Origin of the sequence: Zunongwangia pacifica (assembly GCF_023499215.1) — a bacterium.
In the GTDB taxonomy this organism is placed as follows: Bacteria; Bacteroidota; Bacteroidia; order Flavobacteriales; family Flavobacteriaceae; genus Zunongwangia; species Zunongwangia pacifica.
The window spans coordinates 1-115,343 of record NZ_JAKHSK010000009.1 but is presented as its reverse complement, the minus strand read 5'-3'; the positions used below and the strand labels follow the sequence as shown (position 1 = coordinate 115,343).

Sequence of the window (115,343 nt, the reverse complement as noted above, 5' to 3'; positions counted from 1 at the left end):
TGTTATAGCTTGAAACGCTTAGGACTTTGACCTGCCTTTTGCTTCGGTTCTTCATTGACCAAAGCGACTGCCTCAACCGCTTTGGGTGCGGATATGACTGACAGGTTTGTCAGTTCCGATTTTTTCAGCAGTTGCCCAAATTGGTCTTTCCTTGCAACCTCCATTCTGTTAAGCGAGAATTTGCCGTTCAGGTATTTTACCCACATACTGCATTCTACACTTGGCTTGTCTTCGCCCGACCATTGCAGGTAGCCCGTCAGCAACAAGTCCTGTTTAGGCAAACTATCTGTACCTTTTTGGCAGTTTTCGAGGTATTCGCCGATACTTTCCTTCAACTTTCCAGCATACGCTCCCTGCGTATGGAAATAGCCGTTATATCCTTTATCGGTAAGGATTTTTGCAAACGTGCTTAAATCTGATAATGCTTCCATAAGATTGTTTTTTTAGCGTTCGATAACTTCTATATCCCTGTTTTCTATCACTGCAAACTTTTCGATGTTGAAGCCTTGCGGGTTGTTGTCCGAACGGACAGAGTTCACGAGATAACAGGAAGTAATCAGGTTACGCCTGGTCACGTTGCTCGAACGGATAATGAATTGTTTGGCGTAGGTACGCACCGCATAAGGATAGGTGTCGAAATTGCACACGACACTATCCACCTCAATGCGTTGCTGTACATTCCCCGAAATAATCCTGCTGTAATAGCCCTTTTCCGACAGGTCTTTGTAATAATCAAAAGCTGATTTATCGGCAAGGTTGAATGCCCTGCTCATATTGCTTTCGATAGCGTTCTTGTCGGGAGCAAGCGTAAAAAAGAGTTCGTGAAAACGCCTGACGTGTTCCCTTGCTTCCACAGGTCGGTTGATACTTGCATCTTGCGATAAGGCAAGCATCAACGATTTTCCATTATCCAGCACATAGATTTTTTGGCGTTGTTCTTCTGCAAAGCGGTAGGAACGCCATACGGCGTAACCTACCACGCTAATGCAGAGAACCGCAAACACAATGGCATATAATCTTATCTGCCTAAAGCTGTTTTCGATATTTCTTAGCGTTTTAAATTCCATTTTTTAGAATGATTAATGATTATTTATTCATCAGTTTACCGCCGATGTTTCCAACTGTTGAGCCTGCGCCTGCTCCGGCGATGTTTCCGGCTTTCATTGCTGTGGAGTTTACATTGCGGGTAAAGTTTCCTGCGCCTCCGGCTTGGATTACCCAACCTGTTACTGTCGGGATAGTGAAGTACCCGATGATGCCGATAATCATAAAAATGATGTACACGGTATTGCTCGTATCAGGTATGTAAGTAGGGTCGGCAAGCATTGCTATATCCTTTTCGATAATGAGGGATTGTATTTTGGCAAGCATAGAGCTGAACAGGTCTGCCACAGGCAACCACAGGTAAACGCTGACGTATCGGGTCAGCCATTGCGTGAGCGTGGACTGAAAACCGTCCCACACGCTTATCGCAAAGGCTATCGGCCCGAGTATGGACAGGACAATGAGAAAGAACGTCCTTATGGTATCAATAACCAAAGCTGCCGCCTGAAACAGTACCTCTAACAGATTGCGAAACCAATTCTTAATAGCTTGTTCGGTTTGGTAGGCAAACCTATCCATATACATTCCCGACATCGTAATCAAATCGCCGGGCGACCAGCCCAATTCTTCGAGCTTTTTATCAAATTCCTCATTTGATACGAGATAGGCTGTTTCAGGATTTCGTAGCATAGCTTCCCGTTCGAGCAGGTCTTTTTTCGCCTGCAAATTGTTGAGGTCAAGCACCTGATTTTCGAGGATTGTGTGAGTACCCTGTACCACCGGACTTAACACGGCATTGATTGTTCCCAATACGATAGTTGGGAAAAACATAATGCAAAGCCCCAAAGCGAAAGGACGAAGCAAAGGGTACATATCAATGGGTTCAGCCCTGCTCAAAGCCTGCCATACTTTTATGGCAACATAGAACAAAGCCCCCAATCCGGCTATCCCTTTAGCCACTGCCGCCATATCGGCGGACAGTGGGAGCATCTCATCATATAATGAGCGTAGGACTTCGTGAAGATTTTGAAATTCCATAACTACCAGTATTTTTGGTTAGGAGTTCCATAGAGGTCAAGCACTCTTTTGGTATTGTTCTGCTTTTTTGCTCTTAGAATACTTACAGAGATATTCTTATTGGTATAGTAGCGTACCAAGCTGTGGTATTCCTTTACTTCTTTGTACACTCTATCAATAATATCCATACGCTCTTTGTCGTTCAGCGAAAGGCTTGATGAGGTTACAATCTGTTTGAGTTCTTTCAGCAGTTCGGTACTTTCATTCAGCAATGCCGAATAACCATTGCTGATAGCTGCCAATTCCTGTGCAGAAAAATTCGGGTCGTTCATCATCTTACCGAAGTTGGTAACATACATTTCGGATACGTCACCGACAAGCAATACAGTCTGCTGTACCTTACGTGCATCTTTTACAAGATTATTTACAGCTTGTAGCTTGTCGTAATACTCCTTACCCTGTTTATACACCTTTTCCACTTCCTTGAAATTTTTAATTACATTGGATACCGTGGAAGAAGTCTGTACGATTTCATTCGCACTGTTGAGAATACCCGATGCCAGATTTGTGGGGTCGGTTACTACCCATTGTGCTTTTGCGGACGGTGCTACGGCGAGCATTAGTGCCGTACACACCATAAAAAGGAACTTTTTCATTTTTATGAATTTTAAAATGTTAATGACTATTGATTTGCTTTGTCACGCCTTTGCATTGCGATATGCTTAATGGCGAGTTCTACGTTACCGTCCAATTCGGAAGCTAATTGCATTACCTCCATTTTTTCGGTTTCTTCGGTGGTGTATGCGAGGTATTCCTCCAAACTAACTTCGGTGGCATAGACTGCCGAGTTCGTACCACCTAAGCCAATCCAAACCTCTTTGTACAGTCGGCTTGCATCGTTGTTCATATTGATAGAAAGTACCTGACCTTTTTCCTTATCTGTAAGCCCCAACATTGCCTGTATGTCATCGAATTTATTCATATACTTACGCTGGTCTAAGAGGATTTTACAGTCGGAATTGTTGATGATACTTTCTTTTACAATGGGCGACTGGATAATATCATCTACCTCTTGCGTAACGACAATCGCCTCTCCGAAGAATTTGCGGACGGTTTTAAATAAATATTTTATATATTCCGCCATTCCTTCTTTGGCAATCGCTTTCCACGCTTCTTCAATCAGGATGAGTTTTCGGATACCTTTCAGCCTCCGCATCTTGTTGATAAAAACTTCCATAATGATAATTGTGACTATGGGAAAGAGGATTTTGTGGTCTTTAATCGCATCAATTTCAAACACGATAAAGCGTTTGGAAAGCAGGTCTAACTGCTTGTCGGAGTTCAACAGATAATCGTATTCGCCACCCTTGTAGTAGGGTTCGAGGACGTTCAGGAAATTTGCAATGTCAAAGTCTTTTTCCCTTACCTGTTTTTCTTCGAGTACCTTGCGGTAATCACCTTTGACATACTCGTAGAAACCGTTGAATGATGGGTAAACATCATCTGTTTTGATACGTTCAATATAACCTGATACGGCATTGGATAATGCCACTTCTTCCGAACGGGTTGGCGGTTCATCATCACGTTTCCATAGTGTCAATATTAAGGTCTTAACACTTTCTCTCTTTTCGATGTCGAAAACCCCATCATCCGTGTAAAATGGATTGAATGCAATCGGGTTGCCTTCGGTGTACGTAAAATAAACACCGTCTTCACCTTTGGTCTTTCCTTTGATGAGTTCGCATAAGCCCTGATAAGAATTACCCGTATCTACCAACAATACGTGTGCGCCCTGTTCGTAGTATTGCCTTACCATATGGTTTGTGAAGAACGATTTTCCCGAACCTGACGGACCAAGTATAAACTTGTTCCGGTTCGTGATAATGCCACACTTCATAGGCAGGTCGGAAATATCCAAATGGATAGGTTTTCCTGTAAGCCTGTCAGCCATCTTGATACCGAACGGCGAGGGCGAATTGTGATAGTTGGTTTCTTCTGTGAAGAAGCACAAGGCAGGTTCGATAAAAGTGTAAAAACTTTCCTCACTCGGAAAATCGCCTGCATTGCCGGGCATTCCAGCCCAAAACAAAGTGGCTACGTCCGTAGTGTTGTGGCGAGGCTTACACTCCATCAATGCCAATGCACTACCGCAATCGTTCTTTAACTGTTTCAGCTCCGCAGGGTCTTCCGACCACGCCATAATGTTGAAGTGTGCCCTGATAGACGACAGACCGAAGCTGTGGGCTTCGTTCAGGTATTTTTCTATCCACTCTTTGTTGATTTGGTTTGCCCTGCTATACCTTGCCAAAGAGTGCATATTGCGGGCGGACTTTTCAAACTTTTGCAGGTTGTCTTCGCTGTTATCCAAAAACAAATATTGGTTGTAGATATGGTTACAGCTAAGGAGTAATCCCACGGGAGCAGCGAACGACAAACGGCAGTCGCTCCGGTCGGTGGATAGCTTTTCAAAACGGGTATCAGCCGATACCGTTCCGGGCAAATCGTCTGTATCGGACAAGGTGTGCAGGCTCAACCTTTTGTTTCCGATACGGACTTCTTCCGTTCCGAGTGCGATGTCCTGCATCGGTGTTCCGCTTTCCCTTGACAGGGTTAGGTACTGTTCCAACAATCCCTGCTTTTCGTCCGTTCCGATGATTTCATCTTCGGTAAGGCGTTGCAGGGTTATGAAACCGCTATCGTTCACGATACGCTCAAACTGTGCCACCGCTTCCATAAAGCGGTGTATCGTTTCCTTGTTCCTGATTTCCTTTGGTATGAGCGTACCTTTGCAAAGCGAACTGAAGTTGCTTTGCATACGCATTCTTTCCTTAGTGGTCTTGGTCAGGAACAGGTAACAATAATGGTTCAGAAATGGTCGCTCATTAAAATGGCGTTGGTAGGATTTAGCCAAAAAACTTTGGTCTTCCTTTGCCAAATCGGGAGCATAGCTTTCTTTGATGTACCAATCCTGTTTGTGGATGACCGTAAAATCCGGCAAGGTCTTGATAGCCTTATGCCAGGCGGAGTGAATAGCTTCGTATTCCGCCGATGCTACCGTAAACAGTTCCGGCAAACGAACCTCAAAGCAGGCGGTAATGTCCGCATCTTTGGAAAGGATGCAGTTGTTTTCTACTGCCAACAAAGGAAATTTGTTTTCCAGCGTTGTTGTCTTTGCAACGTTTCTCATAGGGCATTCGATTTAGGAGTGAATTTCAGATAGCGGTGTACAGGCTTGCGACAAATGATGTATCGGGGATGTCTTTTTCCTGCTCCGATTTTCATTAGCCCGTGTTCGCCGTACTTCCTGTTTAGTGAAAAGGTCTGCCACACAATGAGCGAAGCACCGCCTGCTCCGAGGAACAGGCAGATGTAAGAGTTTACGCCTGCCATATACAGTATCATCACGAGGATGAGCGTACCGAGCAGTCCGCCAGCGAAAATGAACAGGTATTGTGCTTTCAGTCCCTTAAATTCCACTGTCCTGCCAATGCCTTTGTTTATGTTGTAATTGTTCATAAAGCAAAGGATTAAAGGAAGAATGAACGCAGGATGGTAGCCGCTACGATTAAGAAGATACACGCACCGAACCAGCTTGCCGCAGTCTTCGATGTGTCGGGGTCGCCCGAACTGAACTTATTGTAAACTTTAACGCCCCCTATCAAGCCCACGACCGCACCGATGGCGTAGATTAATTGGGTTGCGGGGTCGAAATAGGAAGTTACCATTTGGGTAGCCTCGTTGATACCTGCCGAGCCGTTTCCCTGTGCGAACGCACCAATTCCTGACAGCATAGCCACGGCTGCCAGCAAAACTTTTTTTCTCTGTTTTTCCATAATTGAAACACATTAATTTGTTATTGTTATCCCGCACCTTGCGGACTTTCGGAACAAAGGTGTTTCAGAAATCAGGGCGTTATAATAAAGTGGCAGTCAAAGGAATGATTTGGCAGTGAGTGGCTTTATAGAAAGTCTAAATCCGTATTTATTAAACTATTTTGCTTAAATTTGACATATTTAGACAAGTCTTAAAAAAGCAAAATGGCATTTGGAAAACACATAAAAAGACTAAGAGAAAGTAAAGGATTGTTCCTACGGGAAGTTGGGGCTGCATTGGAACTGGATAGTGCTTTTATCAGTAAAGTCGAAAATGAAGAAAGACCATTGCCAAGAAAACACATCGAAAAGCTTGCAGAATTTTTGAATACCCCAATTGATGAGCTATTGGTTTTATGGTTTTCAGATAAAATAAAGGGACTTATTGACGATAAAGAAATAGGAAAGCAGGCTTTAAAAATTGTTTTAAAAGAATTAAATGCAATCAAGAATAATGCAGATTAGGTTTTTAACAACTCTTCTTTGGCAATAAAAAGGTTAACAAATAAAATATGCGAATATGAAATACATTTTACTCAACAATAACAGTTCTGTTGCTTATGATGATAGTGATGCTACTGATATAAAAGTATATATCGACGGCAAACTTCACGATTTCAAAGAAAGTACCGAAAATAGAATTGATTATGCAATTGCAACAAATAGGAATAAATACTCCCAAACTCTAAATAATCAGTTTGAGAATTTATTACTTCTAACTGGTGCAGGGTCATCTATTGGTTGGGGAAAAGATGGGAAGTTGGGTAAGTCGATGGCAAATTTATGGGATGATGCGGAAGCTCTTTTAACAGCCGATGTTTTTGGAAAGTTACTTGAAACTATTGGCTACGATGAAAAATGGGATGATGGCTCTATAGTAAAGAATTTAGAAAAGGTTCTTTCTATGGCAACACCTGCTATACCATATATACCCAAAGAGGATATAGATATTGAGGATTGTGTAAACAAAATTAAAGATTTTATCAAAGAAGCCTGTCAATTGAGTTTGCCAGATAATTCGCCACATACGCTCTTATTAAATAAAATAACGAAACGCAAAGTTACTTTACCAAGATTTAAGCTGTTTACATTGAATTATGACCTAATGTTTGAACAATCAGCTTGTGAAAGCAATTTTGTTGTTATAGACGGGTTTTCATTTTCTCAACCAAGAATATTTAGTGGGCGTAATTATGATTACGATATTGTTTCCCGCAATCAAAGTAGAGTAAAAGAAGAAGACAATTTTATTCAAAAAGTTTTCCATTTGTACAAATTACACGGTTCTGTAAATTGGGAAAAGCAAGACAACAAGATTATACAAAAAGAAGAACCTGACGAACCATTGATGATATATCCACATCAATCAAAATATGAAAGCTCTTATGAACAGCCGTATTTTGAAATGATGTCGAGGTTCCAGTCCAATTTGAGAAAGGAGAATGTTTTCCTTATTACAATAGGCTTTAGTTTCGGGGATAAACATATCGTAACCGCAATCATCGAAGCCTTGGAACAAAATCCAGGCTTTCAATTGATGATTGTAAATAAAGGGATAGATGAAACCAACGAAAATATGAAACCCTTTATTGATGCTGCAAACAAATATTCCAATATATCTATTGTTTCAGAAACCTTTGAGGATTTCGCTAAGAATTATCCTGACTTAAAATCTTACAATCAGGAAGATACACGACAAATAGTAATTAATATCCCTAATAGTTAGATATGAGCAATAGCCCCTTTAATCACAGTCATTTTCTTGGGTATGTAAATTTTGTATCCCCTGCATTTGTGAAAGTGCATTTCCCGTCTTCTGTTTTGATGAAAACATTTGTTCACCACGCAGAAGTGTTGAGAGGTGGACTTGTAGGAAACTATATTGTTGTTGAGGGAGAGGAAAAAGGTTTTCTGGGAAAAATGTTGGAAATATCGTTACCTGAAAAAGAACGGTTGGAATTAAGTGAAAGAACTTTTTCAACTAAAGCATTTCATCCAGTAGGAAGAATAGAAATTCTTTTATCATTTGATTTGTTTGACCCGAGTAGAATAGAAAAAGGGATAAATAGCCTCCCACTCATTGGTTCTAAGGTATTCATTTGTTCGTCGGAATTTCTTTCTACACATTTCAAAACCTTTGGCATAAAACCCGAAAATATCGAACATTCTCCTACTTTTAGAATGGGGAATTTGATATACGATAAAAATGTTCCCGTAGATATTTCTTTGCAAGCGATATTTAGTCGTCATTGTGCGGTTGTTGGTACAACAGGAGGAGGGAAAAGTTATACCATCAGCAAATTTATTGAGGGAGTTATAGAAACCGGAGCAAAAGCTATAATCTTAGACCCAACGGGAGAATACTCTACATTTGATGCTCATCCAAAAGTTGACCATTCAACACTGATTTCAGAAAGCTATTTTCCATATCAGAATTTAACCATTAATGATTTATTCGTTCTGTTCAGACCATCAGGACAAGTACAGCAACCCGTTTTATTGGAAGCTATTAAGTCGTTAAAAGTTGCACATTGCTTATTAGGGAATATTCCTAATAATGGACATAATAATGATGGAACTAACGATACTTTTACATTCAGGGGTCAGCAAGTAGTTATAAATAATGGATTAGTTGTAAAACAAAATAATATTACTGCGGCATATAATAATGCCTACTTTACTTATAAATCTATTATAGAAGATTTCACAATAAATAATTTCAGTATAAATCTACTCCACAGGCAAATAGGGAATGAATGTTTTCAAATATTCAACGACCGTTGGGCAAACAATAGAGATGAAAGAAATTATGGAAATGCAACGAGTTTAATAATGCGTGTTAACAATGTAATATCGGACAATGATTATTCCGGTATGTTTGGATTTAATGCTCCAACCACAAATAACCTAATAACCAAGATAGACGAGTTTTTGAATAATCCAGAATTAAATATTTTAAGAATTGGTTTTGAAAATGTACCTTATAATTTTCAGGCAAGAGAAATCTTGGCAAATTCATTGGGAAGATACTTATTGAATAAAGCTCGAACTAATATTTTCAGAGAAAATCCTCTAATTCTCTTTGTAGATGAAGCCCATCAGTTTTTAAACAAGAAAATTAAGGATGAATATTTTGAAAGCACAGAATTAAATGCTTTTGATAACATTGCTAAAGAAAGTCGTAAATATGGATTATTTCTATGTTTATCAACACAAATGCCAAGAGATATTCCTGTTGGTACGCTAAGTCAAATGGGAACATTCATTACTCATAGGCTGATAAATTATCAAGATAAGGAAGCAATCGCGAGTGCTTGCTCGACTGCCAATAAAGAAACTCTTTCTTTTTTACCATCTTTAGGGTCAGGAGAAGCAATTATTATGGGAGTTGATTTTCCAATGCCAATATCAGTCAAAGTAGATATGCCAACAATTACACCGAAGTTCGATACTCCAAAATTTGTAAAAATAGCGGGCACTTAGTTTTATAGCGTTTGAACAATTTTTAATTTGTGTCTAACATACAAAAGGGAGCTTGCCTAAACAAACTCCCCAATGTCAAAATCACTCAAATCACTTTTCCGCAAAGTGGAAGAACTGTCTTCCGTTTCAGATGAAAGGGTGCTATCCAAAAGCTCGGCTATTCTTCGGGAAGCATCTTCCATAGAATTCTCCAATAGGCTGAATAATTCGGTTCCCTGTATTTTTTGAACTATGGCTATCGCTGTTTCCTTTTGGGCTGGTTCCAATTCTTCTTTTTGGAGCAACACCCCCACGGAGCTTAGTTCTTCAAAGGTAACCCCTTGGGCAAAACCGTCATCGCCACCGGATATTCCGTACCTGTTCCAATCTTCTTCCTCTTCCTCCAAATCAGGTATATTACTGAAAACTTCGTCCAGCTCTTCCTTGCGGATTTGAATGCCGACGTTTTCATTTTCGTCGTATTCAATGTCTAAATTAGCGGGGTTTATCTCCGGTTCCTCAATTTGGCGTTCATTGGCAGCGTTTGGCATTGAAAGGCGTTCTACGGATTTTGGCTGCCCCATAATATCGGGCAGGTTCGGATTGACTTTCTTCTGCGGAGGTTCTTGTTTTGTCCTTTTCTTAATGACAATCTTATCCTGTAAAAGCAGGACAATGACTATCAGCAGGCATATCACAATTACTATTTCCATAACGTAGGTTTTTTAAAACAAGCCTTTGTACTTTTCGTTGAACTCTTTTGTAATCATATCTTCAAATACTTTAAAATGATGTTCAAGAATATTATTGAGATAGGCAAACAAGGGTATTTTATCATCGCCTATAATCTGGACTATGCGGGTTAAACGCTCGTGATGTTCAGGACTTAGGTATATGCTTTTATTGCCTCTTTTCTGCATTTTATTCATTTGCATAAATGCGTTTTCATAGGTTGTTTTAGCTGTATTGCTAACTGTATCGGAGTTGCTGCCGGCTGCAACAGTATTCCTGTTCTTTTTATCTTTCTTCATTATAGAATGGGTTTAAAATGTTCATTGAAATAATCGGTAATATCGTCCCCGTACTCCCTGAAATGATGTTCAAGAATATTGTCAATGTAAGAGTAGAGCGTTGTTCTTTCTTCCCTTGTCAGTTGAACGATGCGGAGCAATCTTTCGTGGTATTCAGGGCGTATGTAAACGACCTTGCCATTACGCCCCGATGGAAAACGATTGACCAAAAACGTTTCCTCGTAGTCCGCTTTCTTTGATGAACTGTTACGGGCTTTTTCCCTGGGCTTGTTTTCCTTTGGTACATCCTGCTTTTTGTTAATGGTCGGTGGAGCAACAGGCTCATCGCCGCTTATGACGTTCATAAGGTATTCCTCATCAACATTGGGCTTTTCAAAATCGTTGTTTTTGTTATCTGAAGCCATACTTTACTATTTTTATAGATGAGTGATTTTTAAAAATTCCTCGACAAACAAATCCATTTTAGTTGCTTTCATTAACTGTGGTTCGGCAGGCAGCAAACTTGACCTGAATACATAACTGCCTGTGTCGTCTGTTTCCTTTCGGAAACGCTTGCTGTCCATTATCCTTGTTTCCATTATGGGCAGGTTGAGTTCTTTGATGACACTTTGATACGCATCATACAAACCTGTTTTTTCCCTGCCATCCACTTGGTTCCAGAACAGCCACATCTCTTGTTCGGGATTGCCCTCGTCCGTTTGGGGAAGTCCGAGAAAGGCTTTGGTAAAGCCCAATGTACTTTCCACTACCAAACGGTCGGCAGTAATGGGCGAAAAGATGAAGTCCATTTTTTTTAAGGTTGTCAGTACACCTTTGGTATTGGCTGTTCCCGGCAGGTCGAAGAAAATAACATCCGGCACAACCGCCGACTGGCTTCTGTATTCCGATGCTTTCTCCAGAGCTGTTTCAGCCTTGCATTTGATAATCGGGTACGCTTTTTTGTTGATGGCTTGAAACTGCTTCATTGCCGCCTTTTTATGGTAGTCGTTCTGCATTATGGTTCTCTTATCCCGTTCACGCATATTGGTCAGGCTGTGTTGCGGAAAGTCGCAGTCCATCACCAGCACATTAAAACCTAAACGGTAGTGAAGCACACTTGCCAGCAAGGTGGTCATTGTAGATTTTCCCACACCGCCTTTTTGGGTGGAGAAGCTGATTTTTAAAGTTTTCTTTGTTGTTTCCATTATTTAAAAATTTATTGTTACACACTTTATTTGTTTTGCAGGATTGAATATTGGTTTATCTGATTATTACCTCATTCCTATATTCCTGCATTCCCTTTTGCGTACTTTCCTGCACAGGTATTTGCTTTCATTTTTGCCTTGTCAGGCACATTCTTTAGCAAGTGGCAAACCTTACAATAGGTAAATTGCTTTACCGCTTTTATGCTTTTACACTTTTATTGTTTTATGCTTTTAAAACCTTATGCTTTTATTCCAAACTGCCTGTTTGCAAACCTGATTTTCTTCTTTGTCGAAATACATTTTTTACTACCTGCACTAAAATTATACGGCAAATAAAGCGATTGATTTATCCGCTGATTGAGGTGTGGCAGTGTTTGGCACTCAAAGGCAGTCTTTGTCCGGGTATCGCATTGCAATACTCTTACAGGTAGGGCTTTACTTTGTACAATGATTATTATTAACGGATTTATGCAAAAGTCTTTTGACAAAATGGAGGGTAACGGGAACGGCATCGAGCCGTTTTCCCTGTTACATTTAATCCGTCCCGAAGGGCGGATTTTTGTGTTCAACGGAACACGGCAAGTTGTGTTTTGAGCATCTCGGAATGATTTCCGATGCTCAAAACAACTTGCCCTTTGCAGGGGGCAGAAAACACCTTCCGAAGTCAGGGTTTTGTATGGATTTTAAAATGGATTAGTGATGAACGATAACAACAAAAAGCAATTGAAAAAGACCGGACGCCGCCCAAAAGAAGACCCGGCGACCATCCGCTATACGATTTCCTTTAACGAGCAGGAACACGCCCGTTTTCTTACCCTGTTTGATAAATCAGGTATGCAGGTAAAGGCGCATTTCATAACGTCCTGCATCTTTGACAAGACCATAAAGACCATTCAGATTGACAAAGGAACGGTTGATTTTTATATGCGGCTAACCTCTTTTCACAGCCAGTTCCGTTCCATAGGTGTAAATTATAACCAGATTGTAAAGCTGTTGTACAAGCATTTTTCCGAGAAAAAAGCGGCAGCGTTCCTCTACAAATTGGAAAAACAGACGGCTGAAATGGCGATGCTATGCCAAAAAATTATTCAGCTAACCGAGGAATTTGAAGCAAAGTACCTGAAAAAACAGCCTTAGAAATGATAGCGAAAATCGGTAGAAGCGGAAATTTATACGGAGCATTGGCGTACAATCAGCTCAAAGTGGAGAATGAAAACGGACAGATTTTGTTTGCCAATAAGATGATTGAAACCGCTAACGGGCATTATTCCGTTGCACAATTAGCCCAGTCTTTTGCGCCTTACCTGATAGCCAACCGCAATACCGAAAAACATACGTTGCATATTTCGCTCAATCCTGACCCGAATGATAAAGTAAGCGATGATAAGTTTAGGGAGATGGCAGAACAGTATATGCGGGAAATGGGTTACGGAGAACAGCCTTTTGTGGTGTTCAAACACACGGATATTGACCGCAGCCATATACACATTGTATCGGTTTGCGTGGACGAAGAGGGTAAAAAGATTTCGGACAAGTTCGAGAAAATGCGGTCTATGAATGTGTGCCGTGAGTTGGAAAGAAAACACGGATTGATACCCGCAACTGATAAGGAGCATCGGCAGAACGACAAGGTTTTCCGCCCGGTAAACTACAAAGCTGGAGATGTGAAAAGTCAAATCGCTTCAGTAGTTCGCCACTTACCAAATTACTATAAGTTTCAGACTTTGGGCGAATACAATGCCTTGCTTTCCCTGTTCAATATTACCACCGAAAAAGTAGAGGGCGAATTGCAGGGGCAGCTACGGCAGGGTTTATTATACATTCCTTTAAACGAGAAAGGCGAAAGAGCCGGGCATCCGTTCAAGGCTTCTTTGTTTGGTAAAGATGCAGGGCTTCCGGCTTTGGAACTGTATTTTGCGAAATGCAAAACGGATTTAAAAGATAGTCCAACCAAGCAGACCTTACAATCAGCCGTTACCATTGCCTTGAAATCAACAACTGATGAAATGGGCTTTAAGAAGCAATTAGCCGAGCAGGGAATTAACGTAGTGGTGCGGAGGAATGATACAGGGCGTATTTACGGAATGACATTTATAGACCACAATTCTAAAGCGGTTTGGAACGGTTCACGTTTGAGCAAGGAACTTTCTGCCAATGCCTTTAATGATTATTGGAACAATAATATCAAACCGGAGATTAAAGAGCCAGTTGAATTACAACCGAAAATATCTACATCAAATGATGCGGATCTTCCTGCGGAAGAACCACACCATTTGTTCGACTTCTTAACTACTGGTAAACACGAAGATGGTTTGATTGAAGCACTGGGAGGCTTATTGCCCGAAGCCCAGGGCGAAGATTACGAGGAACAGGATTTTGCCAATAAAATGAAGAAGAAAAAGAAGAAAGGTAGTAGGTTGTAAAAAATATCTATTGATTGAAATATATGTTTCATTTTTAAGGTTGTACAGCTTCAGTCTTCACACCACATATAACGAAGCTCATTTTTTTATTTTGTAATTTTGTTACAACAAATCAGCATTGGATTAATGAACATAGACCTTTTACTTGAGAATATATATCCGCTTCCAGATACTTCAAAAGAATTGCTCAAGAAATCAATTACAGAGGTTAAATATAAAAAAGGGCATATTCTTTTGAGAGCTGATAAAATTGAAAAGAACATCTACTTTATAAAGAAAGGTGTAGCAAGAGCATATTCATATAAAGATAATGATGAAATCACTTTTTGGTTTGGCAAAGAGGGCGATACTATTATTTCAATGAAAAGCTATATAGCCAATCAGAAAGGATATGAAAATGTAGAGTTGTTGGAAGATTGCGAATTATATAAACTGAAAACAACAGTCTTACAAAGACTTTTTGAGAATGATATACATATTGCAAATTGGGGGCGAAGATTTGCCGAAAAAGAACTTATAAAAACAGAAGAAAGGCTTATTTCTCGACAAGTCCGAACAGCTACCGAACGATATAAGGAACTTTTGAAAAACAGTCCCGATATAGTCCAGCGAGTGCAATTAGGACACATTGCTTCTTATTTAGGTATAACACAAGTCAGTTTGAGCAGAATTAGGGCAGAAATAAAGTGAACGGCTCATTTTTTATCATTTGTAAAATTTCACCTCAATTCCGTTTCCGACCTTTGCAGATAAAGAACAAAGGAAATGAATTGGATAATTTTAGTTGTAGCAGGGTTGTTTGAAGTGGCTTTTGCATTCTGTTTGGGAAAAGCAAAAGAAACAACAGGAAATGAAATGTATTTGTGGTATGCAGGTTTTCTCGTTACCCTTACTATGAGTATGGGACTTTTGATTAAAGCAACCCAAACTTTGCCCATCGGAACGGCTTATGCCGTATGGACAGGTATCGGAGCAGTCGGAACAGTTTTAGTCGGTATTCTTGTATTTAAAGAGCCTGCAACATTTCTGCGAATACTTTTTCTTATCACTTTAATAGGCTCGATTGTCGGGCTGAAAGCCGTATCAGCTCATTAAATAATGTTTTAAAAAAATGAATATAACAATAAGAAAAGCCGAAGAAAAGGACAGCGAGAAAGTTTGGCATTTAATGAAAGAATTGGCTGTTTTTGAAAAATACATTGACAGTTTTGCCATTACACCCGAAATTGTCAGAAACAGCGGATTTAAGAAAAACCCACCCGATTTTTATTGCCTTGTGGCAGAAGATAATGATAAAATCGCAGGAATGTTGGTTTATTATTTTCTTCCTTATACAGCCCAAAACCGTCCTGCTATTTATATGAAAGAGCTCTATGTGGACGAAAATTATCGTGGTCAGAAAATTGGCGAACAACTAATGAATGCGTTAAAAACTGAAGCAGAACAAAATAATTGCAGTCAAATAAAATGGACGGTTGCACCGTGGAATAAAGTAGGAGTGAAATTTTATGAACGATTAGGAGCAAGAGAAAATACCGAATGGCTTAACTACGAATGGAATTTAAAATAGATGGAACCAATGGAAATAAGAAAAGTAACATTAAACGATATTGAACAACTGCAACAGATAGGCAGACAAACATTTTCAGAAACATTTTCTTCGAGTAATACAGAAGAGAATATGACAACATATTTAGAGGAGGGATTTTCCAATGAAAAGCTAATAGAAGAATTGAACAATGAAAGTTCCGAGTTTTATTTTGCCTTATCTGAAAACGAATTAGTTGGTTATTTGAAAATCAATTTCGGGCAATCGCAAACAGAATTGCAAGACGACACAGCACTTGAAATTGAACGCATTTATGTTTTAAAGGAATTTCACGGTAAAAAAGTCGGACAAGTGCTTTATGAAAAAGCTATTGAAATTGCCAAACAGAAAAATGCACACTACGTTTGGTTAGGTGTTTGGGAAGAAAATCCTCGGGCAATCAGCTTTTATAAGAAAAATGGTTTTGTTGAATTTGACAAGCATATTTTCAAATTAGGCGATGATGAACAAACCGATATAATGATGAAATTAAAATTAGAAGAGAGGATTTTGTAAATTAAATTGAGCCTCACAAGGGGCGAGATGGACGAAGCCGTTACTTTTGAGAAAGAATAAGGACAAAATCAATTTTACAATAAGGTTGAAAAGGTAGCGATTTGCTACCTTTTTCATTTTATACTAATCTGCCAAATACTGCCACACAACGCCACTTACTGCCATATTTTAAGAGCCGACAGCAACAGCCTTTAAATTCACGCCCGAACATTAAAACTTAAAATAATGCAGGGAGAAGACGATTTAAGAGGGCTTGCCAAAATAATGGCTTTTATGCGGGCAGTCAGTATTCTTTTGGTGCTGATGCACCTTTATTGGTTCTGCTACGGTTTCTTTTTAGAACGTGGCTGGACGTTGGAAGTAATCAACAAGATGTTAGGCAATTTCGACCGTACGGCGGGCTTGTTTTCACATACCCTTTATACAAAAGCATTCGCTTTGGTTTTACTGGCTTTGAGTTGCTTAGGGACAAAGGGTGTAAAGAATGAGAAGATAACCTGGTCTAAAATTTATGTGGCGTTGGGCATTGGCTTTGCGCTGTTCTTCCTGAACACACCATTGCTAAAGCTATCCCCCGCAACAAGCACATTTCTGTATATTCTTACTATCTCGTTAGGTTATATCGCCTTGCTGATGGCAGGCGTATGGATGAGCCGATTGCTCCGTACCAACCTAATGGACGATGTTTTCAATAACGAAAACGAGAGCTTTCAACAGGAAACCAAGCTGATGGAAAACGAGTATTCCGTCAACCTGCCCACCAAATTTTACTACAAAGGCAAATGGAACAACGGTTGGATAAACATTGTAAATCCTTTCAGGGCATCAATCGTGTTGGGTACTCCGGGTTCCGGTAAATCTTATGCCATCGTAAACAACTACATCAAGCAGCAGATAGAAAAAGGCTTTAGTATGTACATCTACGATTTCAAGTTTGACGACCTTTCGACTATCGCCTACAATCATTTACTAAAGCACCGGGATAAATACAAGGTACAGCCGAAATTTTACGTGATAAATTTCGACGACCCACGCAAGAGCCACCGTTGTAATCCACTCAATCCCGATTTTATGACCGACATTTCTGATGCTTACGAAGCGGCTTATACCATAATGCTAAACCTCAACAGGTCGTGGATACAGAAGCAAGGCGATTTTTTCGTGGAAAGCCCAATTATTCTTTTAGCTGCTATTATTTGGTATCTGAAAATCTATGAGGATGGCAAGTATTGTACGTTCCCACACGCCATTGAATTGCTGAACAAAAAGTATTCGGACGTATTCACGATTTTAACCTCATACCCCGATTTGGAAAACTATTTGTCGCCCTTTATGGATGCGTGGCAAGGTGGCGCACAAGACCAGTTACAAGGGCAGATAGCATCGGCAAAAATACCTTTGTCAAGAATGATTAGCCCGCAGTTGTACTGGGTAATGACCGGGGATGATTTTACACTCGACATCAATAACCCGAACGAGCCGAAGATTTTGTGCGTGGGTAACAATCCCGACCGCCAAAATATTTATTCAGCAGCATTAGGGTTGTACAATTCCCGAATTGTCAAGCTCATCAACAAAAAAGGACAATTAAAGAGTTCGGTTATCATAGATGAGTTACCCACGATTTACTTCAGAGGACTGGATAATCTTATTGCAACTGCGAGAAGTAATAAGGTGGCAGTATGTTTGGGCTTCCAGGATTTTTCGCAATTAACGAGGGATTACGGCGACAAGGAAAGCAAGGTAATACAGAATACGGTAGGTAATATATTCAGTGGTCAGGTGGTTGGAGAAACGGCAAAAAGTCTTTCGGAGCGTTTCGGTAAAGTATTACAGAAACGTCAGAGTATGACCATTAACCGCAATGATAAATCCACCTCTATTTCCACACAGTTAGACAGCCTTATTCCGGCTTCCAAAATTTCAACGCTTACACAGGGTATGTTTGTCGGTTCTGTATCGGATAACTTTGATGAACGTATCGAGCAAAAGATATTTCACGCCGAAATCGTGGTAGATAATGAAAAGGTAGCCGCCGAAACCAAAGCCTACCAAAAGATACCCCAAATCTTATCTTTTGTAAATGAGCAGGGCGAGGATAAAATGAAGCAGGAAATTGAAAGCAATTACAAACAGATAAAAAAAGACATCCTGAATATTGTTGTTAGCGAAATGGAGCGTATCAAGAATGACCCGAACTTGCAGCATTTGGTACAGGACGGATAATTTAAAAGGGAGGCTTAAATGACCTCCCTTTTTTATTGCCTGCCCGTTCAGGTTTTACAATACGCCACGAGGCAAATGAATACCTTTTGTCCGTATAATGCTTTCCTGAACCTTTGGAGCTTCTTTCTGCTTTTCTGCCTGCTCCGGAGCATCTTGTTTGGTTTCTGGTGTAATAGATAGCTGTATCTTTCTTTCTACGGCAGCCAGTTCCGTTTTGAGTTCGCCCAGTTTACTTTCTTTCGACCAAGTACCGTTAACCACTTCCTGAAGAATGGGCAGGTCTTTTTGTATCTCCGTAATTTTCTTGTGCTCCTGCTCGATATAGCCGGGCAATTTCTCCAGTGCATTAAGGAAGTTCGTAGCAGCCAGCTTTTCATCTTTAGCAATCACACCGTTGTTGTAGGTATATTTGATATTGCCCTCGCCCTGTACCAAAAAACGGTTTACCCTTATATCCACACCCTCTTTTTCGGACATTTCCGTTTTTACCAAAAGCGTAAATCCGTATAACGTACCGATTTCTTCATACTGACCTCCGGTTCGGGCTTTGTCCGCAATCTGGTTGAGTTTTGCACCGATTTGTTTAATATCGGCATTGGGCGGTAAGCCATCCAACTGTACAGGATTTACGATTGTACCGTCTGACCGTTTTTGGATACGCTCTTGCAGATTATTCCAATCAAGGCTCATACGGTTTAAACGAGATTGAGTGCTTTGCAACATTTCCGTATAATCTTCCAATTTGTACTTCGCACTATACTTTGAACGGTTGAACGCCTGTTTTTCGCTTTCCAACCCGGCAATCTGTTTTTCCAATTTGGCTTTATCCAACAGGTCTGTATTTCCTGATAGGATAGCCACGTATTCCGAAAAATTCATTCCCGATTTTTCGTCCATACTGCCCTCGTCAATAGTACGTTTGCCGAGGTTATTGTTTTTTAATTGGTCTATAAAAAGTTGCTTATTGTACAACAGATTGAACTTGTAACTATCCAATGATTTTTCTACGGCATAGATAATCACATCTACTTTGTTATCGGCAAAGAATTTGGCAATCTCATTACCTTTTCGAACGGCTCTGCCGTCCCTTTGAGCAAGGTCGCTTGGTCGCCACGGCGTATCGAGATGATGAACGGCAACGGCTCTTTTCTGTGCGTTCACGCCAGTTCCGAGCATACTTGTGGAACCGAACAACACACGGATTTTGCCCTCGTTCATTCCTTTGATAAGTTCCTTACGTTGCTTATCATTTTTGCCTTCCTGTATAAAACGGATTTCGTTTGCAGGTATGCCGTGGTCTTCCACGAGCTTGCGTTTGATTTCGGAGTACACATTCCATTCGCCCGGCTTGTAGGTTCCCAAATCGGAGAAAACGAACTGTGTTCCTTTCTGTGCGTTGTATTGGTTGTAATACTTGGTAATGTTTGCCGCACAATGCGAAGCCTTGTTATCGGGGTGGTCATCATACGCACCGCTTACCATCCGCATATCCAAAGACATTTTACGGGCGTAGTCCGTTGCGATGAGCATCTTTGCTTTTTCTTCCGATGGAGATAAAGGTGCTCTTCCGAGTAGTTCTCCTTTTCCTGTTTTTGCAAATTCCATCAGACTTTGGATAAATTCTTCCTGGTCGGGAGTAGGCGGTATATTGTACAACACCTCGTTCTTATTGGGGCGGTCAATTCCTATATCTTTTGCCGTTCGGTAATCCGTAATTTCGGAGTAGAATTGTGCCAGTTCCGGCACTTTGATAAAGTATCGGAAACGTTCTTTAGCTACAATGTTGTTAGCAACAGAAAATTCATAATCGGTCGTTTTCCTTGCATAGATAGCTGCCCACGCATCAAAAGAATGAATGCCCTGTTTTTCCAATGCCCGTGGTCGCAGGTATTTGAACAGCAGATATAGTTCCGTTAATGAGTTGCTGATGGTAGTTCCTGAAAGAAAGGTTGCTCCCATATCCGCATTGGTACGCTCCTGAATAGTACGGATAGCAAAGAGCAGGTTCAATGCTTTTTGGCTTCCGTCCACATTGCCCAATCCGGCAACCCTTGTATGCCTTGTGTTGAACATCAGGTTTTTGAATTGGTGGCTTTCATCAACGAACAAGTGGTCAATGCCCATCATCTTAAAATCCACCACATCATCTTTTCGGTTTTCAATATCGTGTTGCAGGGTTTTGAGCTTGACTTCGAGGTTTTCTTTCCGCTTGATTACTCCGGCAAGCATCCCTCTGGTAACTTCCTTGCCTTGCGATTGCAGGGCATCGAGGTTACGCTCTACGCTGTCTAATTCTATTTGGAGTATTTCTTTTTGAATTTCGGGCGATTGCGGTATCATTCCGAATTGGTCGTGTGTCAGTATCACACAATCCCAATCGTTGTTTTTAATGTCGCCAAAAATCCGCAGGCGTTTTTGGGGCGTAAAATCTTCCTTGCCAGGAAACAGAATTTTTGCGTGTGGGTAAGCCGTGCGGTAGGCTTCGGCAATTTCGTGAACATTGCTTTTCAGCCCGATAATCATAGGCTTATGGGCTAACCCCAAACGCTTCATTTCCTGTGCAGCCGTACACATTACCAACGTTTTTCCTGCACCTACTTCGTGGTCGCAAATTGCCCCGTTGTTGAGCTTTATCATCCAAACGGCATCCTTTTGGCTCGAATACAGGTCATTAATGCCTAAGCCCTTGCAGTCTAATCCCGGAAACTCCTGATGTGTGCCGTCGTAGTTAGGGCGGACGAAACAGTTAAACGTATCATTATATTGGTCGGTCAGCCTTGTTTTGAACTCATCGTTTTGGGCGTGAAGCCAATCGGTAAAGGCGTTGCGGATTTCATCAATCTTAGTATTCGCCATTTGTATGGCTTCCATATCCCGCACTTTGACATCTTTGCCTTCAACCGTTATTGTTTTTGAAATATCGGGCGTGGTATTGACAAGGGCGTGTTTGAGCAGGGCAATCCCATCATACGTCCGGCTTTGGGCTTTGACGGCGTATTTCTCCCAAATGTGTACGTTCTTCTGTTTGCAGGTTACGGAAAAGTCATCGGCACTGTCGGAATAATGGACACGGACTTCTGCATCGAACAGGTGCGATGCAAACCGGGCATAAATACCTGTGGGTATCCAGCGTTCGCCCAGATTAAAATCGAGTTCTTCAAATTCAATTCGTATTGGTCTTGCTTCCTCTAATACGGTAAGGCTTTCTTTGGCTTGTGTATCATCGGGATTGCTTTCGAGATAGGCTCTGACTTTCTCCGCTTTTTCCACTACGTTCCCTGCAATCCAGCGTTCGGCTATTTCATATTCCTTTTGAAGTGGATTGTAGTAGATACGACCGTGTAAGGCTTCTTTCAAAGCATCGTCAGGCATACCGCTGATTTCGGACATAAAGTCCAAATCCACGCTTCCGTACTTGTTCAACGAAGCTGATAACGCTTCTTCGGGATTATCCGTTGCTATGGTTATAGTAGAAAAACTAACAGGTCTGCTGAATATATCGGCTTTGTGTACCACGCCACCAATAACACGTTCCAAATAAGGGATTTCCTTACCGGAACTATCCGTTTTGATGAGCTTGATATTATCGGCACTGTTGAGGTTGCCGTACCTTTTAATAAAGGCATCGTAAAGGCGATTAAGGTTTTCCCTTTCTTCTTTGTATTCGGTCTGATGCTGTGCCTCTTTTGTGTAAAGCTGTTGGTAAACATCACGCACCCCGATATACGCTTCGGCTCTTGCTTTCTGTAAGGTCGGTAACTGTAAAGGGTGGAATACAGCCGTACCGTCTGCTATATCTACATCTTGCAGATGACCGACCCAACCATTATCCACCACAAGGCAATCGTTGCGATGGAACGATTGCAGTTTGCCACTGTACGGAGCAGGTTCGGGAATGGTATCGGGAATAGCTGGCTTATCAGCTTGGCCATTCTCATTGATACTTGAAAACAGGTCGCCGATAACTTCCTGTTTTTTGCCGTTGGCTGATGTATTTCCATTGGTAGGTCTATTAGTAACAGGAGGCGTATAAGGTTGTTGCATCGCACTGAACAGGTCGGTTTGGCGACCTATTGCACGGCGGTTTGTTTTAGTGCTTTGCCTTTTGGCTTGCGTGGTTCTTTTGGGCGGAGCAGCAACCATTACAGGTTCGTCCGCATTTTCAAACAGGTCGAAGATGCTTAGTTGCTTTAATTCCTGTGGGCTTTCCCGATGGGTTACAGGCGTGGGTACAGGTTGCGGTTTTGGCTGAATGATTACAGGCTCAATAACCGGAGGTGTAACCGTTGGTTCAATCGGAATTTGTATTATAGGTTCATCGTTCCGTTCGCCTTTGTACAAACCTATATTCAGGTGCTTGCCAAAATCTTCGGAAAGCATTTGTTTTAAATCTTTGGCAATTCCCTCAACGCCGTCTTTATGCGTATAGATTAATGCAGGTTGTCCGTATGGGTCGGTATCTAATTTACGTTCGGTATGCACAATCCTTGTGTTGTCCTGAAAGAGTGCATTACCAGGTGTATTGTATTCTGTTTGCCTGCTTTGGCAAAACAGATCTTCCCTTTCGGTCAGATTTTGTTTTGCCGTATTCTTTTGCAGGATAATCAGGTCGCTTCCGACTTCTGTACCTGCATATTCTGTAAAAAGATTGTTGGGTAAGCGAACAACCGAAACCAGATTATTATCCTGCATTAACGCCTTGCGTATGGGTTCGTTCTTAGGGCTGTTCAGAATGCCCTGTGAAGTAATGTAAACCAACAAACCGCCCTCACGGAGCATATCAGCACCTTTCAGAAAAAAGTAATTGTGTATGCTTCGGGCTGCCTGTACTTTTGCACTGTCCCTGCTACGGGAATAGGAAAGGTCGAAAACGGAAGTATCGCCAAATGGTATATTGCTGGCAATTACATCATAGCTGTTTTGTTCCTTTTCGAGAATTTCTTCAAAACCACTTACACGGATATTGCTTTCGGGGTAAAGCTGTTTTAAAATCTTGCCTGTGAGCAAGTCTTTTTCATAAGCGGTAATACTTTGTTGGTTTTCCGAAAAGGACTGTACGAATGAGCCGATACCTGCGGACGGTTCAAGGAATTTATCAATGTTCAGACCTCTTTCACGCAAGGTTGCGGAAATCGCATCTATTACCTGTGGCGGTGTATAAAAAGCTGTCAGTACGGAACTTTTCATACTGTCCACATACCTGCGGTATTGCTTATCGTCTTCGGAATTTTCTTTGAGCAGTTGGTGGAGTTCCTGCGTAATAGGGAAAAGGTCGTGTTCGGTTTTTCTCCAATGATTGATGTCTATTTCGTTGGCTATGGGGTTCAGCACGAATTTAAGACCGCCAAATCCGCTGTATTGCATCATTAGCAGTCTTTCGCCTACGGTGGCTTGCCGTTTCTCCTTTTCCAGTTTAAAAGCAATTCGCAGGGCATCAATATTCTGTTGGAGATGTTGCTTCTTACTGAAGCCCATTTTCCTCTATCCATATTGCGATGGTTCCAGTCAGTTCGGTATAGAGTAAATCAAACTCATAACCGTAGGCGAAATCATCGGTTAATTCATATCCTGCGAGAACAGCCTCACAGACAGGGAACATTTTAAGGGCAAACGGTCGCAGTTCCTCATCTGCCATTACGGTATCAAACTCATTGCATACCACCTGAAAAACAGTGTCGAATTTGGAGAAGTGTAAGCCCTCAAAAAGTATGTAGTTGGCTATTTCATTGCATTGCTCAATGGGGTTTCCCGCCCTGAAAGCACCCTCATAAGCATTGGAAGCCCACGAAGAACGCTGGTCGATAAATTTTTGGTCGTGTGCCTTTTCGGGGAAGCTACTGTTTAACAGTTCTTGCAGTCGTAATCTGAAATACGATAGGTCTTTTTGCTGTACATCCATACTATATTTTGTTTTAGAATTTTACTTAAATCCTAAAATTAGAAGCAGGAGCAAATGCCTATGAGAATGTTGCAGGGTTTGGCTTTGAAAGGCAGGATTTGGCGTAATAGGCAACAAAAAACCTCCGATAATTCGGAGGTTCATTTTTATGGCTTATTCAAGATTTGAAGCATCCTGCCGACTTCAATATCCATTCTTGAAAAGGCAAACCATTTTTTGCCCAGGTCTTTGAGTGATGCCCCGATGTGGTAGAGTTCTGTATGGTCAATAATCAAGAAACGGTCGTGGGCATCGGAGAAAAGCTCAATATCTACCGGAGGATATTGGCTATTGTAGCGTTGTAAATCCAACCGTAATTGATTACTGATATTTTTAGTAAGGATTGTGGCTGTTACATTGTCTTTGCGTTTCCCCAATAACGTAAGCACGGTATCATCCACATAATTATCAAGCAGGATAATGGAACTTGTGGCATTGCGGATAATATCGGAAACAAAGGCATAGGCATCAAAAACCTGCCCGTTATAGAAAATGCCTTTTTCGCTGTGCAGCTTATCACTTTCCAAAGCCTTAAAAATCTCTTCAAATTTTTGGTCGGCTTCCAGTTGCTTTAACTCGATATTATCCAAACGATGAAACAAAGAAGCATTGCTAATAAGCATACGCCGCATTTCTACAAAGGCTTCCATTATTTCAACACTCATTTTAACGGCTATGTCTGAACGGAGTATGGCAGATGCCATTGCAACGCCTTGTTCGGTAAAAACATAGGGTAAATAACGTCTGCCGCCGTAGCTCAAACTTGAGGTTCCAATTTGGAACCTCAAGTTTTCAACTTCCTCTTCGGTCAGTTGAAAGCAGAATGATACAGGAAATCGCTCAATATTTCTTTTAACGGCTTTGTTCAGGTTCTTTGTTTCTACCTGATATAAGGCAGCGAGGTCACTATCCAACATTACCTGTTTGCCCCGGATAGTATAAATCAGGTTCCTGATTTCTTTGGGTACGATTGACGGTTTATTTTCCATTGCGTTTACTGCTTTTGTTTTTCTCAAACTCAAAAGAGGTACTACAATCGGCATTCAACACGATATACGCATCGAATTTCTTACCTGCTTTGCTTGTCATTCCTTTGATTAAAGAGGTTTTGCCTTTATTGACAAGGCTTGTTACATTTTCGATACTGATTTGCACACCGCAGACGATACGGAACTGTACCCAACTACAAACCTCATCGGGACACTTCACAATTTTATCACGGATAATGAGTTGCTGGCTTTTGCATTTAGGGCAAACCAACTTCGGTAGGTTGTTTTGAGCAATAGAAGTTTGCAGCAATTCATCGGTAATGGATTTGGCATAGGTTTCCATTTCCTTTTGAAATGTTCCGGCATCCGCTTCGTTGTTCTCGATTTTCTGCAATGCCAATTCCCATTCGGCGGTCATTGCCACATCCGCAATTTTTCGGTCTTTGACAAGCCCGTACACCTGCAATCCTTTTTCCGTAGGGATTAATGAACGTTTATCCCTTTGGATATAATTGCGGGTAAACAGGGTTTCGATAATGGCGGCTCTTGTAGCCGGAGTACCGATACCGATATTTTTGAGGGCTTTGCGCTCTTCCTCGTTCTCGATTTCTTTCCCTGCGGTTTCCATAGCCGACAAAAGCCCGGCTTCGGTGTAAAGCACTGGCGGTTTGGTCTGCTTTTCCAAAACGGCGGCTTCCTTTATTTTGAGTTCATCGCCTTTATTCAGTTCAGGTAGTTCCTGTACCGGCTCTTCGCCATCATCGGTAAAACTTCCTTTGATGGAACGCCAACCCGCTTCCTGAATTTTACAGCCTTTTGCCGTAAAGTCGTAATGCAATACCTGTAATGATACATCGGTTATTTCTTTGACACAGGCTTGTGATATGGCTTCGAGCAACCGAAGCGCAATCATATTGTAAATCTTGTTTTCGTCTGCATTGAGTACGGACGGCACTTTATCCGTAATCAACAAACCGTGATGGTCCGTTACACGGAGGTCATTCACGATACGTTTGTTGAACCGTCCCCATTTGATTTTGGTAAGGGCTTGCTTGCAATCTTCACGGTTCTGCAATGCCCGCACAAGGTTTGGAATTTCAGCCCACATATCTTCAGGAATGTATTTGCTTCCGGTACGTGGGTACGTGATAAATTTCTTTTCGTACAGGCTTTGTGCGATATTAAGCGTTGCTTCAGCAGATAATTTCAGTCTTTTGTTAGCTTCCTTTTGTAAGCCTGTCAAATCAAAAAGCAAGGGCGGTTGTTCTGTAACGCTTTTGGTTTCTACCGAGGTAACAGTTGCCGTTGTGCCACGCTGAATAGCTCTAAGGGTATCATCGGCAAGTTGCTTTTCTTCCCATTTGGTAGCGGAAATACTTTTGAAATCAACCTGCGTTTTGTTGTGCATCAACTGTATCTGCCAGTATTTCTTTACCGTGAAATTCTTATTGTCAAGGTAGCGTTTGCATATCAAAGCCAGTGTGGGTGTTTGCACTCTTCCGAGCGAATAGATACCGTTACCTGCGGCTATACTCAATGCCTGTGTAGCATTGATGCCTACAAGCCAGTCGGCACGGCTTCTGCCTTGCGCAGCCTGGTACAATCCGTCAAATGCTGCCCCGTCTTTCAGGTTGTCAAAACCCTGCTTTATTGCCTTTTCGGTAAGTGAACTTATCCAAAGGCGTTCAAAAGGCTTGTTGCATTTCAGGTACTCATAAATGTACCTGAAAATGAGTTCGCCCTCACGACCTGCATCGGTAGCAACGATGATGCTGTTGCTTTGCTTAAAAAGTTGCTCAATGACTTTCAATTGCTTTAATGCGCCAGTATCGGCGGTGTACCCTTTATCTTTTTTGACCTTGCGGACGGTCAATAAAAACGGGTTGGGCAATATCGGCAGGGATGCTTTATCAAATCCCGAAATGCCATAATCTTCGGGCATTCCCAGTCCTATTAAATGACCGAATGCCCACGTAACAAAATAGCCGTTACCTGTCAGGTAGCCGTCCTTTTTATCGGATGCTCCCACAAGTCCGGCTATTTCCCTTGCTACGCTTGGTTTTTCTGCAATAATTGTTTTCATATCGTACTACATTTTTCTGCCTTTGGATTTTGCAGGGGTTTCGGGCTTTTCCTGTTGTTCCTGCTGCTGCTTGTTTTTTGGACTTTGCTGCCCGGACTTTAAAGGCTCTTGGACGTTTTTGGTCGCTTCGTTGGTTTTGCCCTCCGAATTGACGGCAGTCTGCGTTTTGTGGGCTTCGGTGGGTTTTACTCTTTCCTTATACTGATTGGGAAACTCGAACCCGGTTTTTCCTGTATCCTTATTGAAAGTGATATAGCCCTGATAAGGTTGCCCTTTTTTATCTTTTAATCCATCAATGTAGATGGTTTGACCTGCTTTGAAATCCTTATGTTGCTCATCGGTCAGCTCTTTGCCCCTAAATGTTTTTGGAGCTTCCTGCGGTTGGCTTTGCTGATTATTTTGTCCTTTGCTTTGGGCTTGACCGTTGCTTTGGGTTTGCCTGTTGGAATTATTGCGGTCAAACAGGAACTCCACATAACGCTTGTCTGCATTGAACTGTACTGTTGCCGAGAACTCCGTTCCTTTGGTGGAAATCATACCCTCTAACTTTAGCGGTTTACCCTCCATTAAAGTTTGCTTTTGTTCCTCATTCAGCTTTACGCCCTTAATTTCATCGGGAATTTTTATGAACTCTGTCCGTAATGCAATTACATCGTTTGTCAGCCTGTCAATACTGATAATAGACGGCATCAATTCGCCTGTTTTGGAATTTACCAAATTAACGACACGCCCCATATTGCCCGTTTCGAGCAGGTTTTTCTTGTCTTCATCGGTAAACTTGTGACCAAAAAACTCGAAGTGGAGGTTAGGCTCTTTTTTGATACCGTGTATTGCTACGATAACATTTCCATCTTCGGCTTGCTGTAAAGACAGGCGGGCATCTGTGCGAAGAACAGAACCTCCGAAATTAACGCCAATCGGTAAAAGTTCATTGGTTTTGTAACCTCGTAGCAAAGGGTCAAGCAGGTTTCTTTTTTCAAGATATTCCTTGCTTAACCCGAGATTTTTCATTGTGTCCCAATCAATCTGTTCCGGCTTGTAGCGATATTCGCTTACTTCCGGTGTTGTTTGTGCTGTTGCCATATTATTTTGATTTTCTTGTTTTTTATCCTGCTGTGGTTCTGTCTTCACTTCGTATTCTTTCATCACTTTTTCGCCCTCGGGAGTAGGCTTATCTACCTGCTTTTGCAACTCCTGTGCTTTATCAATAGCAAGAGGTGCAGGCACTTTGAAGAATGAAAAATTGGTAGGGTTCTTTAACTGACTGAAAAAATTGGAAAAGAAGTTGGAAAAGAAATCACCGCTTTTGTCCACACGCATAAACTGGTTTTGGTTCTTCTTTGTGGGTTCTACGGTTTCCATTTTCCCGTTTTCGTCAATACTCTTTACGGCTTGGATTTTCATTTTCTCTTTATCCAGCACCAGTAATATGTCCGATAGCTGTTCAGGCATATCCTGTTTATTAGTTGTTTCTTCGCTCATAATCTGAAAATTTTAAAAATTCACTGTCGAATGTAAAGGAAGCCTTCACTGATTTGCATTATGTGGCAGTCAAAGGCAGTGTTTGTCACTTATTGGCATCCAGTTTGGGCAAGGGAGGGTTAAAACTTTCCCTGATGAACTGATGCACATCGGACAGCTTGTAATACAGTTTTCCGCTAATGGTATAATAAGGGAGCTTGCCGATGGAGCGATACCGTTGCAGGGAACGGTTACTTATTTTCAACATTTGCAATAAATCCTGATTATCCAGTAATTCCTCGCCGTCTATGCTGTTGCGCTTCTTTTGTAAATCGTCTATGTGGTTGCCGAGAATGTCAAGCCTATCCATTATGCGTTCCATCCACGCCACAAATTCCATTTTGTCGATATTCATACGAGTACGCCTTTAATTATTACCTGATTTCAGCTTTCTGCCTTTTTCGATATAGCTTTTGCCTTTCGCCATAAGCTCTTCTACATATTCATTGGTGGTCTGCACAGCGTTTGCGTTGAGCATTTCCTTGATAGCACCAATCGTATAGTAATACTGTCCATACATTTTTGAAAAAGCAATCTGCCCGTTGGTACGCATACGCCACAATGTTTTTTCGCTGATGTGGAGATACTGGCAGACTTCGTGATTGTTGAGCCATAAGCTATCGTAACTTGTATCTTCAAGTTTGAGGATATATTCGCTTATGGCTTTCAACCGTTCATTGAGGTGCTTCCACACTTCTTCGTCAACTGTTATAATGTTCATAGCACTGCTGTTTAATGTTCACAGGACAAAATTCAGAACTGTGGCAGTGTTTGTCTGCCAATGCTTGCCAATTGAAAAAGCGTTTTTTTGAAAATTTTACAATTTGTCGTAAACCCTTATTAAATAAGAGTTTCGGTAGATTTTCCCATTTTTCGGTTATGGAAATAAGTCCATTTGCCAATTGGCATATATGGGTAAGTGCAGGCACAAAAAAAAGCAATACGGAATGTGTATTGCTTTCAAACCCTTTACGGACGGACTATTTATAAATCCTTATCCATATATTCTTCAAGAGCCTGTTTCAACTGGTCTAAAAATAATGTCCGTGAGCCTGCACGGGTTTTCATTCTATGGAATGCGTGATGCACATCGGTCAGTGAAATTCGGAATAAGACCTGCGAAATGGCAGTGAGCTTTCGGATGCCGATTTTACCACCTGAAATAGCGCCCGATGCGTACAGGGCATACATCAGCTCAACCAGTGCGTTTTTGCTGTCCGTCCAAGAAAGTTCTTTGATACCTTCTGCGTTCTGAAAATATACATCGAGATTATCTTCGGGGTTGATTTTGGTTAAGAGGTAGGCGTATAATAGGTCATTAGCGATGATGCGGGCTACTTTGTAATCGTAATAGGTAGAGAATTGCGGGTCGATTTCAAAGACGTAACTGTTAAGCCCATCGAGGTAATTTATCTGCCCTCGCTTAAAGTATTCGTTATCCTTATCCACCCTGCCCGAACGGTAGTACCTATAAAAATGGGAGTTGCAGATATGTTCCCTAAATTCAATCTTTAACTCCTGTAAATGGTTAGCGAAATAAGTATGATACATTTTCCCGTTATTAACCGGGCAAGCGGTTTCTATCCGGTAGAGCTTATTGTAGTAGATGAGTTTGCCCAGGATTTGGGGTTTAACCATTTTGAAAAACTCAATCTCTTTTGCCTCATTGACAAAGCCCGAATTTAAAACACATTCTTTTGACGAAACCAGTAGCTCCTGAAGATAAACCGTCATTTGAAAAGCCTCTTCAATCAGCCCCGAGCACGTAAGTGATAGTTTCCGTTCCTTCTCCTGAATTTCGCTAACAATATTGCCTAATGATTTTCTCATAGTAGGGAGGATTTTGTTACTGATACTTTGTTACTGATACAGTGTACCTGCACAAATGTTATTAATAAACAGGGATTTAACTGCCAATATGCCCCTACAATGGGGAAGATTTTGAACCATTTATGCCTGTTTTCTCCTGTAAAAAACCTTACCCGTATCACTTAGTCGCTCACAATCAATAAATACTTAAATTTTAATCCTAAATTTGTCTTTGCGTATTTATGCAATAATATGAACAGTGATTTAGGGAAATATGAGCAAATTATTTATCAAAAATATGGTCTGCAACCGTTGTATTCTCGTAGTTCAAAACGAACTCGACAAGCTCGGTATAGAGGCTAACAATATAAAGTTGGGCGAAATAACCCTTAAAAAAGATTTAACCACAAAAGAGCGTGAAGCATTGGAAAATGTTTTAGACCCTTTGGGCTTTCAGGTCATTGACGACAAAAAGAGCCGGATGATTGAGAAGATAAAAAATGTTATCATTGATTTGGTGCACCATCAGGACAATGATGCCAAAACCAATCTTTCGGATGTATTGAGCGATGCGCTGCACAACGACTACAACTATCTTTCCAACCTGTTTTCCGATATTGAGGGCACGACCATTGAGAAATATTTTATCGCACAGAAAGTAGAAAAGGTAAAAGAGCTTTTGGTATATGATGAGCTGTCTTTAAGCGAAATTGCCGACCGTATGAATTATTCGAGCGTGGCGTATTTGAGCAACCAGTTCAAGAAAGTAACCGGACTTACACCAAGCCATTTCAAGCAGATACGGGAAGACAAGCGCAAGCCTTTGGATAAGGTTTAAGTAAATCTTACAAATCAAACCCATAATTTCACAATAGAACTCCCCCTTATTGTTGCCAACTTTGCAATGTGAAAACAAAGCAATCGAAATATGGCAACAAATAAAGAAACAGTTTACATTCCTTTAGAGGATGTAGAAAGCGAACACTGTGCATTGATAGTCGAAAAAGGACTGGCACAGGTAAAAGGCGTAGAAACCCACAAAGTAGAGCTAAATAACCGCAGGGCGGCTATTACCGTAAATGATAACGAGGTAGTAGGAGAAGCTGTAAAAGCGATTAAAGATTTAGGCTACGGCGTTCCAACCGTTAAACATACATATCCCGTATTGGGTATGACCTGCGCATCTTGTGCGGGCAGTGCCGAGAGTATGGTAAAATACGCTCCGGGCGTGGTAGATGCTTCGGTAAACTTTGGTACGGGCAACCTTACCGTGGAGTTCCTGCCGAATATGACCAATTCCGAGCAAATCAGAAAGGCGGTACAGGATGGCGGTTATGACTTACTGCTTGAAGACGAAAACAAGCAGCAGGAAACATTAGAAGCTATCCACGCCGAAAAATTCAGAAAACTTAAAAACAAAACCATTTGGGCGGTAATCCTATCGCTTCCGGTAGTCATTATCGGTATGTTCTTTATGGATATGCCTTACGGTAATGAGATAATGTGGGCATTCTCCACTCCGGTAGTCCTTTGGTTAGGTAAAGACTTCTTTATTAATGCGTGGAAACAGGCAAAACACCGTTCTGCCAATATGGATACCCTCGTAGCATTGAGTACAGGTATTGCTTATATATTCAGTGTATTCAATATGCTGTTTATGGACTTTTGGCATCAGAGAGGCTTACACGCTCACGTGTATTTTGAAGCAGCCGCCGTTATTATCGCATTCATTCTGTTAGGTAAGCTGCTGGAAGAAAAAGCCAAAGGAAACACCTCATCAGCTATTAAAAAACTGATGGGCTTACAGCCGAAAACGGTTATCGTGATAGAAGCTGACGGTACGGAAAGACAAAAAGCCATCGAAGATGTGAACGCAGGCGATATTATCTTAGTTAAGCCAGGCGAAAAAATTGCGGTAGATGGTATGGTGGTATCGGGCAATTCGTATGTAGATGAAAGTATGCTAAGCGGCGAGCCTGTACCTGTACTGAAAAAAGAAAACGAAAAGGTATTTGCAGGTACAATCAACCAAAAAGGCAGCTTCCAGTTCAAGGCGGTTAAAGTGGGCAAAGAAACAATGCTTGCCCAAATCATCAAAATGGTACAGGATGCACAGGGAAGCAAAGCTCCGGTACAGAAATTGGTCGATAAAATCGCAGGTATTTTCGTTCCGGTAGTAATGGGTATTGCTATCCTGACATTTGTACTATGGTTCATTTTGGGTGGCGATAACGGTGTAGTACAGGGATTATTGGCAGCCGTTACCGTATTGGTTATTGCTTGTCCTTGTGCTTTGGGCTTGGCAACACCAACCGCTATTATGGTGGGCGTTGGTAAAGGTGCTGAAAACGGTATTTTGATTAAAGATGCGGAAAGTCTGGAATTGGCTAAAAAAGTAAACGCTATCGTTTTAGACAAAACCGGAACCATTACCGAGGGAAGACCACAGGTTACAGGCATCCAATGGCTGAACAATGACGATGCGACCAAAGATATTTTATTGAGCATCGAAAAACAATCGGAACACCCGTTGGCGGAAGCCGTTGTTAAACATCTGGACGGAGTTTCTACCACTACGTTATCAAACTTCGACAGTATTACAGGTAAAGGAGCAAAAGCCAATCACAATAACGAAACCTATTTTGTAGGTAATAAAAAGCTCTTAGCTGAAAACAAGATTACCATTGGGGAGCAACTGCAACTGCAAGCCGATGAATGGGGCAAACAGTCCAAAACCGTTATTTGGTTTGCAAACAGCAAACAGGCACTTTCGGTAGTGGCTATTTCCGATAAAATCAAAGAAACATCGGTAGCAGCTATCAAAGAAATGCAGGATATGGGCATTGACCTGTATATGCTGACCGGAGATAACGAAGCAACTGCCAAAGCCATTGCACAACAAACAGGTATCAAGCATTACAAAGCGGAAGTATTGCCACAGCACAAAGCCGACTTTGTAAAAGAACTGCAACAACAAGGCAAAGTGGTAGCGATGGTTGGCGATGGTATCAATGACAGTACAGCTTTAGCAACAGCCGATGTCAGTATCGCAATGGGTAAAGGTTCGGATATCGCAATGGACGTAGCTAAAATGACCATCATTTCATCAGACCTTACCAAAATACCACAGGCAATAAGATTATCAAAGCAGACCGTTGCTACCATTAAGCAAAACCTGTTCTGGGCATTCATCTACAACCTTATCGGTATTCCTATTGCAGCAGGTATTCTTTACCCAATCAACGGCTTCTTATTAAACCCGATGATTGCAGGAGCGGCAATGGCATTAAGCAGTGTGAGTGTGGTAAGCAATAGTTTACGTTTAAAATGGAAAAAATAACTTCTAAAAAATTAAAGACAATGGAAAAGAAAACACATTTTACGGCAGAGCAAGCCAAATCTATTGGCGACCAGTTGAATATTGACTGGAATAAAATTCCATTAAATGAGTTTCGTGTAGGGCTTGAAGTGGAACTGGAACACGGCTTGCAAGATGAGGCAACCAATGTAACAGGTAATGACCCTATTCTTACGGCAAAAATTGCCTTATCCCACTTAAACGCATTTTCAGATTATTATACAAGATTGTACAAAGGTTTTGGAATGGAAGTTCCACAATTAGGCAACGAATAATTAAGAAAGAATATGGGACACGACCACGGGCACAGCCACTCGCACAGTGCGAATAAAAAGACCTTAACCATTAGCTTGGTTATCATTACGTTGTATATGGCAGTAGAGGTAATCGGCGGATTACTGACAAACAGCCTTGCATTATTAGCAGATGCCGGACATATGTTGAGCGATGCGGTATCATTGTTCATTGCATTGATGGCATTTAAGTTCAGCAGCAAGGTAGCCGACTACGGCAAGACCTACGGCTACAAAAGATTTGAAATACTGGCGGCGGTTATCAACGGCGCAACGCTGATTTTGATTTCAGCTTATATCATTTACGAAGCGATAGAACGCTTCCAAAACCCGCCGGAAATTCAATCAAGCGGTATGCTCATCGTGGCATTCATCGGCTTACTCGTTAATGTGCTTGTAGCCTGGATAATGATGCGTGGGGCTGACGTAAAAGAAAACCTCAATATGCGTGGCGCATACCTGCACGTAATCAGCGATATGCTTGGTTCGGTTGGTGCTATCATCGCAGCCTTGCTCATTATGTTCTTTGGTTGGGGATGGGCAGACCCATTGGCAAGTGTTATCGTTTCCATACTGGTATTGAGAAGCGGTTATTTAGTAACCAAATCATCGGTACACGTATTAATGGAGGGCACACCGGAGAATGTTGAGGTTGAAAAGGTAACTGGAAAAATCCTGAACACCAACGGTATCAGCGGCATTCACGACCTGCATATCTGGACGATTACAAGCGGTTTGAACGCCCTTACCTGCCACGCCGTAGTTGATGAAAAAATGACGATTGGAGAAAGTGAAGTAATGCTTCGTAAAATAGAGCACGATTTGGAACACCTGAACATTCATCACGTAACTATTCAGTTAGAAACACCTGCCCATACACACGATAATTCAGTATTGTGCAATGTAAAGGCAGACCCATCAGGACACGACCATCATCATCATTAATTCAGTTGAATACTATTTAAAAACAAGTTTTAATCTCTAAAAAGGAAATAGAAATGAAAGTGAGCAAATTATTGATAGGCGCATTCGCCTCGTTAACTATCCTCTTGGCATCTTGCGGTGGCGATACCAAAACAGCAAAGGACGGACACGTACACACAGCGGGCGATGGACACGACCACGCTACGGAACAGGTTGAAAAACCTGCCGAAAAAACAACCGCAAAAAACAGAAATGAAAAAGGCGAATTAGTTGATGCGTCAGGACACCTGATTACGGGTTGTCCGGGGCATAAAGAAATGATAGGTTCGCAGGGCGATATGTGCCCGAAGTGCGAATATATGGTAATGATACCTATCACTTGGGATATTACAGGAGTAGATACGGTAAGGGTAACTGCTGTAATGTGCTGAAATTTGCAATATCAGAAAACAAATAAAATCTCAAATAGAAATGAAAAAGTTAGTGTTAGCATTGTCGGTAATCGCTTTTACTGCCTGTAACAATACACCAAAAGAAGAAAAGGCAAAGGAAAGCCTTTATCCCGAAACAGAAGAAACGGTTGCACCAGCAGAAACTGGTAACGAAGCCGTAATTACCATTAATGGCGGAGATGATATGAAATTCGACAAGACCGAACTTAAAGCCAAAGAGGGACAAACTGTAAAGCTCATTCTGAAGCACATCGGCAAAGCACCGATTGAAGCTATGGGGCACAATGTTGTCATTCTTGCCCAGGGCACAGACTTCAACGCTTTTGCCAATGCTGCGATAGATGCTAAGGACAACGGCTACATACCTAAAGGAATGGAAAACGCCGTAATCGCAAAAACGGATATGATTGGCGGTGGGCAAACCACAGAAATTACCTTTACGGCTCCGGCAAAAGGCTCGTATGATTTCCTGTGCTCATTTCCCGGTCATTACATCTATATGAAAGGTAAATTAATCGTGGAATAGAACGGCGATTTCAAAATCAGTAAAAATCACAAATCTTACAGGGAATACCATAATAGTAACACCCCGTTTAATACGGAAATTTGTATCACAATAAAAAATAAGTTCAAAATGAAAAATGTAGAATTAAGCATACCAGATATGCAAAGTGCACACTGCCAGTCGAGAGTAAACGGAGCAATCAAAGATATTGACGGCATTAAAGTAGAAAAACTGGAAGCAGGAAAATTATCTGTTTCAGTTGAAAACGACGAAGTGAAAGAAGAGTTGGTTGAGGCGATTGAAAAAGCAGGCTACAAAGTTGGCGGCGACGACAGCGAAAAGGCTTCAAGTTGTTCAACAGGATGCTGCGGATAAGTTTTGGACAGTCCCGGAGCAAGTACACCAGTACTTCTCCGGTATTTTTTACCAAAGCTACCCACCGTATGAAACAGTTAAATCTCGTTCCATAAATAAAAAGCAATGTTACAGAAACAAAATTCAGGCGACTGTTCGGAGATAATGACGAAAGTTTGCAATGTAGCAGACCGGATTATACAGAACAGATTGGACACAGGTAAATCTGCACCGTTTGCCGTACAGCTTACAAACGAATTGAAAGCAGATTATCACCAGTTGAACAATCTGTTTCTTGTTAAATGTGATATGAGCCTTGAAATTATCTATATCAGGCGCATTATCGAAAAGGTAAAAGAGTTACTGGTGTACACCGAGCAATCGCTGTCACAAATCGCAAAAGCGTTAGGCTATCAAAAGCCGACGGAACTATCCGAGCAATTAATGACCTATACGGGATTAACGTCTGCCCATTTTAAGCAGATAAGAAAAAACAAGCTCGAAATCATCAGAAGACAACAGGAAAAGCAAAACGAACTATAATTATCAGAACAGCAAACTAGAAGTCTTTATGAAACCTCGCTTTGTGTACAGGAGCAGAGGTTTTCTTTTTATCAGCAATGCAAGACAGGAAAAACCGAGGGATGAAGAAATACACGTGGCGAACACATAAAATTATAAAGGAAACCGAAGATACCATTACTCTATACTTTGACACGGAGCAGCAGGCGTTTACCTACCTGCCCGGTCAGTACCTCAACATCAGGCTTACCGTAAACGGCGAACTGCTCATACGTTCGTATTCGTTCAGTTCTGTGCCGTCTGACGAATTTCCCGCCATTACTATTAAAAGGGTTACAGGTGGAAAGATGAGCAATTACATCTTAGATAATGCAGACAACATCGAAACCTGGGAAATAGAAGCCCCATTTGGCAGCTTTGTTTTAGAAAAACCGATAGCCGAGCAATCCCAAATTGTTTTACTGGCAGGCGGTAGCGGTATTTCTCCGTTATATGCAATGCTGAAAAGCGTTGAAAACAGCAATCAAATACCCTTACTGGTGTACAGCAATAAAACACCGGAAGAAACCATATTTTGGAATGAACTGGAAGCGATGCAGGCAGCGCAAGAATTGAATATTTGTTATTCCTTTACTACACCTGATTTTATTTCCACCAAACTCAACCACGTTGCAGGCAGGTTCAATCTGCTTGTTTTACGTTCGGTCATTAAAAGACTGGTTGGCGAGGTTGCTGAAGCCCATTATTACATCTGCGGACCCAATGGGCTGATGGATTTATACCGGGATGCATTAACGGGTTTGAACATTCCCGAAGACCATATCCATTTGGAATACTTCGACCCGGTTCCGGAGAATGCGGGCGATTTGGAAACGGACGGTACTGTTAAGGATGTGATTGTAAACTATTACGAGGATTACTACGAGAACGAGGAAAAGCAAACGTATGAATGCACATCGCTCATTGAGGTGCAGCCGAAGCAGTCGCTTCTGGATGCGATGAAAGAGCACCATATCAAAGTGGCGAGTTCCTGTAAGAATGGAACCTGCGGGGCTTGTTGGGCAGTAAAAACCGATGGCGAAGTTCGGATGCTCCATAACGGGGCACTGACAGAACAGGATATGGCAGAGGGAATAATTTTGCTGTGCCAAAGCTACCCGATGAATGCGGATGTTTGTGTTACGGTACAGTAATATCCATATAGAAAGAGGGCAAAATTACAGCTTTTTATAGCTGCTGTTTTGCCCTTGTTGTTTTATCATTCTTTTTTTAGTGCCAGTTTGCGGAGCATTGCCGTACTCATACTATCGGTATAAGCACCATAAGCCGTAACCAAAATTCCTTTTAAACCGTCTTTCGAGGCAATGCCATATACCGTAGCCTCATCGCTTGGGTTGCTTTCGCCCTCATAGCGATAGACCTGCTCAATCTCAAAATCATCATTGGTATATTTGTTACCGCCGCAGATTAAACAGTTCTCTTCGAGGTTGAAATCCACGTTATACCCCTCGTTGCGTAGGTTCTGTATCGCTACCAAAACCGTAGCGTATTTGTACGTTACATTTGTCATAGTAATAGTATTTTAAATTGCTGCTTACCGTTCCCTACTTTCCTGTCAGAAATCTTCTTTCAGTAGGTCTTTGAGCTTCCGGTGCTGTATGCACAGTTCGGCATACATTGTTTTCAGCCTGCTGTTTTCTTCGTTTAAATTTACCAATTCTACAAGAATATCCATCCCTAAATCCTTGTATTTGTGTTTCAGTTCAAAAATGTTCGTGCCGTAAACGCCGTATTTCTCGAAAAGTTCCAGTCCGCTTTTGCCTGCGTTGTAATCTTTCAGCACCTTTAAAACCTGATGTTCGTTGCTCTTTTTGTTCTTCATTTTTATACGGATGTTGTCTGTTACAAAATTCCGTAAGATGGTCGGAAGTAGCTATGTACTTTTCCTTGTTTAGTTTATGATATTTAATGTTACTGCACCGATTTTCATAAAATTTCACAAAACAAAGCCGGAATATCATAATAGTTTGTCGGGGACAAATGCAGAATTTTGACCATTGAATAAAGGAACTTATACATTTTAGAAGCTATGACACTATTAATAAAAGGAATGGTGTGTAATAGATGTACCTATGTTCTTGAACAGGAATTGACAGCGTTGGGTTTTGAGGTTTTGGATATAAAACTGGGGCAAGCCATCATAAAGGATACGACAGACTTTTCGCAGAAGTTGGGAGTAATCAAAACGATGCTGAAAGGCATCGGCTTGGAACTGATGTACAACAAAAACCAAAAGACAATAAACAGGATAAAAGAGTTGGTGGAGAAAGGTATCACGTTGCAACTGCAAAGCGGCAAACCTACCAAATTCACAACCTTAATCAGTGGCAAGCTGCACAAGAACTACGATACATTGAGTGCCTTATTTTCTTCGGCAGAGGGAATAACACTTGAAAAGTACATCATTCATCGGAAAATTGAAAAGGTAAAAGAGCTTTTGGCAGATACCGAAATGTCTTTGACCGAGATTGCCCACCTATTGGGGTACAGCAGTCAGGCATACCTTTCCAACCAGTTGAAAAAGCACACAGGCTTTACATCAAGCTATTTCAGGCAGGTAAAGCAGGAGCACGAGCATACCCTAAATATGCAAATGGACGAAGAGCATACCCCGCATTAAGGGTTTTTCAATCCATCAACAAGGCAATACGCTGAATTTATTAATGCGGACATCGGAGCTACTGAAACATCAGTAGCTCTGTTTGTTTACGGCACATACAAGCCATTCAAAAAAGTAAATTTCACAACTTTTACCCGTCATTTCGTATGGCTGCTCTATGGCGCTAACCCGACCTTTGCTCCTGATATTTTAAGATTTTCAAAGTTTAACAACAAATAAGATGACAGATACAACAACTGCACTTAATCCGGCTATTTGCAGGAGAACCCCGTTCCGTTTTACGCCCGAACAAAGGATAACAAAAAAGCTATTCAGCATTTGCAACCAGGTTCCCAAAACTGACGGATAGCTATTGCCATAGAATTTAAAAATATGTTGAAACAGGAAAAATCAATAGCGCATTGCTCCAAAAATTAAGTAACAAAATAAATTTAAAATGAGAACACATAAAATTGGCTTGCTATCCCTCTTCGTAATGGGAGCAGGCTTAATACAAAGCTGTAAGCAACAAGCAGAAAAACAGTTAAAAGAGGAGCCTCCGGTAGTAACCGTAGCCACCATCAACAGTTCGGAAACAGAGCAGTCCGTTTCCTATTCGGGTTCTATTGTACCCGATAATATGACTACCGTAAGTTTTGCCGTAAGCGGAACAATTAACAGTGTGGGCGTAAATGAGGGACAACGTGTAAGCAAAGGACAATTCCTTGCAAGCATTGATGCCACCGAGTACGAAGCCGCATTGCAGATTGCCAATGCAAGCCTTGAACAGAGCGAGGATGCGTTCAGAAGATTTGATGAACTGTACAAAAAAGGGAGCTTCCCCGAAAAGGATTACATCGACATCAAAACCAAAGTAGCACAGGCGCAGGCAAACAAAAAGATTAACCGCAAGCGCATTTCCGACAGCCGCCTGCATTCGCCTACCAACGGAATTATAACCGTGAAAGCCGCCGAGGTGGGCGGTATCGCAGCACCGGGAGTACCTGCCTTTACCATCGTAAAAACGGATATGGTATATGCGCAGTTCGCAGTACCCGAAAGCGAAATCGGGAACTTTAAACAAGGGATGCAGGTGGATATGCACATACCTACATTGCAACGCAATTTCACGGGCAAAATCACAATCATCAATCCCGTGGCTGATGAAATTTCCAAAGCATATACACTGAAAGTACGCCTTGACAATCCCGGTGGTGTGCTGATGCCGGGAATGATTACCCAAGTGCTTGCAGGCGTTCCAGTTAAGGTTAAGCAGGTACGTGTACCGCTTACCGCTATCGTGAACAACGTTGATAAAATCCCTCACGTGTACGTGGTAGATAAGAACAACAACGCCAAGCTGACAAGGGTAACCGTTGGCAAAATCGTAGGCGATGAAGTCATTATTACCAATGGGCTTGAAGAAAACCAAACCATTATCCTTGCCGGACAAAAAAACGTCAAAGACGGGCAAAAAGTAAAAGCAGAAACAGCATCGGTAACAACCTCCGCTCCAAAAACTGAATAATTTATGAAAAGGAAAATAAACATCATTGAAGCGGCAATGAAATTTCCGCAAGTACCGATAGCGATTACCGTTATTATGGTGCTTGCAGGACTGATTTCATTAATGACGATGCCGAGAAGTGAAGACCCCCGTGTGACAGTCAGAACGGGGCTTGTCGTGGCTTTCTATCCCGGAAGCGACGAAGTACAGATGGAAAAAGAAGTTACCGATAAACTGGAACAATACCTGTTCGGTTTTGAGGAAATCAAAAAAGATAAAACCCATTCGGAAAGTAAGCCCGGACAGGTAGTTGTAACGGTAGAATTGCAGGACTATGTAAAGGACACCAAAAAATTCTGGAACACCTTACAACACGGTTTGGATGCCAATATGCCCTTGATATTGCCACGAGGCGTACAGGGACCGTATGTGAACAGCGACTTCGGCGATGTGGTCGTTCAGATGATTGCTGTATCAGCTCCCGGTCGTTCTTACGCCCAGTTGGAAAGCTATTTGGATGAACTGGAAGATGGTATTAAAACGATACCGCAGGTTTCCAAAATCAAGCGTTACGGCGGGCAGAAACAACAGGTATTTATTACGCTGCGTGAAGATGCGCTTAAACAATACGGTTTCGGTATCAACGAAATCACAGCGACATTAAGCCAGCAGAATGTAACCATTCCGAGCGGCGATATTGAAATTGACAAAAACCGTTTTCTCATTTTCACGGATGCACAATACCAGAATGAAAATGAAATCGGAAACCTGATAGTATATAGTTCTCCGCAGGGTGGCAATATCCGCTTGCGTGATATAGCCAAAATCGAAAGAAGATACGAAGACCTGAAAAGCAAAATTACCGTTTCAGGAAACGATGTAATGATGCTGACCGTAGAAATGCAGCCCGGACAGAACATTGTCGATTTGGGTAATGCGCTGACACAGAAAGTTGCTGAAGTAAAAGAAATCCTGCCATCAGATGTGCAGGTCAGCACCATTGTTGACCAACCCGAAGTGGTTGATATGAATTTGGGGCATTTCTTTATCGAGTTCGGTATCGCCATTGCAGCCGTTATCTTGGTCGTAATGCTCCTGCTGCCGTTCAGGGTTGCCACCATTTCAGCCATTGCAGCACCCGTTACCATTGCCGTAACATTTGCTATCCTCAATTTGTTGGGTATCGAAATGCACCAGGTTAGTTTGGCGGCAATGATTATCGTACTGGGGATGGTGGTCGATGATGCCATTATCGTAGTGGATAATTACATCGAGAAAGTGGACGAAAAAATACCGTCGTGGACTGCCGCCTGGCAGAGTGCCACGCAGTTGATGGTTCCCATTTTCACGGCTACGCTTACCATTGTCCTATCGTTTCTGCCGTTGGCATTTACGCTTACCGGGCTTACGAGAGAGTTTGTGCAATGGATACCGATTACCGTAAGCATAGCTTTGGCAGTTTCGTTCCTTGTAGCCTTGTTCCTTACGCCGTATATGTGTTACCACTTCCTGAAAAAAGGATTGAAAAAGCACGATGATAAACCCAAAAAACGCAATTTCTTAGACCGGATGCAGGACGGTTTCGACCGGGCAATCGAGTTCTGTATGAAATGGCAGAAAACTACGTTGGTAGCAGGTTTGGTTATCTTCTTACTGTCTTTCGTGGTAGGCAGTCAGGTAAAAACCGAGTTTTTCCCTATCGTAGAAAGAAACCAGTTCAACCTTGAATTGTGGATGGATAACGGTACGAATATCCACGAAACCGAAGCAGCCGTTAAGAAGATAGAAAAGGAAATTGCAGGCGATAAGCGCATTGTAAACACAGCAAGTTTTATCGGTACAAGCTCGCCACGTTTCTACTCTACCTATGCACCGGAGCACCCACGGGAAAACTTTGCGCAGGTATTCATCAATACCACAAGCAAAGATGCAACGGCAGAAATGATAGACGAGTATGTACAGAAATTCAACAACTACCTGCCGAACGGTTATGTGCGGGTTAGGCAGCTAAGCAAGAAGCAGCAGCCCGCACCGATTGAGGTACGTGTAATTGGTAAGGATATTACGCAACAGAAAAAAGTAGCCAAAGAAGTAGCGACAATACTAGAAAACACAAAAGGAGCAAATTGGGTACGTACAGATTATCAGGATGATTATGTAGGTCTTAAGGCTGTGGTAAAAGAAGATATCGCGTTGCGATTAGGTGTTACCAAAGCACAGATTGCACAGGCTTTAGGTGCTAAAATAAAAGGTTTTCCTATATCACAAATGTGGGAGGGCAACAAAGCCGTAGATATTGTATTGAGAACAGACGAAGCAGACCGGGAAAATCTGGATGCTTTGGGCAATATGTACATTACCTCATCATTAGGTGCTAAAGTTCCCTTAAAGCAGGTGGTAGATTTACAACCATCTTGGCATACAGGAGCCATCGTACACCGCAACGGGTTGAGAACCCTGACCGTTTCTTCCGAAGCGCAGTTAGGCAGAAAGCCCGCAGAAATATTTGCAGAGGTACAGCCTAAAATCGAAAGCCTGAAATTACCGAAAGGCATTAAGATTGCCTACGGCGGCGAGTACGAAGACGGACTGGAAAGCGGTCCCAAAATGGGAAAATCCTTTATGATAAGTTTTGTATTGATATTCCTTGTCCTGTTATTCCAGTTCAAGCGTGTAGGTAAAGTATTCATTGTACTGGCATCATTCCCGTTGAGCTTGCTTGGCGCAATGCTCGGATTGTACCTGACAGGTTACGAGTTCGGGTTTATGGCAATCATCGGTATTACCGCCCTATTGGGGATTGTAGTCCGAAACGGAATTATCCTTGTGGACTATGCAGATGAACTGGTAAAGGAACACGGGCACACAATTAAAGAAGCAGCCCTGTTAGCAGCCAAACGAAGAATGCGACCAATCTTCCTTACTTCTATGGCGGCGACAATCGGATTGATACCGTTGATGTCGAGTGGTTCGCCCGAATGGGGACCGATTTCAAGTACGATTTCAATCGGGATTTTGGTATCAATGGTTACCACTTTGTTTATCGTTCCAGTATTGTATTACAGGTTCGTGAAACCGCCTAAAAATAAAGAGTTGGATGAGCAGTACGAGCTTAATGCCGAAAATGTTCAACCCAAAAATCACTTATCATAAAAAGAGATTATGTTACAGAAAAGATATAAAACAGTCATAAAGGTTTTTGTATGCACTTTCGCTCTCTTTCAGGGAACAGAAAACCTCTTTGCCCAACAGCAATTAACTCTTGCAGAAAGCAAAGAGCTGGCATTAAAAAACAATTACAGGATTAGTAAAGCCAAAGAAGATGTTACTGCTTCCAGATCTGAGAAACAAATATCAGACGCGACGGCAAGACCCAAAATAGATGCTTCTGCAACTGCATTTTACTTTGGTGAGCCATTAAATTCCATGCTTCCTGAGTACGGTTTCGCCCCGATGGTAAGCGTTACTCAGCCTATTTATACAGGAGGAAAGATTAAGTACGGTAAACAAATGGCGGAAACCAATATAGAGATGAGCAATGCTCAGCAGAGATTGGTCGAAGACGATGTGTTGTTAGCTACCGAAACTGCCTATTGGATTGTAGTACAGGCTAAAGAAGAAATAAAAATGGAGAAACAAGTTAAAAGACAGTTAGCTTCCCATTATACTTTTTTAAATAATCAATTCCAGGCAGGTATTATTTATAAAAATGATGTGCTTCGGGCAAAAGTACTTCAAAATGAAAATGAAGCTCGATTACAGGCGGCTGAGAACAAACTAATATTAGCCAAAAAAAGATTAATCCAGTTAACTGGAATAGAAGAACAAACGGATATTGATGTAGTTGGTTCATTGAGTGATGATGAATTTAGAAACTATGAGATGTTACAAAGCGTACAAGTAAATCGTCCTGAAGTAGACTTAGCCACAAGTGCCATAAAAATGAGTGAACTTACAAAGAATATGCTCAGAGCCGATCTAAAACCGACAGTTGGCTTATCACTTAACGGAATGGCTGCCTTTGGAAAAGAAGGTATTAATTTTGGAGATCCAACCAAAAACAGTATGCTTACTTATTTCGGAATGTTAAGCGTAAAGATTCCCGTATTCGATTGGGGAAGTAAGCGAGAGAAAGTAAAGCAACAGGAAGCTAACATACGTTCGGCAGAATATGGATTGAGAGAACTTCAAAGCCAGATTAATGTGGAGATAGAACAAGCAACACTTAACCTTCAACTGCAGGCAAACAATATAGATTTAATGCAGGCTTCACTAATTGAAGCTGATGAAAATCTAAAATTAAGTAATGATCGTTTTCAAGCAGGAACTATCACTGGAGAAGATGTATTAATAGCAGAAACACTTTGGCAGCGTGCGTATAGCAGTATGCTTGATGCAAAAGTAAGATACAAAATTGCTGAAGCTGTTTATCACAAAGCCATCGGACAAATAAAACAGTAGTCATTAACAATATAATGTAGAGGCTCAATATGCCTCTACATTTTTAAAATTGAAATTATGATAAAATGATACAAGAACAGCATACTGATAACCCAAAAGGTGTATTGATGATACCGGATATTTCAGGCTTTACAGATTTTGTTGTCAAGTCGAATATGTTTGTTGGAAAATATATAACAGAAAATCTCCTGAAAGTAATAATGGATAGTAATATTCTGTGTTTTGAAATTTCTGAAATTGAAGGCGATGCAATACTTTTCTATAAGTACCAAAACTTACCGACGTTTGAAGAGAGTTTAATGCAGATAGAGCTTATCTACGGTAATTTTCAAAAGGAATTACAGCGCTTATCTCAACAGTTAGCAATAGAAATACCTCTTTCTTTAAAGACAATAGTCCATTACGGCGAATTTACCCAATACAAAATCGGAAAATTTGAAAAGCTTTATGGTGCACCTGTAGTAGAAGCACATAAAATGCTTAAAAACCATATTGCAGAATATCCGCCCTATGCTTTGTTTTCAAATGCTTTTTTACAGGCCAATTTTGAGCAACCTGAAAAAACAACTTTGGAATACGATAATTGTGATGACTGTAAATATTTACCCGAAATAGGCTACATTCATTATTTGTAAGACAGTAACCAGTAAATATTGTAAATCTATCAAAGAATATTACAAGATGAAATAAAATCGACTTCTATACTTTTACATTTGATTTATTTGGTGATTTAAACCGTACAAGCAAGATGAAAAGTTTAGAAGAGAGATTGCAAAAAAGAAGCATAAAACCAACAGCGGTTAGATTATTAATTTTTCAGATAATGTCTGAATTTAAAAGAGCATTTAGCCTGACTGATCTGGAAACGGAATTAGAAACGGTAAATAAATCTACTATTTTTAGGACATTGACCCTTTTTCATGACAACTTACTCATTCATACGATTGATGACGGTTCCGGCTCCATGAAATATTCAATTTGTAGTGATACATGTATGTGTAATGTAGGTGACCTACATGTACATTTCAACTGTAACCGCTGTAAGAATACTTTTTGTCTTGAAAGTATTGCTATTCCTCCTATTCAGCTGCCAGATAGTTTTTTATTGGAAAGTATAAATTTTGTAATGAAGGGAATGTGTAATGAGTGTTCGAGGTTTTTCAAAAAGTAAGTAACTCAGAATAAAACCTCATTTTAAAAAAACAGCCATATTTACATATGGCTGTTTTTTATTTGCAACCAGGTTCCCGAATGCTACAGTTAATTTGGTGCTCATTAATTTTTTGTATAATGATGAGTTTTTCTAGATTTATTTATGTTGTATTATTGTTTGTTTTTCCGCTATTTGTGTGTGCTCAGGAAAAAGAAAATTCCACTGTTTTAAAAATGCTTATGAAAAAAAATATTTTGACCAAAGCTGAAGTCGATTCATTAATGGAAGTCCAAAGGATGAATGACAGCATTATTGAAAATGAAATAAAATATATTCCAATATCTAAAAGAGGAATCTTAAATAAGTACAATATGCAAGTTGGAGTATCTGCTTTTTCAACATTAAGTTTTGATAACCTGAATAGTAGTAAATCAGATGCAACTGTTCGAGGGTTATTTATACATGTAAAAGGACAATTGCATAAAAATTTCCATTATTTTGCAATGGCTGATATAAAATCTGCAAAATTGATCGATTATTATTTTGGTTGGTCACCCAACAAAAAAGTGAGTATTCAATTTGGACAACAAAAAATACCGATTTCGATCGAAAACCAGCGCTCCCCCTCCAATCTTGAATTTATTTACAACACGCGTTCTGTTGTATCCCTTATAGGAATGGGGGCAGATGTAATCTCTCTTCAAAATGGACAAAATAACTTCGGAAGAGATATGGGGCTGAAAATTTCAGGAAAATTATTTAGCAAAAAAGAGTATGATTTGGTTGAATACGGAGTAGGATTATTTCAAGGATCCGGAATAAATACCAGTATCGATAGAAGTAACAAAGACTTCACGGGAAATATTTTTATTCTACCAATAAAAAATTTGCGCCTGGGAGGCGGGTTATATTTTGGTGAAGCCGTTTATAAAGATGGAGGCGAACAAGACCAAACATTACATATAAGAAACCGCTGGGTTTTGAATGGGGAATATACGTCAAAAAAAATCTATGCAAGAGCAGAATATATTAGAGGGAAAGATGGGAATATTAATAAAAAAGGTATTTACGGTATGATGCAATGGAGTCTCAACGAAAAATGGCATATCGTAAACGGTGTTGACCATTATAGTAATAATATTTCTAAAAATAGTGAAGCAACAGATTACAAAACAGGGCTCAATTATATTTTTCATGAAAATTGCAGAGCACAGATTAATTATTTGTATTCCGATTATTCGAAAGCATGGAAAACAGCAGATAATCATAGCATCGCAATACAACTACAAGTCGTTTTTTAAATTGATTCTTTGCCCATTTTGCTTCTTCGCTACCTCGATATTTTACAAACTTCAAGTGGTATAGAATCTATTGTAAAAATATGGATCTGTATGTTAAGTTTCTCTGATACTATCTTTCGCACCTACTCTACTTTTCCAAACAATAGTTTTCTTCAGTCATTATATTGCCTTCAGCTTATCATATTATCAAATCCGATTGCAATCGGATTTGATAATAATTTTACATGCAATTTTGAAAACAAATGGTTTTCAATGTAAATACAGAAACACTCGGAAGTAAGGCTGAATGATAGTACTTCTACACGGGAGAACTTTGGCGCAATTCCATATCTTGTATAATTGACTTTCTCACTTATCTGATAACTAACAATATCTTTTATGATCTTAAATAACTTGTTAAAATTTGTTTGATGTTGTGCGTGTTGGGTGAGTTTGTTTGATCAATCACTTTGATCACTTCATAATATCTTTTTGTTCTCTATTTACAAAAATCAACTCCACCAACAGGTTAAGTTACAACCTCTGAATGCCTGTTTGTCGAGTTGAATGGAACTCTAATTTGCAACCAGGTTCCCCAAAATGACAATTAACTTTGTTATATAATTAAAAAATATTATTATGGCAATCAAAAAACATATATCAGAAATTGCGGATAGTGCATATAAAAGCGATCTCTCGTTTGATGTAATAACCTTTGAATGTGCTGTTCCCGACAAAAAAAACGTAACAGCTTTTACGGCAGCATTGCAATCCCATTCAACGCATCCAATAGCAAGCAGCGTGCTCAAGTTTCTTTCGCCAATTATTTTATCCGATTACAAGGTGGAAAAATTTGAAGAGATACCGGGCCATGGCATCAAAGGGTTTGTGAACGGACACGAAGTCATCATCGGCAATATAGCCTGGATGAAATCTTATGACTTCTATTACGATGAAAGTTTAGACCACGTAAACGAAAAGGTGGTTATTGTAATGATTGACGACAGGTACACAGGCTGTTTTTTCATTACCGAAACCACAGCATAGCAACCGCTCCTTTCCAAAAGGCAAATTTTATATACTCCAAAATAGCCGTGTTGCTTTTGCAACTAAGTTCCCAAAACCCCATAGTAATTTTGCCTTATAAATGGAAATTAAAAACAATTAATAGATATGTCAAAACTATGTTGCAGTACAGATAACAATCTGAACCTTGTAAAAAAAAAGGAACACAAACACAAATATGATACGCAGGGTAATCAGTTGTGCTGTGTAAGAACAGAGAAAATTTATGAAAAAGCAGGAGCAGCAGATTTGCTAAAAGATGCCAATCATAAAGATGACGGACACGGACACACTGACGGCAGCAGTTGCAGTGAAGACGATGCCGGACATTGTGATGATGAGGAAGACCATCACGACCACAGCCACCACCATCACGACCACGGTCATAAACACAGCCATAACAAAAAAGGTGGTCATAACCACGACCACGGACACGACCATAGTCACGGACACGGGCACAGCCACGGGGATGACCACGACCACAGCCACGACATAGAGGGCAAAACAGCGTTTCAGCTTTTTATGCCTGCGGGTATCTCATTAATTTTATTGCTTATCGCCATCGGGTTAGATAATTACTTTCCACAGGATTGGTTTACCGGATGGGTACGAATTGCTTGGTATGTAATTGCCTATATCCCTGTCGGACTACCCGTAATTAAAGAAGCAATAGAAAGTATCCGGTATAAAGATTTCTTTTCAGAGTTCTTCTTAATGGGTATTGCTACAATAGGAGCATTTGCCATAGGCGAATATCCCGAAGCAGTAGCCGTTATGTTGTTTTATTCCGTAGGAGAAGTTTTTCAGACCATTGCAGTATCAAGAGCCAAAGGAAATATTAAAGCCCTGTTAGACCAACGTCCTGATGAAGTTACGGTTCTTAGGGCAGGCAAAGCGGTTGTGATAAAAGCCGAAGATGCTAACATTGGCGATATTATCCAATTGAAACCGGGCGAAAAATTAGGCTTGGACGGCGAATTAGTTTCGGATAGTGCTTCATTCAATACAGCAGCACTCACAGGAGAAAGTAAACCCGACACCAAAGGTAAAGGCGACACTGTACTGGCAGGTATGATTAACCTGAATACCGTAAGTCAGATAAAAGTTACTACCGACTACGCTGATAGTAAATTGAGCAAAATTCTGGAATTGGTACAGGATGCAACTTCTCAAAAAGCACCCACCGAATTATTTATCCGTAAATTCTCCAAAGTTTATACGCCAATCGTAGTGTACCTGTCAATAGCCATTACTTTGCTGCCTGCACTCTTTGTAGATAACTATGTATTCAGCGAATGGCTGTACAGAGCATTGGTATTTTTGGTTATCTCTTGTCCTTGTGCGTTGGTAATTTCCATTCCGTTAGGTTACTTCGGTGGTATTGGAGCAGCGAGCCGGAACGGTATCTTGTTCAAAGGTTCCAACTTCCTTGATATTCTTGCCAAAGTTGAAAACGTAGTAATGGACAAAACAGGAACGATGACCGAGGGCGTTTTCAAAGTACAGGAAGTATTCATAAAACCGGAGTTCAACAAAGATGAAATCCTGAACCTTGTCAATGTTTTAGAAAGCCAAAGTACGCACCCTGTGGCAACCGCAATCCACAATTACTGGGGAGAAGTAGATACCACAGTGAAACTTGAAAATACGGAAGAAATTGCCGGACACGGGCTAAAAACCACTGTCAACGGTAAAGAGCTGTTGGTAGGTAATTTCAAATTGCTTGACAAGTTCAATATCAGCCACGATGCAGACACGGCAAACATTGTTTATACCGTGATAGCAATCGCTTATGGTGGTAAGTTTGCCGGATATATAACCATTTCTGACAGCATTAAAGTAGATGCGAAAGCCGCCGTTGACAAACTGCGTAAAATGGGTGTTAGAACCACAATGTTAAGCGGGGACAAAAATACCGTGGTACAATACGTTTCAAATCAGTTAGGAATTGACAGTGCATACGGAGATTTATTGCCCGAAGACAAAGTAAATAAAGTAAAAGAAATCAAATCCCGTAATGGAAGCGTAGCCTTTATCGGGGACGGTGTAAACGATGCTCCTGTAATTGCATTGAGTGATGCGGGTATCGCAATGGGTGGTTTAGGAAGTGATGCCGCCATTGAAACTGCCGATGTGGTTATACAGGACGATATGCCGTCTAAAATCCCGATGGCTATCAATATCGGGAAACAGACGAAGAAAATTGTTTATCAGAATATTGTTTTGGCGTTCGGTGTGAAAGCAATTGTACTGATACTCGGAGCAGGCGGACTGGCTACAATGTGGGAAGCCGTATTTGCCGATGTAGGTGTGGCATTATTAGCAATTCTAAATGCGGTGCGAATACAGAAAATGAAGTTTTAATTGTTGGATTTGACTGCCGCCGAAAATATTCTGCGGCAGTTTTTTTTGACCTAAACCAAAAAGGAAGATGGCAAAACATCAATCACAGGCATCGCTTATTAATTGTCAAAAACAACATTGAACACAAACATTAACCAAATTGTAAACTATACCAAAAATAAATGCACACAAAAAGAGGCTGTTTCAATATTGGAAACAGCCTCTTCGCATTAAAAGAAAATTATAGAATTATAACGTACCTCTGCGTTCCTGCTCTCTTTCGATAGACTGGAACAAAGCCTTAAAATTTCCTGCGCCAAAACCTCTTGCACCCATTCTTTGGATAACCTCAAAGAAGAATGTAGGGCGGTCTTCCACAGGTCTTGTAAAGATTTGCAATAAATAGCCCTCTTCGTCTGCATCAATCAAAATACCCAATTCCTGTAATTCCTTTATATCCTCTTTAAATCGGTGCATATGCGCTTTTAAACGGTCTGGAATAGCATCATAATACGCTTGTGGCGGTCTTGATAGAAATTCAACACCTCTTGATTTAAGGTCGTTTACCGTCTTTACAATATCGTCCGTAGTTACCGCAATATGCTGAACACCCTCGCCCTCATAAAATTCAAGGTACTCTTCAATCTGCGATTTCTTTTTGCCCTCTGCGGGTTCGTTAATCGGGAACTTAATTCTGCCGTTACCATTTGCCATTACTTTTGACATCAGGGCAGAATATTCGGTTGAAACCTGCTTATCATCAAAAGACAGAAAGTTTTCAAATCCCATTACATCCTCAAACCATTTTACCCAGGTGTCCATTTGGTTCCAGTCCACATTGCCCACCATATGGTCAATATATTTCAGTCCGGCAGGAGCAGGATTATATTCGGTTTCCCATTTTTCATAACCTGGCATAAAAATACCGTTGTAGTTTTTGCGTTCGGTAAACATAAAAATGGTTTCGCCATACGCATAGATACCCGATTGTACCACTTCGCCGTTTTTATCTGTGGTTACGGTAGGTTCCATAAATGCTTTTGCACCTCTCGATGTGGTTTCTTCAAAGACTTTGCGGGCATCTTCCACCCAAAGACCAACCACTTTGATGCCATCGCCGTGTTTTTTAACGTGTTCGTTGATTTCAGAATTAGACCGCATTCCGGTAGTTAAGACCAACCGTACTTTATCCTGTTTTACCACGTAAGATGCCCTGTCTTTCATTCCCGTTTCCAGTCCGGCATAAGCCTCTGACCGAAATCCGAAAGCGGACTTATAATAATGGGCAGCCTGCTTCGCATTGCCTACATAAAACTCTACATAGTCGGTTCCTAAAATCGGTAAAAAGTCCTGTGCACCTTCGAATATTTTATCCAAGCCGTATTCAACGTTTTTCAAATCGTTTGTCATTATAATGATTTTTAAAAATTATGTTATGTGTGATTTTGCAATAAAGGTTTTTGCACAAGTGGGATTGTGCAATAGTGTTTTAGTTCCTGAACCCGAGCTACAACATCGCCCGATGCAAAACCGAGAGAAAGGTTTTGATAGACATTTTATAATCAGTTAGCGTTATTAAGCGGTAAATGTATTCCGCTTATTCAGAACCAACACCATAATCAGTAAAAGTCACAAAACAAAACCGAAATATTACAAGCGGAACCGTTTTTGAGGTATAATCAGTAAATATCATAAATCAAACAAGGAATATCGCAAACAGCATAGCGCATTATGTTCCGAATTTTGTACCAACAAAAACAATTAAAAGTTCAATACAATGGAAAGTAAAAATCTTCAATTCAAGACAAACCTTAACTGTGGTAACTGTGTATCAAAAGTGCAGGCAGATTTAGATAACGCAGACGGTATCTGCGAATGGAACGTTGACACCACAAACAGCGATAAAATACTGACTGTAAAAGCAGAGGGCATTACCGAAGACGAGGTTGTCGCAATCATCAGGAAAAAAGGTTTTAAAGCTGAACCTGTTTCAGCATAATACCATCAGCAATTCACTAATCTTTAAAAGGAACAAAAAATGAAAAAGTTAATAGTTGCAATAACCGTAATGATGTTTGGATTTTCTGCTTTTGCACAAAATACAGGCAACCTGCTGAACAATTATATCAGCGTAAAAAATGCTTTGGTAAGCAGTGACAGCAAGGCGGCAAACACCGCTATTTCCGCACTGAACGAAGCCGTAAAGAGCGAAGACAATTTTGCACAGAAAGCAGAATTGCAGAAAGCCACCGAGAAATTAAGCAAGGCAGGCAACAACATTGAAAAGCAAAGAGCCGCTTTCAATGATGTATCTACCATAATGTGGAAACTGGTAAAACCATCCGACAAAGTAAACCAACCAGTTTACTACCAGTATTGCCCGATGAAAAAAGCATATTGGTTGAGCAAAGAAAAGGACATCAAAAATCCTTACTACGGTTCATCTATGCTTACGTGTGGTAAAGTTGCAGAAACTAAATAATACCCATTAAGGCATTGCTCATTAGGCAATGCCTTTTAATCTTTATAACCAATGCTATTTTTAAAATGGATAATCAAAAATTTCTTCACAAAAAGCTGTTGCCGCTAACCCTGTTGGCACTCTTTATATCACAAGTCAGCATTGCCCAAAAAGTAGTCCATTACGACCTGTATGTAAGAGATACGGTTGTAAACTACGCAGGCAAAGAAAAAAGGGCAATCGCTGTAAACGGGCAAATCCCAATGCCCACGCTTGAATTTACAGAGGGCGACACGGCAGAAATTGTTGTCCATAACCAGTTGAAAGAAAGTACATCCCTGCATTGGCACGGGCTATTCCTGCCCAATAAAGAAGACGGTGTACCTTTCTTAACGCAAATGCCCATAGAACCCGGCACAACCTATACTTACCGTTTCCCGATTATTCAGACCGGAACGCACTGGTATCATTCACATTCGGGCTTGCAGGAGCAGATTGGTATGTACGGCAGCTTTATAATGCACAAAAGGGCTGATGACAAAACATTCAGGAAAGGCATTGACGATTTGCCGGAAATTCCCATAATGCTAAGCGAATGGACGAACCTCAATCCCAACAATGTACACCGTATGCTGCACAATGCAAGCGATTGGTTTGCCATAAGAAAAGGCGCAACACAAAGCTATGCCGAAGCCATCCAAAGCGGTAAATTCAAAACCAAGCTGACCAACGAATGGAAACGTATGTTGGCTATGGACGTGAGCGATGTATATTACGAACGTGTGCTGATGAACGGCAATCATCATACAGACCTGAAAAGCATTGACGGCAAGCCGTTAAAAGCAGGCGACAAAGTGCGTTTGCGGATTTCTAATGGCGGTGCATCCTCTTACTTTTGGCTTCGCTACGCAGGCGGTAAAATGTCCGTAGTGGCAAGCGACGGCAACGATGTGCAACCTGTGGATGTGGACAGGCTGATTATCGCTGTATCTGAAACTTACGATGTAGTCGTTACCATTCCCGAAGACGGTAAAGCCTTTGAATTTATGGCAACTACCGAAGACCGTACCCAATCCACAAGCTATTTTATTGGCAGCGGTACAAAACAATATGTTGGGGAAATGCCACGCCTGAAATATTTTGAGGGTATGAAGATGATGAATGATATGATGAAGATGAACGGCGACCTTGACGATATGGGAATGAATATGAGCCTTAACCAAATGGATATGAACGTAGTAATGTATCCTGAAATTACAGGCGAAGAAAAGGGCAAGAAAGCTAAGGACAATGGGCAGCCAATGGAGCATCACGGGGAAAACCATAAAATGAATACGGACGAAGACCCCAACCGTTATAATGCCAATGCGTTGAGCAATATAGTAACGCTCAATTACGCAATGCTGAAATCGCCACACAATACCACATTGCCAAAAGATGCTCCGGTAAAAGAACTGAAATTTACCCTTACCGGAAATATGAACCGTTACGTTTGGAGTATGGATAATAAGGTCTTGGCAGAAAGCGACAAAATACCTGTAAAGAAAGGCGAGATTTTGAGGATTACCATTCACAACAACTCAATGATGCGCCACCCGATACACCTGCACGGTTTTGATTTCAGGGTGCTGAATGAGCACGGCGAAAATGCACCGATGAAAAATATAATCGACATTATGCCGATGGAAACCGATACCATCGAGTTTCTTGCCAATACCGAGGGCGATTGGTTTTTCCATTGCCATATCCTGTACCATATGATGGCAGGAATGAACAGGGTTTTTGCAGTGGACGATTATAAAAATCCCGAATTGCCCAACAAGGAAAAAGCCTATAAAATGTTACAGCGGGAAAGCAATATGCCACACTTAATGGCACAGAGCGACTTTGCCATCAACGGTATAGACGGGGAAGCTATGCTGATGAACGCCCGTTACAGTTTGGGTACAGAATGGCGTTTAGGCTACAACGATATGCACGGCTACGAAGTAGAAACCCATTTAGGACGTTACATCGGTAAAATGCAATGGCTGATGCCGTTTATCGGTTTCGATTGGCGATACCGCAAAATGGGAATGGACGAACACGAGCAAAACCTGTTCGGACAGGTCAATAAAAAGGACAACCGGGCAGCAGTCAGCTTGGGTGTAATGTACACCCTGCCAATGCTCGTTAATGTACAGGCAGAAGTATATCACGATGGGATTTTTCGTGTATCGTTAATGCGTGAGGATATACCTATCTCCCGAAGACTAAGAGCCGGATTTATGGTCAATACCGATTTGGAATATATGGCAGACCTGCGGTATATCCTGACAAGGCATATCGGTATCAGAACACACTATGATAGTGATATGGGCTTTGGTGTAGGGCTTTCGCTCATCTACTAAAGCATTTCAATACAAGATTGGGAAAGGTTGTAGCGTTGCTATGACCTTTTTGCTTTTTATAATACGGGCTAAATCAGTAAAAGTCACAAATCAAACAAGAAATATCACAATAGAAGGCTTTGGAATTATGCTGAATTTTGCAACAGTACAAAACATTATAAATAAATTTCAAAAAAATGGAAAATAGAGAATTTCAATTCAAAACCAACCTTAATTGTGGTGGATGCGTATCAAAAGTAAAAGCTGATTTGGACGGAGCGGACGGTATCTGCGAATGGAATGTAGATACAGCTAACAATGACAAAATTCTAACCGTAAAATCAGAGGGAATTACAGAAGATGAAATAGTTGCCATCGTTAAGAAAAAAGGCTTTAAAGCAGAACCTTTAATGGTTTAATACACAAGCCCTATTCAGTTTCAAAAGTGAAAGCGGATATGGCTTTCCTATAAGCATACTATAACAAACATATTGAAATGAGGTAATTTATTGTAGGATACCTGCAATTACTGCCTCATTTTATCCTTTTTATTGGTATCATACTTAAAATTCCGCTTTCAATGACAGATTATTGCCATACTATAATAAACGAATTAGACGATAGAATAAGTGAATTGACCTACGAGCAGAATAATTCATTGGTATCGTATGAAAATGCTATTGTGCTGGTATTGCAGAAGATTGAAGAGGTAAAGAAGCACATTCAAGAAAAGGGATTTAAAGATGCGGAAGAAGAAATATTGTTTTTCAAGCAGCTAAAGCCGCAGTTAGTTTCAAAACTTATCTTCTTCAATTCGATTTATAAAATTGAAACAAAAAGACCACGTGGAGGGGATAAAATTATCAGGAAATACCTCAATATTGAGCTTTCCAAAATCAAGCGGTACTTCGATGCCAATCTGGAATTTTACAAGTATTACAGAACCAACAGCACCCATCTTGATAACAAATACTTTGTACGTGGCAAACACGATATTAAGCTAAGTTTAGACACCTATTATTTTGAGGCAGACCACAATTTTACAACCTCACACGATTACAAAGTAGCCAAGATTATTGCCAATGATTTGATACAGGTTTATCTCGAAGACCAGTTGAATAACAACAGTCAGAAAAGAATTTGGGAAAACCCGCCTTTAAACTGGACGGGCAGCAAGACCTCACTCATCGAGTTGATATATTCGCTGCATTCGCAAGGTTCGATTGACAACGGTAATGCAGACATTAAAATCATAGCCAAAACCTTTGAAAATATGTTTAATATTGACTTAGGGGATTTCTATCATTCCTATCTGGAATTGAAAGCCAGAAAGATGAACCGCACAAAGTTCCTCGATAGTCTTCGGGATGCGCTCATTAAAAGGATGGACGAACAAGACGAAAAATAAAGGTAAAGTTTCACGGCTTTACCTTTATTTTTTATAAATTTGCAGTAATGATTTACAAGGTAATCAAATGAAAACAAGTGCAGTAAGCACCATTACTAAATCGTTACCGATAGTACTTCCGGTACTTGTAAACTACTCTTTATTAGCCGATTTAGGTTAAATTAATCTTTTTGATAAAAAAATAAAAAGGCTAAAAAGATGGTCCTATTTTATCATGCTCTATTGCGTACTCGCCTGGTCTCTTATCCTGCTTACCATTGTAATGGATTTAGTTTCTAATTCCACTATTCTGGTTTGGACAGAAGCGGGCGTATTGGTGATGATGGCAATCGTAGCGCTTACATTTTGCTCCAAGATCTTAAGCCAGATCCAATTAATTAAACATGAAAAATTCCTCTTGAAAAAACCAAAAATTACCTCAGCATATAACGAAAACTTCAAAAAGCTGGTTAAAAGAGCGAATCTTAGGTTTTATCCCGAAATCCCATTAGCTATTCTGGGAATCATTATATTTATTTCAGCAATTATTATTACCGGATTCAAAAATATGGCGTACAGTGCCATGATCTGGGAATATGCAAAAATCGCAATTGTACTATTTTTTGTGATCGAAATTATTGCTATTTTTAAGCTGCAACACGCATTAAAAGAAAACATTAGCAAAGCTGAATCTTCAAAACATTAATAAAAAGAGTGCCGTAATTACATATACATTCATTAGATTCTTGGCATCAAAATTGAAATACAGGGAGAGTGCGACATACAAATCGCAAACTAAAAAGATAAACTTATTGTGTAAAAATCTAATTTTAACATCAAACAGCACTCAGCTGTTAAGATCATTTAAAATTGCCAAGTCTTAACAAAATATGTTTTGCAGGCCAATGATTAAATAATAGGTTTACGGGATATTAATTAAAGAAAAAACGACAAAATTTATGTTTAAGTCTAAAAAAATTGCAGGTTTATTAGTTGTTTTTGCACTCTTCGCAGGCTCAGCTGCGATAGCGCAAAATACTGCGATGCAGCAACCGCAAACAGTAGATGTTGAGGTAAGTGATGCTGAGCTTTCTAAATTTGCTAAAGCATATCAGGGACTACGAATGATGAACCAGCAGGTAAATCAAAAAATGATGAAAACGGTACAGGATGGTGGTCTAGAAGTTCAACGATTTAACGAAATACATCAGGCAAGTCAGGATCCAAATAAAGAAATTGAAGCGACTGAAGAAGAACTTGCAAAGCATAAAGCGATTTTAGCCAAAATTGAAAGTATGCAAGGTGAATTTCAGAAAAAGATGGAAAACACGGTTAAAGATCAGGGTCTAACTTTAGAGCGATTTGAAAAATTATCTTTAGCGCTACAAACCGACCAAGAATTACAAACTCGTTTGCAAAAAATGATGCAACAGGGGCAAGGATAATTCCTTTTAAAATTATATTATTTAAAGCAGCAATTTCAATTTGCTGCTTTTTTTATGCCCTTTTTTAAAGCTTAAATTGAATTTTAAACGCAATTTAACAACATCTGTTTTCAAGCAAACGCTGCTTTGTGTAAATTCACTCAAAATAAAATTGTGAAGTCACAAATTACGAAGGTCACATATTCCTTATTCTTTTTATGCTGTATCTTTTATAGTATTTGTGAAGCCCAGAACATGAAGCAAAAAGACAGTCTAAAATTGACCAATAAGGAAGTTCCCGATGTGATATGGAGAGAAGCCTATGTAGCCTTATCTCATTATCCCGAGCTAAAGGACACCCCGATAACATTTAAATTCAAAAAAAACATAAAGAAATCCTTTATGCAGGCGCAACCTAGCTTCTCAGGGATTTTTAAAAATCGTAAAAAAAGGGCTTATTTTATTTTTATCAACGAAGAAATAAAAATCGAAGATGAAGTTTTTACGGTAACCTCTGCCCCATCTGATGTAATTATTGGGTGGATTGGGCACGAGCTTGGCCATGTAATGGATTATAGAAACCGTAGCGGAATAAACCTGTTTTGGTTTGGGGTAAGATATATTACTTCACATAATTATATTAGAGAGGCTGAAAGGGCTGCCGATACCTATGCGGTTAATCATGGTTTAGGGAATTATATTATCGCCACCAAAGATTATATATTAAACCAGTCTAATCTTTCTGAAAATTATAAAAACAGAATAAAGAAGCTCTACTTATCTCAGGAAGAAATTGTAGAGCTTGTAGAAGATCTTAATGAATTAAAAGAAGAATCTGAAGAGAAAGATTAAACTAGTATTTGTTGGTTTTAAGTTCTTTTTCCACAAAGGATTCAAATTCAGCGAATTTCTCTTCGTTCATTACTTTTTCCATTTTTACCTGCCCGCCTTTCTTTTTATTGGCACCACTCCATTCAGGAAAAATGGCCGGCGGCACTTTGGTCACCTTTACTCCTTTTAAAGCTTTACTTCGTGCTACACCATAATTCTTATTGGCATTTTTAAGACTTTCATCTAAAGCTTCAGCCAGTTCCTCTTCACTAATGTTGGCCTCTGTACCTAAGTACCAGGAATGATAAAATTCCCCATCTTCAAAACGTTTCGCTGCAATTGTAAATTCAGGGATTTTAATATCAAATTTTTCCTCTAACTCTTTTACCGCATCATTCATTTTATTTACCGAAAGTTGCGAGCCTACAACATTTAGGAAAAATTTTGTTCTTCCGGTAATCCTAATTTCGTGCTTTTCTTTATTGGTAAATTTAATGGTATCCCCAATAATATAACGCCAGGTACCAGAAACAGTACTAATAAGCAACACATAATCTTTTTCTTCTTCAACATCGGCTAAAGGCACTACTGGTGCATCTTCAGTTAAAGAACCATCCTGATTTATATACTCTGGTTCGAAGGGTACAAATTCAAAATAAACACCGTTATCCAATAGCAATTTCATACTATGGGTATCGGGACGATTTTGCAACGCTAAAAATCCTTCTGAAGCCAGATAAGTATCTATTACCTTAACCGGTTTTCCCAGTAATGCATTAAAACTTTTCTCGTAAGGCTCAAATGCTACTCCTCCACTGGCATAAACCTGTAAATTTGGCCATACTTCGTGAATGTGCTTTACATTATGATACTCGATAACTTTTTTAAGCATAAGCTCCATCCACGAAGGAATACCGCTTAATGCCCCTATATCCCAGTTTTTAGCATTTTCGGCTATGCGTTCTACACGCTCGTCCCAATCTTCGATTTTGGCAATTTCTTGCCCCGGTTTATAATAGCTCCTAAACCAGAAAGGGATATTACTGGCACTAATTCCGCTAATTTCACCCTCCTCATGATCTCCTTCATGATGCAAATCGGTAGAACTTCCAAGCATCATAATTTCTTTTTCAAAAAACTCGGGTTCCAAATCAAAATTCGATAAAGCACCCACCTGTTTTATGCCTGCATTTCTAATACTCTCGATCATTTCGTTGGTCACCGGAATTTTTTTGCTAGATTTCCCGGTAGTACCAGAACTCAATGCAAAATAATTTGGTTTTCCCGGCCATGTTATATCTTCAGCGCCTTCATGAATTTGGCTCCACCAACGCTCATTTAATTTGTTATAATCAAAATAAGGAACATTTTTAGCAAAAGCAGCTTCGATATCTTCGGCTTTAAGGATTTCATTGAAATTATAAAATTTACCAAAGGCGGTATCCTTAGCCTTTTCCAATAAATTTTTCAGTACTCCTTTTTGAGCTTTTTCAGCATCAGGTTCAGAAACTATTGTGTCTCTTAAATCGATCAAACTTTTAATTAATGATCCTATAATCGCCATTTTTTGTCGTTTTTTATTTGAATTTGAAGATAATTAAATCTAAAAACCGGAAGCTTCATTTTTTGATTCATTTATCAATTATTTAACGCTGAAACACAAAAAATTATGAGCTTATATTTTCCGATACTTTAATCCCTAATAAATATCCAATAACAACCTTATAACTTTCCGTTTATAAAATTCCTGAGTTTTAAAAGTAATTTCAAAAATGACTGAAGATTCAAGAACCTTGAGAAAAGTTTGCGAGCTATACAGTATATCCCTATAGCTATAAAATGAGACATTAAATACCTGTAATCAGGGAATAAAAGCATTCCAGATGCTTTGAATTGATTAAGATTAAGAGGTTAAAGAACTATTAAGAATATTTTTTTTCATTTTACATTTTGTTGACATTCAAGACTAGGGGATTTTTCAATTTTCATACTCCTAATAGTAAACGTGGAAATTGAAAATGCAGGACATAACTCCTAAAGAATTAAAATGTATTAGATATCTCACCAATGAGATGTCTACCGAAGACCGATCGGTTTTTGAAATTGAACTTAGTATTGATAACGAGCTAAAGGCCTTATACCTTGAATATCTTAATATCTGGAAGGCCTATCCATCCAATGATTTAGAGCTTCACCATGAGAAAATACAGCAAAAAATTGAGGGTAAGATAAAACAAAAGATAGTCCCCAAAAAACTGTATGCTTACGCAGCACTTTTACTAATCCTAATTGTTTCAGGTTTCAGTATTTTCTTTTTTTCAGGTGAATCCAATTACACCAACATTAAAATTGCCGAAGCTGGGGAGCGGCTGCGGTTTAAACTTCCAGATAGTAGTGACGTTGTTTTAAACTCAGGTTCCAAATTAAAATATGCCCAAAATTTCGATAATCCCCGGGAAGTATGGCTGGAAGGAGAAGGTTTTTTCGATGTCATTAAAGACCCTGATCGTCCTTTTATTGTCCATACCCATGACATGAAGATTAAAGTACTGGGAACAAGTTTTGGGATCAATACATTCTCTGAACACCAAACCGTGTCTTTGGCTACCGGGAAAGTAAATGTTGTTTTAAAACCTTCGAATGACGAAGTAAACCTGTTGCCAAACGAGCAGCTCACCTACAGTGCCACTACACACGAGGTAACCAAGAGAAGTTTTAACCCAGAAAAGGCGATGGCCTGGAAAGAAAATATCCTTCTGTTGGATAACCTTTCCTTAAAAAATGCTTTACCAAAGATCAATGATTTTTTTGGAGTTCAATTTTCCATTAAAGATAAAACACTCGAAAATCAACGAATTACAGGGGCTTTTAAAGACCAAAATCTTGAAGAATTTATAAGCTCTATGGAGTTTATCACCAACCTGCGGGTGATTAAAAAGAAACCTCATCACTACCTAATTATAGCTTCAGATGAAAATTAAAAAGCCATTACCACTTCCTAATAGCATCCCTAATACGCTTAAGGAAGATCTGGATTTGTTTCAGCAAATCTCAGAAGGAAAGTACGCTGCTTTAGAGCTATTATTTAATAAATATTATGATGCTCTTTGCCGATTTGGTCTAAGCTACCATAAAAACATCAGTATTGTCGAAGAAAAAGTTTCTGATGTTTTTATCCTTTTATGGAATAAACGAAAAGAGCTAAATCAAATAGAAAAACCAAAATCCTACCTCTATGTAATTGCAAAAAATAGCCTTAAAAAACCTGTAAGATCACATTTAAGTTTTTCCACAGAATCCAAACAGCGACCTATACTTTTCTCCCCAAGTACTGAAGACGAGATTATAGACAAAGAACAAAAAGAAATCAACGCGAAGATTATTCAATCTATTCTAAAATCAATCCCTAAAAAATCAAGACAGATTTTTGAATTAAGCAGAATTGACGGTTTTAAATATCGTGAGATTTCAGAAATAATGGATATATCTCCACGTACCGCAGAAAATCATATCGCTATTGCTATGAAATATATTAGTAAAGGCCTAAAGGAATTTCATAAAAACAATCACTAATCAAAACAAATAACGCTTTAATCACAAAATGAAACGCAAAATTTTACTACTCGCTCTTGCTACATTTTCTTTGGCGACTCATCTAGAAGCCGCTGAAAATGAGCAAAAAAAAGCTAGCAGCACCAAGGTTTTAAATACTATAAACCTTAACCTTAAAAATGTTAGTGTAGAAAAAGTCTTTAAAATTATCGAATCTCAGGCTCAGAAAAAATTTATTTATCGATCTGATCAGCCTTATTTAAAAAGAGACATCAGCATAAATATCAATAACGCTAATCTTGAAGAAGCCTTAACTGAATTGCAACGACTTACTGCATTGCAATTCAGGATTTCTGATGATAGCATTCTGGTAAAAGAAACAACGGAACATAACCAGCAGAAACGAGAAATTAAAGGTGTGGTAAAAGATAATCACAACATGCCCATACCCGGTGCAAGTGTTTTTGTGAAAGGCACTGACATTGGAACGGCCACCGATTTTGATGGGAATTTCAGCTTAACTATTCCCGCAAATGCCCAAACACTAAGCATCACTTTTGTTGGCTATCAAAGAGCAGACGTAGCAATTACCGATCAAACGGAATTTGTTATTAATTTACAAGAAGATACCAATACGTTAGATGAAATTGTGGTGGTCGGTTATGGCACTGAAAAAAGAGAAAACATTACCGCTTCGATCTCATCTGTAGCTCCTGAAGAAATTCAATCCTTACCAAAAGCCAATGTCACTGAAATGTTACAGGGAAGAATGCCAGGCGTACAGGTGATGAGTGATAACCGTCCCGGCGGTGGCACCTCTATTAGAGTAAGAGGTTTTAGTACAATAAACAACAATGATCCTTTGGTTATTATTGATGGCGTCCCTACTGCCAATGGTTTAAGTAGTATTAACCCACAGGATATAGAAAGCTTACAGGTATTAAAAGACGCGGCTTCATCGTCAATTTATGGATCGCGTGCAGCAAACGGGGTGGTCGTGATTACCACTAAAAAAGGCCTTAATAAAGATTCATTTTCGGTAAGCATGGATGGCTATGCCGGGATCCAATCGGCATTTAATTTACCAAGAATGCTAAATGCCCAGCAATATGGAGATTTATTATGGCAAGCTTATCGCAATGATGGCCAAACACCGGCGCATGACATTTATGGGAACAATCCTAACCAGGCTGAAATTCCTACCTGGTTAAATGATGAACAAACTATCCCTAGTGGTGATGTAGATTGGGTAGACGAGATTATGCGCCCGGCATTAATTCAGAATTATAATATTTCGATCCAAAAAGGATCAGAGAAAGGCCAACACTCTTTTTCTCTTGGTTATTATGATCAGGAAGGGGTTATTGAATATACCGATTTTGCAAGATATTCGGCACGATTTAATTCCAGCTATAATATTACCGACTGGCTAACTATAGGAGAAAATTTCTCTGGTTCTTATACTAAAGAAGTTGCGGTTGGTACCAACAGCTCTTTAGGAAGTATCGTCTATAATGCATTTCAGTTTCCTTCTATAGTGCCGGTAAAAGATATTAATGGAGAATATGCCGGAAATCCAATAAACGATATAGGTAATCCACTGGGAAGCTTGTACAGAAGTAAAGATAATGACCGAAAAAACGTTCGTGCTTTTGGTAATGCTTATGCCAGCCTGAATTTTGGGGATTTTGAATTTAAATCTTCTTTTGGTCTGGACTATAATAACTTCAACTATAGAAATTTTAGTCCGGTTTACGATGAAATTCTTGCACAAAACACCATCAATAGCTTAAGTACAGAAAACAACTATAACTATCAGTTTACTTTTACAAACACGGTAAATTATGCCAGATCTTTTGATGATCATAATCTGGACATCTTAGTTGGACAGGAAGCTATCGAATATTATCAGGAAGCTTTTTCAGGATCGCGCCAAAACTTCCTTTACGAAGATCCTAATTTTAGGTACTTAAGTTTTGGTACAGAGAACCAGCTAAATAGTGGTGGTGCGCTCCAATGGAAATTAAACTCTTATTTTGGTCGTGTTAAGTATAATTTTGATGAAAAGTACTTACTAACCGCTACGGTAAGACGTGATGGAACTTCCAGGTTGGCCAATAATAACTGGGGAACTTTTCCGGCATTTTCGGCTGGATGGCGTTTAGATAAAGAAGACTTCTTTGATCTGGGTAATGGCTTTAACAGTATGATGCTTCGTGCCAGCTGGGGACAAACAGGGAATCAGCAAGTACCCTCCTACTCTACCGTAGACAGTTACAGCAATAATACTAATTATAGTGATTACGCGATTGGAGGAGGACAAAACTCGGTTTCTACCGGTTTAACGCAAACACGTGTACCAAACCCAAACTTACAATGGGAAACCACTACGCAAACTACAATTGGGGTTGATCTTGGTTTCTTTAACCGTAAACTTAATGTCACTGCTGAAGTTTATAATAAAGTAACCGAAGATATTCTTGTGTACAACGCTGTACCGCTTACCTATGGAGGAACTAATGATGGCCAGTGGATCAACGATGGTAAGATGGAAAATAAAGGTTACGAACTAAATATTGAGTATAATGACCAAAAAGGAGAATTTAAATATAATTTGGGTTTAAATCTTTCTGGATATAAAAACGAATTAACTGAATTGCATAGTGTTGCTTATCTGGGAATCCCAAGTTCTTCGCTGCATAGTGTTAATTTTGATCAGGAAATTTCAAGAAGTACTGTTGGACAGCCTATTGCCTCTTTCTTTGGCTATGAAGCCGATGGATTATTTAAAAGTCAGCAGGAAGTTAATGATTATGGACTCCAGCCAGATGCGCAGCCGGGTGATATTCGATTTAAAGATATCAACAACGATGGTGTGATTAACGATGAAGACCGTACTTACATAGGGTCACCCCATCCCGATGTTGTGTTAGGTTTAAATGTAAAACTAAATTACAAGAACTTCGATCTTGGCATGTTCTTTAACGGTAGCTTTGGTAATGATATCTATAATCTTACCAAGTATAAAACACAGTTTTTTAACCAGTCGGCTTACAACAAGGATTCTTCTTTACTAGGGGCATGGACACCAGAAAATCCAAACTCCAATATTCCAAGATTAAGTTTAGACGATGCCAATAACAATATCCGTCCATCTTCCTATTATATAGAAAATGGTTCGTACCTAAAACTAAACAATCTACAATTAGGCTATACCCTGCCAGATAATGTTTTAAGAGATGTTACTTTAAGATTGTACGCACAGGCCAGTAACGTTTTTACGATTACCGATTATAGCGGAATGACTCCTGAAATCGGACTTCAAAATTACTCCAGTAACAGCCGTAACCTGGATATTGGTGTAGATCGTGGGATCTACCCGCCCTCAAGAACATTCGTATTTGGATTTAACCTAAACTTTTAAAAGCACAAAAAATGAAAATTAATTCTAGAATTTTAAAGCTCGTGCTTGTATTTATCGGTATAAGCACCCTATCCTGCTCAGATGATTATTTGGATGAAGTTACCTATGGAGAAGTTTCCCCTGATGAAATGACCAATCCCGACAATGTTGAGAGAGCTATAATTTCAGCCTACAGTGTTTTAAACGGTCAGTTTGATGGTGCCTCTAACGCGTACAACTCCCCGGCTTCAAATTGGAGTTTTGGAGATGTTATTTCAGATGATGCTTATAAGGGCGGCGGTGGAACTGGTGACCAAAACAATATTCACCAGATGGAAATTTTCAATACCAATCCTACAACACTGGACATCGAACGTAAATGGATGGCACTATACGAAGGTGTAAAAAGAGTGAACGAAGCAATGCGTCTTTTAGCAGCTTCAGAAAATTTTGATGAAAATCTAAGAAGTCAACGTCAGGCCGAATTACACTTTTTACGAGGTCATTATTATTTTGAATTGAAAAAAATATACAATCATATTCCCTATATCGATGAAACGGCAGCCGAAGTGAAAGATTATGCAAAATCGAATACCGAATTTACTTCCGAAGAATTATGGAATAAAATTGAAACCGACTTTGAAGCTGCCCTTAAAGTTTTACCTGAAACGCAAACTGAAGTAGGACGGCCCACACGTATTGCCGCTCAGGCTTATTTAGCAAAAACCTATTTGTTTCAGGGGGGATGGCAATTAGCTTACGATGCCACCACCGCTGTTATAAATAGTAATTATGGCTTAATGGACGATTTTCAGGAATTATTCTTACCTGAAAATGATAACAATAAAGAAGTGATTTTTGCAGTCCAACAGAGTATTAATGATGGACAGCCAAGTAATTATAACGGTAGCATTGGTGACCGCTTATTAGCCCCGGGCGGACCATTTTATGCACAATATGGATTTCATAGGCCCTCACAAAACCTGGTAAATGCTTTTAAAGTAAATGCGGAGGGTTTACCTGCAAACAGTAACGAAAATTTAACCGATACCGATCCTGTAGACCCAAGGATAGATATTACGATTGGCAGACCCGGTATTCCTTATAAAGACCTTAATATTCTTTACGAAGCTGACTGGGCTAGAGATCTGGCTACCTACGGAGCATTTGGTCCTAAAAAAAGAATTGTTTCTGCAAACTCACCGTATCACTTAGAAGTTTGGCCTTATGTTAGTGCATTAAATTATTATATTATACGGTTTGGAGAGGTTATTCTTTGGCGAGCTGAAGCCGCGGTTGAATTAGGGAAGCTTGAAGAAGCACGCCAATTAGTGAACCAAATACGGGAAAGAGCTAAAAACTCGGCTTACGTAAAAACTTTAGACGGTTCTAAAGATGCTGCCAATTACGAAATCGAACTTTATAACACAGCCTGGACAGATAAAAGTTTAGCCAGAGAAGCGGTAAGGACAGAGTCCAGATTAGAACTAGCTTTAGAAGGTCATCGATTTTTCAACCTTGTTCGCTGGGGCATTGCCGATAAAGTGATTAGTGACTACCTTAAGGTAGAAAAAACCAGAAGAACACATTTATCGAATGCCAGTTTTACGGCAGACAAAAATGAATATATGCCAATACCACAAGCTTATATCGATGGTATTGAAGATGGTTTAGTGACCCAAAATACTGGGTATTAGTTTGATTTGTTTTTGATTTCAACAGGGGTTTCGATAAAGCCCCTGTTTTTTGATTTCATATTTATGAAAATCTTATTGAGGAATTAAAAAATTAGTAAACAACCTAGTAACAAGCCCACTAGGTTGTTATTATAAAATTATGATCAGTTTCGAAACATCTCCATTTTCATAGTCCTCGGGAAGACACGAGAGTATTTAATCTCGATTATAAAATAAGCACAAATTGAATACCCTAAGAAAAACAAATGTTTCCTAAACCAATTCTTATGATAAAATACATTTTGATTGTAGCATTCTTTCTAACGCACAGCGGAAGCTTTGCTCAGGAAAACCCTTACGTGTACCAAACTTTATCGAAAAAGAACTTTTACTTTTTACATGCTATTGAAAATAATAGTGAAGTAAAAGAGGTATTGATTCAGGATAAATCACTTTCAAAACTGCTAGGGGAACAAAAAAAGCAGATCGCTGCATCTTTTCATAATCAAGAAAATATTCTGGACAGCCTTATTGCTCCTTATTTAATAAGTAAGGTAGATTCTAAAAAAATATGTGATCATTTAAATCGCATTTATAACAAATCTCCCCGGTTTAAAAATTTTATAGAAAATAATATTCGAAATTCCGGAGCCTATGTTTTATATGATAAACTGGAAGCCAAAGAATTGATTGAAAATATATGGAAGCTCAATGCTGAAGGGATTAACCATATTTTAAACGTTTACGGCATGGGAAAAAAGCCACAATATGCTACGATAGATTCTGTTTCTTATGATGTAAAATCCGATTATTATAAAGGAGCAATAGCCATGTGGAGTGATCATATTGCTTCAGAAGTAAAAGAAAAAGACCTATGGTTTAATCCTTCCCTAAATTTTGCCTTATCCTTACTATATCTAAATCATCGTGATGAAGCCGCTCGCTATGAACCTCTTGAAGAAACGGAAAACAAAAAAACAGTTGAAAATATAAAGAATATTGATTTTAAAGCTTTTCCATACGCCTCTATTTTAATTTTAGGTAATGGCCCTGAAAATTATAAAGATCGTTTATCTGCTCTGGGTAAATTAAACATAAAACTAGGAGTAAAGGAATATCTTAAAGCCAAGGCACCACTAATTGTGGTCTCTGGAGGACATGCTCACCCTTTTAGAGCCGAATATTGTGAAGCTATAGAAATGAAGAAAGAACTTATAAATGAATACCATATTCCAGAAAACAGCATTATTATAGAACCTCATGCCAGGCATACTACAACCAATCTGAGAAACGCCAGTAGATTATATCTAAAATATGGTTTCCCGGTAAAAAAAATACACCTGGTTGTAACAAATAACATGCACAGCCAATATGTAAAAAGCGAAAACTTTAAGAATCGCTGTTTACAAGAATTGGGATATTTACCGGCTAAAATTATGAATAGAATTAATGACACTACTATCGAATTTCAACCTCTTAAAAATTCTTTACAACAAAATCCTATCGAACCTTTAGATCCCTAACCTATTTGCGTATTTGATTTATAGTCTCTAAACCGATCAAAACCTTAGTTTTGTTTCAAAGTTTTATAAAGCATTTAAAGATTGAATGAATTTTCATGAAAAAAATTGTGTCTAGAAACCACCAAAATGGAAACCTCTTTTACACCAAGGACTTAAAGTATGAATCCAACAATCTTTTGAAAATAAACAACTTTATAAGGTAGTCGATACACCTATCGGTTATAAATAAAATAAACAGATTTAATTATCTTTTTTCCATGAAGCTAAAAAATATAAAATATTGTCACTGCTTTTGTTATTGATCAACTCCCTGCTCATTTTGGATTCACTTATATCAAAATTCAACAATAGATAAAGAATTTAGAGTGATAAAAATATTCTGAATCAGGATTAAACGGCTTTGCAACAGTATTGGTTGGTTATGGTTAATTCAATTCCTAGCCTATCAAACAATCGATTACCAAAATATATACTGTTGCATTTATAGCCGAATTATACTCATTCTTCCTAAAATAGTTTTCCTAGATTCTATGCTAGTTATGCAACTATCTCTGTTTACAAATTACTAATGATATGAGTTATTAATTAGAGGGTAAACCGTCTTCTTTAAAGCCCTGTACAATAAGGGCATTCATAATATAAAGAAAATCATCCCCCGTATCTTCATGAGCTCCGTTTATTCCATAAGGCCAAAAATGAATATCATCTCCGTGCATCGCAGTATCCGCTCCGTTAGTCATCATAGATAGCACAGCATTTGCCCTTGCAGCACTGTAATAGGAATCATCATTGTCTATTATAAATTTCCAGGTCCAATGCTGGCCAACCCCTACCGTATGCGCCATCTCGTGCATGGCGGTACCGGTGCGCTGATAACTGGCATTGGCCCCCATATTGATCCACCCATCAAAATTTGCATCTGCAGTAGGTGTGCCGGGCGAATAATTAACAGTCACGTGCTTTTGGATAGCGGTATAATTGCTATAATACCAGGTCGCCGTATCAAAAGCTTCTTTTATTCGCTGATGATTTTCATTATTAGGATCAAGAGTACCGTTAAAAGACCATGTAAAATTCCCTTGCTCTAAGGTCTTATATTGAGTAGCTTCTCCATAGTGAGTTTTACCATGTTCGGTAATGGCATAAGGCTTATAGAAATAAGTCGTGTTCGCTTCTAGATCGGTCATTCGGTATTTAAATGTTGAATTCAGGCCTTCTTGCTTCAGTTTAGTACCGCTTTCTAAATCAAAAGATTCCTGAGTAGAATATAGTACGCCAACCTCAACCAATTCATCTTCGCCACGTTCCGTAAGCTCAACATCAGTCCAAATGTCATGAGGACCACTTACTATAGTATCATTCATTTTAAAACTTGGAGGTACGGCAGTCTTGGTTGTGAAACTAACTTCATTGCCATAGGAAATACCTTTTGCATTTTTTGCAAATGCTCTGGCATAGTAAGTTTCACCTTCAGAAAGGTCCGTTAATTTTACTTCAAATTCACCAGAACCTTTGAAACTATTTGGTTCTTTTTTAGAAGAATTATAATCGGGTGTAGAAGTTAAGGCATAGCATATCCCCTGCTCTTTAACAGAACTTCCCCCATTGTCTTCAATCTTTGCCAAAATAATTGCACTAAAGGCTTCTACCTCATTGGCTTCGATAGTTTTTAAGGAAGCCAAATCAGTTTCTTTTGGTGGTTCCTGGCCCGTAGTTTCCCCATTAATGCTATCTGAAGAGCAGCTTATAAGCAGCATTAGCATGGGGAAAAAGAAAGTTATTTTTTCTATTGTTTTCATATATAAACTTTAAAATATTTAATTCGTCATAAACTCCCTAAAAGTTTGATAAGGGAATTAGTTTTCTGCTCCTGGGGTTGCTGATACATGAATATTTTTCGCGCTAAAAATTTGAGATTCACTACGTACAAGTGAATTATCATTTGTAGTACCACTGGCACCTTCCATCTGCATATTGATTATTAACCAAAAGCGATCGTTAGTAAAATCCTTTATTTCAGAAGATCTTAATTGATCATCGATAAACATTTTTACTTCAGTTTCAACGTCATCTATTCTGCGCATAGTTAATTTATAGTTATGCCACTCAGAAGAAGCGTCAGGTATATCCGTATAAACTGTTGTCCATACTGTTTGATCCCACGACGGTCCAGTTACCGTATTTTGCAGATTCGAAGTTGTCCCCTTAAATTCCAGGATATCAATTTCTGGCGGCCAGGAATCTACCCCGGTAATCCAAAACGCCGGCCAAGAGCTTGGTGCGGTAGGCGCTTTAAAATCTCCACTTATTTCCCAGTCAGGCAATTCTTCTGTAACCTGTATTTTTTGTTTTGCGTGTACAGCACCTGAATGAAAAGTGATGCGTAAATGGGGATCTGCCGTGCTATATCCTTCCCAAGCCCAGTCTATCCATTCAGAATGAATTTGTAAAACTCCATCATTTAGGTTTACATTTTCCTCAAACATTCTTGCTGATCCATTATGATCTGCCCCCCAAGGGTACAGCATATTCCAATCCTTATTAAAATTTTCTAGAGAACTAAAACTTGACTCATCAATATAGACGATAGGCTTAATAACTGCTTTTGTTTTGAAGCTAGCAGGAAGACTGTATCCATTGCCCAATTCATTTTTAGCGAAAGCTTTCAGGTAATATTCGGTGTCCTCTATAAGTCCATTAATCTCTACAGAAAATTCGCCAGAACCTTTAACAGCAGTAGCCAGTTTTTCATTTACCTGTGTAAAATCTTCAGATTCAGACCAAACGACACCTCTCTCTTTAATAGTCCCATGCCCATCATCCTCAATTTTACCTTTAATCATTACTGAAGTCTCTGTTATATTAACGACTTCTACTTCTTTGAGAACAGGTTCAATTATGGCTTCAGACTTTTCAGTTTCTTGAATCCCTAACTCTTCCTCGTCATCATTTGAAGAACAACTTGTAAAAAAAACAAAGAGTAGAATGTTAAATATTGATATTGCTCTTATCATATAATATTTTTAAAAAAAGGCTGCCTAAAAACTATATTTCAATAAGCCTTCCCTACAGTGATACGGGATAATTAGGCTTATTAAAAAAGGTTAGACAGCCTCTTGGTATTTAATTTGAATACTATTGTTTGATAAGCTTAAACGAATTGACCTGCAAATAAAGTCCCACTCCATCCTTATTAGTGGTTTCTGCCCCTATCGAAACCCTGGTAGGTTCGGTCAACGTAAAAGTCATACTTATAGAATTCCCTTTATCAGAATCAACACGGTCGTAGACTATGCTTTGGTCTGAAGTTTCAACATCTGCAACATCTGGTAAAGTGCTACCTTTGGCTACAATAAAATAAGCTTGGTCTGTATCGCTCCGGGTACCACTATAGTTGGTGGCAAATAGCTCTATTTGATAGTCATAAGTTCCTGCATCAAGAAAAACCGTTTGATACACCTTACCATTAACGATATTAGGCTGCTCCCAACCACTTTCTAAATCCCAGGTCTTAGACTTACCATCATAAGCCCCTTGAGAACCGTTATCATTATGACTCATTGCGGCATCATTATGTATCCAATACTCCGGTGTTCCCCATCTACTTCCAGAAGATGCTAACTGATAGGGTTTGCTTGCATTTTTAAGGTAAGGAGCCTGAGTAAATTTGTCCAATGAAAAAGAATTAATTTTCAAATAACGACCTGCACCTTGATTGTTAGTGGTTTGAACGCCGATAGATACCTGAGTGGTTTCATCTAACGTAAAAATCAGATCCCTTTGTAAACCGTTTGATTTGTTTATACGCTCCGATGCCAAAGTTGCCGTGGAGGTTTCTACATCATCAACATCAGGTAATGTAGCACCTTCAGCTACTGTAAAATAGCCTTTATCTAAATTGTTATCAGCCCCTTCATAGTTTAGCTCTTTGATATCGATACTATAAACATAGGTCCCTGCTGGTAAAACAAAGGTTTGGTACACTTTTGCATTCAACAGGTCTGGCTCATTCCAACCACTTTCCAAATCAAAAATATCGCCGTCAAGAGCTCCATAACCCGAATGGCTCAAAGCAGCCTCATTATGAATCCAGCCTGCCGGGGTACCCCATCTATCTCCTGATTCCAATTTTTCAAAAGGATAGGTAGCATTAACAAAATAAGGAGGATCGGTTAACTTTGCTTCGGGAATAAATGACTTATATTCTGTATAAAAGGTATCAATGCTGGTGGGTTCTGGTAAAAATACCGTTCTATATCGATACTCTGAACCACTGGTATAATCTTCAATTTGAGCCTGAGTGGAATCTATAGGCACAAATATTTCTTGTAATTCTGAGCTATTGACTGATGTATATTCCATTTCGGTACCCAAAACCCCAGTAGTTCGATCCATATTGGCGTAATTCACGGTTAAATTACTACCTATAAGCTCATTACCTATTACCGGCCTGTTATATAGTGAACTCTGATAACGTTCCCCATAAACCTCTCCAGTAGTGTATTGAGGTATAGAGGTATTTCCTAAACCGTCAAAAGTACGAACCTCAAAATTATAGATGTTTTCTGAAATATCATTAATAATCACTTCTAAAGTATCTACCCCCGTAGTACGTGTTACAGGAACTACTACCGAGTCTTTCATACTATTCCAATAAACCCGAAAACTTTTAATTTTTGGATCGGCATCTACTATTCCCTGAATTTTTATACGATTTCTTCCAGAAAAGGCTTTTAGGGAATCAACCTTTTCTGTATAGTTGATTTCCCCTCCTTTAACAAATTCTTTATAATCATCGATATCAGCTACATCTGAGCAAGACCAAAGGAAAGCAAAACCAAGAATCAGATATAAGTAAATTTTTATTTTTTTATTCATGATTTCTATTTTAGATTAAAATTTAGTGTTACCATAAACCTGTAGTTCTCCTATGGCAAGACTTTTACCACCTTCCCAGTTTTCTAAATTCCTTATCCGTATATAGCGTACTTTAGGCATATCTGCAGGTATCTCCCAACTAAAACCAGCTAAGGCAGTTTCATAATCCTCATTATTTTGCTGCCCATAAGGTAAACCTGAAGGTTTAGTTTCTTCATAAGTACCAAGAAGTGTCCAACTGCTTAGATCTCCCGAAGTGTCTAATTCTGAAGCACCATAAATCTCAAATTTCTTCATACAACCTTTATAATAGTAAGTTCTACCATTAAAATACTCTGGATAATCCCATATTACAATGCGGCTTAATTTAGCCTCGACCTGAAGATCGAATGTAAACATGTGTAAATTTTCGGTATAGGTTCCCTGAGTCAAATAAACTCCTGCCCAGTTCATCAAATTCCCATCCCACAAACCATCCAAAGGTGTTGAGTTATGTCTAGGTGCATCATTTGGTAATTTAATTCCTTTATAAGGTGTAGGAATAGCTTCTTCAAAAAGCGGCTTTATTGTTGTAAAAAGCGTATCTGTATAGTTTAACCAACGATCTCGTACTGTAATAGCAAACTCCCTGGGAATAGTATCATACCCCCTTATTGTTCGCTTTATTTCATCGGTTTTAGTGTAAACACTGAATGGATTTATTACCCAGTCGCCCAAATCATTCTTTTCCATCAAAAGTAGTGCTAGATCCTCTCGATCTGGATTTTCGGCATTAATATATAAACCTCCAAAAGCAGCGCCTGATTCAATCGTTTCGAAAACATCGTAAATAGGTGCTTTTAAAGGATTTACCGTAACCTTTACCGGTTCAGACTCTTTTTCACTTCTATTTACCGTAGTAATTTCGACCTCATTTGATTCTTCCCCTGCAAACCCCTCAAGAAGCATCGTTGAGTTGTAATAAGATGATTTTACTACCATCTCCCTACCATTGGCTAGAGTGTACTCTGCTTTAACATAAAGTAAATCCTGATCTTCAGGCAGCCTATATGATATTTTTGCCTTACCTGGCAAATTTTCAACACTTACATCTGAAACCTGTTGGGGTGCTACTTCATTACTTTCTAAAGGTGTTTGTAAATCTTCATCAGAACAAGAAATCATTCCTATGATTGTTCCAATTACTGCTAGATAATTTAAAATTTTTGTTTTCATCTTCTTCAATTTTTATTAATTCCACCCAGGATTTTGTACCAGATTTGGATTCTGCAACAAAGCATATTCCCAAATTGGCCAGAAATAATCTCGAGGAGAAACAAAACGTTGCTGGTGAAGGGTTCGAATTTGATAATAATCGGCCTCTTCTTCGCCATAAACATTCCAGCCCTGTATTGGTTTATTAAGTTCTCTTACTGCACTTTTCCATCTTAACATATCCCAATAACGCTGCCCTTCAAAGGCCAATTCTATAAGACGTTCTTGATGAATAATATCTCGAAGACCACTCTTAGACTCTGGCTTATTCGGATTGTTTGAAAAGTTTATCCAAGAATCTTTTACACCTTCTAGCCCGGCTCGTTCACGTATAGCATCAAGATATTCAAAGACTTCTGATGTAGGCCCATTTACTTCATTAAGAGCTTCTGCATATATAAGATAGAGATCAGCGAGTCGCATTTCGGGCCATGCATAATTTCTATAAGATGCTCCGTTCTCACCAAAACTTTGATCATTATTCACCAGTTTTTTACAAAAATAACCGGTAACATTGAAGAAAAAGGCATGATTACTACCTGCATAATCTGCATATTTCGCTTCTATGTGCGATTCATCTTCCACATCTTGATCAGCATTTCTGTACCATATTGCACCGTCAAAACCTAAATCAGCATAAAAACGATGCTCTCTATCAAAGTTTAAACGAGAAGTACGGTATCCTTGAAGTATATTGTTCTTTTCTGTCCCATTGGCTTCCCTTATCTCCAGAATATCCGAAAAATCAAGAGTTTTGTCTTCATGAATAGGCACACCATTTTTAGAATAAAACAATTTGGCCATATCTAAAGTAGGAGATACAATTTTCTCAGCAGCCCTATGGTTATCATCTATTGAAAGAGGCGCCATGCATTGACGTTGTAAATCAGATACTATACTTTGCGTATTAGGCCAAATCACCTCTTCGCTTCTTCTTAAAGTCACTGCGTTACGTATGCTTAGCTTAAATGATGTGGTATCTGTGAGATTAAAGGTATTACCTGAGAATTTATAAAGCGCATGTCCAGAACTTTCAGCCAGAGTAATCGCCTCTGATGCAGCATCAACAACCTCCTGCCATTTAGAAGCTTCATAAGAAGTATTGTATAAAAGAGTTCCATCAGTATTAGCCACACTTACCAAATCCTCATTACCATTAAACAATGGGCTTGCAGCAGTAAGCAATACACGCGCTTTTAGACTTTTTGCTATAACCGAAGTAATACGGCCATATTCCGTATTTTGATCTGCTATAGATGGAGGTAATACAGCAGCCGCTTCATCCAATAATTGTACAATATAATCGATACCTTCATCAAAAGGTGAACGTGGCACATAAAACTCAGAGACATCTGCGTCTACATCTATACTCTTATCCAAAATAGGTACCGCTCCGTACATGCGCATCAAATAGAAGTGGTAATAAGCTTTTAAAAATTTACCTTCTGCAATCCAACGCTCTCGCTCACTGGCACTCATATCAGGCACCTGATCAGGATCTTTAAGATTTTCTATTAAGATGTTACAATGCCGAATACCCTGGAATATAGCATTGGCCTGAGACCTCCCATCCCAAGCATTGAAAAATGGATCACCCACTTGTTGAAGACCTAAGGCAATGTTTAAAGAATAAACGGTAACAGCCTGAAATTCATCTGGTATCCACATCTCATCTCCAGCCAAAAAAGCTGGATTACCTGTTAAACTACCATTTGAGGGCATATAAGAATAACACGTAAAAAGGTACTTCTCTGCTTCATTTCTAAGATTAAAAACCTTATCGATGGTATTTATATTATCGGGCACAACATCTAAAAAAGAGTCTTCACAAGAACTAAATGTTAGAATCCCACCAAGAGCCAATACAATTGACCAAAGACGAAAATTATTTTTGTTTATATCTAAAATCATATCCTTTTTTTTAAAAATCAAATTGCAAACCTAAATTATAAACCGATTGTATAGGATATCCAAGGCCGTTCCCTCCCATCTCAGGATCCCAAAGGTCAAAACTACTCCATACTGCTAAGTTTAACGCACTAACATATACTCTCAAAGACTTAATATTTAATGAATTAAGTAACTTCTCAGGAGCTTTATACCCTATTTCAACATTCTTCAGTCTCAGGAAATCTCCTTTTCTCAACCACCAAGTTGATTTTTGAAGGTTATTTGGTTCAAGATTTGAACTCAATCGAGGCCAAAACGCATAAGCATTTCTATTATCTTCAGACCAATAATCGTCTGAAATAACCTTTAGTAAACCATTTTGATATCTACCTTCTACTACAAATGGGGATATACGTACAGGATCAATAAAAAACGAAGAACGTGCTGATCCCTGAAAGAAAAAGCTCAAATCAAAGTCCTTATAACCAACACTACCCCCAAAACCATAAATAAACTCAGGAACTGTTGGTAACCCAATAGGCACACGGTCTAAATTGGTGATTTGACCGTCGCCATTGATATCGCGATATTTTATATCCCCACCATTAACATCTCCTATCTGGGTAGGTGAATTATTAACCTCCTCTTGATCAACAAACAGACGCTCTGCTATAAATCCATATTGCTGATCTGAGTGCTGACCAATCCGAGATAAATAACTAAGATTATCTGGGTAGGTGAGTTCATCAAATTGTGTGATCTCATTAGTCGCATAAGTTAATGTACCCCTTAGTTGTGTCCACCAATTATTATTAAACACCTTATTATAATCCACAGCTACTTCAAAACCATGGCTTTCTAATTTTGCATAATTTGATTGTGGCGTGGCGGTTAATCCTACAACGGAACCAATCTCAGATCGATTTTGTAAAATATTTGTCCGTTTTTGTTTAAAAATATCTAACGTAACATTTAAAGCTTTGGCCAATTCAAGATCAAGACCAAAGTTGTATTGCTCAGATTTTTCCCATCCAATATCGGCGTTAGGATACCTCGATACATATACACCTGGCCTATAGTAATCGAAATCCTGACCAAATCTCGCTCCAAAATTACCATCATTAGAGTTTACATTGGATAAATAGAAAAAGCGGTCTCTGTTCTCTCCTATTTGATCATTTCCTGCCTGCCCCCAGGTAGCTCTTAGCTTTAGGTTTGTAACTATATCTTCAAGCGGTTCAAAAAACTTTTCCCTTGAAACTCTCCAACCTAATCCAACAGAGGGGAAGAATCCATAACGATTACCCTTTGCAAATCGCTCTGAACCATTATAACCAAAACTAAGAGTCGTTAAGTATTTGTCGTCGTACGTATATGACAAACTTCCCGATAAACCATGGTTTCTAAAAGGTAATGATGATTGTAAATCCCCGCTTGCTCCATTTTCTGTGCTATAAATAAGATTTAAAAGCATTGCAGAAACTGTATGTTTCTCAGCAAATGTTCTATTGTAATTTATTTGAGATTCATTATAAATCCTTGCGTTTATATTCTCGCTAGAGCCCGAAAGGTCGATATATTCAGTACCTGTTTGTCCTATTGAGCCCTCACTCCCATCGTTTAAAACCGTAAGCTTTATACTATTATCAACAGGGTTCAAAGATGAAGAATAATAAAACGGATTGTATTGTCGGCTTACTTCGTAGTAAGAATATCTTCTGATATAGCCCATCGATCTAAAACTTAAACCTTCCGTTATAAAGCTTAAATCCTGATTGATCTGCATTTGGGCCTGAATGGTAGAAGCTTTACTGGTTTGATAGCCTTTTACCATTTCCGCATAAGGATTAAATAATAACGTATTCCCACCAACTTCTGTAGGGGCTCCTCCAAATAAGGGATGCTCTATAATAGGATTAAGATTTGAGGGATAAACAGCAGGAAATGCTACTGGGTTAGACCAAACTGCTGTATTAAAGACATACGTACCTCCTGAAACCCTTCCATAAGGAGAATAACGATCTGTCCCCCCTACAGGACCATTATAATCATCAAACTGACCGTATACATTTAAGGACAAATCTGTTGTTCCTGTCAATTTAATATCCAGATTACTTCTGATAGAATAATTTCGAAGTTTAATATTACTATTAAAATTATTGATAGGTTCAACATCTAAGATCCCATTATCAATATTGTAGGTTCCAGATACATAATAACGTGCCTTTTCTGAACCTCCACTAGCACTGATGTTTAAACTTTCGTTTATTGTATAGTCTTTAACCATCTGATCAATCCAATTATTACTAGGATACAACAATGGATTATCTCCAGCCGCCGTTCTATCAATCTTAGTTTGAGAATACGGCAAAATAGCCTGTCTATCACGGGTTAATGCAGCCTCATTAGCAAGATTCATATACGTTATGTTATCTGCAAAATTGAAATTCTTAGTGTTTGAAGAAACTCTCGTTTGAGTTCTAAAACTGAAATTTGTTTTACCTGTTTTTCCTCTTTTTGTGGTGATCAAAACCACACCATTCGCGCCCCGTGCCCCATATACTGAAGCTGCAGCTGCATCTTTGAGCACAGAAAAAGAATCAATATCATCCGGTTGTAAACGGGCCAAATCTGTTGGGGTAGATTCTATACCATCTATTAATATAAGTGGATTTCTTTTACCGCTACCAAATGTACTTAGACCACGTATAAAAAAGTCTGAGTTGTCTGCGCCAGGCTCACCAGATCGCTGGTAGGAAATCATTCCAGGTACGCGACCAGCCAACATATTGGTAAGGTTATTTGTGGGGCCCTTTAGTTCTTCTGGATTAATAGAGGTTACAGAGGTAACTAAATTGGTTTTTTTCTGTTTTCCACTAAAAGCAATAATCACTGTTTCTTCAAGTGATTCTTGATTTAAACTAAGTGTTACATCTATGGTTCCCTGATCGCCAACAACAACCTCTTTAGAGTTAAACCCCACAAAACTAAATTCTAAAGTTGCCCCTTTAGCGACACGTATGCTATACTTACCATCAAAGTCTGTTGCAGTACCATTATTAGTTCCCTTTTCCCTAACTGTAACTCCTATTAAAGGTTGTTGATCATTTCCATCGTAAACCGTTCCTGTAATAACTGATTGATCAGGATCTGACAACATGCTCCTTTCTTTAAAACCTGAGCCTTTAGCGTTATAACTGGCAAAAAGAAAACTAAGCATCCATACGAAATGAATAGCCCTTAGTTTCCGATTCAATAAGTAATTATTTATCATTTAACAACTATTTAATTTTAATAATGTGTTAATTATTTTTCTTCAGAAATCCTATTGCGCAAATAATTTTAACTTTCTGTTAGACAATTTTATTAATACTTCAATAATATAAAGGGGGGTAAAATGATATTTTACGAGGTACTCATGTATCAAAAGAGAAAATAATCAATAAATTAACTTAATAGAAGATGATTTTTTAAATTTAAACGTTTTAGCAAAAGTTAAAAAAAGCAAAACAAAGCTTAACAAACAGGCTTTTTTAAATTCGTACTCAATTCTTCCTTTTGTTCTTTAGGCAATAAAAAATGTTTTTATGAATGTTTTACGGTCCTTCAAGATTAGAATCTGAAAAACTCAAGAAAAGAAAATCATGGAAATATCAATTGCTCAAATTAGCCTACTAAGCGCTACTAGTATCAGGATCAACTTATCCAAAAATAAGGATCTTTCAAAGTGTAATGATTACAGCAAGTAAAATCGGGATAAAGCTATATTAATCTCTTCGGCATTTAGGGTAAGAACCTTTACAGCAAGTAAACTGCCTTAAAGCAAAACCATGTGGCATTTAATAGAAAACTATTGTTTACTTCGACGCATCCCAATCCCGATAGTTATCGAAACCGATAGGAGTATTTAGTATCGAGTAAAGTGTTTTATTGTTGGCCAATACTTCAACTAAATCTAAGACAACACCATAAAAAATTTCCGTAAGGTAGCCCTACAAGTCTTAAAACTATAGCAATGATTTGAAAGAGCTGGAAGTATTAATTGTTTTTCACATCATGGCTACCTAAAATCGATTTGGAAGTCATAACTACAAAATGGCGCAAGAACGCAAGAGCGGAAAAAATTAAAGTAGAATCTATTGCACACCATCAGAGGTCATCAAAACCTTCCTGATTGTGCCATCCTCCGCGTAATACAATCGGTCTATGCAAGTAGAACGAGTGCTTAAAGATCCATTAGGCTGCTGGCCTCCGTTATGGTAAATAAAATACCATTCATTTTTAAATTCTACAATAGCCTGATGATTGGTATCTGCGTTTCCGGGTATTTCATTAAGAATTCCTTTATAAACATACGGACCTTCTATACGATCTGCAATAGCGTAAGCGGTTCGTTCAGGATAACCTTCGGCAAAAGATAAATAATACTTCCCGTTGTATTTGTGAATCCATGGTGCCTCTGTATAATCTGCTCCATCAATTTTAAGTTGTTTAACTGGCCCTTCGATCTCGACCATATTTTCTTTTAGACGTGCATAATAACATTCTCCATTTCCCCAAAAAATCCAAGCCTGCCCATCATCATCGATAATCAAACTGGGATCTATACAGGACCAATAATGATCTGAAGCAAAACAGTCGTCCGGAGTTAATAATGGCTTGCCTATCGCATCAGCATAAGGTCCTTGTGGATACTCTGATACCGCAACACCTATCCCAGAACCATCTGTACTAATATACCAATAGTATTTTCCGTTTCTTTTTATGGCCTGTGCGGCATAAGCCCTACCAGTTTTATCCCAGGAAAAATCAGAAACTTTTAGCGGTACAGGATATTCGGTCCAGTTTACTAAATCTGTAGTAGAAAAGACCAGCCAATTTTTCATCACTAATGAACTATTTTTCTTACCCTCATCGTGTCCTGTAAATAGCCATAAAGTATCTCCCTCCACAAATGCGGCCGGGTCTGGTGTAAATTTATGAGTTATTATCGGGTTTCCATTGGCTTTAAAGCCGTAAAGACTGTCTTGCTGAGCTACAAGCGAACTACAGGTGAACAGGAAGAATAAAATAAAATTGAAAACTTTATCCATAGTAATGATTTTCAAATAAGCTTTTATTAAAACTTTTCAGAACCTACAAAATAAAACAATAAAGCTTTCGAAAAAATAACAATCCTAAATTAATAATTTGAAAAGCCAACTCTATAATATGTAATAACTTCGATATGGACTGACGTTAATCTTACCTTTACAAAAGAATTGATGAATCTAATAAAAAAAGACTATCAATTCAAATCATAATTCTTTACCGTCGCTAGCAATTCTCCTTCAAAATTAAAAATATCATCGATACTTTCGATTTTCACTTTTTCTTCTTTACGATCATTATGAAAGGTACTAATGTACTTTACACCTCCGTTAAGATGTAATCGACAAATAGGCTTTCGGTTATTATTATCGAGTAGGATCCCAAAATAACTTTGTGTATCTCTATATACAATACGCTCTTTAGGGACTTCTTTACGCAATAAGGCCAGGACTATATTATAACCTTCAATTTCCTCTTCGGTCGTTTCTATTTTCGAAGTTTTCTCTACCTCCTCTTGTACTTCTTCATTCTGCACCGCCTCTTCTTTACTTAAAGCAGTGGATAATCTATTACTTACTTTTTCACTAATTAATTGTGAGTACGCACGCTTCAAAATTTCTGTAAACTCTTCAACAACACTGGCCGTCATTCTTCCACTATAGACTTTACAGGCCAAAAGTTTAACTAAATCTACCGATGGTGTGGTCATTTCATTTTCAATAACCCCTTTAAGCTCTCGGGTATATTTAAGGGTACTGGCATTATCGATGATCTTGCTAATATCAAAGTTTGATTTATGAAACTTTTCTATTTCTTTAATCGTAGAATCCTTTAAATCTGTAATATCAAACTGAAAAAAGGGTTTTTCATCCATTTTATTGGCATCCTCCAGATCGGTATAAAATTTATACGTTATTCCATTGGTAAGCAATGCGAATCGAGTTTTGGTCACATGAAAATACCTAAAGAGCTGTGCCGAATTATGGACATCTAAAGAAGAAGTCCAGTGTTTACATTCAACGATAAGAATGGGTTCTCCATTTTGATAGATGGCATAATCTACTTTTTCTCCTTTCTTCATCCCTATATCTGCGGTAAACTCGGGTACAACTTCCATGGGATTAAAAGCGTCATAACCCAAAATGTTAATAAACGGCAGTACAAAAGCATGCTTGGTAGATTCCTCGTTGGTAATCTGATCTTTCAACTTATTTACTTTAGTAGCTAATGACTTTAATTGTGTATGTAGTTCCATAGTTTTAAATCTTAAGATTGAATAAATTTTGTAATTACCTGCTGCATATTAGCCGGTAAATCGGCATTATAAATTTTGTAATTAGCTACTCCCATAGCTTCTAACCAATCGGACCAGTAACGCTTGATGATATCATCTTCAAAATCATTTTTGGGATCAGGGTTAATTCCCAATACCAATACCTCTAAATTTTTAAGATTGTTAGTCGCCGGAATAAAACCATAATTATTCTCTTCATACTTTCGTTTCCAGTCATTAGCTGTCAAATGCTTACTTCGAATAAATTCTGGTGTTAAATAGGTTGTTTGGTTTCCTTCTTCTCTCAGATTATCCTTGTGATAAATATATCCGTCGGTTAAAATCACCAATATGTTCCGATAATTTTCTTCAATGCAGTAATCTTTGACCTTCTGATTCATAAATTTCCAAGTGTCTGATCCTACATAGTGATCGTCCAGTATCGCCAGCTCATAAATTTTAGTTGGTAAATTTTTATAATGCTGCTCAAAAAGATTTAGGCTTTCATTACTAATATTCGCTTTATTAAAACTGAATTTCAAATCCTGGGAAATGGCATTAATTTCAGGATTTGATGGCTCTGGAGCAAAGAATAATTGAATTTGATCATCGATCAGGATAATTTTCTTTTGCTGCACATTCGCTTTAAAGGCATCGGCAACCGTTTGGATATACGCGGCATCACGCTGGTAATATTCCATACTTGGGTTTGGATATTTTTCAGGGTTAATGCGGTCAGATAAGTCTAATAATAAACTCACATTTAATTTTTTTGCAGCTTCAGCTTTTGCGGAATGAGAATTTATTGTTTCTGTATTTACTTTAGACCCGACTGATGAATTTTCTGATTTAGGTTCTGACTTACAAGCCAGAAACAGAAAAATTATACATAGAGATAGTAGTGGTTTCATCATTTAATTTTTTGAATAAACGAGATGTTGAAAATCGTTATCGGTTAGTTTCATTTCTTTTAAGTGAAGTTCTGCCATGTTTTCACAAGACTGTAATAATTCCTCTTTTTTGTTTGAAGGAAGGGCTATTTCGGTCATTATTGCCTGAAACCACCCTTCTTTATATTGTGTGTGGTAAAGCAGGTATTCTTTAATGGGAAAAATAAACCCATTGATTTTAGATTGAACCTCAGCAATTTTTCCTTTCACCTCTATAATCTGATGCCTAAATCCGGAAAGCTTCTCTCCCAACTCTTCTTTAACCCTTTTCAGGTTTTTAATTTCTTCTTTCTTATTCTGAATAAATACTTTGATCTTATCCAGGTTTTCGTATTCTTTCATTATAAAATCAAAGACAAGACCCCAGATAATATACACAACAAAACCTGCAAATATGATCATCCAAAACTGTGCTTCAAAAAGGGCAATACTTAGATCATAAGGTGGATCGGTAAGGGTTTTATTGAAATTATAGATTTTTTGCTCAATGGAATAGGCCAAGAGTGCATCAAAAGCAAAGGTTATAAGGAGTAGCGCTGTTAATTTCAGATAATTTAAAAAGCCCTTCCCCTTTTGCATCATGTGGATTACATAGCCTAATCCCATAAAAACAAACGGAATGGTGGTCACTAGAATCCCCTCTAACCAACTATCATTAAAAGCACTGGTAAAAGCATCTTTATCAAAAATGGCTGTAACCAAAGCATCAACAGTAAATTCTTTAAAAAAAGCAGAGTAAGATGCCGATACATAGAACACTAATAAGTATAACGTGATAGGAAGCAACACCAATAATCCTATATAAAATTGAGCTTTTGGCCGTTTATCCGCCTCTACCCCATATTTTTCGGGATCATGTTTTACATCAATCATATCTTTATGTAGCTTCTCGATATGCTGATTATTTTGAAGCTCTTTTTCTTCAAAAATAGAAAGACCTGTTTCCAGTTTCCTTAACTCGGTACGTAAACGCTCCTGTTCTTCTTTATAAGGTTGTTTTAATTTCTCCTGTTCTAATTCCTGTCTTCTACATTGATCTTCAAAACTGGCAAACAGGTTTTGTAGACAGGCCTGTAAGACAATTGGTTTTCCCGAAGCTTTGGTAGAGGCGGCAAACCCACTTTGATAATAGGTAATACGAATTTGTTCTTTATCTTCCTTTGGTGTTGCTTCTTCTTTTTGTGCAGTCGTATTCCTAACTGCAAATAAATTTTTGATGGCCATAATTTAAAGGTTAAGGTTGGTTATAATTTCTTCTTTGGTGATATTCTTCTGTACACAATCCAACAGGTATTCACAGAGTTCATCAATATTCTCGTCGAGGAACTCAAATTTTTTGCAGTACTTCTTCAGGGTATTGCGTTCATCTTCTGTGATTACACCGTCAGCAAGGATCATAAAAGCCAGATCATATAGATATTCAATCCGGGTGGTCACCTCCTTTGGAATAGTAGAGGAATGATCTACCGGATTTAAAAGCAAACGATCCAGTTCTTCTTTCGGAACATTTCGCTCTTCAGCAAATTGATATAAGGTTTTTAATTCCATTACATCGAACTTGTCATCGGTCAGCGCCATTTGATAAAGTCTTAAAAAATGGCTTTTAAGTTCGGTAGAAATAGTAGTATTCATAGGCTTGAGATTTTATAAGTTAGAAAAGTGATTATGCCAAAGAGAATAACCATCTGAAGTAAGCAGCCTTTACCTTTAGAAAATGTTTTCCTGTAAGTTAGTCCGGGAATTCCTGTTCGTACCGAAAGGCTTTTTGTACTTAATGTTCCACGTTTAGTGCGTATACTGGGGGAAATACCGGATTTACTAATGTTAATTCCTATCCCTTTTCCAAGATTAATTCGTTTATGCATTCTTATTCCCATAATGTAAATTGTTTTAGTATGAACCTGATTTGGATTTAATAATATACCGGAGGCAGAGCAAAATCTGAACAAAAGATTTTACCCGATAATCTAGATGAAAAGCTATGGCCCCACCCCAATCCCGATGGCGGGAAGGGATCGGCATACCCCGAAATAGAAATGATTTTCGAACAAATAACTCACGGGTTTGCCCAGAGGTGGTTTACTTGCTCTCTTTAGGCAATCAGGACCATAATTTGATATTGTACTAACACCATCTCTATAGACATCACTGTTACCTATATAATTGCCACTTCTAAAAGAAATTAAACCGAAGTAATACGCCTCATCATTTTGATATTCGCTATAAAAGGAATTATAGTTATATTCTGGACTATGAGAGGTTGATTGATCCACTCTCTTTAGAAAATGAGTCATCGAATCATTAAAGGACGATACTGCCACCGATTGACAGCATATAGATAGAAAGCTTAAGTTGAGTACTAATTTCATCATATTGAACTATTTTGATATGATAAAATTATAACTATTGATTTTCAGAACCTTACGGATTTCCGTAAGCAACCTTTTTTATATTCAAGTCATCCTCAGATTAATTGTAGTGAAAGCACAATACCTATTAATTGAGCATTGGTTTTGGCGCCAAATTCGTCTTTCAGCTCTTTTATACGTTTTTCAATAGCGCTTTTACTGCCGGGGCTTAAGCCTTTTTGCATAAACTCAGCGCAAATTTGATCCTGGGTATAGCCCTCTGCCAGGCATCTTAATAATTGGGTTTCATAGTTGGTAAGTTCCTTGATATTAGACTGGTTAAGTGCTGTTTCCAAAGTAGGAGATAAATAAAAATTTCCTTTGCTAACCTCATCAATAGCAATTTTAAGATATTCCATACCCTTACGCCCTTTACATACATAGCCATTGATGTACGGTTTAAGCTTTCGTATTCGCGAAGGATGATCTTCCATAGAATGGATGATGATTTTTAAATCTGGTAGTTCTTTATTAAGAAGAATGGAAAGTTCTTCTCCAGAAGTGATTTTTTCATCTCTATGATCGGCTTTAAAAGATAAATCACAGATTATTAAATCGTAAGGTTCTCGATCTAATGCCGCCCTTTTACATTTAAGATAAGCTTCGTCGCAGTAAGTAGCAACGTCTATTTTAGGCTGCCCTATGGTTTTTAAAAAAGTGCTTAAAGATTTATATGTACTATCAAAATCTTCTACTATCAGGATTTTTTGAAACATTTAAAAAGGTATTATAAGTTCTACAGAAAAACCACCCTGGTTTCCCGTTTGAAATTTAAAAGAACCGCCAATACTTTCCATACGGTTTTCCACATTGTCCAATCCTTTACCTTTTTTTAAAGCATTAGTTTGTAAGCCAACACCATTATCGTTATAATTGATTTGTAACCTAGAATTTTCAGTCTTAAAATTAAAACTGATAATACTTGCCTTACTATGCTTTTTCATGTTCACCATCAGTTCCTGTAGCATCCTAAAAATAGTGATTTTCGCTTCTTCATTTATTTTATCCCATTTAACCTCCTGAATCCCTATCAGGTAGATGCGTGCCGACTTTGGGGTCATTTGAGAAAGCATTTCCTGTATTTCATTAGGATAGTCCTGATCGGTCTTTACTGGTAAATTTTCACGAGAAATATCACGGGTGCGAAAATAAATATCCTCTAATTTATCCAATAACTCTATTTTTTCCGGCGCATTAATATTTTCAAGGGCAGTCATTAACCTATAGAGATCATTCGCCAATTCATCATGTAGACGCTTAGAAATCCTGGCTTCGGTTTTATGAATCTCACGAATTCGCTTCTTTTTAGCCTTTTGGCGTATATAGTAAATAACAAATCCACTGGCACCAATAATAAGTAATCCTAAAAAGATAGCGATATTTCGCTGATTAGAAGATTTTAATAAGGCGATTTGTTGCTGTGCAGATTGTTTTTCCAGGCTTTCGATCTGCTCTAGCTTTTGCTCCTCATCATATTTGATTTTCGCGAATACATTTTTGGCGTTACTACGGGCGTTAAACAAACTATCAATTAACTGAATATAATTTAATGAAAATTGCTTTATTTCCTTATCAGGACCTATCTGAATAGCATATTTTAATGCACGTACTTGGTCAGTAGGATTGTCGGTTTGAACCGCCTGCCTATAGTACTTTTTAGCGTAAGAAAAAGCTTTATCTGTCTGCGTTTTTAGGTACACCTGGCTTAAATGATCATAACTGGCCATCAAACCTATTTGATCATTATTTTTTAACCGCTGCATCAAAACCGATTCTAAACTATCTATACTTGCTAATTTTTTATCAATAAGCCATTGGGTAAAATAATAATTGTCTTTTATACGATATCCTACATAGTTATTCTCAGTTTGAGGAAGGATATTTTCAAATATTGATAAAGCCTTATCATATTCTTCTAAGTCAGCATATATATTGGCAATATTATTTAAAATCGTAAGCCTATCATTTTTATTTTTTGAATAAACTAAGGCATTTTTATATTCCTCTATGGCTTCTTCAAGATCATTCAATTGCCGATAAGAGGTAGCAAGATTATTATATATGCTTAGAAAATAAGTAGAATCCGAAAAATTATTGAATAATTGAAGTGCTTTCACCTGACTCGCTTGACTGCCAATAAAATCACCTAATCTTCTTTGCGCGATTCCCAATTCAACCAACCTTTTACCAGCATTGATACTATCCCTTCCATATAAGTAAAATTGATGCGATAAATACATCTTTTTCAATACTTCTATATGATCATTTTGATATAAATGATTTTTAGCTAATCTATAATATCCTTTGGCTATTTGAAGCGTATCTTTTTCTAAAATGCCATTTTGAAGAAGTTTATTGGCATAATAAGCCGAAGTATCGTATTCCTTTAAAAAATCATGATAATAGATTTTATAATCCCATAAAATCGGTTGAAGCGTATCGTTTTTATCCTGAAGGTGTTGAAAAGCTTCATTGAAATAGGCAATTTTATCGAAAACTTTATCAGCTAATTTCCCCTTCGAGAAATAAAAATAAGCAGAATCAATTTTGCCATTATCACTAATACTGGTCTTTTTATCACAACTAGTAAAAGCAATAAATAAGAAAGGAAAAATTATAAAATAGAAATTTTTCATTCTTAAAAATAAAAAACGCTGCATTAAATGCAGCGCTTTTTTCGAAATTTAATTACTTCCTGGCGGATCTGCGGGTGGATCTATTTCTCCATCTTCTCCGCCATTCGCTCCCCCGGGACCTTCATTACCGGTTCCACCTTCCGTGCCATCGGCATAAGTATCATTAAATTCATTGATATCAGCTAAACTATCATCGGTACAGGCAATAAATGCCATGTTTGCCCCTAATATGCATAAAAATAAAATTGCTTTTTTCATCACTTTGTTGTTAAAAATTTGACATGGGATGTCCTAGGGGCTTAAGCCCCGCTTTACGACAATCCGTATTAGGAATAGGCTTATAAAGCCTACATTTGGGAAGTGGAAAGCAATACAACCGTGAGAAGTTACTTCCCGGTGACTTTCACAAGTCGTATTGAACTTTCTATAATCGAAAGTTGCGCGGTACCAGGATTGCAAAACCCGGTTCTCTTTCGATTACATGGCAAAGATGTGATGAGAAGCAGCAAAAATTCGAGACATACCAGAGACAAAACAGAACAAAAACAGACAAGTCTCAGACAAGAAAAGGACAGGCTGCAGGACAAACTTGTCCATACAAAAAAGAACTTATTTAAAGCTGATTTTTAGGTTTTTACGAGGAAAACCATAAATTTGAATAACCACCAAAAAAGTATCTTATGGAACAATTTTTACAAGAAATTTTTAAAAAAGCTAAAGAGGAATCTGGAGAAGAAAGTTTAAGAAAGTGGGCCGAACATATTTCGGATTATTTGATGGAAGAAAATAGGTTTCAACTCTCTGGCAAGACTTTAGAACGCTATTATAATGGAGAAACAACTCCAAACGGAGAAAAGAAAAACCAACTGGCTACTTACATTGGCTATGCATCCTACCGGGATTACTTAATCACGCAGCACAAAGAAGATCAGACTGAAGAAGTGGAAAATATGATTTCTTTAAAAGTGAAAAGCAAAAAGAAAGTCCTCACTACTTTATTAGTAATATTCCCCGTTCTTTTTGGGATTGGTTATTTAGGCTTTTCGACCGGTCGGGAGGAATGTATGGTTTGGAAAGAAGATCATTTTGAGATCGCTGCCTGTAGTGGAGAGCTTTTAGAGGAAGAATGGAATGAATACCGCCTGGAAAATTTTAAAAAAATCGAAGTAAATCCTGAAACAGAGTTTTTTGACAACGGAGGCAGACCTAAAATCTGGTACGATAAGGAAAATAATATTTTTACCTATTTTACGGCGCCAGGTATAAATCCGGAAACTGAACAAACAGTAAAACAAATCACACCATATATAATTCAAACACATATAATGAATAAGAAATAAGGAATTAGCAGTTCTACTACGGTAAAATGTTGAATGTTGAGTTAGAAGTTAGACCGGTTCGCTGTTAGAAACTAGCTGATTTGACAATGTGTTAATTTGGCAATTTGAAAATAAATTCATGTGCTGTTTGTAATGTCAGGAACCAGGAATTGTTTAATCGAATGTCCGGAATGAATCATAATAAGCTAATGTCATCCTGAACTTGATTCAGGATCTCATTTTCAAGATTTTGTTTTCCAGTATAATAAGAGATTCCGGATCAAGTCCGGAATGACGAAAAAAAAACGAATTATTACAAATTACGGATAATCAAATTTTTAATTTTGAATGACTGTATATTGTATACTGAAAACAGTATTCTTCACTCCGTATAGGACAAAAATTGAAACATTAAATCTCGAATGCTAAGCTGGTCATCTCGACAATCCCGATAGCTATCGGGAGAGATCTTTTTTAATTCAGAAATTAGAAGTTAGACCGCTTCGCTGCTAGAAAATAGATAAGAGACATGAGAAGCAAGATGCAAGAACCAGGAAGCAGGATCATTTAATTTTGAATTGGCTGAAAGCTGATGAATACCTGTATATTGTCTACTGTAATTTGAAAATTCTGAACTTTAAATATTAATCTTCAAAACCACATATTTTTCGGCCTGCTTTTTTAGCACTATCCAATGTAGTTTTATAAATATCTGTAGAGCAATTATTAAGTCCGTGGCAATTCTTTTTATAGTGATACTTTTTACTATACTTTCCTTTACAGATATAAACGGTAGTTTCTGTTTCTTCGGCGCAGGATGATAGTGCGCCAAAGGAAGTAATTGCTGTAAGGACTACACTTGCTATTGAAAGTTGTAAAAGATTTTTCATGGCTGAATTTTAAAACCTGGCAGATAATGAATTACCTACCAGATGATTTCATAACTATTACTGATGCTAGGAACATCCGTTTTTTGTACAGGTAATTTTCTCTGAAGTATTCAACCAATGTGTTGGATGTTCTCTGGTATTAGTTCCGCATCCAGTAGTCCCTCCTTTTTGACCACGATGTACAATTTCTGTTGGTGTATGCTTTACAGCCATTATAAAAATGATTTAGATTATTTTAAAAAAGGTACAACAAACGATGAGCAAGACCTTACGGTTTACCATAAAAACCCTTTATTATACAGGATCAAAAAAAACAACAAACCACTATTCACTAAAAAATTACAATCCTTTATCAGCTAATTTCAACCTGCTGTAACCAAAATTTAGATATCGAGCTATTAAAAACATCCTATTTCCTTCAACTATAAAGACCTATTGATCCTATTTAAAATAATAAACGAAAAAATCAATTTTACTTATTTTTATTAAATCTAAATTAATACATTTGTTTTTCAGAAACCGAAAACCTAACAAAAATGACCACCCTGATCATATTGTTCATGCTTACTGGGGTATTAGTTTGTTACTACACCTCACAAAGAGCAATGATTATACAAACGAATAGTTTGAGCTACTGGATTTCCTTTAACCGAAAAAAAGCGAGAACCATTGGAGGGATATTGATTTTACTTTCCGTAGTAATTGCCATAATAAATATGGGCACCGGAAGCGGAATTTTTGGTGCTCTAGTTATCTTAATGAGTATACTAAGCCTGGTCGTATTAACTGCTCCACTTCAATTTTTTAAATGGCCTGTACTGGCTACTTTACTTTTAATATCCTTTATCGTGGAATTTTTAATCTTTTAAGTATGCCCGCTAATAAGAAACATCTTACAAAATCACCATTACATCGTCTCTTAAAAATAACAGCTGGTTTTGCAGGAGGTTATGTAATAACCGAATTATTCTTTATGATCCTTATTAAATCTATTGATGAACCTGCTGCCATTATTAGTCTCCAGTTTGCCGGTTTCATCTTATGGGCATGCCTGATGATCCTTGCATTTATTCCCAAAAGCGGACTAAAATCATTAGGGATCTATTTATTAAGCAGTATTTTACTACTTGTCATTTTTATACTTATCCCGTAAAGCTTTTGTATGTCACAACGTCTATATAATATATTCTTCCACACCCATACCATTAGTGGAATCATTATCAGCGCGCTATTATATGTTATTTTCTTTACCGGCTCTATTGCCTTTTTAAGGGATGAGATCAATGCCTGGCAACGAAACCAACCTATTGAAGATAATTATTTCAACACTATAGATTTTGATCAGGCTTTGGACAGCATGGCTAAAGATCAACAATTATATGGAAGGGATATCACCTTTTCTCATCGCTATTTTGAACGCAGGGTGACTACCTCATTCACAGCATCTAAAGATACCAGCATTGTAGATAAAGCGTTGGGAAGATATGGTAATTACTTTTATATGGATATGAATTCCTTTGATAAAAAGAATTACATGGAAAATTATTCGCTGGGAGAATTCTTTTATCGGCTGCATTTCTTTGCACAATTAAATTTCTTTGGAAGATCAGGATATTTAATAGCCGGATTGGTGGCATTCTTCTTTCTCTTTGCTGTGATCACAGGAGTTATAGTTCATTGGAAAAAAATTATTTCCAGCTTTTATGTCTTTCGTCCAAAAGCCAAATGGAAAACGATATGGACAGATGCCCATGTAGCGCTGGGAATGATTGGTCTTCCCTATCAGTTTATGTTTGCAGTAACCGGCTGTTATCTTATTATAGGCTATACCGTAATGCTTCCACCGGTTCAGGAATATTTATTTGAAAATCAATCGGAAAATATTCAGGAGGTAATGAGTTTTAAAGAACCGGTTAATATAGATTTTCAGGGAGAGCGACTTCAAAACAAGGTATCGCTCAATAAGATGGTGCATAATACACTTGAAAAATGGCCAGACTTAATAATAGATGAAATAACCATTAATAATTATAATGATAAAGGCATGTATGTAAACATTGCCGGATCACCAGGCTTTGATCGTTCTCTAGCAGGTAATGCTTATATAACCTATTTGGCAGATGGAGCTGTTATAGCCGAAAAATCCATCGACCAGCCTAAAGGCTATGCTGCCGGTGCATTTAATATACTAAGAAGACTGCATTATGGTGATTTTGGAGGATATGGACTCAAACTTATTTACCTTGTTCTGGGCTTTATTACCTGCTTCGTCATTTTATCAGGAGTCCATATCTGGCTGATAGCACGAGACAAAAAAAATGTTTCGGCTTATAAAAGGAAGTTTAATTTTTGGTTGGTTCAGGTTTATACAGCATCCTGCCTTTCATTATTCCCTGTGACGGCACTGAGTTTCGTTGTTATGAAATTAACCCATCAAACCGGTGGCAGGGAGGTACTTTATCCTGTATTCTTTTATAGTTGGCTCGCACTGGTAATTTTATTTTTATTTCGTAGGAACAATTACTTTACGAATAAAACCTGTCTTTTACTTGGAGGACTACTAAGTATACTGGTACCTGTAAGCAACGGGATTATTACCGGAAACTGGTTGTGGATCGCTGCAGCCAAAGGTTATCACCAAATTATGGTTGTTGATATTTTTTGGTTACTCACTGCTTTAACAAGTTTTGCCGTTCTTCTAAAAATGAAAAAACGTTCTATTACGCCAACAACGATTATAAATTAATATATCACACTCAATAATCTATTGTGATTCTTTGATTGTTTATTTATAATAAATCTTAATAAAAATAACATGAATAAAAGATATCTTCTTACTATCTGTTTCAGCCTTATCTCTATATGGTTCATCCCTATGCTCGCTCAAGAAAAGTCCATTCAAATTTATGGAAAAATCACTGATCAAAATGGCGTTCCGGTTTCCGGAGCCACTTTTTCCATAGCTGGTAAAACAACAGGGGTCATCAGTGATAATAAAGGAGTCTATTACTTAAAAACAAACCTTACTGGATCACAGAAAATAAATGTGAGTTTCATTGGATATAAAACTTATACTGAAACCATTAGTTTAGAAGAGGCCAAAAGTTATGAACTTGACATAGTCCTAGAAAAAGGCTACAATCTAAGTGAAGTGATGATCATTGGTAAAAATAAGATTCAGGAGATAGAAGCCCTAGCTTACAACGTAGATGTTATTGATGCTACTAAATTAAAAAACAGTACTCTGGATGTTGCTCATGCACTTGACAGGGCTTCAGGAATTCGAATGCGCGAGAGTGGTGGTGTGGGATCAAGGATGAGCCTATCCATGAATGGTTTTCGTGGTAATCAGGTTAAAATCTTTATTGATGGTATTCCTATGGATAATTTCGGAAGTGCTTTTCAACTCAATAATATTCCCATAAATCTTGCTGAGCGTATAGAAATTTACAAAGGTGTGGTACCTGTTGGTTTAGGAGCCGATGCCCTGGGAGGTGCTATTAATATTGTTACCAATACTTATGAGAAAGACCGATTAGACCTTTCATATTCCTACGGCTCCTTTAATACGCATCGCACCAATGTCGAGATGACCAAAATATTTAAAAATGATATTGTTGTAAACATCAATGCATTTCAAAACTATTCGGATAATGATTATAAAGTTAATGTTGATGTAGCCGACGTAAATACCGGAGCTTATAGTCGAAACCAGGAAGTACGACGATTTCATGACCAGTATCATAACGAGACCTTTATTGGAAATCTCGGAGTAATCAATAAACCTTACGCTGATCGGCTTCTTTTTGGGATCACTCTAGGACAGGTATATAATGAAATTCAAACTGCACAACGTTTGGTAAGAGTGTTTGGCCAACGCCATTCCAAAAGCAACATCATCATGCCTACTTTAAAGTATCAAAAAAAGGATCTTTTTGTTAAAGGTTTTGATGCCTCTATAAATGCCAATTACAATTTGGGAAAAGAACAGGTAATCGATACTGTTAATCGCAGATATGACTGGTATGGTAATTACAAAGAATTAGGAAACGGAAATCCTGGCGGAGAGCAATCTTTTACATATTCCAAATTTCAAAATAATAACGGACTTGTAAATGCATCCTTTGATTACAAAATAGATGAGTATCAAAAGTTATCTCTTAGTAATGTTTTTACAAGTTTTGACAGGAAACAGGAGAACCTGCTTGACCCTGAGGAGAATAATTACAACCAGCCCAGAAAATCATTTAAAAACGTACTTGGTCTTGGCTATCAAATAGAACAAAAAGACTGGAGTGCCACCGTATTTGTAAAGAATTATAATCAAGTTAATAACTTCATACAATCCTACAGAGAATCCGGGAGTAATGATCTTATAGAAATTGAGAGACATAACCGAATTAATAATTTTGGCGGGGGGATCGCCGGAACTTATTTCATTGAGGATAATATTCAATTAAAGGCTTCATACGAGAAGAGTTACCGATTACCTACGGGTAATGAACTTTTTGGAGATGGGAATATCACGCTGGAGGGCAATACCAATTTAAAACCAGAGAGCAGTCACAATTATAACTTCGGAATTGCCTATTCTTTTATGCTAAGATATGATCATCGTTTCCGTATTGATGGCACATTATTCTATAGAGATGCTAAAGATTTCATACGTCCAGGATTTAACACCCATCAAGTATTACAAACCATGGAAAATCTTAAGGATGTCACCAATTTAGGAGGTGAATTACAAATCAATTACACCTATAAAAACTTGCTTGCAGGAGTGAACCTTACCTACGAGAATTTAAGAAATAATACAAAATATGTAAAAGGTACAGAAAGCCTGGTGTATCGTGACCGCATTCCCAACATACCTTATTTCTACGGAAACGGAAATCTTACATACAATTTCAGCAATATCATGAATACCGGGAACCAATTGAGCCTGGGCTATAATTTGCTGTATGTGCATGCTTTCTATCTCTTTTGGCCCTCTTATGGAACAGCCAACACTAAGCATGGCATACCTGAGCAATGGTCGCATGATTTTACCGCTACTTATATGATGGATCATTTTAGCTTTACACTGGAAATTCGAAATATTCTAGATAAAAACCTCTATGACAATTTTAGTTTACAAAAACCGGGAAGAAGCTTCACCGGAAAAATCAGATATACCTTTTAATCAATTTTAAATTAATATATGACCATGAAACAAGTAAAAAGTTATTTTTTAATCCTCTTATTTTCAGCCACAATTTTTAGTTGTAGTGACGATGATACGCCTATAAATACAGATAAGGATTCTGGTGAAAATCCGGAAGATCCTTCAGAGGTAGAATCCAGATATATTGTAGCTGCAACCCCAAATGCCCTGGAAGGAGTAGCCGACTACCTTCTAGCCTTGGAAAGTCTAAATTCAGGAGAGATCAGCTTAGTAGGAAATGGTGTTGAACAAGACGGAACCTATCGATACTACATTAAAAACAATAATAAGTTCTTTAGTTTATTATACGGACAAGGAAATCCTGGAGCGGTAACCACCTACCAGTTAAACGCTACCGGTAAACTTGATATGATTTCCGATTTCCAGGCAGAAACAGTGCAGTCCTTTACCAATATGGATGATGAAATACTTATGACCAAAATTTCAAGAAATAGCACTAATCCATTTGCCAGTTGGTACCGTCTTGATACCAAAACGTCACAATTGATTGGTGAAGGTCAAATAAACACACAAGAAATTATTGATAACGATGAATTGGCTTTTTTTACCTGGATGACTCAGGTTGGTGACCGGGTATATGCTCCTTTTATGAGTGTAAAAGCTTGTTGTAATGATAGCTTCGGTACAAATTATCCGGATCAGGCATGGATTGCGGTATACTCCTATCCCGAAATGGAATTACAAACTATTATTGAAGATGACAGAACCAGCTTTATTGGCCGTTATTTCACCAGTGGTTTAGGAGTTGTTGAAAGCGGTGACATCTATGCTTTTTCTTCTTCAGTGGCGACCAATAACGGAGAGGCAAATTCAATAAAACCATCTGCAATTACTAGAATCAAGGCTGGGGAAGAAGTATTTGATGATTCCTATTTCTTTAATCTGGAAGAGGCTTCTAACGGATATTATATGACCCAACAAACCTATATAGGTAATGGAGCATTTTTACTGAATATGAGTCCTGTTGCTACTAAAGGGGCCTATACTACCGGAAAACGATTGGCTATTGTCAACGTATACGATAAAAGTCTTATCTGGGTGGAAGGGTTGCCAGCAGAATCTGCTATTAAAAATATTACCGGACAAAATAACTATGTGGAAGATGATATTGTTCATATTGGGGTTACTACTGAAGCAGGAAGCTATATTTATCAGATAGATGCAACTAATGCTAAGGCAACCAAAGGAATAGAAGTTCAAGGAGGAACCATTACAGCAATAAGCAAATTAGAGATTGAAAATTAAGGGTCTGTAAATTAAACTGAGTCCTGATATAAAGGTCTATAAACAAAAATTCCTCTGGATATCTCACCAGAGGAATTAAATTGCTAGATCTTTAAATTAATCCTATAAATCAGATATCTAAAACAGACCTACTATTCTAATTTATATACTTTAAGGAATCTCTTAATCCCTATTCTTTAAATATTCCTCATACAACCTGTGCATTTCTTCAGGGGTTAATTTCCAATATTCAATTATAGGATTTTTTTTCACCTTTTCTTTATATTCTTCGATAAACTGTTGGTTTAGGCTATCATTGTCTTCATATTTTACGCGTAATTCTTCGAGCTTTTTATGAAGTTCTTTTTGAACTTCTGCGTATTCCGAATCACCATAAACATTATTCATCTCACCAGGATCTTTCTCCAAATCATACAATTCCCAAACATCCATATCATAATAAAAATGAATTAATTTGTACTTATCGGTAGTAATCCCGTAATGACGTCTTACATCGTGCTCAGAAGGATGCTCGTAATAGTGATAATAATGTGCTTCTCTCCAATCTTCAGGAGTATTCCCTTCTAAAACCGGCACTAAACTTCTTCCTTGCATATCATCAGGAATATTTGCTTCGGCTAAATCCAGAAAAGTTTCAGCAAAATCTAAATTCGAAACCAGATCGTTATTTTCTGTTCCTGCTTTTATTACTCCAGGCCATTTAACCAATAATGGTGTTCTTAATGATTCTTTATACATCCATCGTTTATCAAACCAGCCGTGTTCTCCTAGATAGAATCCTTGATCTGAAGTATAAATCACAATCGTATTTTCATCTAAACCCGCTTCTTTTAAGTAATCTAAAACATTCCCTACACCTTTATCTACGCCCGCTACAGATGCTAAGTAATCTCGCATATAACGCTGATATTTATATCGGGTGAGCTCATCACCTTTTAGGTTTGCTCTCTTAAACTCTTCGTTAATAGGACCATATATTGAATCCCACATTTTTTGCTGGGCTTCGTTGAAACCAGCTTGTGGCTTATCGGTTATTTTAATGTCCTGCTCCATTTTCATCGCATCAGCGATAGACATATAATTTAAAGAGGCTACTTTTCTATTGCCTGAGTAATCATCAAATAAAGTTTGTGGCTCAGGAATCTCTACACCTTCATACATCCCCAATTCTTCTGGACCGGGTTGCCAGGGTCTGTGTGGCGATTTATGCCCCAGGAACAGCATAAAAGGTTGGTCGTCAGACTTTACAGAATCTATCCAGCTAATAGCTTTTTCGGTGATGATATCTGTGGCATAACCTTCTAATTGATATTGCCCTTCTTTATTTACAAAAAAGGGATTATAGTAAGAACCCTGTCCGGGTAAAATATCGATATAATCAAAACCTTTGGTTGGGGTTTGCCCTAAATGAAGTTTACCCAGAACCCCAGTTTTATAGCCGGCTTCCTGCAACAACTCTCCAAAAGTTTGTTGAGTAAAGTCAAATTTACTACCGATGGTATTATCCACAAATCCATTTTTATGACTGTATTTTCCAGTCATTATCGTGGCTCTTGAAGGTCCGCAAATGGAATTGGTAACCAAAGCGTGATTAAACAACATCCCATCATCAGCTATTCTATCGATATTAGGTGTGGGTGCCACTTCTGCCAATCTTCCGCCATAAGCACTTATGGCCTGATAAGCGTGGTCATCACTAATAATAAAGACAATATTGGGCCGCTTTTTGGTTGCTTGTTGTTGATTTTCCTGCTGATTTTCTTCCTTGTTATTTTTACAGGAAGTAGCCATCAAGAAAACGGCAACTACATAAAATATATTTTTTATATGCTTCATAAATGATTGAAATTATATAATAATCCTACTAATTTTTCAAAGTTTCCATTGGTACATCTAAAGGAAAAGCGGGGTTCACTTTTTCAACAGTAATATCATTTTCTACAGAGAAATCTTCTGTAAGCTGAATGTCTAAAGAAGAGGCTCCAATTTTTACGGTATAGGTTCCTTTTTCAGCCATCCAGGCACTTTTTTCGTTTACAAAAGAAGCTAGATCTCTGGCTTTTAAAGTGAATTTTAATTGCTGAGATTTTCCCGGTTTTAAAAGTTCGGTTTTTCCAAAGGCGCGTAATTCTTCTGAAGGTTTATCTACCATTGCTGAAGGAGCGGCAACATACACTTGTACCACTTCTTTACCGGCAACTTCGCCTGTATTGGTTACTTTTACAGAAACTTCCAGTTCATCATCAAAAGTTGATTCGCTCAATTTTAAATCTGAATATTCAAAAGTAGTATACGAATTTCCATAACCAAACTCATAAGATGGTTTTACATTAAAGGTATTGAAGTAACGGTAACCTACGTAAATTCCATCTTTATAAAACACTTCTTTGGGATCGTTTGCAGGAATTCCTGGGAAGTTAGCGGCAGATGGCTGATTATTATAATCCATAGGGAACGTCATTGTTAATTTTCCGGATGGATTTTTTTCACCTGAAAATACATCGGCAACAGAGTTTCCACCTTCTTGTCCTGCTTGCCAGGCTAGCAAAATAGCATCTACTTTATCTTTCCAGCTTGCGGTTTCTATCACCCCACCAATATTCAAAATAACGATTACTTTTTTTCCTTCAGCGTGAAAAGCCTCACTTACGGCGTTAATCATTTTAACTTCATCCTGCCCCAAATAAAAATCGTCATTTATTTTTCGATCGTGTTGTTCTCCTGCATTTCTACCAATGGTAATCACGGCCACTTCAGAAGCTTTGGCTTTTTTAGCCAGCATTGCTTTTTCTAAAGACATTTCAGGAATACGTTGTACCGCGGCTAACAAACCTTCTTCTGCACGGCGTTTCATTTCCTTTTCGGTCGATGCTTTTACAAAAGGAACATAGGTTTTCTCCAACTCTTGGTCGATGCTATATCCCGCATTTTTTAAACCTTCCAATAAAGAAACGGTATAGGCTTCGTTTACATCGCCACTACCCGTTCCTCCGGCGATAAAATCGTAAGAAGTGTTTCCAAAAAGAGCCACAGTACCCGATTTATCTTTATAAGGCAGGGCTTTTTCTTCATTTTTTAATAACACCATCCCTTCGGTAGCGGCATTACGGGTTACTTGGGCGTGCGCTTTTAGGTCGGGTTGATTACTGTATTTGTAGTTGGCCACTGTAGGCGTTTTCAAGATATAATTTAAAATTCGGCGTAAATTTCTATTAATCGCTTCTTCACTTACCGTCCCTTCTTTTATCGCTTTTATTAAGGCTTCTTTTTGGGCTTTTGTTCCCGGCATCAATAAATCGTTACCAGATTCCATTTGCGCTATGACATCGCTTACACTACCTTTCTCATTAATAGCAGCGAAACCGGGATAACCGCCAAACCAATCGGTCATTACCATTCCTTTATAGCCCCATTCCTCTCTTAACACGGTGGTTAGTAAATCTTCATTGGCGGAAGCATACGTCCCGTTAATTTTGTTATAAGCGGTCATAATGGTCCACGGTTGCGCTTCTTTTACGGCAATTTCGAAACCACGTAAATAAATTTCGCGCATCGCTCTTTCAGAAATATGCGCATTTACCGATAATCGATTGGTTTCCTGATTATTTGCGGCAAAATGTTTTACAGAAGTCCCTACATCGTGCGACTGAATTCCTTTGATATAGGCGGAAGCTATTTTTCCGGAAACCAAAGGATCTTCAGAATAATATTCGAAGTTTCTTCCGTTTAGCGGATTGCGATGAATGTTTAAAGCAGGAGCCAATAAAACATCTACGCCGTACTCTTTTACTTCTTCTCCCATCGCTTTGCCCACTTCTTCGATTAACTGGGTATTCCAAGTAGAAGCTAATGCGGTTCCTACGGGGAAAGCGGTTGCGTAATAGGTATTGGGATCGTTTTGTCGTTTAGGCTGAATACGTAATCCTGCGGGACCATCGGCAAAAACGGTTTCCGGGATTCCCAAACGTTCAATGCCTGAGTTCCCACCGGCTTGTCCCAACACGCGTACATCAGGTTCTCCTTCTAGAGGCACTAACCCTGCGTAATCGGGCATTCCGGGACCCACTAATAAATCTACTTTTTCCTCTGGCGTCATTGCCGCGATCACTTCATCTATCGAAGCTTTGCCAAATTGCGGTGCTTTTTGCGCGTTGATAAGCTGAGAACTTACCAGCGCTATAAAGGCTAAAATTTTAAGTTTACTTGTTTTCATAACTAATCGATGTATTTATATTGTTTTAACCAGTCTTCGTATCTTTTATACCAGGAATCTACTGGTAAATCCTGAGTTTTCATTCCAAAACCGTGACCGCCTTTCGCATAGATATGCAGTTCCACCGGATTATTGGCGGTGAGCCATTTGGTATATAAAGCAATACTTTTTGGGGCTAATTTTAATTGATCGTCACTTGCAGCCGCAATAAATAATGGAATTTCTTTGGGGATATCCTGAGCCATCAAATCGTCACTTGGCCCGCCATACAGCGATGCTGCAAAATTAGGAAGTGTTGCTGCTGAATTACTGCGGAGTACACTTTCTAAAGCTACGGTTGCTCCTGCCGAAAATCCAATCACCCCCACTTTCTGCTTATTTACGCCTAATTTAGAGGCGTTATCCCTCACGTATTTTAAAGCAGCTTGCATATCCTGACCGGCTAAGTTTTTAATCTGAACCGTGTTTTTATCAAAAGCTGCACGGTCTTTTAAATTTTCCATTAGTTCTTGCGCCGGCTTATCGGTTTTAGAATGCACTAACCGATATTTTAATACAAAAGCAGTAACACCTTTGGAAGCTAACTCTTTGGCTACTTCAATCCCTTCCCGATTGATGGATAAGGTTTGAAAACCACCACCGGGAGCGATAATAATGGCGGTACCGTTTGGATTTTCAGGTTTAAAAACCAATAACGAAGGATCGGCGACATTATAAACCACTTCTGTCTGAAATAATTCTGAATATCGCTGCGCTTCTTCCCAGTTCCAATCTTCAGAACCGGGTGCTTTTCCCTCGTAAAGTTTAATGACCTCATCCTGTGCAGATAACTGAAAAACAGCCATCAATAATACCAGGGAAGCTATAATTTTAGTGTTCATTGTTCTTATTTTTTAAATTTTAAAGTTCTCTCGTCTTTAATGACACCGTTCCAGTCTAAACCGAAACCGAAATCATAGGTGTTTTCTTCGGAATCCTGATAGGGAACCATATCAAAAGGGACGTCTTCTTTTTGTGCTTCAACCGTTTCCATATTGGCGGGCATTTGTACGGGTAATAATCCTGAAGGCTCCGCTTTTCCTGAGATAATATCCATTACGGCCTGGGTTGAAATTCCGAAGTTTAACACGATCCCTTCTACCTGAGATTCAAATTCGCTAAAAATCATCGGTTTATTTGCGGTTACTGAAACGATGACGGGTTTATCTCCCATCAGCATTTTAGTATCTTCAATAGTTCTTAAATCCATTATGTTTGAAGCGGTAGAAGATTTTCCTTTGTACGAGCGATTGGTAATTTCTGGATCAATCACCGGATCTCCGGCAGCAATACTTTGCGCTCTGGCGGTGGTTGCAGTATAGGTTTCATATTGCAGGGAAATAGGTACATATCCATTGCCACCTTCTTTACGATCTACTTCGCTGTAACCGGCTTCTTTAGTTTGCGGATTTCTCACAAAAACGAGTGCAAAATCGGCCTTTTTTGGATCTTCAGTTACGTTGTAATATTTCTTGATCAATTCTATATCTACCGGATAATCGAAGGTGGCGGGAGTAGGAATACCCCACCAATCGGTTGAAATCGGCGTATAAATTTTAGGGATGTAAACGGTTTTCTTTTCTTTTATTGGTAAAACCTGATCTTTATTTTTCAGCATTACTACAGATTTTACCTGCGCTTCATAACCGGCCTTCATAAATTCTGCATTACCAACAATTTCTTTGGTTGTTTCGATATCTAAATAGGGGTTTTCAAACAATCCGGTTCTAAAGATATTCTTCAATAATCGAACGGCAGAACGCTCAAATCTTTTGCGCATATAGTCTTCACCAAATTCTTTTACGCCCATTTGATAGGCTTCTAAAACAGGGCCTTTTTCGTTATTTCCACCAAATTGGTCTACGCCTGCTTTTAGTACTTTATAATGACGTTCTGCAACACTAAGTGCTTCGGTTCCCCAGGGTTTTCCGGCAAACGTACCGGGAGTTTTTCCTTCATCGGCAGTGATAAGCCAATCGGTACACACCACACCGTCGTACCCATATTTGTCGCGAAGCAGTTCTGTAATCATATATTTACTGAAACCGTTCCCTACATTCTCGTTATACATATCATCGCGATCAAAACTAATCGTATAATAAGGCATTACGGCCGCTGCTTTTTTGGTACCGCCATCTAGTTTAAAAGCGCCTTCGGTAAATGGTTTCAGGTGGTCTTTAAAATTATCGCCGGGATAAACGGCAAATTTTCCCATTGCCCAGTGAGCATCACGACCTCCTTCTTCTGGGCCACCGCCGGGCCAGTGTTTTACCATCGCATTGACACTTTCGTAGCCCCAACCGTCGTTGATTTCGGCATCTTTACCGGAGGTCTGAAATCCTTCAACATAGGCTTTTCCCATTGCTTTTACCAGTTCTGGTGATTCGCTAAATACATAGGCGATACGGTACCAACGTGGCTCGGTTCCTAAATCTATTTGTGGTGAAAGTGCTGTGGTAATTCCTAGCGCGCGGTATTCTTTGGCGGCCATTTCTCCGAATTGTTTTACCAATTTAGGATCGAAGGTGGCTCCCATCGCTAACCCATCGGGCCATAAGGAAATAGTACCTCCTGCCCCGGCATTAAATTCTGAAGTAACCGTTGCGGTATTTCTTGGGTCTGAACTGTTATTGGCGGGAATTCCCAAACCTAAACTTTCTACATACGCCTGTACATTATTATTCCATTGTGCAGCAACTTCAGGTGATTTTACTGCGGTTAAAAGCACGTGACGTAAATGGTCTTCTTTTAAAAATTGCTTTTGCTGATCTGAAATTGCTGAGGCTTTTAGTCCGCTTTCAGAAAAAGGCTTTCCGTTATAAGTTCCTGCACCAAAACCAATTTCACCAGCCGGAATAGATTGATGTTGACTGTACAACATTAATCCGGCAATTTGTTCAACAGCCATTTTAGAGGCCAGATCTTTTGCACGTGCTTCTACGGGAAGTCGCCAGTCTTCGTAAGGATCCAGCTCTCCATTTTTGTTTAAATCTTTAAAAGATTCGCCATTGTCTTTAATGATTTTAACTCCAGAAGTTGTACTGTACCCTAAAACGGTTCCCGATTTACTGGTGAGCGTTTTTATATCCTGCGCTTCTTGTGAAAATCCTAGTTGGATCCCTAAAGCTAAGCTTAGCAATAAACAAGTTTTTGTTTTCATAGTGCTATGATTTATAAGCACCAAAAGCATCCGGATTTGGATGCTTTTGATGGTATTGATTGTTAAAAATTAAAGCCTACGGAAAGTTGCGCGGTAAAGGGACGAATATAAGATGAGGTTAATAACCTTCCGTAGTAAGGTGCTGGATCTTCAATTAATTCAGCTCCGTTAATGGTTCCTTTAGCACCTACCTGGTTTAAGAAATTAACCAGCGTAAGACCAAAATTTAAATGATCGTTGAGTTTGTAATTTACGCCTCCAAAATTCTCCCATCTGGGCGCGAAAGTCAGCGCGTTATTGATATTGGCGTATTGTTCACTAAAATATCTAAAACTTGCCCAAACTTTCCAATCTTTATAGGTATAACTTGGGTCTAATTCGATTAAAACTTTAGAGATTTCTAATACGGTTTTGTCACTAAAGTCATATTTATTTCCGAAAGCGTTAAAGGTAAAATCCTTGTATTTTGGATCTTGTACGGTTAATAATCCGTGAAAACTGAAACCTTTAAACGGGGTCAGCACCACATCGGTAGTCCAACCTAAAGTTTCAATATCATAATAGGTGGTGGTTTGCTGAGTCTCTGAGTTATTTTGTGGATTTACTAAATTAAAGCGTTTTAAGTAATTATTTTTAGTTAGGTAGGTTACCTGCGATACTAAGCTCACCCAATCGCCATTATAAAATATACCGGCAGCGCCCAGCGGACTTTTGCTAGTGGTGGTATTTGGGGTTAAATTGGCAGAATATCGTTCTAACCTACCGTTTTCTTCGGTATATTGAAAGTTGGCCAATACTCCAAATTTCTTGGTGATGTTATAGGAAGCGTTGATCTTTCCGGCGATATTGAACCAGTTTTGATTAATAGGTGTTTTTTCGGCATCCTGAATGGTGAAATCGATCCCTCTTTGTTGTAAGGAGTATTCGCCATCGATATGATGATGTCTAAAGAATATACCGTAATTTAATTTAAAACGATCGCTTACCTGCCAATCGTCGCTGGCATAAACGGCTAGTTTATTTTCTATACCGGTATGAAATTCTGCACCGCCATTATAACCGTAAAATCCATATTCATCTGTGCTTGGACTGATTAATCGTTGGGGTTGATTTTCTACGGTTTGATAAAACAGTGCACGGTTGGACAAATAGTTATCTATATCATAATATTGCTCTAAAATACCAAGGGTAACATCGTGATCTTCTATTTTTTTGTTGATGGAAAATCTTCCCATAATAGCGGTCGTCGAAATCTCAGGAGAGTTCATTCCTAATTGCGTCCCTACAGCTCCTGTATAGGTTTCTCCGGTACTGGCAATTTTATATCCATCTGCGGCATCGGCATTAAAAATACTTATTGGAATAATATTTAATAAGGAAGCTTTCGCTAAGTGTAAACGGGTAGAATATTTAAAGTTCCATCCACTATCCATAAGGTAATTACCAAAAATATCTACATTATGTGATGTATTGGTATTGTCTTTACCATCCATCGATGCCCAATAATAGTCTCCACCGTCTACATCTTTAAAACGTACTTTACCATCCCTTACAATATAGGAATCACGGCCAATCTTAAACCCGTCTATTTCGTTGGCTTCGCCATCGGGTCCGTATTCGATCACCGCATAGTTGGTGGTGGTGTAAGAATCTGCATATTTATAAGAAATATTAAATTCTCCTTTCCCCTCTTTAAAACGTTTGGTGATACCCGCTCTAAAAATTTTGGTCTGGTCGGCATAATTATTATAGCCTAAATCGTAGGTACTGGGATCGAAGTTTACAAACGCCCCTGCGGTATAAGACCATCCATTTTCTGAAATTGGTCCTGAAACATTTAAATCTCCCTGAAACCACCCAAAATGACTTCCTGTTAGTTTTCCTTTAATTTTAAATTCTTCAGTACCGGTTTGTGTATAGGAGTTAACGGCAAAGCCTAAATCTCCCATCGTACCGGCTAGCTCATCCATTTTTAAAAGTCCGGTTTTTTGCAGACTTACACTTTGCCTCCAGGTTTTGTTAGGTAATTCTGGCCAAAAAAGATAGACCACAGGTAAATCGTTTTCGAGAATGGTTATACCTCCTACACTTCCGGGTAAACCTATATTTACATCTCTGGGACCCGAGTTACTGGATGCGTTGAGCATCACATTCCTATCGCTTCCGTTTTTCTTGCCTTTTAATTCTTGTTCTAAAGTAATAGAATCTTGTGTTTTTAAATTTTGCCCTTCTTCCTGCGCGAAAAGTGATGATGAGGCACATAAAGAAAGTCCTGCAAAAAGTAAGCTTAACTTGCTTCGTTTAAAATTTTGGCTGCTATAATGCTTCATTTTGAAACTTTTGTAAATTGGTTAAAAATTTTCCATTTTAAATGAATTTTAAGATGGAAAGAAATTAGTTTTTGTTAGTTTTTTCTACCATAAAATAAATGGGCTTTTTTTTAAGATTATCCCGTAGAGATAACCTTCTACATTTTTCATTTCCTTGAATTGAGAATAAAATTTCCGATGTTATTAAAATCCGTTTTTTTGAATTCTTTAGCGCTGACTTACATAGTTTTGTAAAAATCTAACTTGTAATACATTTTTGTAGTTTTCTTTACTAATTCATTGTGACGACCGCCTATAAAACATAAAATTGTAAAAAGGACTTCACCAGCTATATTATAGAATACCTTACCGATTTTCATAAACTTGATCCTATCTACCTAGTTATCGTCTAACATTATAAAGGAAACATTAGGCTTTTTTGACTATTGAGATTCTTTAGTTTTAGTAAATCAAATTAGCGGTAATCCCCAAATTCACAAGCTGTAATTAAGCAAGCAAACTCGTAAAATTATTGTTTTAATAGTGATCGTTTTTTCATATCAATTATAACGATTTCGATTAAATATCCTTATTGATTCTATTTAAAGCAATATTACAGATATTTACTATTGTTTCAAAATGAAACTTTGATAAATCATAAAAAAATCCTCCCTCACTTATAAGTTTAGAAATTATACCATATCAATTTTGGAGTTGCTACTTTTATTCGGACATAAAATTTAAGACCGTTTGTTACCAAACAAATATCTTAGAGCCATGAAAAAACGCTATTATAGCCCCGAATTAAAGGAGCAGGCACTACGATTAAGTTACCAACGAGACAACATAAAAGAGCTGGCAGATGAACTGGGCATAGAGGTCCAAAGGATCTACAAATGGCGCAAGGCAGCCCAAACAGCTAGTTTGCCTAAACCAGAAAAGCCTATACCCGATGATGCGCTAGATATTAAAAGGTTACGTAAAGCTCTTAAAGAAAAAGAACTTGAACTAGAAATATTAAAAAAGGCGATTGGCATCCCAGCCTGCCGGCTGGCAGGTTCTCCAAGAGCGATGGGAGATCTATGGATTTATAGCTAGTTATAGGCATTTATATCCCATCGAGAAAAAGTGTAAGGTTTCTAAAGTAAGCAGGAATGGCTTTTATAGATGGTACACCTCTGGTCCATCAAAACGAGTGTTGGAATGTAGCTTGTTTACTGATTTGATTAAAAAGAAATTTGACTTGAGTAAACGGCGATATGGTTCTACTAGAATAGCTGCACAACTAAAACGTAAAGGATACTGTATATCCAGAGGCCGAGTATCTGTAATTATGAAAGCAAACCACTGGTTTAGTAAGCATAAAAAGAAAGTTAAAGTAACCACAGATTCCAATCATGGTTATGTTATTTGCAAAAATTTACTTAATAGAGAATTTAATCCTAGTAGGTTAAATGCAGTTTGGGTAAGCGATATTACTTACATTCCACCCCATCAAGGCTGGTTGTAACTCACCACTATCATCAATTTGTTTGATAGGCAGGTAATAGGTTGGTCATTGAGCAAAAGTCTGCATGTAAACCAAACCATCATACCTGCATGGAAAATGACTATAGGTAAGCGTAAAATAAACATGGATTTAATTTTTCATTCAGATAGAGGGGTGCAATATGCTTCGAAAGCCTTTAGAGCATTTATTAAATCTAATCCTTTGGTAACTCAATCTATGAGTAAAAAAGGGAATTGTTGGAATAATTCTGTGGCTGAATCCTTCTTTAAAACCTTAAAAGTAGAACTTATTTATGATGATAATTTTAAAACTATAGAACAGGCTAAAACTAGCATTTTTGAATACATTGAAATAGGGTATAACAGAAAACGATTACACTCCTATTTGGGGTATAAAACCCTTTGTGAAATAGAACAAGAATTTTATCAATTTAAAAATGTGGCATAAGTCTTAGAAATATTGTCTCACTTTTTGTTGCAAGTCCACTCAAGTCCCATACATCCTAATGGCTAATATTGAAATGCTCTCAAGAGGAGAAACTAATCGCCATAGAAGACCTATCAATCGGCAATCCCGATAATTATCGGGACCGGTTTAGTCTATAGCGAGTTCATATTGGGCATACCAGCCACAAGAATCTTAGTTATTGGCAGTAGTTATTTCTTCTTACTCGCTTTCGCCATTGGGTTAAAATCCAGACATAATTGCACCCAATACTCCAAATCTTTATGCGTATCGATTCCTTCACCTGAAACAAAAACGAAGCCCTTCATCGCTTTGCCAGTAATATTAAATTCGGAACATCCTTTTTGTTTTAGGGCATTGTCATACACATTTTCACCAATTCTCGCCATTATTCGGGCATTGCCTGTGGTTTTTTCGGTATCTACACCTATGCACATTTTGTCGTTTACCATAAAGCACAAACCGCCCATCATTTTTTGTTCTCTATATGGAGTTTTCTTCTCTTTTAGAACTTGCCGAACACGGTCAGCCAAAAATTCATCGTAAGCCATGCTTATTTTTTAATTGCTTCGGTTAGAAAATCATTCAAAGGTTTTGCCGTATGCCAATACTCCATAAGTTCTTTGACTAAATGATTGCTTGTAAGCAATTCTGTTTCTCGCATTGCTACCACATAAAATTGTTTTTTCGCAATGAGCGGTTCTGCTTCAAAGGTTTCTTGAAATTCCTTTGGAATACGCTTGTGTTCTTCGCCTTGAATGCTTCCGAATTTTGAAACTAATTTATCATTGGAATACAAATCTTTGAATTTTTGAGTGTCTGATTTAATGGCATTTCTCATGTTAAACAGTTGCGTGTCCGACACTCCATAACAACCAGCCATTATGTCGATTTCTTCTACACCAAAACGCAAATACAAACCCGGAATGCTTTTATCCTTATTTCCTTTGCCGGAAATAAATGCGGTGTAGTGAAGATTATAAGGTGTTTTATCTTTTGAAAAACGAATGTCCCGGTTGATTCGTGCAATGCAATCTTTGGGTTCGACATTAAGTTCAGCATCGAACTTTTTGATTTCTTCAATCAAATCTTTTAGGAAAATTGCAAAAGGATTTTTCACACTGGTTTCGTATCTTTTTTGTTTTCGTGAAACCATTCTTTGTTGTTGTTTTTTGCTAAATCCTTGAAGAATTCAACAAAATCAGTGGTGAAATAAGCCATACTTTATTTTTTATTGATTTTAAATACAAATGTCATTGCCAGACCCACCAGAGCAAAGTGTACCACAGAATAGAGAAGTTTGATTAACACAAATTTCCATACGGGGTTAACCTCAAAAGTGGCAGGCTCAATAAATGAAGCGTAGCAAATGTCAAATACGCCCACCAAAAAAATGAGTGTAAAACTCTCTTTAAGAGGATTTTTCCCCTCATAAAATTTTGAATACAGTACATAAATGGCAATGGACTGAATAACCATTGTCAAAAAGCCAAACTGAAAAAGTGGAGTGCCTCGCCAGCCAACAGCCATTTGGTTTAAGGTGTTGTCAAACAGAATTTCATTGTATAAGGTTGCCCAAGTGAAAGTGATTAGGAGATAGGCGAGGAGTGTTTTAAAAAACTGCTTCATATTGTCTAAATTGTTTTAGTTATACGCTTTAGACAAATCAGCCAATCATTTCGGACGGGATTCAAGTATTTTTTTTTCGATTCCTTCCTCAACCCAGTTTTCACAGTTTTCCAACATATAGGTATTGATGATTGAGTTTTTGGTATTTAAAGGATCAATGCTTCTTACTAAATCCAACCGCAAATTGAGTAGATATTCTTTATCTGCAGAATGGCCTTCCTGAACCAATTTTAATTCGTTGGCTTGTATATGGGCATTTTGTTTAGAATTTAAAGCACCTGTAAGGGCTGTACATTGGTGGCAAACTCCCTGTTTATTTACAAAAGCACATCTTCCGTCAAAGATGCGAATCATATTTTTTCGTGCATCTGCTAATGAATGTTTTACCACACCCTCGCTGAGATTAGTTATTTGCATAATTTCAGATACCTTAAAGTCGTACACATCTTTTAATAAAAGACAAATCTGTTGCTTAAGAAGCAATGTTTTATTTATGCAATTGAAACAGTAGTTGATATGTTCCTTTATCTCATATTCTCGTTCAGGTGTAGATTGGAATACAGTTTTAAATTTATCGAAGTGCGAAGTTGATTTAGAGTGAAGATTGGCTCCATAATCTTGGGCATTTTCTTTCCACCTTTTCTGCTTGTCCAAGTGATTTTTTGCAGTGTTGAGTGCAATGGCGAAAACCCAAGTCTTAAATGAAGACCTTTCTTGGAAAGTGTCAATTTTATGAAATACTTTGAGGTAAGTTTCTTGTACAATGTCCTCGGTGTCTTGCCTATTTGATACCAATCGAAAGATAAATGAGGATAATTTATCCTTCAATGACAGAAATTCTATTTCGTATTGTTCTTTCAATTTTTGGGTTTAATTATTGTTAACGGCAGTTTGTCTCAAAACTACCTGCTTTGGTTTTAAAAATAGTTGAAATTAGGATTGAAAACAAAATTTATACTATAATCAGTATTTTTTGTTGGACATTCGGTAAAAGCTTTATTCATTCTTATAGAGGCTTTTATACACTTCTTGAAGGTTAAAAAGAGGGCTACGATGAGTGGCTGTAAATCAATTTTAGTATTGAACAATCTTCTTAAATTATAGACCAATGCGATCAATCTAAAATCAGCTGAAGCCGCCTTTATTCCCTTGGTCAAAGCCCCACTGTCTTTTGATTGTACCGTAGGGGTGTTCAACTAAGGCTTGTCGCTTTTTATACAGCGCACCGCTTTGAGCAATGCGCTTAGCGTTGTGCTGAATATTTTGTGTGTACTGAGTGCGCTGAATGACCTTTCCATTGATTTTTGAAGTAGTGCAATTATCTCGTACCGGGCATTCCTTACAGGCCTTGGTCTTGTATTGTTTGAAAGTATAGTTGCGGGCTTTGTACCAGGAGCCATTGCTGTATAAAATATTTCCCTGGGGGCAAGTATAGGCGTCATCATCAGGATTATAGGTAAAGTGTTCAGCATTATAACTTGGATCCGGTGCCTGGCTTTTACGGCCAATGGCCGGAATGGCAACCAGGGTATTGATGCCCAGTCTATCGGCAATATAGAACTCGCTCCCGGTATGATAGCCTTTGTCATAAAATGCAGTAAAGGAATTTGATTGTAAAATGGACTTGGCCCTTCTGAGCATGAAGCCCATTGCTTTTTTATCATTCTGATTGGTGAGTTTATAATCGATCAGCAATTTATGTTTGGCATCCACGGTAGTCTGAGCCGTGTAGCAGACCTCGGTAACGGTTCCCCTTACAATTTGATGCCGGCTATCGGGATCAGAAGTTGATCGTTGTGGGTTTTCAGAAGAAGTATCGTTGTCTAATTGTTTTTGTATTGCCCGGTACTTGACCTGTTGCTGTTTGCGCCCTTTTATTTGCTCTTCAATTTCTTTGGTTTTTTTCTGATCGCCATCAGCCTTGGCCAATTCTTGGTTATGCTCTTCGAGTTTTTTATCGATGTACTCTAAGTGCCGCTGAATTTTCTTTTTGTTGTAGTTACCTGCCTGCGGCAGTCAGGTTTTTTTTTGCTGTTTTGCGCCCTTAGCTTAGTAGAGTCCCCGGCAATAAGTGTTCCCCCGATCAGGTTGAAGTTACGGGCGATGGCCACACTTTGCCGAAATACTTTTCGGATGGCTTTTGGGTTTTCTTTTCTAAACCGGGCAATGGTATTGTGATCGGGTTTTAAGTTTTTAATCAGCCAGATCACTTCAATGTTACGATAAGCCTCTTTCTCCAACCTTCGGGAAGATCGCATCTGGTTCATATAGCCATAGATAAAAAGCTTGAGCAGGTCTGCTGGATGATAGGGCGGCCTCCCTTGAGGGGCTATGGTTTGAAAGCCCATCTCGGATAAATCGAGCAAGTTTACAAGTTGATCAATGAGTCGTACGCTATTATCCTTGGGAATCATATCATCCAAACAGGTTGCGTAAAGACTAAGCTGTTCCCGGTCTTGTCCTTGTTGGTATTCCATATCTTAAATATATGGAATTCTTAGGTTTTGAGACAGTCTGACGGTCTCGAGTATGGACAGTTGTGGGTTGGTTAGCCAGGTTTTGTCCGCTTAAAATAAATATAGCTAAAAACATCGAATATCGATTAAGTGTTTAGCCGCAATTGACCATACGCGTTGTGTGTGCCCAGCATGGGCATCTTTATCATATCTAAGATATGATATTAATCTAGAGGGTGCAAGTCCCTTATGGGCAGGGGTGACGCCTTGAACCATTAGTAAGCTGCAAGGTTGCTAAC

General features: G+C 38.6%; 100 protein-coding genes and 1 pseudogene. 50 read left to right on the top strand and 51 right to left on the bottom strand.

The annotated features are described in order from the left end of the window. Positions 1-2: 2 nt before the first annotated feature. Genes L1967_RS08155 through L1967_RS08125 form a run of 7 tightly spaced genes read right to left on the bottom strand, consistent with a single transcriptional unit; the run spans position 3 to position 5,894 of the window. Positions 3-431 carry a hypothetical protein gene (locus L1967_RS08155; protein ID WP_066439692.1) on the bottom strand — a complete coding sequence of 143 codons (429 nt, stop codon included), beginning with the start codon at positions 429-431 and terminating at the stop codon, positions 3-5. A 12-nt stretch (positions 432-443) separates the two neighbouring features. Beyond that, on the bottom strand, positions 444-1,067 hold the full coding sequence (traK, locus tag L1967_RS08150; protein ID WP_249601201.1) for a conjugative transposon protein TraK: 624 nt from the start codon (positions 1,065-1,067) through the stop codon (positions 444-446). 19 nt (positions 1,068-1,086) lie between these two features. Beyond that, entirely contained in the window at positions 1,087-2,082 is a 996-nt protein-coding gene (gene traJ / locus L1967_RS08145; RefSeq protein WP_249601200.1) for a conjugative transposon protein TraJ, read from the bottom strand. Positions 2,083-2,084: 2 nt separating this feature from the next. Next, positions 2,085-2,717, bottom strand: coding sequence for a DUF4141 domain-containing protein (locus L1967_RS08140; protein WP_019974899.1), 633 nt, complete (start codon positions 2,715-2,717; stop codon positions 2,085-2,087). A gap of 26 nt (positions 2,718-2,743) precedes the next feature. After that, positions 2,744-5,248 (bottom strand): TraG family conjugative transposon ATPase, encoded by a 2,505-nt coding sequence (locus L1967_RS08135; protein WP_123860958.1) that lies wholly within the window; start codon positions 5,246-5,248, stop codon positions 2,744-2,746. After that, positions 5,245-5,577, bottom strand: coding sequence for a DUF4133 domain-containing protein (locus L1967_RS08130; RefSeq protein ID WP_019974897.1), 333 nt, complete (start codon positions 5,575-5,577; stop codon positions 5,245-5,247). The genes L1967_RS08135 and L1967_RS08130 overlap by 4 nt, the downstream gene beginning before the upstream one ends. Positions 5,578-5,588: 11 nt before the next feature. Then, on the bottom strand, positions 5,589-5,894 hold the full coding sequence (locus L1967_RS08125; RefSeq protein WP_002979435.1) for a DUF4134 domain-containing protein: 306 nt from the start codon (positions 5,892-5,894) through the stop codon (positions 5,589-5,591). A gap of 204 nt (positions 5,895-6,098) precedes the next feature. Here L1967_RS08125 and L1967_RS08120 point away from each other — a divergent pair, with 204 nt between their 5' ends. From L1967_RS08120 to L1967_RS08110, 3 genes are read left to right on the top strand one after another with little or no spacing between them, the layout of a single operon-like run. Continuing rightward, positions 6,099-6,398, top strand: a complete 300-nt coding sequence (locus tag L1967_RS08120; RefSeq protein ID WP_019974895.1) for a helix-turn-helix domain-containing protein — start codon at positions 6,099-6,101, stop codon at positions 6,396-6,398. A gap of 55 nt (positions 6,399-6,453) precedes the next feature. Further along, positions 6,454-7,659 (top strand): SIR2 family protein, encoded by a 1,206-nt coding sequence (locus L1967_RS08115; protein WP_019974894.1) that lies wholly within the window; start codon positions 6,454-6,456, stop codon positions 7,657-7,659. Positions 7,660-7,661: 2 nt separating this feature from the next. Next, on the top strand, positions 7,662-9,416 hold the full coding sequence (locus L1967_RS08110; protein WP_026357461.1) for an ATP-binding protein: 1,755 nt from the start codon (positions 7,662-7,664) through the stop codon (positions 9,414-9,416). 56 nt (positions 9,417-9,472) lie between these two features. Here the strand turns inward: L1967_RS08110 and L1967_RS08105 are convergent, their stop codons facing one another. From L1967_RS08105 to L1967_RS08090, 4 genes are read right to left on the bottom strand one after another with little or no spacing between them, the layout of a single operon-like run. Beyond that, positions 9,473-10,108, bottom strand: coding sequence for a hypothetical protein (locus tag L1967_RS08105; RefSeq protein WP_019974892.1), 636 nt, complete (start codon positions 10,106-10,108; stop codon positions 9,473-9,475). 12 nt (positions 10,109-10,120) lie between these two features. Then, positions 10,121-10,426 (bottom strand): DUF3408 domain-containing protein, encoded by a 306-nt coding sequence (locus tag L1967_RS08100; protein ID WP_066434593.1) that lies wholly within the window; start codon positions 10,424-10,426, stop codon positions 10,121-10,123. Beyond that, positions 10,426-10,830, bottom strand: coding sequence for a DUF3408 domain-containing protein (locus L1967_RS08095; RefSeq protein ID WP_066434606.1), 405 nt, complete (start codon positions 10,828-10,830; stop codon positions 10,426-10,428). The genes L1967_RS08100 and L1967_RS08095 overlap by 1 nt, the downstream gene beginning before the upstream one ends. 12 nt (positions 10,831-10,842) lie before the next feature. Further along, positions 10,843-11,610, bottom strand: a complete 768-nt coding sequence (locus L1967_RS08090) for a ParA family protein (RefSeq protein WP_019974889.1) — start codon at positions 11,608-11,610, stop codon at positions 10,843-10,845. A gap of 699 nt (positions 11,611-12,309) precedes the next feature. Between L1967_RS08090 and mobA the strand changes: the two genes are divergently transcribed. The 7 genes from mobA (at position 12,310) to mobC (ending at position 18,363) form a co-directional block, all read left to right on the top strand. After that, positions 12,310-12,747, top strand: a complete 438-nt coding sequence (gene mobA, locus L1967_RS08085) for a conjugal transfer protein MobA (RefSeq protein ID WP_120181176.1) — start codon at positions 12,310-12,312, stop codon at positions 12,745-12,747. A 2-nt stretch (positions 12,748-12,749) separates the two neighbouring features. Continuing rightward, positions 12,750-14,033: a conjugal transfer protein MobB gene (gene mobB, locus L1967_RS08080; RefSeq protein ID WP_120181175.1), complete on the top strand. Its 1,284-nt coding sequence runs from the start codon at positions 12,750-12,752 to the stop codon at positions 14,031-14,033. Between the two features lie 126 nt (positions 14,034-14,159). Beyond that, positions 14,160-14,723 carry a Crp/Fnr family transcriptional regulator gene (locus L1967_RS08075; RefSeq protein ID WP_120181174.1) on the top strand — a complete coding sequence of 188 codons (564 nt, stop codon included), beginning with the start codon at positions 14,160-14,162 and terminating at the stop codon, positions 14,721-14,723. A 75-nt stretch (positions 14,724-14,798) separates the two neighbouring features. Next, entirely contained in the window at positions 14,799-15,128 is a 330-nt protein-coding gene (locus L1967_RS08070) for a DMT family transporter (protein ID WP_120181173.1), read from the top strand. A 16-nt stretch (positions 15,129-15,144) separates the two neighbouring features. Next, complete coding sequence (locus L1967_RS08065) at positions 15,145-15,603, top strand: GNAT family N-acetyltransferase (protein WP_120181172.1); 459 nt, start codon at positions 15,145-15,147, stop codon at positions 15,601-15,603. After that, positions 15,604-16,137 carry a GNAT family N-acetyltransferase gene (locus tag L1967_RS08060; protein ID WP_120181171.1) on the top strand — a complete coding sequence of 178 codons (534 nt, stop codon included), beginning with the start codon at positions 15,604-15,606 and terminating at the stop codon, positions 16,135-16,137. 225 nt (positions 16,138-16,362) lie between these two features. After that, entirely contained in the window at positions 16,363-18,363 is a 2,001-nt protein-coding gene (mobC, locus tag L1967_RS08055; RefSeq protein WP_120181170.1) for a conjugal transfer protein MobC, read from the top strand. A gap of 54 nt (positions 18,364-18,417) precedes the next feature. Here the strand turns inward: mobC and L1967_RS08050 are convergent, their stop codons facing one another. The 8 genes from L1967_RS08050 to L1967_RS08015 form a co-directional block, all read right to left on the bottom strand. Then, positions 18,418-23,838, bottom strand: coding sequence for an N-6 DNA methylase (locus L1967_RS08050; RefSeq protein WP_120181169.1), 5,421 nt, complete (start codon positions 23,836-23,838; stop codon positions 18,418-18,420). Continuing rightward, positions 23,825-24,262 carry a DUF1896 domain-containing protein gene (locus L1967_RS08045; RefSeq protein WP_120181168.1) on the bottom strand — a complete coding sequence of 146 codons (438 nt, stop codon included), beginning with the start codon at positions 24,260-24,262 and terminating at the stop codon, positions 23,825-23,827. Before L1967_RS08045 ends, L1967_RS08050 begins: the two co-directional genes overlap by 14 nt. Before the next feature lie 146 nt (positions 24,263-24,408). Further along, positions 24,409-25,290 (bottom strand): ORF6N domain-containing protein, encoded by an 882-nt coding sequence (locus L1967_RS08040; protein ID WP_249601199.1) that lies wholly within the window; start codon positions 25,288-25,290, stop codon positions 24,409-24,411. Then, positions 25,280-27,373, bottom strand: a complete 2,094-nt coding sequence (locus L1967_RS08035; protein ID WP_249601198.1) for a type IA DNA topoisomerase — start codon at positions 27,371-27,373, stop codon at positions 25,280-25,282. Before L1967_RS08035 ends, L1967_RS08040 begins: the two co-directional genes overlap by 11 nt. A 6-nt stretch (positions 27,374-27,379) precedes the next feature. Next, positions 27,380-28,855 carry a DUF3945 domain-containing protein gene (locus tag L1967_RS08030; protein WP_249601197.1) on the bottom strand — a complete coding sequence of 492 codons (1,476 nt, stop codon included), beginning with the start codon at positions 28,853-28,855 and terminating at the stop codon, positions 27,380-27,382. A gap of 85 nt (positions 28,856-28,940) precedes the next feature. Further along, on the bottom strand, positions 28,941-29,249 hold the full coding sequence (locus L1967_RS08025) for a helix-turn-helix domain-containing protein (protein WP_002978404.1): 309 nt from the start codon (positions 29,247-29,249) through the stop codon (positions 28,941-28,943). A 12-nt stretch (positions 29,250-29,261) separates the two neighbouring features. Next, entirely contained in the window at positions 29,262-29,615 is a 354-nt protein-coding gene (locus L1967_RS08020) for a helix-turn-helix domain-containing protein (protein ID WP_249601196.1), read from the bottom strand. Between the two features lie 263 nt (positions 29,616-29,878). Next, complete coding sequence (locus L1967_RS08015) at positions 29,879-30,724, bottom strand: RteC domain-containing protein (RefSeq protein ID WP_249601195.1); 846 nt, start codon at positions 30,722-30,724, stop codon at positions 29,879-29,881. A gap of 253 nt (positions 30,725-30,977) precedes the next feature. Between L1967_RS08015 and L1967_RS08010 the strand changes: the two genes are divergently transcribed. The 9 genes from L1967_RS08010 (at position 30,978) to L1967_RS07970 (ending at position 38,304) form a co-directional block, all read left to right on the top strand. Next, a complete protein-coding gene (locus L1967_RS08010) occupies positions 30,978-31,541 on the top strand; it encodes a helix-turn-helix domain-containing protein (protein WP_200122132.1) in 564 nt (187 codons plus the stop codon). Between the two features lie 90 nt (positions 31,542-31,631). Then, entirely contained in the window at positions 31,632-34,043 is a 2,412-nt protein-coding gene (locus L1967_RS08005; RefSeq protein ID WP_225603962.1) for a heavy metal translocating P-type ATPase, read from the top strand. A gap of 20 nt (positions 34,044-34,063) precedes the next feature. Then, entirely contained in the window at positions 34,064-34,336 is a 273-nt protein-coding gene (locus tag L1967_RS08000) for a DUF5661 family protein (protein ID WP_225603961.1), read from the top strand. A 12-nt stretch (positions 34,337-34,348) separates the two neighbouring features. Then, positions 34,349-35,299 (top strand): cation diffusion facilitator family transporter, encoded by a 951-nt coding sequence (locus L1967_RS07995; RefSeq protein ID WP_225603960.1) that lies wholly within the window; start codon positions 34,349-34,351, stop codon positions 35,297-35,299. 104 nt (positions 35,300-35,403) lie between these two features. Beyond that, positions 35,404-35,709 carry a hypothetical protein gene (locus tag L1967_RS07990; RefSeq protein ID WP_249601194.1) on the top strand — a complete coding sequence of 102 codons (306 nt, stop codon included), beginning with the start codon at positions 35,404-35,406 and terminating at the stop codon, positions 35,707-35,709. Positions 35,710-35,749: 40 nt separating this feature from the next. Further along, positions 35,750-36,256 carry a plastocyanin/azurin family copper-binding protein gene (locus tag L1967_RS07985; RefSeq protein ID WP_249601193.1) on the top strand — a complete coding sequence of 169 codons (507 nt, stop codon included), beginning with the start codon at positions 35,750-35,752 and terminating at the stop codon, positions 36,254-36,256. A gap of 108 nt (positions 36,257-36,364) precedes the next feature. Beyond that, positions 36,365-36,610: a heavy-metal-associated domain-containing protein gene (locus L1967_RS07980; RefSeq protein ID WP_091520400.1), complete on the top strand. Its 246-nt coding sequence runs from the start codon at positions 36,365-36,367 to the stop codon at positions 36,608-36,610. 144 nt (positions 36,611-36,754) lie between these two features. Next, positions 36,755-37,132, top strand: a complete 378-nt coding sequence (locus tag L1967_RS07975; protein ID WP_249601192.1) for a helix-turn-helix domain-containing protein — start codon at positions 36,755-36,757, stop codon at positions 37,130-37,132. Between the two features lie 101 nt (positions 37,133-37,233). Next, entirely contained in the window at positions 37,234-38,304 is a 1,071-nt protein-coding gene (locus L1967_RS07970; protein WP_249601191.1) for a flavin reductase family protein, read from the top strand. A 65-nt stretch (positions 38,305-38,369) separates the two neighbouring features. On the opposite strand, the gene L1967_RS07965 is transcribed toward L1967_RS07970, so the two are convergent. Further along, a complete protein-coding gene (locus tag L1967_RS07965; protein ID WP_120182562.1) occupies positions 38,370-38,681 on the bottom strand; it encodes a hypothetical protein in 312 nt (103 codons plus the stop codon). A 45-nt stretch (positions 38,682-38,726) separates the two neighbouring features. Further along, positions 38,727-38,993 carry a hypothetical protein gene (locus L1967_RS07960; protein ID WP_050377136.1) on the bottom strand — a complete coding sequence of 89 codons (267 nt, stop codon included), beginning with the start codon at positions 38,991-38,993 and terminating at the stop codon, positions 38,727-38,729. Between the two features lie 207 nt (positions 38,994-39,200). Between L1967_RS07960 and L1967_RS07955 the strand changes: the two genes are divergently transcribed. From L1967_RS07955 to L1967_RS07915, 9 genes are all read left to right on the top strand, one after another. After that, positions 39,201-39,791 carry a helix-turn-helix domain-containing protein gene (locus L1967_RS07955; protein ID WP_249601190.1) on the top strand — a complete coding sequence of 197 codons (591 nt, stop codon included), beginning with the start codon at positions 39,201-39,203 and terminating at the stop codon, positions 39,789-39,791. A 436-nt stretch (positions 39,792-40,227) separates the two neighbouring features. Next, the gene (locus L1967_RS07950) at positions 40,228-41,298 is read left to right on the top strand and encodes an efflux RND transporter periplasmic adaptor subunit (protein WP_225603953.1); all 1,071 of its coding nucleotides are present in this window, start codon (positions 40,228-40,230) and stop codon (positions 41,296-41,298) included. Between the two features lie 3 nt (positions 41,299-41,301). After that, positions 41,302-44,430 carry an efflux RND transporter permease subunit gene (locus L1967_RS07945; protein ID WP_249601189.1) on the top strand — a complete coding sequence of 1,043 codons (3,129 nt, stop codon included), beginning with the start codon at positions 41,302-41,304 and terminating at the stop codon, positions 44,428-44,430. 9 nt (positions 44,431-44,439) lie between these two features. Next, on the top strand, positions 44,440-45,738 hold the full coding sequence (locus L1967_RS07940; protein ID WP_249601188.1) for a TolC family protein: 1,299 nt from the start codon (positions 44,440-44,442) through the stop codon (positions 45,736-45,738). A gap of 65 nt (positions 45,739-45,803) precedes the next feature. After that, complete coding sequence (locus L1967_RS07935) at positions 45,804-46,373, top strand: DUF2652 domain-containing protein (protein ID WP_249601187.1); 570 nt, start codon at positions 45,804-45,806, stop codon at positions 46,371-46,373. 113 nt (positions 46,374-46,486) lie between these two features. Next, positions 46,487-46,909, top strand: a complete 423-nt coding sequence (locus L1967_RS07930) for a Fur family transcriptional regulator (protein ID WP_249601186.1) — start codon at positions 46,487-46,489, stop codon at positions 46,907-46,909. 221 nt (positions 46,910-47,130) lie between these two features. Beyond that, positions 47,131-48,192: a porin gene (locus L1967_RS07925; RefSeq protein WP_249601185.1), complete on the top strand. Its 1,062-nt coding sequence runs from the start codon at positions 47,131-47,133 to the stop codon at positions 48,190-48,192. Positions 48,193-48,810: 618 nt separating this feature from the next. Then, positions 48,811-49,218: a hypothetical protein gene (locus L1967_RS07920; RefSeq protein WP_249601184.1), complete on the top strand. Its 408-nt coding sequence runs from the start codon at positions 48,811-48,813 to the stop codon at positions 49,216-49,218. A gap of 126 nt (positions 49,219-49,344) precedes the next feature. Further along, the gene (locus tag L1967_RS07915; RefSeq protein WP_050377143.1) at positions 49,345-51,600 is read left to right on the top strand and encodes a heavy metal translocating P-type ATPase; all 2,256 of its coding nucleotides are present in this window, start codon (positions 49,345-49,347) and stop codon (positions 51,598-51,600) included. A gap of 228 nt (positions 51,601-51,828) precedes the next feature. Here L1967_RS07915 and hppD read toward each other — a convergent pair whose 3' ends face one another. Further along, on the bottom strand, positions 51,829-52,989 hold the full coding sequence (gene hppD / locus L1967_RS07910; RefSeq protein WP_050377144.1) for a 4-hydroxyphenylpyruvate dioxygenase: 1,161 nt from the start codon (positions 52,987-52,989) through the stop codon (positions 51,829-51,831). Positions 52,990-53,356: 367 nt separating this feature from the next. Here hppD and L1967_RS07905 point away from each other — a divergent pair, with 367 nt between their 5' ends. From L1967_RS07905 to L1967_RS07870, 8 genes are all read left to right on the top strand, one after another. Then, a complete protein-coding gene (locus L1967_RS07905) occupies positions 53,357-53,578 on the top strand; it encodes a heavy-metal-associated domain-containing protein (protein WP_120182569.1) in 222 nt (73 codons plus the stop codon). A gap of 39 nt (positions 53,579-53,617) precedes the next feature. Next, positions 53,618-54,061, top strand: a complete 444-nt coding sequence (locus L1967_RS07900; protein WP_120182570.1) for a DUF3347 domain-containing protein — start codon at positions 53,618-53,620, stop codon at positions 54,059-54,061. A 65-nt stretch (positions 54,062-54,126) separates the two neighbouring features. Then, on the top strand, positions 54,127-56,430 hold the full coding sequence (locus L1967_RS07895) for a multicopper oxidase family protein (RefSeq protein ID WP_120182571.1): 2,304 nt from the start codon (positions 54,127-54,129) through the stop codon (positions 56,428-56,430). Positions 56,431-56,606: 176 nt separating this feature from the next. Next, on the top strand, positions 56,607-56,828 hold the full coding sequence (locus L1967_RS07890) for a heavy-metal-associated domain-containing protein (RefSeq protein WP_120182572.1): 222 nt from the start codon (positions 56,607-56,609) through the stop codon (positions 56,826-56,828). Positions 56,829-56,989: 161 nt separating this feature from the next. Beyond that, positions 56,990-57,817 carry an RteC domain-containing protein gene (locus L1967_RS07885; protein ID WP_120182573.1) on the top strand — a complete coding sequence of 276 codons (828 nt, stop codon included), beginning with the start codon at positions 56,990-56,992 and terminating at the stop codon, positions 57,815-57,817. 214 nt (positions 57,818-58,031) lie between these two features. Continuing rightward, positions 58,032-58,502: a hypothetical protein gene (locus tag L1967_RS07880; RefSeq protein ID WP_249601183.1), complete on the top strand. Its 471-nt coding sequence runs from the start codon at positions 58,032-58,034 to the stop codon at positions 58,500-58,502. A gap of 253 nt (positions 58,503-58,755) precedes the next feature. Beyond that, the gene (locus tag L1967_RS07875; protein WP_249601182.1) at positions 58,756-59,241 is read left to right on the top strand and encodes a DUF4168 domain-containing protein; all 486 of its coding nucleotides are present in this window, start codon (positions 58,756-58,758) and stop codon (positions 59,239-59,241) included. 234 nt (positions 59,242-59,475) lie between these two features. Beyond that, positions 59,476-60,072, top strand: coding sequence for a hypothetical protein (locus tag L1967_RS07870; protein WP_249601181.1), 597 nt, complete (start codon positions 59,476-59,478; stop codon positions 60,070-60,072). A gap of 1 nt (position 60,073) precedes the next feature. On the opposite strand, the gene L1967_RS07865 is transcribed toward L1967_RS07870, so the two are convergent. Continuing rightward, positions 60,074-61,615 (bottom strand): GH3 family acyl-acid amido synthetase, encoded by a 1,542-nt coding sequence (locus L1967_RS07865; protein WP_249601180.1) that lies wholly within the window; start codon positions 61,613-61,615, stop codon positions 60,074-60,076. Positions 61,616-62,069: 454 nt separating this feature from the next. Between L1967_RS07865 and L1967_RS07860 the strand changes: the two genes are divergently transcribed. From L1967_RS07860 to L1967_RS07840, 5 genes are all read left to right on the top strand, one after another. After that, a complete protein-coding gene (locus L1967_RS07860; RefSeq protein WP_249601179.1) occupies positions 62,070-63,032 on the top strand; it encodes a FecR family protein in 963 nt (320 codons plus the stop codon). Next, positions 63,022-63,624 (top strand): RNA polymerase sigma factor, encoded by a 603-nt coding sequence (locus L1967_RS07855; protein WP_249601178.1) that lies wholly within the window; start codon positions 63,022-63,024, stop codon positions 63,622-63,624. Before L1967_RS07860 ends, L1967_RS07855 begins: the two co-directional genes overlap by 11 nt. A 28-nt stretch (positions 63,625-63,652) precedes the next feature. Beyond that, positions 63,653-67,027, top strand: a complete 3,375-nt coding sequence (locus tag L1967_RS07850) for a TonB-dependent receptor (RefSeq protein ID WP_249601177.1) — start codon at positions 63,653-63,655, stop codon at positions 67,025-67,027. A gap of 11 nt (positions 67,028-67,038) precedes the next feature. Continuing rightward, on the top strand, positions 67,039-68,703 hold the full coding sequence (locus L1967_RS07845; protein WP_249601176.1) for a RagB/SusD family nutrient uptake outer membrane protein: 1,665 nt from the start codon (positions 67,039-67,041) through the stop codon (positions 68,701-68,703). Positions 68,704-68,969: 266 nt separating this feature from the next. After that, positions 68,970-70,205, top strand: a complete 1,236-nt coding sequence (locus tag L1967_RS07840) for a YdcF family protein (protein ID WP_249601175.1) — start codon at positions 68,970-68,972, stop codon at positions 70,203-70,205. Positions 70,206-70,786: 581 nt separating this feature from the next. Here L1967_RS07840 and L1967_RS07835 read toward each other — a convergent pair. From L1967_RS07835 to L1967_RS07765, 16 genes are all read right to left on the bottom strand, one after another. Then, positions 70,787-72,004 (bottom strand): hypothetical protein, encoded by a 1,218-nt coding sequence (locus tag L1967_RS07835; protein WP_249601174.1) that lies wholly within the window; start codon positions 72,002-72,004, stop codon positions 70,787-70,789. 57 nt (positions 72,005-72,061) lie between these two features. Continuing rightward, positions 72,062-73,219, bottom strand: a complete 1,158-nt coding sequence (locus tag L1967_RS07830; RefSeq protein WP_249601173.1) for a hypothetical protein — start codon at positions 73,217-73,219, stop codon at positions 72,062-72,064. A gap of 121 nt (positions 73,220-73,340) precedes the next feature. Then, positions 73,341-75,083 (bottom strand): DUF4998 domain-containing protein, encoded by a 1,743-nt coding sequence (locus L1967_RS07825; RefSeq protein WP_249601172.1) that lies wholly within the window; start codon positions 75,081-75,083, stop codon positions 73,341-73,343. A gap of 15 nt (positions 75,084-75,098) precedes the next feature. After that, positions 75,099-76,298: a DUF5000 domain-containing lipoprotein gene (locus L1967_RS07820; protein WP_249601171.1), complete on the bottom strand. Its 1,200-nt coding sequence runs from the start codon at positions 76,296-76,298 to the stop codon at positions 75,099-75,101. A 15-nt stretch (positions 76,299-76,313) separates the two neighbouring features. Continuing rightward, positions 76,314-78,248, bottom strand: a complete 1,935-nt coding sequence (locus tag L1967_RS07815) for a RagB/SusD family nutrient uptake outer membrane protein (protein ID WP_249601170.1) — start codon at positions 78,246-78,248, stop codon at positions 76,314-76,316. A 10-nt stretch (positions 78,249-78,258) separates the two neighbouring features. Then, positions 78,259-81,501, bottom strand: a complete 3,243-nt coding sequence (locus tag L1967_RS07810) for a SusC/RagA family TonB-linked outer membrane protein (protein ID WP_249601169.1) — start codon at positions 81,499-81,501, stop codon at positions 78,259-78,261. Positions 81,502-82,363: 862 nt separating this feature from the next. After that, entirely contained in the window at positions 82,364-83,320 is a 957-nt protein-coding gene (locus L1967_RS07805) for a glycoside hydrolase family 43 protein (RefSeq protein ID WP_249601168.1), read from the bottom strand. 194 nt (positions 83,321-83,514) lie between these two features. Beyond that, positions 83,515-84,573, bottom strand: coding sequence for a type I restriction endonuclease (locus L1967_RS07800; RefSeq protein ID WP_249601167.1), 1,059 nt, complete (start codon positions 84,571-84,573; stop codon positions 83,515-83,517). Between the two features lie 11 nt (positions 84,574-84,584). Next, a complete protein-coding gene (locus L1967_RS07795) occupies positions 84,585-85,352 on the bottom strand; it encodes a hypothetical protein (RefSeq protein WP_249601166.1) in 768 nt (255 codons plus the stop codon). A gap of 153 nt (positions 85,353-85,505) precedes the next feature. Further along, positions 85,506-86,765 carry an ABC transporter permease gene (locus tag L1967_RS07790; RefSeq protein ID WP_249601165.1) on the bottom strand — a complete coding sequence of 420 codons (1,260 nt, stop codon included), beginning with the start codon at positions 86,763-86,765 and terminating at the stop codon, positions 85,506-85,508. A 3-nt stretch (positions 86,766-86,768) separates the two neighbouring features. Next, positions 86,769-87,173: a hypothetical protein gene (locus L1967_RS07785; RefSeq protein WP_249601164.1), complete on the bottom strand. Its 405-nt coding sequence runs from the start codon at positions 87,171-87,173 to the stop codon at positions 86,769-86,771. Then, positions 87,170-87,406 carry a DUF4236 domain-containing protein gene (locus L1967_RS22455; RefSeq protein WP_420856407.1) on the bottom strand — a complete coding sequence of 79 codons (237 nt, stop codon included), beginning with the start codon at positions 87,404-87,406 and terminating at the stop codon, positions 87,170-87,172. Before L1967_RS22455 ends, L1967_RS07785 begins: the two co-directional genes overlap by 4 nt. 114 nt (positions 87,407-87,520) lie before the next feature. Continuing rightward, positions 87,521-87,814, bottom strand: coding sequence for a hypothetical protein (locus L1967_RS07780; protein WP_249601163.1), 294 nt, complete (start codon positions 87,812-87,814; stop codon positions 87,521-87,523). Between the two features lie 191 nt (positions 87,815-88,005). Further along, positions 88,006-88,665 (bottom strand): helix-turn-helix domain-containing protein, encoded by a 660-nt coding sequence (locus L1967_RS07775; RefSeq protein WP_249601162.1) that lies wholly within the window; start codon positions 88,663-88,665, stop codon positions 88,006-88,008. Beyond that, positions 88,666-90,585, bottom strand: coding sequence for an ATP-binding protein (locus tag L1967_RS07770; protein WP_249601161.1), 1,920 nt, complete (start codon positions 90,583-90,585; stop codon positions 88,666-88,668). Positions 90,586-90,633: 48 nt separating this feature from the next. Further along, the gene (locus tag L1967_RS07765) at positions 90,634-90,843 is read right to left on the bottom strand and encodes a hypothetical protein (protein ID WP_249601160.1); all 210 of its coding nucleotides are present in this window, start codon (positions 90,841-90,843) and stop codon (positions 90,634-90,636) included. Between the two features lie 422 nt (positions 90,844-91,265). On the opposite strand from L1967_RS07765, the gene L1967_RS07760 reads away from it, so the two are divergent. After that, the gene (locus tag L1967_RS07760; RefSeq protein ID WP_249601159.1) at positions 91,266-91,925 is read left to right on the top strand and encodes a hypothetical protein; all 660 of its coding nucleotides are present in this window, start codon (positions 91,266-91,268) and stop codon (positions 91,923-91,925) included. Between the two features lie 623 nt (positions 91,926-92,548). Here L1967_RS07760 and L1967_RS07755 read toward each other — a convergent pair. Both L1967_RS07755 and L1967_RS07750 read right to left on the bottom strand, forming a co-directional pair. Further along, the gene (locus tag L1967_RS07755) at positions 92,549-92,794 is read right to left on the bottom strand and encodes a hypothetical protein (RefSeq protein ID WP_249601158.1); all 246 of its coding nucleotides are present in this window, start codon (positions 92,792-92,794) and stop codon (positions 92,549-92,551) included. A 66-nt stretch (positions 92,795-92,860) separates the two neighbouring features. Continuing rightward, entirely contained in the window at positions 92,861-93,007 is a 147-nt protein-coding gene (locus L1967_RS07750) for a hypothetical protein (RefSeq protein WP_249601157.1), read from the bottom strand. 323 nt (positions 93,008-93,330) lie between these two features. Between L1967_RS07750 and L1967_RS07745 the strand changes: the two genes are divergently transcribed. From L1967_RS07745 to L1967_RS07725, 5 genes are all read left to right on the top strand, one after another. Next, the gene (locus L1967_RS07745) at positions 93,331-93,663 is read left to right on the top strand and encodes a hypothetical protein (RefSeq protein ID WP_249601156.1); all 333 of its coding nucleotides are present in this window, start codon (positions 93,331-93,333) and stop codon (positions 93,661-93,663) included. A 2-nt stretch (positions 93,664-93,665) separates the two neighbouring features. Beyond that, a complete protein-coding gene (locus L1967_RS07740) occupies positions 93,666-93,947 on the top strand; it encodes a hypothetical protein (protein WP_249601155.1) in 282 nt (93 codons plus the stop codon). A 9-nt stretch (positions 93,948-93,956) separates the two neighbouring features. After that, the gene (locus tag L1967_RS07735) at positions 93,957-95,540 is read left to right on the top strand and encodes a PepSY-associated TM helix domain-containing protein (protein WP_249601154.1); all 1,584 of its coding nucleotides are present in this window, start codon (positions 93,957-93,959) and stop codon (positions 95,538-95,540) included. Between the two features lie 69 nt (positions 95,541-95,609). Continuing rightward, a complete protein-coding gene (locus L1967_RS07730) occupies positions 95,610-97,976 on the top strand; it encodes a TonB-dependent receptor (protein ID WP_249601153.1) in 2,367 nt (788 codons plus the stop codon). A gap of 24 nt (positions 97,977-98,000) precedes the next feature. Then, the gene (locus L1967_RS07725; RefSeq protein WP_249601152.1) at positions 98,001-99,263 is read left to right on the top strand and encodes a DUF4374 domain-containing protein; all 1,263 of its coding nucleotides are present in this window, start codon (positions 98,001-98,003) and stop codon (positions 99,261-99,263) included. Positions 99,264-99,425: 162 nt separating this feature from the next. Here L1967_RS07725 and L1967_RS07720 read toward each other — a convergent pair whose 3' ends face one another. The 5 genes from L1967_RS07720 to L1967_RS07700 form a co-directional block, all read right to left on the bottom strand. Further along, entirely contained in the window at positions 99,426-101,099 is a 1,674-nt protein-coding gene (locus tag L1967_RS07720; RefSeq protein WP_249601151.1) for a sulfatase family protein, read from the bottom strand. Positions 101,100-101,127: 28 nt separating this feature from the next. Further along, positions 101,128-103,476, bottom strand: a complete 2,349-nt coding sequence (locus L1967_RS07715; RefSeq protein WP_249601150.1) for a beta-glucosidase — start codon at positions 103,474-103,476, stop codon at positions 101,128-101,130. Positions 103,477-103,478: 2 nt separating this feature from the next. Then, a complete protein-coding gene (locus tag L1967_RS07710; protein ID WP_249601149.1) occupies positions 103,479-104,357 on the bottom strand; it encodes an alpha/beta hydrolase in 879 nt (292 codons plus the stop codon). A 5-nt stretch (positions 104,358-104,362) separates the two neighbouring features. Further along, entirely contained in the window at positions 104,363-106,675 is a 2,313-nt protein-coding gene (locus L1967_RS07705) for a glycoside hydrolase family 3 protein (RefSeq protein ID WP_249601148.1), read from the bottom strand. 62 nt (positions 106,676-106,737) lie between these two features. Further along, a complete protein-coding gene (locus L1967_RS07700; protein WP_249601147.1) occupies positions 106,738-109,005 on the bottom strand; it encodes a TonB-dependent receptor in 2,268 nt (755 codons plus the stop codon). Between the two features lie 756 nt (positions 109,006-109,761). Between L1967_RS07700 and L1967_RS07695 the strand changes: the two genes are divergently transcribed. The 3 genes from L1967_RS07695 to L1967_RS07685 are packed head-to-tail and all read left to right on the top strand — an operon-like array spanning position 109,762 to position 110,941. Further along, positions 109,762-110,082: a transposase gene (locus L1967_RS07695; protein ID WP_249601146.1), complete on the top strand. Its 321-nt coding sequence runs from the start codon at positions 109,762-109,764 to the stop codon at positions 110,080-110,082. Beyond that, on the top strand, positions 110,015-110,494 hold the full coding sequence (locus L1967_RS07690; protein WP_249601145.1) for an IS3 family transposase: 480 nt from the start codon (positions 110,015-110,017) through the stop codon (positions 110,492-110,494). Before L1967_RS07695 ends, L1967_RS07690 begins: the two co-directional genes overlap by 68 nt. Before the next feature lie 9 nt (positions 110,495-110,503). Next, positions 110,504-110,941 carry an IS3 family transposase gene (locus L1967_RS07685; protein ID WP_338063524.1) on the top strand — a complete coding sequence of 146 codons (438 nt, stop codon included), beginning with the start codon at positions 110,504-110,506 and terminating at the stop codon, positions 110,939-110,941. A gap of 209 nt (positions 110,942-111,150) precedes the next feature. Here L1967_RS07685 and L1967_RS07680 read toward each other — a convergent pair whose 3' ends face one another. The 5 genes and pseudogenes from L1967_RS07680 to L1967_RS07660 form a co-directional block, all read right to left on the bottom strand. Continuing rightward, entirely contained in the window at positions 111,151-111,510 is a 360-nt protein-coding gene (locus L1967_RS07680) for a TfoX/Sxy family protein (RefSeq protein WP_249601143.1), read from the bottom strand. A 2-nt stretch (positions 111,511-111,512) separates the two neighbouring features. Next, entirely contained in the window at positions 111,513-112,151 is a 639-nt protein-coding gene (locus L1967_RS07675; RefSeq protein ID WP_338063523.1) for a DUF2461 domain-containing protein, read from the bottom strand. Between the two features lie 32 nt (positions 112,152-112,183). Then, complete coding sequence (locus L1967_RS07670; protein WP_249601141.1) at positions 112,184-112,588, bottom strand: hypothetical protein; 405 nt, start codon at positions 112,586-112,588, stop codon at positions 112,184-112,186. Positions 112,589-112,633: 45 nt separating this feature from the next. Next, entirely contained in the window at positions 112,634-113,449 is an 816-nt protein-coding gene (locus L1967_RS07665; RefSeq protein ID WP_249601140.1) for an RNA polymerase sigma factor, read from the bottom strand. A gap of 56 nt (positions 113,450-113,505) precedes the next feature. Further along, positions 113,506-115,065 (bottom strand): annotated as a pseudogene (locus tag L1967_RS07660) (IS1182 family transposase). Positions 115,066-115,343 lie beyond the last annotated feature (278 nt).

Coding starts and splice junctions, on each gene's coding strand:
- L1967_RS08155 (WP_066439692.1), bottom strand. CDS start 431: ATGGAAGCATTATCAGATTTAAGCACGTTTGCAAAAATCCTTACCGAT.
- traK (WP_249601201.1), bottom strand. CDS start 1,067: ATGGAATTTAAAACGCTAAGAAATATCGAAAACAGCTTTAGGCAGATA.
- traJ (WP_249601200.1), bottom strand. CDS start 2,082: ATGGAATTTCAAAATCTTCACGAAGTCCTACGCTCATTATATGATGAG.
- L1967_RS08140 (WP_019974899.1), bottom strand. CDS start 2,717: ATGAAAAAGTTCCTTTTTATGGTGTGTACGGCACTAATGCTCGCCGTA.
- L1967_RS08135 (WP_123860958.1), bottom strand. CDS start 5,248: ATGAGAAACGTTGCAAAGACAACAACGCTGGAAAACAAATTTCCTTTG.
- L1967_RS08130 (WP_019974897.1), bottom strand. CDS start 5,577: ATGAACAATTACAACATAAACAAAGGCATTGGCAGGACAGTGGAATTT.
- L1967_RS08125 (WP_002979435.1), bottom strand. CDS start 5,894: ATGGAAAAACAGAGAAAAAAAGTTTTGCTGGCAGCCGTGGCTATGCTG.
- L1967_RS08120 (WP_019974895.1), top strand. CDS start 6,099: ATGGCATTTGGAAAACACATAAAAAGACTAAGAGAAAGTAAAGGATTG.
- L1967_RS08115 (WP_019974894.1), top strand. CDS start 6,454: ATGAAATACATTTTACTCAACAATAACAGTTCTGTTGCTTATGATGAT.
- L1967_RS08110 (WP_026357461.1), top strand. CDS start 7,662: ATGAGCAATAGCCCCTTTAATCACAGTCATTTTCTTGGGTATGTAAAT.
- L1967_RS08105 (WP_019974892.1), bottom strand. CDS start 10,108: ATGGAAATAGTAATTGTGATATGCCTGCTGATAGTCATTGTCCTGCTT.
- L1967_RS08100 (WP_066434593.1), bottom strand. CDS start 10,426: ATGAAGAAAGATAAAAAGAACAGGAATACTGTTGCAGCCGGCAGCAAC.
- L1967_RS08095 (WP_066434606.1), bottom strand. CDS start 10,830: ATGGCTTCAGATAACAAAAACAACGATTTTGAAAAGCCCAATGTTGAT.
- L1967_RS08090 (WP_019974889.1), bottom strand. CDS start 11,610: ATGGAAACAACAAAGAAAACTTTAAAAATCAGCTTCTCCACCCAAAAA.
- mobA (WP_120181176.1), top strand. CDS start 12,310: ATGAACGATAACAACAAAAAGCAATTGAAAAAGACCGGACGCCGCCCA.
- mobB (WP_120181175.1), top strand. CDS start 12,750: ATGATAGCGAAAATCGGTAGAAGCGGAAATTTATACGGAGCATTGGCG.
- L1967_RS08075 (WP_120181174.1), top strand. CDS start 14,160: ATGAACATAGACCTTTTACTTGAGAATATATATCCGCTTCCAGATACT.
- L1967_RS08070 (WP_120181173.1), top strand. CDS start 14,799: ATGAATTGGATAATTTTAGTTGTAGCAGGGTTGTTTGAAGTGGCTTTT.
- L1967_RS08065 (WP_120181172.1), top strand. CDS start 15,145: ATGAATATAACAATAAGAAAAGCCGAAGAAAAGGACAGCGAGAAAGTT.
- L1967_RS08060 (WP_120181171.1), top strand. CDS start 15,604: ATGGAACCAATGGAAATAAGAAAAGTAACATTAAACGATATTGAACAA.
- mobC (WP_120181170.1), top strand. CDS start 16,363: ATGCAGGGAGAAGACGATTTAAGAGGGCTTGCCAAAATAATGGCTTTT.
- L1967_RS08050 (WP_120181169.1), bottom strand. CDS start 23,838: ATGGGCTTCAGTAAGAAGCAACATCTCCAACAGAATATTGATGCCCTG.
- L1967_RS08045 (WP_120181168.1), bottom strand. CDS start 24,262: ATGGATGTACAGCAAAAAGACCTATCGTATTTCAGATTACGACTGCAA.
- L1967_RS08040 (WP_249601199.1), bottom strand. CDS start 25,290: ATGGAAAATAAACCGTCAATCGTACCCAAAGAAATCAGGAACCTGATT.
- L1967_RS08035 (WP_249601198.1), bottom strand. CDS start 27,373: ATGAAAACAATTATTGCAGAAAAACCAAGCGTAGCAAGGGAAATAGCC.
- L1967_RS08030 (WP_249601197.1), bottom strand. CDS start 28,855: ATGAGCGAAGAAACAACTAATAAACAGGATATGCCTGAACAGCTATCG.
- L1967_RS08025 (WP_002978404.1), bottom strand. CDS start 29,249: ATGAATATCGACAAAATGGAATTTGTGGCGTGGATGGAACGCATAATG.
- L1967_RS08020 (WP_249601196.1), bottom strand. CDS start 29,615: ATGAACATTATAACAGTTGACGAAGAAGTGTGGAAGCACCTCAATGAA.
- L1967_RS08015 (WP_249601195.1), bottom strand. CDS start 30,724: ATGAGAAAATCATTAGGCAATATTGTTAGCGAAATTCAGGAGAAGGAA.
- L1967_RS08010 (WP_200122132.1), top strand. CDS start 30,978: ATGAGCAAATTATTTATCAAAAATATGGTCTGCAACCGTTGTATTCTC.
- L1967_RS08005 (WP_225603962.1), top strand. CDS start 31,632: ATGGCAACAAATAAAGAAACAGTTTACATTCCTTTAGAGGATGTAGAA.
- L1967_RS08000 (WP_225603961.1), top strand. CDS start 34,064: ATGGAAAAGAAAACACATTTTACGGCAGAGCAAGCCAAATCTATTGGC.
- L1967_RS07995 (WP_225603960.1), top strand. CDS start 34,349: ATGGGACACGACCACGGGCACAGCCACTCGCACAGTGCGAATAAAAAG.
- L1967_RS07985 (WP_249601193.1), top strand. CDS start 35,750: ATGAAAAAGTTAGTGTTAGCATTGTCGGTAATCGCTTTTACTGCCTGT.
- L1967_RS07980 (WP_091520400.1), top strand. CDS start 36,365: ATGAAAAATGTAGAATTAAGCATACCAGATATGCAAAGTGCACACTGC.
- L1967_RS07975 (WP_249601192.1), top strand. CDS start 36,755: ATGACGAAAGTTTGCAATGTAGCAGACCGGATTATACAGAACAGATTG.
- L1967_RS07970 (WP_249601191.1), top strand. CDS start 37,234: ATGAAGAAATACACGTGGCGAACACATAAAATTATAAAGGAAACCGAA.
- L1967_RS07965 (WP_120182562.1), bottom strand. CDS start 38,681: ATGACAAATGTAACGTACAAATACGCTACGGTTTTGGTAGCGATACAG.
- L1967_RS07960 (WP_050377136.1), bottom strand. CDS start 38,993: ATGAAGAACAAAAAGAGCAACGAACATCAGGTTTTAAAGGTGCTGAAA.
- L1967_RS07955 (WP_249601190.1), top strand. CDS start 39,201: ATGACACTATTAATAAAAGGAATGGTGTGTAATAGATGTACCTATGTT.
- L1967_RS07950 (WP_225603953.1), top strand. CDS start 40,228: ATGAGAACACATAAAATTGGCTTGCTATCCCTCTTCGTAATGGGAGCA.
- L1967_RS07945 (WP_249601189.1), top strand. CDS start 41,302: ATGAAAAGGAAAATAAACATCATTGAAGCGGCAATGAAATTTCCGCAA.
- L1967_RS07940 (WP_249601188.1), top strand. CDS start 44,440: ATGTTACAGAAAAGATATAAAACAGTCATAAAGGTTTTTGTATGCACT.
- L1967_RS07935 (WP_249601187.1), top strand. CDS start 45,804: ATGATACAAGAACAGCATACTGATAACCCAAAAGGTGTATTGATGATA.
- L1967_RS07930 (WP_249601186.1), top strand. CDS start 46,487: ATGAAAAGTTTAGAAGAGAGATTGCAAAAAAGAAGCATAAAACCAACA.
- L1967_RS07925 (WP_249601185.1), top strand. CDS start 47,131: ATGAAAAAAAATATTTTGACCAAAGCTGAAGTCGATTCATTAATGGAA.
- L1967_RS07920 (WP_249601184.1), top strand. CDS start 48,811: ATGGCAATCAAAAAACATATATCAGAAATTGCGGATAGTGCATATAAA.
- L1967_RS07915 (WP_050377143.1), top strand. CDS start 49,345: ATGTCAAAACTATGTTGCAGTACAGATAACAATCTGAACCTTGTAAAA.
- hppD (WP_050377144.1), bottom strand. CDS start 52,989: ATGACAAACGATTTGAAAAACGTTGAATACGGCTTGGATAAAATATTC.
- L1967_RS07905 (WP_120182569.1), top strand. CDS start 53,357: ATGGAAAGTAAAAATCTTCAATTCAAGACAAACCTTAACTGTGGTAAC.
- L1967_RS07900 (WP_120182570.1), top strand. CDS start 53,618: ATGAAAAAGTTAATAGTTGCAATAACCGTAATGATGTTTGGATTTTCT.
- L1967_RS07895 (WP_120182571.1), top strand. CDS start 54,127: ATGGATAATCAAAAATTTCTTCACAAAAAGCTGTTGCCGCTAACCCTG.
- L1967_RS07890 (WP_120182572.1), top strand. CDS start 56,607: ATGGAAAATAGAGAATTTCAATTCAAAACCAACCTTAATTGTGGTGGA.
- L1967_RS07885 (WP_120182573.1), top strand. CDS start 56,990: ATGACAGATTATTGCCATACTATAATAAACGAATTAGACGATAGAATA.
- L1967_RS07880 (WP_249601183.1), top strand. CDS start 58,032: ATGCTCTATTGCGTACTCGCCTGGTCTCTTATCCTGCTTACCATTGTA.
- L1967_RS07875 (WP_249601182.1), top strand. CDS start 58,756: ATGTTTAAGTCTAAAAAAATTGCAGGTTTATTAGTTGTTTTTGCACTC.
- L1967_RS07870 (WP_249601181.1), top strand. CDS start 59,476: ATGAAGCAAAAAGACAGTCTAAAATTGACCAATAAGGAAGTTCCCGAT.
- L1967_RS07865 (WP_249601180.1), bottom strand. CDS start 61,615: ATGGCGATTATAGGATCATTAATTAAAAGTTTGATCGATTTAAGAGAC.
- L1967_RS07860 (WP_249601179.1), top strand. CDS start 62,070: ATGCAGGACATAACTCCTAAAGAATTAAAATGTATTAGATATCTCACC.
- L1967_RS07855 (WP_249601178.1), top strand. CDS start 63,022: ATGAAAATTAAAAAGCCATTACCACTTCCTAATAGCATCCCTAATACG.
- L1967_RS07850 (WP_249601177.1), top strand. CDS start 63,653: ATGAAACGCAAAATTTTACTACTCGCTCTTGCTACATTTTCTTTGGCG.
- L1967_RS07845 (WP_249601176.1), top strand. CDS start 67,039: ATGAAAATTAATTCTAGAATTTTAAAGCTCGTGCTTGTATTTATCGGT.
- L1967_RS07840 (WP_249601175.1), top strand. CDS start 68,970: ATGATAAAATACATTTTGATTGTAGCATTCTTTCTAACGCACAGCGGA.
- L1967_RS07835 (WP_249601174.1), bottom strand. CDS start 72,004: ATGAAAACAATAGAAAAAATAACTTTCTTTTTCCCCATGCTAATGCTG.
- L1967_RS07830 (WP_249601173.1), bottom strand. CDS start 73,219: ATGATAAGAGCAATATCAATATTTAACATTCTACTCTTTGTTTTTTTT.
- L1967_RS07825 (WP_249601172.1), bottom strand. CDS start 75,083: ATGAATAAAAAAATAAAAATTTACTTATATCTGATTCTTGGTTTTGCT.
- L1967_RS07820 (WP_249601171.1), bottom strand. CDS start 76,298: ATGAAAACAAAAATTTTAAATTATCTAGCAGTAATTGGAACAATCATA.
- L1967_RS07815 (WP_249601170.1), bottom strand. CDS start 78,248: ATGATTTTAGATATAAACAAAAATAATTTTCGTCTTTGGTCAATTGTA.
- L1967_RS07810 (WP_249601169.1), bottom strand. CDS start 81,501: ATGATAAATAATTACTTATTGAATCGGAAACTAAGGGCTATTCATTTC.
- L1967_RS07805 (WP_249601168.1), bottom strand. CDS start 83,320: ATGGATAAAGTTTTCAATTTTATTTTATTCTTCCTGTTCACCTGTAGT.
- L1967_RS07800 (WP_249601167.1), bottom strand. CDS start 84,573: ATGGAACTACATACACAATTAAAGTCATTAGCTACTAAAGTAAATAAG.
- L1967_RS07790 (WP_249601165.1), bottom strand. CDS start 86,765: ATGGCCATCAAAAATTTATTTGCAGTTAGGAATACGACTGCACAAAAA.
- L1967_RS07785 (WP_249601164.1), bottom strand. CDS start 87,173: ATGAATACTACTATTTCTACCGAACTTAAAAGCCATTTTTTAAGACTT.
- L1967_RS22455 (WP_420856407.1), bottom strand. CDS start 87,406: ATGCATAAACGAATTAATCTTGGAAAAGGGATAGGAATTAACATTAGT.
- L1967_RS07775 (WP_249601162.1), bottom strand. CDS start 88,665: ATGTTTCAAAAAATCCTGATAGTAGAAGATTTTGATAGTACATATAAA.
- L1967_RS07770 (WP_249601161.1), bottom strand. CDS start 90,585: ATGAAAAATTTCTATTTTATAATTTTTCCTTTCTTATTTATTGCTTTT.
- L1967_RS07765 (WP_249601160.1), bottom strand. CDS start 90,843: ATGAAAAAAGCAATTTTATTTTTATGCATATTAGGGGCAAACATGGCA.
- L1967_RS07760 (WP_249601159.1), top strand. CDS start 91,266: ATGGAACAATTTTTACAAGAAATTTTTAAAAAAGCTAAAGAGGAATCT.
- L1967_RS07755 (WP_249601158.1), bottom strand. CDS start 92,794: ATGAAAAATCTTTTACAACTTTCAATAGCAAGTGTAGTCCTTACAGCA.
- L1967_RS07750 (WP_249601157.1), bottom strand. CDS start 93,007: ATGGCTGTAAAGCATACACCAACAGAAATTGTACATCGTGGTCAAAAA.
- L1967_RS07745 (WP_249601156.1), top strand. CDS start 93,331: ATGACCACCCTGATCATATTGTTCATGCTTACTGGGGTATTAGTTTGT.
- L1967_RS07740 (WP_249601155.1), top strand. CDS start 93,666: ATGCCCGCTAATAAGAAACATCTTACAAAATCACCATTACATCGTCTC.
- L1967_RS07735 (WP_249601154.1), top strand. CDS start 93,957: ATGTCACAACGTCTATATAATATATTCTTCCACACCCATACCATTAGT.
- L1967_RS07730 (WP_249601153.1), top strand. CDS start 95,610: ATGAATAAAAGATATCTTCTTACTATCTGTTTCAGCCTTATCTCTATA.
- L1967_RS07725 (WP_249601152.1), top strand. CDS start 98,001: ATGAAACAAGTAAAAAGTTATTTTTTAATCCTCTTATTTTCAGCCACA.
- L1967_RS07720 (WP_249601151.1), bottom strand. CDS start 101,099: ATGAAGCATATAAAAAATATATTTTATGTAGTTGCCGTTTTCTTGATG.
- L1967_RS07715 (WP_249601150.1), bottom strand. CDS start 103,476: ATGAAAACAAGTAAACTTAAAATTTTAGCCTTTATAGCGCTGGTAAGT.
- L1967_RS07710 (WP_249601149.1), bottom strand. CDS start 104,357: ATGAACACTAAAATTATAGCTTCCCTGGTATTATTGATGGCTGTTTTT.
- L1967_RS07705 (WP_249601148.1), bottom strand. CDS start 106,675: ATGAAAACAAAAACTTGTTTATTGCTAAGCTTAGCTTTAGGGATCCAA.
- L1967_RS07700 (WP_249601147.1), bottom strand. CDS start 109,005: ATGAAGCATTATAGCAGCCAAAATTTTAAACGAAGCAAGTTAAGCTTA.
- L1967_RS07695 (WP_249601146.1), top strand. CDS start 109,762: ATGAAAAAACGCTATTATAGCCCCGAATTAAAGGAGCAGGCACTACGA.
- L1967_RS07680 (WP_249601143.1), bottom strand. CDS start 111,510: ATGGCTTACGATGAATTTTTGGCTGACCGTGTTCGGCAAGTTCTAAAA.
- L1967_RS07670 (WP_249601141.1), bottom strand. CDS start 112,588: ATGAAGCAGTTTTTTAAAACACTCCTCGCCTATCTCCTAATCACTTTC.